At 68.6% G+C, this 115,343-nt stretch carries 97 protein-coding genes and 2 pseudogenes (2 of these 99 running past the window's edge); 31 read left to right on the top strand and 68 right to left on the bottom strand.

The genetic code is table 11. From position 1 onward, the window contains the following. From ABI214_RS25020 to ABI214_RS25005, 4 genes are all read right to left on the bottom strand, one after another. On the bottom strand, positions 1-1,094 hold the 5' portion of the coding sequence (locus tag ABI214_RS25020) for a hypothetical protein (RefSeq protein ID WP_348605103.1). 322 nt of this gene lie to the left of the window's left edge; the window shows 1,094 of its 1,416 coding nt (coding positions 1-1,094); it begins with the start codon at positions 1,092-1,094; its stop codon lies off the left edge, out of view. 6 nt (positions 1,095-1,100) lie between these two features. Further along, positions 1,101-1,514, bottom strand: coding sequence for a phage holin family protein (locus ABI214_RS25015; RefSeq protein ID WP_348605102.1), 414 nt, complete (start codon positions 1,512-1,514; stop codon positions 1,101-1,103). A 496-nt stretch (positions 1,515-2,010) separates the two neighbouring features. Further along, entirely contained in the window at positions 2,011-2,520 is a 510-nt protein-coding gene (locus ABI214_RS25010) for an SHOCT domain-containing protein (RefSeq protein WP_348605101.1), read from the bottom strand. A 219-nt stretch (positions 2,521-2,739) separates the two neighbouring features. Further along, a complete protein-coding gene (locus ABI214_RS25005) occupies positions 2,740-4,215 on the bottom strand; it encodes a LuxR C-terminal-related transcriptional regulator (RefSeq protein ID WP_348605100.1) in 1,476 nt (491 codons plus the stop codon). 187 nt (positions 4,216-4,402) lie between these two features. Here ABI214_RS25005 and ABI214_RS25000 point away from each other — a divergent pair, with 187 nt between their 5' ends. The 8 genes from ABI214_RS25000 to treY all read left to right on the top strand — a co-directional run bounded on the left by ABI214_RS25000 (position 4,403) and on the right by treY (position 14,667). Continuing rightward, complete coding sequence (locus tag ABI214_RS25000; RefSeq protein WP_348605099.1) at positions 4,403-5,080, top strand: GAP family protein; 678 nt, start codon at positions 4,403-4,405, stop codon at positions 5,078-5,080. A 72-nt stretch (positions 5,081-5,152) separates the two neighbouring features. Next, the gene (locus ABI214_RS24995; protein WP_348605098.1) at positions 5,153-5,527 is read left to right on the top strand and encodes a hypothetical protein; all 375 of its coding nucleotides are present in this window, start codon (positions 5,153-5,155) and stop codon (positions 5,525-5,527) included. Next, positions 5,524-5,976 (top strand): DUF6325 family protein, encoded by a 453-nt coding sequence (locus ABI214_RS24990; protein ID WP_348605097.1) that lies wholly within the window; start codon positions 5,524-5,526, stop codon positions 5,974-5,976. Before ABI214_RS24995 ends, ABI214_RS24990 begins: the two co-directional genes overlap by 4 nt. Position 5,977: 1 nt before the next feature. Then, positions 5,978-6,292 carry an SHOCT domain-containing protein gene (locus ABI214_RS24985; RefSeq protein ID WP_348605096.1) on the top strand — a complete coding sequence of 105 codons (315 nt, stop codon included), beginning with the start codon at positions 5,978-5,980 and terminating at the stop codon, positions 6,290-6,292. A 64-nt stretch (positions 6,293-6,356) separates the two neighbouring features. Then, positions 6,357-7,298: a DUF1214 domain-containing protein gene (locus ABI214_RS24980; protein ID WP_348605095.1), complete on the top strand. Its 942-nt coding sequence runs from the start codon at positions 6,357-6,359 to the stop codon at positions 7,296-7,298. 539 nt (positions 7,299-7,837) lie between these two features. Next, positions 7,838-10,078: a LuxR C-terminal-related transcriptional regulator gene (locus ABI214_RS24975; protein WP_348605094.1), complete on the top strand. Its 2,241-nt coding sequence runs from the start codon at positions 7,838-7,840 to the stop codon at positions 10,076-10,078. 63 nt (positions 10,079-10,141) lie between these two features. Beyond that, the gene (gene glgX, locus ABI214_RS24970; RefSeq protein ID WP_348605093.1) at positions 10,142-12,289 is read left to right on the top strand and encodes a glycogen debranching protein GlgX; all 2,148 of its coding nucleotides are present in this window, start codon (positions 10,142-10,144) and stop codon (positions 12,287-12,289) included. Next, positions 12,286-14,667 carry a malto-oligosyltrehalose synthase gene (treY, locus tag ABI214_RS24965; RefSeq protein ID WP_348605092.1) on the top strand — a complete coding sequence of 794 codons (2,382 nt, stop codon included), beginning with the start codon at positions 12,286-12,288 and terminating at the stop codon, positions 14,665-14,667. Before glgX ends, treY begins: the two co-directional genes overlap by 4 nt. 9 nt (positions 14,668-14,676) lie before the next feature. On the opposite strand, the gene ABI214_RS24960 is transcribed toward treY, so the two are convergent. The 5 genes and pseudogenes from ABI214_RS24960 to ABI214_RS24940 all read right to left on the bottom strand — a co-directional run. After that, positions 14,677-15,954 (bottom strand): alpha/beta fold hydrolase, encoded by a 1,278-nt coding sequence (locus ABI214_RS24960; RefSeq protein ID WP_348605091.1) that lies wholly within the window; start codon positions 15,952-15,954, stop codon positions 14,677-14,679. A gap of 167 nt (positions 15,955-16,121) precedes the next feature. Continuing rightward, positions 16,122-17,291, bottom strand: coding sequence for a DUF4185 domain-containing protein (locus ABI214_RS24955; RefSeq protein WP_348605090.1), 1,170 nt, complete (start codon positions 17,289-17,291; stop codon positions 16,122-16,124). A gap of 77 nt (positions 17,292-17,368) precedes the next feature. Beyond that, complete coding sequence (locus ABI214_RS24950) at positions 17,369-18,487, bottom strand: F420-dependent hydroxymycolic acid dehydrogenase (RefSeq protein WP_348605089.1); 1,119 nt, start codon at positions 18,485-18,487, stop codon at positions 17,369-17,371. A gap of 766 nt (positions 18,488-19,253) precedes the next feature. Then, positions 19,254-19,382, bottom strand: coding sequence for a hypothetical protein (locus tag ABI214_RS24945; protein WP_348605088.1), 129 nt, complete (start codon positions 19,380-19,382; stop codon positions 19,254-19,256). A gap of 1,316 nt (positions 19,383-20,698) precedes the next feature. After that, positions 20,699-20,977, bottom strand: a pseudogene (locus ABI214_RS24940) (transposase); the annotation flags it as partial. A 431-nt stretch (positions 20,978-21,408) separates the two neighbouring features. On the opposite strand from ABI214_RS24940, the gene ABI214_RS24935 reads away from it, so the two are divergent. Both ABI214_RS24935 and ABI214_RS24930 read left to right on the top strand, forming a co-directional pair. Beyond that, positions 21,409-22,230 carry a class I SAM-dependent methyltransferase gene (locus ABI214_RS24935; RefSeq protein ID WP_348612028.1) on the top strand — a complete coding sequence of 274 codons (822 nt, stop codon included), beginning with the start codon at positions 21,409-21,411 and terminating at the stop codon, positions 22,228-22,230. A 111-nt stretch (positions 22,231-22,341) separates the two neighbouring features. Continuing rightward, on the top strand, positions 22,342-22,830 hold the full coding sequence (locus ABI214_RS24930) for a hypothetical protein (protein ID WP_348605086.1): 489 nt from the start codon (positions 22,342-22,344) through the stop codon (positions 22,828-22,830). Between the two features lie 202 nt (positions 22,831-23,032). On the opposite strand, the gene ABI214_RS24925 is transcribed toward ABI214_RS24930, so the two are convergent. The 6 genes from ABI214_RS24925 to ABI214_RS24900 all read right to left on the bottom strand — a co-directional run bounded on the left by ABI214_RS24925 (position 23,033) and on the right by ABI214_RS24900 (position 28,130). Beyond that, positions 23,033-23,491, bottom strand: a complete 459-nt coding sequence (locus tag ABI214_RS24925) for a DUF2867 domain-containing protein (RefSeq protein ID WP_348605085.1) — start codon at positions 23,489-23,491, stop codon at positions 23,033-23,035. A gap of 262 nt (positions 23,492-23,753) precedes the next feature. Next, positions 23,754-24,629: an SGNH/GDSL hydrolase family protein gene (locus ABI214_RS24920; RefSeq protein ID WP_348605084.1), complete on the bottom strand. Its 876-nt coding sequence runs from the start codon at positions 24,627-24,629 to the stop codon at positions 23,754-23,756. Between the two features lie 42 nt (positions 24,630-24,671). Continuing rightward, positions 24,672-25,277 (bottom strand): DUF899 family protein, encoded by a 606-nt coding sequence (locus ABI214_RS24915; protein ID WP_348605083.1) that lies wholly within the window; start codon positions 25,275-25,277, stop codon positions 24,672-24,674. A 54-nt stretch (positions 25,278-25,331) separates the two neighbouring features. Next, complete coding sequence (locus ABI214_RS24910) at positions 25,332-26,729, bottom strand: mercuric reductase (protein WP_348605082.1); 1,398 nt, start codon at positions 26,727-26,729, stop codon at positions 25,332-25,334. A 154-nt stretch (positions 26,730-26,883) separates the two neighbouring features. Beyond that, positions 26,884-27,096: a hypothetical protein gene (locus tag ABI214_RS24905; protein ID WP_348605081.1), complete on the bottom strand. Its 213-nt coding sequence runs from the start codon at positions 27,094-27,096 to the stop codon at positions 26,884-26,886. 188 nt (positions 27,097-27,284) lie between these two features. Further along, complete coding sequence (locus tag ABI214_RS24900; RefSeq protein WP_348605080.1) at positions 27,285-28,130, bottom strand: SAM-dependent methyltransferase; 846 nt, start codon at positions 28,128-28,130, stop codon at positions 27,285-27,287. Positions 28,131-28,251: 121 nt separating this feature from the next. Here ABI214_RS24900 and ABI214_RS24895 point away from each other — a divergent pair, with 121 nt between their 5' ends. Next, complete coding sequence (locus tag ABI214_RS24895; RefSeq protein WP_348605079.1) at positions 28,252-29,064, top strand: mycofactocin-coupled SDR family oxidoreductase; 813 nt, start codon at positions 28,252-28,254, stop codon at positions 29,062-29,064. Between the two features lie 51 nt (positions 29,065-29,115). Further along, complete coding sequence (gene treZ / locus ABI214_RS24890; RefSeq protein ID WP_348605078.1) at positions 29,116-30,873, top strand: malto-oligosyltrehalose trehalohydrolase; 1,758 nt, start codon at positions 29,116-29,118, stop codon at positions 30,871-30,873. Positions 30,874-30,990: 117 nt separating this feature from the next. Here the strand turns inward: treZ and ABI214_RS24885 are convergent, their stop codons facing one another. From ABI214_RS24885 to ABI214_RS24855, 7 genes are all read right to left on the bottom strand, one after another. Next, positions 30,991-31,143 (bottom strand): hypothetical protein, encoded by a 153-nt coding sequence (locus ABI214_RS24885; RefSeq protein WP_348605077.1) that lies wholly within the window; start codon positions 31,141-31,143, stop codon positions 30,991-30,993. Next, on the bottom strand, positions 31,144-31,950 hold the full coding sequence (locus tag ABI214_RS24880) for a class E sortase (protein ID WP_348605076.1): 807 nt from the start codon (positions 31,948-31,950) through the stop codon (positions 31,144-31,146). It abuts the gene before it with no gap. Positions 31,951-31,985: 35 nt separating this feature from the next. Continuing rightward, complete coding sequence (locus tag ABI214_RS24875; protein WP_348605075.1) at positions 31,986-32,126, bottom strand: hypothetical protein; 141 nt, start codon at positions 32,124-32,126, stop codon at positions 31,986-31,988. Positions 32,127-32,274: 148 nt separating this feature from the next. Then, the gene (locus ABI214_RS24870) at positions 32,275-37,056 is read right to left on the bottom strand and encodes a DUF5979 domain-containing protein (protein WP_348605074.1); all 4,782 of its coding nucleotides are present in this window, start codon (positions 37,054-37,056) and stop codon (positions 32,275-32,277) included. 645 nt (positions 37,057-37,701) lie between these two features. Then, positions 37,702-38,382 carry a class F sortase gene (locus ABI214_RS24865; protein ID WP_348605073.1) on the bottom strand — a complete coding sequence of 227 codons (681 nt, stop codon included), beginning with the start codon at positions 38,380-38,382 and terminating at the stop codon, positions 37,702-37,704. 176 nt (positions 38,383-38,558) lie between these two features. Continuing rightward, entirely contained in the window at positions 38,559-42,707 is a 4,149-nt protein-coding gene (locus ABI214_RS24860) for a DUF7507 domain-containing protein (protein WP_348605072.1), read from the bottom strand. 358 nt (positions 42,708-43,065) lie between these two features. Next, positions 43,066-44,580: an MFS transporter gene (locus tag ABI214_RS24855; RefSeq protein WP_348605071.1), complete on the bottom strand. Its 1,515-nt coding sequence runs from the start codon at positions 44,578-44,580 to the stop codon at positions 43,066-43,068. Positions 44,581-44,697: 117 nt separating this feature from the next. Between ABI214_RS24855 and ABI214_RS24850 the strand changes: the two genes are divergently transcribed. Then, on the top strand, positions 44,698-45,264 hold the full coding sequence (locus ABI214_RS24850; protein ID WP_348605070.1) for a TetR/AcrR family transcriptional regulator: 567 nt from the start codon (positions 44,698-44,700) through the stop codon (positions 45,262-45,264). On the opposite strand, the gene ilvA is transcribed toward ABI214_RS24850, so the two are convergent. The 3 genes from ilvA to ABI214_RS24835 form a co-directional block, all read right to left on the bottom strand. After that, positions 45,257-46,621, bottom strand: coding sequence for a threonine ammonia-lyase IlvA (gene ilvA / locus ABI214_RS24845; RefSeq protein ID WP_348605069.1), 1,365 nt, complete (start codon positions 46,619-46,621; stop codon positions 45,257-45,259). The genes ABI214_RS24850 and ilvA overlap by 8 nt on opposite strands. Before the next feature lie 74 nt (positions 46,622-46,695). After that, positions 46,696-48,471 carry a pyruvate dehydrogenase gene (locus ABI214_RS24840; RefSeq protein WP_348605068.1) on the bottom strand — a complete coding sequence of 592 codons (1,776 nt, stop codon included), beginning with the start codon at positions 48,469-48,471 and terminating at the stop codon, positions 46,696-46,698. A gap of 93 nt (positions 48,472-48,564) precedes the next feature. Next, the gene (locus tag ABI214_RS24835; protein WP_348605067.1) at positions 48,565-49,002 is read right to left on the bottom strand and encodes a nitroreductase family deazaflavin-dependent oxidoreductase; all 438 of its coding nucleotides are present in this window, start codon (positions 49,000-49,002) and stop codon (positions 48,565-48,567) included. 157 nt (positions 49,003-49,159) lie between these two features. Between ABI214_RS24835 and ABI214_RS24830 the strand changes: the two genes are divergently transcribed. The 3 genes from ABI214_RS24830 to ABI214_RS24820 all read left to right on the top strand — a co-directional run bounded on the left by ABI214_RS24830 (position 49,160) and on the right by ABI214_RS24820 (position 50,861). Further along, complete coding sequence (locus tag ABI214_RS24830; RefSeq protein WP_348605066.1) at positions 49,160-49,390, top strand: hypothetical protein; 231 nt, start codon at positions 49,160-49,162, stop codon at positions 49,388-49,390. A gap of 82 nt (positions 49,391-49,472) precedes the next feature. Continuing rightward, positions 49,473-50,366 carry a DUF5995 family protein gene (locus ABI214_RS24825; protein WP_348605065.1) on the top strand — a complete coding sequence of 298 codons (894 nt, stop codon included), beginning with the start codon at positions 49,473-49,475 and terminating at the stop codon, positions 50,364-50,366. 228 nt (positions 50,367-50,594) lie between these two features. Continuing rightward, a complete protein-coding gene (locus ABI214_RS24820; protein WP_348605064.1) occupies positions 50,595-50,861 on the top strand; it encodes a hypothetical protein in 267 nt (88 codons plus the stop codon). 66 nt (positions 50,862-50,927) lie between these two features. Here ABI214_RS24820 and dnaE read toward each other — a convergent pair whose 3' ends face one another. Next, entirely contained in the window at positions 50,928-54,464 is a 3,537-nt protein-coding gene (dnaE, locus tag ABI214_RS24815; RefSeq protein WP_348605063.1) for a DNA polymerase III subunit alpha, read from the bottom strand. 60 nt (positions 54,465-54,524) lie between these two features. Further along, positions 54,525-55,457 carry an EamA family transporter RarD gene (rarD, locus tag ABI214_RS24810; protein WP_348605062.1) on the bottom strand — a complete coding sequence of 311 codons (933 nt, stop codon included), beginning with the start codon at positions 55,455-55,457 and terminating at the stop codon, positions 54,525-54,527. 76 nt (positions 55,458-55,533) lie between these two features. Between rarD and ABI214_RS24805 the strand changes: the two genes are divergently transcribed. Further along, positions 55,534-56,592 (top strand): alpha/beta hydrolase, encoded by a 1,059-nt coding sequence (locus ABI214_RS24805; protein WP_348605061.1) that lies wholly within the window; start codon positions 55,534-55,536, stop codon positions 56,590-56,592. A gap of 46 nt (positions 56,593-56,638) precedes the next feature. On the opposite strand, the gene ABI214_RS24800 is transcribed toward ABI214_RS24805, so the two are convergent. Genes ABI214_RS24800 through lspA form a run of 3 tightly spaced genes read right to left on the bottom strand, consistent with a single transcriptional unit; the run spans position 56,639 to position 58,720 of the window. After that, a complete protein-coding gene (locus ABI214_RS24800) occupies positions 56,639-57,307 on the bottom strand; it encodes a hypothetical protein (protein ID WP_348605060.1) in 669 nt (222 codons plus the stop codon). Between the two features lies 1 nt (position 57,308). Beyond that, a complete protein-coding gene (locus ABI214_RS24795; RefSeq protein ID WP_348605059.1) occupies positions 57,309-58,217 on the bottom strand; it encodes an RluA family pseudouridine synthase in 909 nt (302 codons plus the stop codon). A 14-nt stretch (positions 58,218-58,231) separates the two neighbouring features. Next, positions 58,232-58,720, bottom strand: coding sequence for a signal peptidase II (gene lspA, locus ABI214_RS24790; protein ID WP_408586538.1), 489 nt, complete (start codon positions 58,718-58,720; stop codon positions 58,232-58,234). A 182-nt stretch (positions 58,721-58,902) separates the two neighbouring features. Here lspA and ABI214_RS24785 point away from each other — a divergent pair, with 182 nt between their 5' ends. Beyond that, positions 58,903-59,856, top strand: a complete 954-nt coding sequence (locus ABI214_RS24785) for a hypothetical protein (protein ID WP_348605058.1) — start codon at positions 58,903-58,905, stop codon at positions 59,854-59,856. After that, positions 59,844-60,584 (top strand): hypothetical protein, encoded by a 741-nt coding sequence (locus tag ABI214_RS24780; RefSeq protein ID WP_348605057.1) that lies wholly within the window; start codon positions 59,844-59,846, stop codon positions 60,582-60,584. The genes ABI214_RS24785 and ABI214_RS24780 overlap by 13 nt, the downstream gene beginning before the upstream one ends. A gap of 66 nt (positions 60,585-60,650) precedes the next feature. On the opposite strand, the gene ABI214_RS24775 is transcribed toward ABI214_RS24780, so the two are convergent. The 24 genes from ABI214_RS24775 to ABI214_RS24660 form a co-directional block, all read right to left on the bottom strand. Then, positions 60,651-61,181, bottom strand: coding sequence for a hypothetical protein (locus ABI214_RS24775; protein ID WP_348612022.1), 531 nt, complete (start codon positions 61,179-61,181; stop codon positions 60,651-60,653). Positions 61,182-61,251: 70 nt separating this feature from the next. Continuing rightward, positions 61,252-62,598 (bottom strand): DNA polymerase IV, encoded by a 1,347-nt coding sequence (locus ABI214_RS24770; RefSeq protein ID WP_348605056.1) that lies wholly within the window; start codon positions 62,596-62,598, stop codon positions 61,252-61,254. Between the two features lie 65 nt (positions 62,599-62,663). Beyond that, positions 62,664-65,840 (bottom strand): isoleucine--tRNA ligase, encoded by a 3,177-nt coding sequence (gene ileS, locus ABI214_RS24765; protein ID WP_348612019.1) that lies wholly within the window; start codon positions 65,838-65,840, stop codon positions 62,664-62,666. 228 nt (positions 65,841-66,068) lie between these two features. Next, on the bottom strand, positions 66,069-66,347 hold the full coding sequence (locus ABI214_RS24760) for a hypothetical protein (RefSeq protein ID WP_348605055.1): 279 nt from the start codon (positions 66,345-66,347) through the stop codon (positions 66,069-66,071). A gap of 40 nt (positions 66,348-66,387) precedes the next feature. Next, complete coding sequence (wag31, locus tag ABI214_RS24755; RefSeq protein ID WP_348605054.1) at positions 66,388-67,221, bottom strand: DivIVA-like cell division protein Wag31; 834 nt, start codon at positions 67,219-67,221, stop codon at positions 66,388-66,390. 114 nt (positions 67,222-67,335) lie between these two features. Further along, complete coding sequence (locus tag ABI214_RS24750; RefSeq protein ID WP_280759057.1) at positions 67,336-67,638, bottom strand: YggT family protein; 303 nt, start codon at positions 67,636-67,638, stop codon at positions 67,336-67,338. A gap of 104 nt (positions 67,639-67,742) precedes the next feature. After that, positions 67,743-68,348: a cell division protein SepF gene (locus ABI214_RS24745; RefSeq protein ID WP_348605053.1), complete on the bottom strand. Its 606-nt coding sequence runs from the start codon at positions 68,346-68,348 to the stop codon at positions 67,743-67,745. Between the two features lie 118 nt (positions 68,349-68,466). Beyond that, the gene (locus tag ABI214_RS24740; RefSeq protein ID WP_348605052.1) at positions 68,467-69,195 is read right to left on the bottom strand and encodes a YggS family pyridoxal phosphate-dependent enzyme; all 729 of its coding nucleotides are present in this window, start codon (positions 69,193-69,195) and stop codon (positions 68,467-68,469) included. Between the two features lie 26 nt (positions 69,196-69,221). Then, positions 69,222-69,962 carry a peptidoglycan editing factor PgeF gene (gene pgeF, locus ABI214_RS24735; protein WP_348605051.1) on the bottom strand — a complete coding sequence of 247 codons (741 nt, stop codon included), beginning with the start codon at positions 69,960-69,962 and terminating at the stop codon, positions 69,222-69,224. Then, positions 69,959-71,188, bottom strand: coding sequence for a cell division protein FtsZ (gene ftsZ / locus ABI214_RS24730; RefSeq protein ID WP_348605050.1), 1,230 nt, complete (start codon positions 71,186-71,188; stop codon positions 69,959-69,961). The genes pgeF and ftsZ overlap by 4 nt, the downstream gene beginning before the upstream one ends. 220 nt (positions 71,189-71,408) lie before the next feature. Then, positions 71,409-72,236: a cell division protein FtsQ/DivIB gene (locus tag ABI214_RS24725; RefSeq protein ID WP_408586441.1), complete on the bottom strand. Its 828-nt coding sequence runs from the start codon at positions 72,234-72,236 to the stop codon at positions 71,409-71,411. Next, positions 72,233-73,732 (bottom strand): UDP-N-acetylmuramate--L-alanine ligase, encoded by a 1,500-nt coding sequence (gene murC, locus ABI214_RS24720; protein WP_348605049.1) that lies wholly within the window; start codon positions 73,730-73,732, stop codon positions 72,233-72,235. Before murC ends, ABI214_RS24725 begins: the two co-directional genes overlap by 4 nt. After that, positions 73,729-74,874 (bottom strand): undecaprenyldiphospho-muramoylpentapeptide beta-N-acetylglucosaminyltransferase, encoded by a 1,146-nt coding sequence (murG, locus tag ABI214_RS24715; protein WP_348605048.1) that lies wholly within the window; start codon positions 74,872-74,874, stop codon positions 73,729-73,731. Before murG ends, murC begins: the two co-directional genes overlap by 4 nt. Next, positions 74,871-76,367, bottom strand: a complete 1,497-nt coding sequence (gene ftsW, locus ABI214_RS24710) for a putative lipid II flippase FtsW (protein ID WP_348605047.1) — start codon at positions 76,365-76,367, stop codon at positions 74,871-74,873. Before ftsW ends, murG begins: the two co-directional genes overlap by 4 nt. Continuing rightward, positions 76,367-77,896 (bottom strand): UDP-N-acetylmuramoyl-L-alanine--D-glutamate ligase, encoded by a 1,530-nt coding sequence (gene murD, locus ABI214_RS24705; RefSeq protein ID WP_348605046.1) that lies wholly within the window; start codon positions 77,894-77,896, stop codon positions 76,367-76,369. Before murD ends, ftsW begins: the two co-directional genes overlap by 1 nt. A 3-nt stretch (positions 77,897-77,899) precedes the next feature. Further along, on the bottom strand, positions 77,900-78,994 hold the full coding sequence (gene mraY / locus ABI214_RS24700) for a phospho-N-acetylmuramoyl-pentapeptide-transferase (protein WP_348605045.1): 1,095 nt from the start codon (positions 78,992-78,994) through the stop codon (positions 77,900-77,902). Beyond that, positions 78,991-80,499, bottom strand: a complete 1,509-nt coding sequence (locus ABI214_RS24695) for a UDP-N-acetylmuramoyl-tripeptide--D-alanyl-D-alanine ligase (protein WP_348605044.1) — start codon at positions 80,497-80,499, stop codon at positions 78,991-78,993. The genes mraY and ABI214_RS24695 overlap by 4 nt, the downstream gene beginning before the upstream one ends. Continuing rightward, positions 80,496-82,157: a UDP-N-acetylmuramoyl-L-alanyl-D-glutamate--2,6-diaminopimelate ligase gene (locus ABI214_RS24690; RefSeq protein ID WP_348605043.1), complete on the bottom strand. Its 1,662-nt coding sequence runs from the start codon at positions 82,155-82,157 to the stop codon at positions 80,496-80,498. The genes ABI214_RS24695 and ABI214_RS24690 overlap by 4 nt, the downstream gene beginning before the upstream one ends. Before the next feature lie 181 nt (positions 82,158-82,338). Beyond that, positions 82,339-84,240, bottom strand: a complete 1,902-nt coding sequence (locus ABI214_RS24685; protein ID WP_348605042.1) for a peptidoglycan D,D-transpeptidase FtsI family protein — start codon at positions 84,238-84,240, stop codon at positions 82,339-82,341. Next, positions 84,237-84,944 carry a hypothetical protein gene (locus tag ABI214_RS24680; protein ID WP_348605041.1) on the bottom strand — a complete coding sequence of 236 codons (708 nt, stop codon included), beginning with the start codon at positions 84,942-84,944 and terminating at the stop codon, positions 84,237-84,239. The genes ABI214_RS24685 and ABI214_RS24680 overlap by 4 nt, the downstream gene beginning before the upstream one ends. Then, entirely contained in the window at positions 84,941-85,957 is a 1,017-nt protein-coding gene (gene rsmH / locus ABI214_RS24675; protein WP_348605040.1) for a 16S rRNA (cytosine(1402)-N(4))-methyltransferase RsmH, read from the bottom strand. The genes ABI214_RS24680 and rsmH overlap by 4 nt, the downstream gene beginning before the upstream one ends. 274 nt (positions 85,958-86,231) lie before the next feature. Next, positions 86,232-86,663, bottom strand: a complete 432-nt coding sequence (mraZ, locus tag ABI214_RS24670; protein ID WP_348605039.1) for a division/cell wall cluster transcriptional repressor MraZ — start codon at positions 86,661-86,663, stop codon at positions 86,232-86,234. A 510-nt stretch (positions 86,664-87,173) separates the two neighbouring features. Then, positions 87,174-87,602, bottom strand: coding sequence for a DUF3040 domain-containing protein (locus tag ABI214_RS24665; protein ID WP_348605038.1), 429 nt, complete (start codon positions 87,600-87,602; stop codon positions 87,174-87,176). 112 nt (positions 87,603-87,714) lie between these two features. After that, on the bottom strand, positions 87,715-88,203 hold the full coding sequence (locus tag ABI214_RS24660) for an SAV_6107 family HEPN domain-containing protein (protein WP_348605037.1): 489 nt from the start codon (positions 88,201-88,203) through the stop codon (positions 87,715-87,717). Positions 88,204-88,491: 288 nt separating this feature from the next. Between ABI214_RS24660 and ABI214_RS24655 the strand changes: the two genes are divergently transcribed. From ABI214_RS24655 to ABI214_RS24635, 5 genes are read left to right on the top strand one after another with little or no spacing between them, the layout of a single operon-like run. Further along, on the top strand, positions 88,492-89,115 hold the full coding sequence (locus ABI214_RS24655; RefSeq protein ID WP_348605036.1) for a GNAT family N-acetyltransferase: 624 nt from the start codon (positions 88,492-88,494) through the stop codon (positions 89,113-89,115). After that, the gene (locus tag ABI214_RS24650; protein WP_348605035.1) at positions 89,112-90,698 is read left to right on the top strand and encodes a phytoene desaturase family protein; all 1,587 of its coding nucleotides are present in this window, start codon (positions 89,112-89,114) and stop codon (positions 90,696-90,698) included. Before ABI214_RS24655 ends, ABI214_RS24650 begins: the two co-directional genes overlap by 4 nt. Then, positions 90,695-91,510 (top strand): carotenoid biosynthesis protein, encoded by an 816-nt coding sequence (locus ABI214_RS24645; RefSeq protein ID WP_348605034.1) that lies wholly within the window; start codon positions 90,695-90,697, stop codon positions 91,508-91,510. The genes ABI214_RS24650 and ABI214_RS24645 overlap by 4 nt, the downstream gene beginning before the upstream one ends. 46 nt (positions 91,511-91,556) lie before the next feature. Then, positions 91,557-92,294, top strand: a complete 738-nt coding sequence (locus tag ABI214_RS24640) for an LppM family (lipo)protein (RefSeq protein ID WP_348605033.1) — start codon at positions 91,557-91,559, stop codon at positions 92,292-92,294. A gap of 11 nt (positions 92,295-92,305) precedes the next feature. After that, on the top strand, positions 92,306-93,490 hold the full coding sequence (locus ABI214_RS24635) for a glycosyltransferase (RefSeq protein ID WP_348605032.1): 1,185 nt from the start codon (positions 92,306-92,308) through the stop codon (positions 93,488-93,490). Positions 93,491-93,511: 21 nt separating this feature from the next. On the opposite strand, the gene metF is transcribed toward ABI214_RS24635, so the two are convergent. Next, on the bottom strand, positions 93,512-94,483 hold the full coding sequence (gene metF / locus ABI214_RS24630) for a methylenetetrahydrofolate reductase [NAD(P)H] (protein ID WP_348605031.1): 972 nt from the start codon (positions 94,481-94,483) through the stop codon (positions 93,512-93,514). A 173-nt stretch (positions 94,484-94,656) separates the two neighbouring features. On the opposite strand from metF, the gene ABI214_RS24625 reads away from it, so the two are divergent. The 4 genes from ABI214_RS24625 (at position 94,657) to ABI214_RS24610 (ending at position 100,012) form a co-directional block, all read left to right on the top strand. Beyond that, positions 94,657-95,778 carry a polyprenyl synthetase family protein gene (locus ABI214_RS24625; protein WP_348605030.1) on the top strand — a complete coding sequence of 374 codons (1,122 nt, stop codon included), beginning with the start codon at positions 94,657-94,659 and terminating at the stop codon, positions 95,776-95,778. Continuing rightward, the gene (crtI, locus tag ABI214_RS24620) at positions 95,775-97,337 is read left to right on the top strand and encodes a phytoene desaturase family protein (protein WP_408586537.1); all 1,563 of its coding nucleotides are present in this window, start codon (positions 95,775-95,777) and stop codon (positions 97,335-97,337) included. Before ABI214_RS24625 ends, crtI begins: the two co-directional genes overlap by 4 nt. Before the next feature lie 103 nt (positions 97,338-97,440). Then, complete coding sequence (locus ABI214_RS24615; protein ID WP_348605029.1) at positions 97,441-99,063, top strand: alpha-(1->6)-mannopyranosyltransferase A; 1,623 nt, start codon at positions 97,441-97,443, stop codon at positions 99,061-99,063. Positions 99,064-99,076: 13 nt separating this feature from the next. After that, on the top strand, positions 99,077-100,012 hold the full coding sequence (locus ABI214_RS24610) for a phytoene/squalene synthase family protein (RefSeq protein WP_348605028.1): 936 nt from the start codon (positions 99,077-99,079) through the stop codon (positions 100,010-100,012). Positions 100,013-100,018: 6 nt separating this feature from the next. On the opposite strand, the gene ABI214_RS24605 is transcribed toward ABI214_RS24610, so the two are convergent. After that, the gene (locus ABI214_RS24605) at positions 100,019-100,387 is read right to left on the bottom strand and encodes an Rv2175c family DNA-binding protein (protein WP_348605027.1); all 369 of its coding nucleotides are present in this window, start codon (positions 100,385-100,387) and stop codon (positions 100,019-100,021) included. A 124-nt stretch (positions 100,388-100,511) separates the two neighbouring features. Here ABI214_RS24605 and pknB point away from each other — a divergent pair, with 124 nt between their 5' ends. Next, positions 100,512-102,536 carry a Stk1 family PASTA domain-containing Ser/Thr kinase gene (pknB, locus tag ABI214_RS24600; protein WP_348605026.1) on the top strand — a complete coding sequence of 675 codons (2,025 nt, stop codon included), beginning with the start codon at positions 100,512-100,514 and terminating at the stop codon, positions 102,534-102,536. Between the two features lie 95 nt (positions 102,537-102,631). Here the strand turns inward: pknB and ABI214_RS24595 are convergent, their stop codons facing one another. Together ABI214_RS24595 and ABI214_RS24590 are read right to left on the bottom strand one after the other, a co-directional pair. After that, positions 102,632-104,017, bottom strand: a complete 1,386-nt coding sequence (locus tag ABI214_RS24595; protein WP_348605025.1) for a class II 3-deoxy-7-phosphoheptulonate synthase — start codon at positions 104,015-104,017, stop codon at positions 102,632-102,634. Between the two features lie 90 nt (positions 104,018-104,107). Then, the gene (locus ABI214_RS24590) at positions 104,108-104,599 is read right to left on the bottom strand and encodes a polyadenylate-specific 3'-exoribonuclease AS (RefSeq protein WP_348605024.1); all 492 of its coding nucleotides are present in this window, start codon (positions 104,597-104,599) and stop codon (positions 104,108-104,110) included. Positions 104,600-104,664: 65 nt separating this feature from the next. Here ABI214_RS24590 and ABI214_RS24585 point away from each other — a divergent pair, with 65 nt between their 5' ends. Next, positions 104,665-106,002, top strand: coding sequence for a glycosyltransferase 87 family protein (locus tag ABI214_RS24585; protein ID WP_408586433.1), 1,338 nt, complete (start codon positions 104,665-104,667; stop codon positions 106,000-106,002). 33 nt (positions 106,003-106,035) lie between these two features. Here ABI214_RS24585 and ABI214_RS24580 read toward each other — a convergent pair. From ABI214_RS24580 to ABI214_RS24545, 8 genes and pseudogenes are all read right to left on the bottom strand, one after another. Continuing rightward, positions 106,036-106,824, bottom strand: a pseudogene (locus ABI214_RS24580) (DUF4436 family protein); the annotation flags it as partial. A gap of 100 nt (positions 106,825-106,924) precedes the next feature. After that, positions 106,925-107,587, bottom strand: coding sequence for a SanA/YdcF family protein (locus ABI214_RS24575; RefSeq protein ID WP_348605023.1), 663 nt, complete (start codon positions 107,585-107,587; stop codon positions 106,925-106,927). Positions 107,588-107,601: 14 nt separating this feature from the next. After that, positions 107,602-108,339, bottom strand: a complete 738-nt coding sequence (locus tag ABI214_RS24570) for a lysophospholipid acyltransferase family protein (RefSeq protein ID WP_348605022.1) — start codon at positions 108,337-108,339, stop codon at positions 107,602-107,604. Positions 108,340-108,488: 149 nt separating this feature from the next. Beyond that, a complete protein-coding gene (locus tag ABI214_RS24565; protein WP_348605021.1) occupies positions 108,489-109,466 on the bottom strand; it encodes an ROK family glucokinase in 978 nt (325 codons plus the stop codon). Between the two features lie 49 nt (positions 109,467-109,515). Further along, positions 109,516-109,890: a hypothetical protein gene (locus tag ABI214_RS24560; RefSeq protein WP_348605020.1), complete on the bottom strand. Its 375-nt coding sequence runs from the start codon at positions 109,888-109,890 to the stop codon at positions 109,516-109,518. Further along, a complete protein-coding gene (locus tag ABI214_RS24555; RefSeq protein WP_348612007.1) occupies positions 109,887-111,098 on the bottom strand; it encodes an ArsA family ATPase in 1,212 nt (403 codons plus the stop codon). Before ABI214_RS24555 ends, ABI214_RS24560 begins: the two co-directional genes overlap by 4 nt. Positions 111,099-111,136: 38 nt before the next feature. Further along, complete coding sequence (locus tag ABI214_RS24550) at positions 111,137-111,571, bottom strand: SRPBCC family protein (RefSeq protein ID WP_348605019.1); 435 nt, start codon at positions 111,569-111,571, stop codon at positions 111,137-111,139. Positions 111,572-111,678: 107 nt separating this feature from the next. Then, positions 111,679-112,065 (bottom strand): polyketide cyclase / dehydrase and lipid transport, encoded by a 387-nt coding sequence (locus ABI214_RS24545; protein WP_348605018.1) that lies wholly within the window; start codon positions 112,063-112,065, stop codon positions 111,679-111,681. A gap of 169 nt (positions 112,066-112,234) precedes the next feature. Between ABI214_RS24545 and ABI214_RS24540 the strand changes: the two genes are divergently transcribed. Further along, a complete protein-coding gene (locus ABI214_RS24540) occupies positions 112,235-114,046 on the top strand; it encodes an AMP-dependent synthetase/ligase (protein ID WP_348605017.1) in 1,812 nt (603 codons plus the stop codon). Positions 114,047-114,099: 53 nt separating this feature from the next. Here the strand turns inward: ABI214_RS24540 and ABI214_RS24535 are convergent, their stop codons facing one another. After that, positions 114,100-115,227: a glycosyltransferase family 4 protein gene (locus ABI214_RS24535; protein WP_348605016.1), complete on the bottom strand. Its 1,128-nt coding sequence runs from the start codon at positions 115,225-115,227 to the stop codon at positions 114,100-114,102. 43 nt (positions 115,228-115,270) lie between these two features. Further along, positions 115,271-115,343, bottom strand: the end of a protein-coding gene (locus ABI214_RS24530; RefSeq protein ID WP_348612004.1) for a peptidase MA family metallohydrolase. Its footprint extends 1,211 nt past the window's final position; 73 of the gene's 1,284 nt are visible here — the last part of the coding sequence; its start codon lies off the right edge, out of view; it ends in the stop codon at positions 115,271-115,273.

Below are 115,343 nucleotides of genomic sequence, written 5' to 3'. Positions count from 1 at the left end.
AAACGTGCAGGCAATTGTGCGGGACCGGCGAACCACGCGACACCGACGAGGACGATCGCCACGGTCAGCACAGCTGCGGCGGTCTGGGAGGAGGGGCCGGTGACCGCTCGGAACACCGCATCCGCCGTGCCTCTCGGCAGTGTGGTGAGCGCTGGGAACAGTCGCTCGAGAAGCGCGAATGCAAGGAGCAGTATCAACATGCCCGCAGCGAGTCCAACGGATGCACCGACAAGTGCGCGTCGCCGGTGCCGCGCGATCAGCACCCCGGCAGCGACCATGCCGATCGAAATCCACGGAAGCCAGGCGGTGAGGGTCACCGCCGCCCCGTAGCCCTGACGCACCCCGCCGAGCGACAAGTCGGTGGCAATCGGCACTGTCCTGTCCACTGTGGGGATCCTCGCGGCCGCGTCGAGCCCGTGGTCGAGCAAAGTCTGCTTCACACGTTCGACCACGGGACCGAGCTGCACGCCCAGCGTGCCGTCCTCGCCGATGGCGGTCGCCGCGTCCGTGTCTCCGTTCATCGCCTTGATGACTTCAGAGTGGCTGAGACGAAGGGCCGTCTTCCATGTCTCGGCAAATGCATCCGAGGAGACCATGTCCGCAACGGTGGAACGGATGAGGTTCGACAGCCCCATGTTGAGGGGCGCTTCGAGTGCCCGAGCCGCGGTCACCGTCGATGGCGAGGCGCCCAGTCCCTCGATCCCGTCGACCAGCGCTGTTGTCAGCGCAGGAAGGTCGATCTCGCGCTCGATCACAGCGCCAGTTTCGTCCGTGACGAGGTTTTGCACTTCCGGGTTCTCCGCGAGTGGAGCAAACTCTGCAACGAACGCGTCGGTACTGGTGAGCTGGGCATGAGCCCAGCTTGCGATCACGGCCACCGGGGACAGGATCACGGCCACCGCAATGGCGCACGCCGACAACACTGACCTCCCGCGGCCAGAGTTCTCGTGGAGCCGCACCGGTGAGTCATCCGGCACGGGATGATCCGCCGCCTCGGCTCCTACCTGCGCGAGATGCGCCCGCAGCGATCCGTTCTCCCGTTCCAGATCTTCGAGCCGTTGCTTCAGCGTCGCGACCGACTCCTCTCCCCGCACTGACCATCACGCCCGATTCACACTGTGCACGAGCTTCTCTGCACTGCGTCGTTTGAGCCACCTGTCGATGACGAAGGCCATGAAAATCCACCCGCCGAGTGCGGTGACCACCCACACAATGATCGGTGCGACGACCCAAGACTTGACACCGCTGATCTGAATGCCATCAGGGAACAGGGACGCAACCCAAAGCGCGAGCAGCGTCGCGACCAGCCCGACACCACCCTCGAGCGGAGCCGCATAGTGTTGCGCCACGCTGAGCACGAACGGGCCGAGAATCATGTGGGCCAAAGTGAATACGCCGAGAGCCACGAAGAAGCCGGTGAAACTCAGATCCACTCCGGGTAAAACGAAATGCACGACAATTAACGCCACCGCGCCGAGCACGCATTGCGAAAGGAGCTGAAACAGCAGACGCACGCGTCGTACCTCCTTGATCAGGCAAGCCACCAGGCAGCCACCCGGTGTTCTCGGAACAATAGTGGGCTTGCCCTCCCCGCAATCGTCGGTCGAGGGCGTCACGGCGAGTAAGCCGAGACCGGTCGGCAGCGCTTCACTGAACTCGCGGAGCCAACGACCGAACGCATCTAAAACGCAATACGCCCAGGTCTCCGCCGGTCTGAGATCCGCCAGGGCCGGCGCGCATAAAACCGACCGCAATCAGTAGCGGCAATCTCGGCAACAGCGCCCGACAGAAAAAACTACCCGCATTTCTACCCGTCCGAGGGTGCTCCCGGTGGAGCACTCCGTAGACGAGCCGGACCACCACGAACAAAGAGCGGTCACTCGCGCAACGAGCGCGAGTCACCCTCGGCAACAACACCAGCAGATCACACACACGGCGGTCGCGCGGCTACCTGGTGGCGATGCTTTGCAGCTACCTGGGCCGCGGACCCGGAGTCTCCTGTCGGATCCGCTACGCGGTCGTGGAGGAGAGCACCGCGTCCTTGAGCTGCTGGAACTCTTCGTCGGTGATTGCTCCGTCATCGAGGAGTTGTTTCGCCTGCGCGATCTGTGCCGCAGCAGTACCGCCTGCGACGGAACGGAGGATGTATTCATCGACGGTCACGCGCGCCTCGTTTGTTTCCTTCTGCGCGCGCTCGGCCATGCCGTTTCCGCGCGCAACGAGATACACCAGCACGGTGATGAACGGAAGGAAGATGAGGAACAACAGCCAGAGGGCCTTATACCAACCGCTCAGATTCCGATCCCGGAACAGATCGCCGAGAATCGAGAACAGTGCCATGAGGAAGACGACACAAACGAAGATCGTCAAGATCCACCAGATTGCATCCCAGACCGTGGACCAGAAGACCATGAGAACATCCAATTCATTGCAAGGTTCCTCGCGGAACGGAGATGTCATGGGACTGCCGAGACGAAAGGTGCGATCCTTCTGATCCGCACCACGAACGTAGACGCCCATGACCTGGGCGCCACCTCGGCGCCCCAAACCTCAATCCTCCACCACGGCAAACGAGCAGAATCGACGATCGCGGGTAGAAACACGGGTAGTCTTCTCGACCTCCGGTTGCCGCGGCTTTGTGTCCTCGGCTGTGGCCGGCCGTCAGCTACTCGCCCGCGAGAAGCGGGCTGGAGACCGGCGGCTTCAGCCCGCAACTACATCTTCGATTGGACGGGCCCATTATCCGATACCGGCTGCTTGAATAGCAGCACGCCGTTTGGTCACGCCTAGTTTGCGGTAGATCGAGCGAATATGCGACTTCACCGTGGGGTAGGCGATCCCGAGGTGTGCAGCGATCTCATCTGCAGTCATCGCGGTACGCAGATATGCGAGTATCTCCTTCTCTCGTTCCGTCAGGACTCCCGCGAGCAGGACAGACAGCTGGTTCCGTCGTTCCAGGATCGTGCACAGGAGCCCATGATGTCTCGAACCCCGTATTGCGTGTGCGTTCAAGAGATCGACAATCACCGGATCGTCGGCGAGAAATGGGGCAAGAATCCGTTCGGGGATCGCAGCCTCCAGCGCACGATCCAGCTGCTCATGCGCTTGAAGTCCATGCCCTGATACGGAGCTCAGTGCAGCTGAGGTGACGAGTGTGCTCACCAGCGCATATCGTGGCAGCCCGGCCGAGGTTGCCAGGCGAAGCGCTTGGGCCGACGGTTCCGGATCCCCCAAGACTCGATAGAGCTCCGCGAGAAGCGAATGAGCGACCGCAGCACCTGTGCGGGTAAGCGCCGGCATTGCGATACGGCGAGCTTGCTCGTCCTGCCCTTGCGCGTGGGCGAGCCAGGCCGTGGTGACGCGCCGCAGCGTATCCCAAGGAATGCCATGCTTGTCCGCAGTGCTCACGCCTCGCAGCAGACGCGCCGCGGTGTGGTACCGGTCTTCCCGGTTCAGAGCGATCAGGCTCATCACCAAGTAGAGACGGGCGAGCGCCTCGAAGTTGGTTCCGGGGCTGTCCTCTACGATGATGGAGTCGAACTGAGCGATCGCCTCCTCGAAATCTCCGCGCCAGAAAGCGATGCACCCTCGATTCGACTGTGGGAGACCGCCTTCGAAGCGTTCCCAGTCGGACGCCACCTCCCTGGAAGGCAGCCCGTCGAGGATTTGCTCGGCTTCGGTGAATGCTCCCGCGTGGGTGAGCGCAAAGGCCAGATTGGACTGCGCGAGACGCGAGGTCTCCGCACGCGACTGCAACCGCGCCTCATCGCTGGCGGAGCGAAGTAGCGCGATAGCACGGGGAAGATCACGACGAAGCCTGACCTCGGTCCATCCGAGGAGGAAAAGCGCGGACGGGTAATCGTCCTCCGGTTCGCACTGGGCGAGCGCGTGGCGCGCGCGATCGGCGATGACGGCCTTGGTCGAGGTGTCCGGAGCGAGCAGCAGGTCGGTGAAGCAGACGACGAAATCGTCAGACGCAACCCGCAGACCCTGTCCGCGGAGGAACTCCGCACCGTACGGGTCGCCACTGAGGTCGCGGCAGCACGCCCGTATCAGCAGGATGTGCGGGTCGTGCGGATCAGGATGGGCCAGGCAGAGCTGCTCGAGTTCCCCGGTGTGAGACTCGAGAATCAGACGGAGCCAGTTCTTCCGTAGGACGCGTCGAGCCTGCTCCGCCTCACCGGAGGCGAGTGCCTCACGCACGGCTTCGATCATGTCTAGAAGATAGTCGAGACATTTGTCGGCCATAGAAATCCGGTCTCATCCGCTGCGGATGAGACCGCGATCGAGGCCTACAGGAGCCTGTGAGAATTGCCGGAATGAACCGAATGCTTGCCGGGTTGAGCCGCCGAAGTGTCGAGCGGGAGCCCACCGACACGACTGCTCTGCAAGGGAACTGACCATGTTGGGTTCTGTCATCGGGGAGACGCTGCCGCTCGCGCTCGGCATCGCGATCAGCCCTGTCACGATCATCGCGGCCATTCTCATGCTGCTGTCCTCGAACGCGCTTCGCACCGGCCCCGGATTCTTGATCGGCTGGATCCTCGGGGTCGCCATTGCGGTGACGGCGTTCGTGTTGCTCGCCGGCCTGCTCACGACCCAGGGCGATTCGGACGGAGCGAACGTGCCGCGTGCAATCGTGCAGCTCCTGCTCGCGGCCCTGTTTCTGCTGCTCGCGGTCAGGCAATGGCGAGGCCGACCGAAACCCGGCGAGGGCCCCGCACTCCCGAAGTGGATGGCCGCCATCGACGGCTTCACGTTCAAGCGCGCATTCGGCCTCGGCCTTCTGCTCTCGGTACTCAACCCGAAGAACCTCCTCATCGCCGCGAGCGCCGGAGTGACCATCGGAGACGCCGGTATCGCCGCCCTCCCGGCAAGTATTGCGACAGGGGTCTTCGTCCTGTGTGCCACCGCGACGGTATGGGTGCCGGTCTCGGCGTTCGGTGTCGCTTCACAGCAGCTCCGGGGGCCGCTGGATGCCCTGCACCGGTGGCTCGTCCGCGAGAACAACGTGGTCATGACCGTACTCATGGCATTCATGGCGGCACTCATGGTCGGCAAGGCCATTGCCTCCCTCTGACCTCTGCTTCACCACTGTCTCTCATCCATCGGCCGCGAACCCCGCGCCCCCTTGCAAGAACGGACAACACACATGAACTTCTGGGAAAGCCTCGGCTGGATGCTGTGGGCGACCGTCTTCATCGGATATCTCTTCGCGCTGTTCGCGATCATCGGCGACCTGTTCCGCGACCATAAGCTGAACGGTTGGTGGAAGGCCATCTGGGTGTTCTTCCTGCTCTTCCTGCCCATCGTCACAGCACTCGTCTATGTCGTCGCCCGCGGCGAAGGGATGACGGAACGCAGCAACAAGGCCGCACGCGACGCGGAGAGCGCTGCCGAATCGTATATACGCGAGGTCGCAGGGAAGAGCCCCAGCGAGGAGATCGCCGCAGCCGCAGCACTCCTCGAAGCCGGAGCGATCAACGAGGAAGAGTTCACCGCACTGAAGCTGAAGGTCCTGTCGTGAGCGGCGACGTCGTGAGTGCCGCGCGTTTCGGACCTGTCGACTTCTATCTTCTCGGCCTGCCTGGGGAGGGGCTCGACCCGGCCGCAGTCTCCGCGCTCACCGACCTTGCAAATACCGGCCAGGTGCGGCTGCTCGATCTGATCGTCATCTCCAAGTCCGAGGACGGCGAACTCACCCTCATCGAGGTCGAGGAGTTGCCGAACGGATTCGAGATCAATGTCGAGATGCTCGGCGCGTCCGGGCTGCTCGGGCATGAAGACATCACCGAACTCGCGGCGGCGATCCCCGCCGGCGCCGCGGCGCTGCTGGTCGCGCTCGAGCTGGTCTATCAGCGCGAGCTCGCCGCCCGGACCGCCGAGTCGGGCGCGGTGTTACTGGGCTACGAGCGGATTCCCGCCCCGATCGTCAACGCCCTCATGGACACGATCACCCCGAAACTGGAGGTCTGACATGCCGTTCATCCCGAGAACCGGTCGACCCGGACTGCTGGGCCTTGCCGCGCGCACCGCGGTCGTGACCGGTACCGCGACCGCCGTCAGCGACGGCATGGCCACCCGCCGGCAGAGGAGGGCACAGGCCGAATACGAGCAGGCACAGTACGAACTGGCCCAGCAGCAGGCCGCACTCGCGATGACCACGCACGCGCCCGCTCCCGCTGCCCCGGTCGATCTCGTCACCGAGCTGCAGAAACTCGGCGATCTCAAATCGCAAGGCCTGCTGAGCGATACCGAGTTCGAAGTCGCGAAAGCGCGACTGCTCGGCTGAATTTCTCCGACGGGGCGAGGGATACCCGCTCTCGCTCCGTACCCGACACCGAAAGGAACCCGCTGTGTCCGCAATCCCGGTCAACGTCCTGAACTTCAACCGAGCCGAAACCGATCTCATGTTCGCCCGCTTGGCCGCGGGCGTCGGCCTGGGCGCATGGAACCACACGCGTGAGCTCAAGCCGCTCGACGACCAGCCCATCATCCGCCAGAACCGCGACACCCTGTACAGCAGCACCATCATCGACGTGCGCGGCGGCGTCACGATCACACTGCCCGATACCGGCAAGCGCTACATCTCCGTGTGGGTGATCAATCAGGACCACTACGGTCCGGTCATCCTGCGCGATCCGGGAGAGCACCTGCTCACGCGCGAACTGGTCGGCACCGACTACGCCGCACTCATCGTGCGCATCCTCGTCGATCCGAACAGCCCCGAAGACGTCGCCGAGGTAAACCGACTGCAGGACGCCCTCAGCATCGACGGCGGCGGCGCAGGCGATTTCCCGCTGCCCGACTACGACGAGCAGTCGCAGACGGAGACCCGCGACGCGCTCCTCGCGCTCGCTCGCGGTGTCAGCAAGTACGACCGATCATTCGGCACCGCGGCGGAAGTCGATCCGATCATGCACCTGCTGGGCACCGCCTCCGGCTGGGGTGGCCTCCCCGAACAGGAGGCCACCTACGTCAGCTTCGACGAACGCCTCCCGGTCGAGGAATACCGCCTCCGCCTGAACGACGTTCCGGTGGACGCGTTCTGGTCGGTGTCGCTGTACAACGCGGCCGGCTACTTCGAGGAGAACGCCCTGGGTGTGAACAGCATCAACAGCGTCACCGCCACCCCCGACGCCGACGGTGCCACCACCATCCGCTTCGGCGTACACCTTGACGGTGTCGCGAACGCCCTGCCGATCATGCCGGGCTGGAACTACGTGCTGCGGCTGTACCGCCCCCGCCCCTCCGTGCTCGACGGCACCTGGACGGCGCCGCGTCCCGAAGCGCTCTAGGGGGTGTTCAGATCAGTGGCGTCGAATCCTGGATTCTCGCGCCGATCGTCGTCTGGGTGGTTACGCAGTGTGAAGACGGCACGACTGTGAACCCCGCGCAAGAGTCGGTCGCGCTGCGGAAGGAGCTCCTTCGCCGCCCGGAACGCGAGAACGACGCCCTGCGGGCGACCCGCACCCAGGTGGGCGTCGACCAAGACCAAGAGTGTGCGGGCATGGGTGAGAGTGCGAGACGACGGCTGTCTCGGGCGAGTGCCGAGGATCGCGTACAGATGCTGGTACGTGACCGCGTGATCCGTCTGATCGAGGGTGAAGCCCGGCATCCGCGGCTCCGCATCCTGCTGGGACCGTTGGGCGCCGGGAAATCCTTGGCCGCGGCGCAGTGGGCGAGCGTGCAGGACTCGCCGGTCGCTTGGGTGAGTGCGCGCGAGACCACCGGAGACCTACACCGGTTCTGGGGGCTCGCCGCCGCACGGCTGGCCAAGGCCGCCGGCGTCCAGCCCGGGCACGATCTGGATCACTATCGATCACTGCTGCACATCGTGGGCAGCCTGTCCGGTCAGATACACCTGGTGGTCGACGACTGGCACCACCTCTCCTCCCGCGCGACGGACGAAGCCCTGGCCCAGCTCCTCGACCGCGGACCCCGGCTTTCGCTCGTCGTCCTCGGGCGCCGGTTCACAGCCCTGGATGCTCCGCTGACCACCGCCCGGTACGAAACCTGGTCCCTCACCACCGGAGACCTCGCATTCACCTGCGAGGAGACCGTGGCGCTTGCGGCGACCCGGGACATCGACGCGGGCCGGCTCGAGGGGGTCCGCAGACTCGTCCGATCGTGGCCCCTCGCCCTCACCGCGGCCTGCACGGGCGACCGCGCGGCAGTGCCGGCTGCCTCCTGGGCGGAGGAGTTCCTCACCGGCAGTCTCGAGACGCTGCTGCTGGACCGGACGGATCCTGAACGTCGGCTCTTCTGCGTCCTCGCCGGATGCGGCACGCCCATGCCCGCCGCGACGCTCACACGCCTGTCTCGACTGACCCGGGAGGAGACGGCCACCGCGCTGCATGCGCTGGAAAACGCGGGCCTCGTGCTACGCAACCCGGCCGACGGCTCGAACCGGGTGCATCCCGCGTTGGAGACCGCCGCTCACGCGATGGTGGAGCGTGAACTCGGCAACGAAGAGATCTTCGGCCTGAAACTGACGTGGGCACGCGAGGTGGCGTGCAAGGATCCGGCCACGGCCGCGCGTCTGTTCAGTGAAGCCGGCGACTACACCGAACTCCACCAACTGCTGGAATCGCACCCGCGCCTGGTCCTGGACCCTTCGCTCATCTCGTCGGTGCTTGCCGGAGTGCCTCGCGATGTCTCCGACCGGTTCCCGCTGCTCGCCGGGGCCCGGATGCTCCACGGATATGACCGCGCCGATACCTCGCGGCTCTCACTCCGCAGCCTGGTGCAGGTCTTCCGAACCGCAGCCGGCCCGGCGGGCCACGCCCACACCGAGACCTCCCCCGTGGCCCGGTATCTGCACATGACTGCAGAACGGGTCCTCGGAAACGCGGCGGCTGCGCTGAACCACGCCGAGGCGTTGGAACGCCAACTCGCGGAGACCCCCAGCGATGAGGCCTCACCCTTGCGCACGGCGCGGTCCCTCATGCATTCGGGAATCGGGTTGACGTACACGCTCAATGGCGAACTCGCAGGTGCGTCGCGGAACTTCAGTGAGGCCATCCGATTCAGCGATCAGACCGGAGAAGCCCGGGATCGACTCTGCGCCCACGCCGGCATGGCCTTCCTCCACGCCGTCGAGGGAAACATCCACGCGGCACGCCACGAAATCGAACGCATCGGGCGGCACCATGCGACGGACGGGCAATCCGTCACCGCACTCATCGGGTGGCAGCTCGAGTTCGCGAGAGCGGTCATCATGTTCGAGACCCCGGACACGAACCCGCCCGCGCAGCCGCCGCTCGACGGGGATGAGAGCTGGGGTCGCTGCGAGTTCTGGCCCCTGCTCGTTATCGCCGCGGCCGCATCGGCGCGCAAACACTATGGAGACGCCGACGCACTTGCACGGCTCACACGCTCCCGGGACATGGACCTCCCGCCCACACCGTACTTGCGGACAGAACTCGCGGCCTACGCCGCGAACATGCGGCTCGCGCAGGGCGATGTCCACGGTGCGGAGCGACAGCTCCAAGAGCTTCCGATCACCCTGCCCGTCGTGGAAGTCACATCCGCGCGGATCGCCCTCACTCGCGGGCAGACCGGTGACGCCATCGCCGGGCTCGACCGGGTACTGGGGCGGCCGGTCTCGCCCCGCTACCGTGGTGAAGCGCTCGTCCTTCTCGCTGTGGTGTTCTGGGCCGCGGGTTGGGAAGGCAAAGCGGTGGCCGCGTTCGAGCGGGCCATGACCCACATGCACCTCTACGGGCAGGGCACCATGCTCGGCTCCGTGCCCTTCGACCGCCTCCGCGCACTCGCGGTCCACGCGCGAGAAACTGGCACCGTAAATGCTGTCCATGAGATTGACGGGCTGCCCGGAGTGATGCGGGTGTCGCTGGTTTCCCCGCTGACGGAGACGGAGAGACGCACCCTCAAAGCACTTCGAAACGGGCGGACCATCAGGGATGCGGCAGGCGAGCTGTTCATCTCACAAGACACCGTGAAGTACCGGCTGAAGAGCATCTACCGGAAGTTTCAGACCACCGATCGCGCAGACATCCTCTACCGTGCCGAACGCGCCGGCCTCTTCAACGATGACCTGCCTACCGAGCAGCTCTGATCCCTCAGCTGCAACCGACCGCGTCGTCGACCTCGGCGGCCTCGCTCGGGCTAGGGTTTCCGCATGGAGCGTACGGACCCGCCGCCGACCTCACGGGTCGAGGTGTGGCCGGGCAGCCCGTACCCGCTGGGCGCCACCTACGACGGCGGCGGCACCAACTTCTCCGTGTTCTCCGAGGTGGCCGACGCCGTCGAGCTGTGCCTGATCGCGAAGGACGGCACCGAGACGCGGATCCCGCTGGACGAGGTGGACGGATACGTCTGGCACGCGTACCTGCCCTCGGTCGGCCCCGGGCAGCGGTACGGCTTCCGGGTGCACGGACCGCACGACCCGGCGTCCGGTCTGCGCTGCGACCCGTCCAAGCTCCTGCTCGACCCCTACGGGAAGGCCTTCGACGGCACCTTCGTCCCCCAAGCACTTCGTGCAGGGGGTGCCCCCAGCCATCCGCCGCTCTACGCGTACGGCGAGGACTCCCTCGGCCACACGATGACGACGGTGGTGATCAACCCGTACTTCGACTGGGGTACCGATCGGCCGCCGCGCACCCCGTACCACGAGACCCTCATCTACGAGGCACACGTGAAGGGCATGACCGCGACGCACCCCGGGGTGCCGGAGGCATTGCGCGGAACGTACGCCGGGCTGGCGCATCCCGAGGTGATCGACCACCTGCGGTCCCTGGGCGTCACCGCGGTCGAACTCATGCCGGTGCACCAGTTCATGCACGACCAGATCCTGGTCGATCGGGGGCTACGGAACTACTGGGGCTACAACACTTTCGGCTTCCTCGCCCCGCACGCCGAGTACTCGTCGGCGGAGAAGCCGAGCGGCGCGGTCACCGAGTTCAAGGCGATGGTCCGCGCGTTCCACGAGGCCGGGATCGAGGTGATCCTCGACGTCGTCTACAACCACACCGCCGAGGGCGATCACCGCGGTCCGACCATCCTGTTCCGGGGCATCGACAACGCCGCCTACTACCGACTCGACGACGACGATCCGGCGCTCTACACCGACTACACGGGCACCGGGAACAGCCTGAACGCCCGCCACCCGCACACGCTGCAGCTCATCATGGATTCGCTGCGGTACTGGGTCACCGAGATGCACGTCGACGGGTTCCGATTCGACCTGGCGTCCACGCTGGCACGCGAATTGCACGACGTGGACCGGCTTTCCGCGTTCTTCGACCTGGTGCAGCAGGACCCGGTGGTCAGCCAGGTGAAACTGATCGCCGAGCCGTGGGACGTCGGCGAGGGCGGCTACCAGGTGGGCAATTTCCCCGGCCTGTGGACCGAGTGGAACGGCAAGTACCGCGACACCGTCCGCGACTACTGGCGCGGCCAACCCGCGACGCTGGGCGAATTCGCGTCCCGCCTGACCGGCTCGTCGGACCTGTACGAGGCGACCGGACGCCGCCCCGGCGCCAGCATCAACTTCGTCACCGCCCACGACGGGTTCACGCTCGCCGACCTGGTGTCGTACGACGAGAAGCACAACGAGGCCAACGGCGAGGAGGGCCGCGACGGCGAAAGCCACAACCGGTCGTGGAACTGCGGGGTCGAAGGCGCCACCGACGACCCGGCGATCCTCACGCTCCGCGCCCGCCAGCGCCGGAACATCCTCGCGACGCTGCTGCTGAGCCAGGGCACCCCGATGCTGGCGCACGGCGACGAGATGGGACGGAGCCAACACGGCAACAACAACGTCTACTGCCAGGATTCGCCGCTGTCGTGGATGGACTGGTCACTGGCCGAGTCGAACGCCGACCTGCTCGCCTTCACCCGCCGCACGACGACGCTGCGCGCGGCACACCCAGTGTTCCGGCGCCGCCGGTTCTTCGCCGGCAGGCCGGTCCGCGACGAACACAGCCGCGACATCGCCTGGCTCACCCCGTCCGGGCGGGAGATGACGACCGAGGACTGGGACAGCGGATTCGGCAAGGGACTGGTCGTCTACCTGGGCGGCGACGCGATCCCCGAGCCGGACAACCGCGGCCGCCGGGTGGTGGACGACTCGTTCCTGCTGTTCTTCAACGCGCACGACGGCGACCTCGAGTTCACCGTTCCGGGCGGCGACCGCGACGAGCGATGGATCGGCGAGCTGGACACCACATCAGACACGGGCGCAACGGATCTCGTGGCCAAGTCCGACGAGACGCTCACCGTGCCGTCCCGATCCCTGCTGGTGCTACGTCGGGATCGGTCGTCATGAGGCCGGTCACCGCGACGTACCGGCTCCAGCTGCGGGGCGATTCGTTCACTCTCGACGACGCGCGCCGCCTCGCGGACTACCTGGACCGACTCGGTGTCTCCCACCTGTACCTGTCACCGATACTGACCGCCACGGCGGGATCCACCCACGGCTACGACGTCACCGACCCCACCACGGTCTCCGCCGCGCTCGGTGGACGTGCAGCCCTGGTCGCGCTCTCGGCCGAGCTGAGCGAGCGCAACATGGGCCTGATCGTGGACCTCGTCCCCAATCACCTCGGCATCGCCCACCCCCACGAGAACCGTTGGTGGTGGGACGTCCTGACGCACGGTCGCCGTTCGCCGTTCGCGCGGTTCTTCGACATCGACTGGCGCGAGGACAACGGCTCGGACGGTCGTATCGCGCTGCCCGTCCTGGGGGACGCGTCCGATCTGGACGGTTTGCGGATCGATCGCAGCAACGGGACCCCGCTGCTCGCCGTCGGCGACGCGCGGTTTCCGATCGCGCCGGGCACGGAGGAGGGCGAAGCGCGCGAGGTCCACGATCGGCAGGCGTATCGGCTCGTGGGCTGGCGGGACGGCAGCGTCGGATATCGCCGGTTCTTCGCGATCAACGACCTGGTCGCACTGCGCCAGGAGGACGCCCGCGTCTTCGACACCACCCACCACCAGTTCGCGTCGTGGGTGCGCGACGAACTCGTCGACGGTGTCCGGGTGGATCACCCCGACGGCCTGAGTGATCCCTCCGGATACTTCCGGAACCTGCGGGAGGTGATCGGGCCCGACCGGTGGCTGGTGGCCGAGAAGATCCTCGCCCCGGACGAACCGCTGGATCCGACGCTGCCGATCGACGGCACCACCGGGTACGACGCGCTCGCCGAGTACGGTGGCGTCTTCCTCGACCCCGACGGCGCGCCGGTACTCACCGAGCTTGCCGGCCGCGCGGGAGCCCCGGGGGACGCGACGTGGCTGCGCGACACCGGAATCGAGCTGCGCCGCCGCGTCGCGCGCACCGATCTGGCGCCGGAGCTACGCCGACTGGCCCGGGCGATCCTGCGGGATTCGCCCACCTTCTGCAACCCGGATGTGCTGCGCGACGCGCTGGTGGAGGCGCTGGCGACCGCCCCGGCGTACCGCATCGACTACGCCCCGCTGACCAGCACACTCCCCCACCTGATCGCCGACATCCTCGACCGGCACCCGGAGTGGAGGTCCGCGTTGACCACACTCGCCGGCGCCCTGGTGACCGGGAGCGAGTCGCACACGCGATTTCAGCAGGTGTGCGGAGCGGTCACCGCGAAGGCGGTCGAGGACTGTCTGCTCTACCGCACGGCGCGGCTGGTGTCGCTGCAAGAGGTGGGCGGCGATCCGGGGCGGTTCGGCATTTCGGTCGCCGAGTTCCATCTGCGGGCGGCCGACCGGGCCCGGCTGTGGCCGCGGACGATGACGACCCTCTCGACCCACGACACCAAGCGCGGCGAGGACGTCCGGGCCCGGATCGGCGTGCTCTCCCAGGTTCCGGAACTGTGGGTCCGGTGCGTCGCCGACTGGGAGATGTCCACCCCCAGCCCGGACGGGGTACTCGGACTGTTCTTGTGGCAGAACATGTTCGGCATCTGGCCGGTCGACGGCTCGGACGCCTCGGCCTCCCCGGGCCTTCGTGATCGACTCCACCGGTTCGCCGAGAAGGCGGCCCGCGAATCCGGGACCAGAACCTCCTGGACCGAGATCGACGCACACTTCGAGCATGCGCTGCACGCGTGGATCGACCATGTCGTCGACGGCCCCGTCGGCCGCAGCATCGGGCTGGTCGCGCGGCAACTCGCGCCGCACGGTTGGTCGGACGCGCTGGGGCAGAAGCTGCTGCAGCTGTGCGCGCCGGGCATCCCGGACGTGTACCAGGGCACCGAACTGTGGGAGGACTCGCTGGTCGACCCGGACAACCGTCGACCCGTCGAGTACGAGGTGCGCCGCGCACTGCTGAAGTCGATGGACACACCGGGGGTCGAGACGCCACCGATCGACGGTTCGGGTGCCACGAAGCTGCACGTGACCCGCGCCGCGCTCCGCCTTCGCCGCGACCGGCCCGAGAGCTTCGTCGGCGGACACTACCGACCGGTGTTCGGTGTGGGCCCCACCGCCGAGCACGTCGTGGGTTTCGCCCGCGGCCCCGCCGGCGAGGCCTCCGACGTGATCGCACTGGCCACCCGCCACAGCGTCCGGCTCCACGAAAGCGGTTGGGAAAGTTCGAGTGTGGCGCTCCCCAACGGCAGCTGGTTCGACCGGCTCACCGGTGAGCTCTACGCCGGAGCCGCGCCGCTGTCGAAGGTGTTCGACCGGCTGCCCGTGGCGCTACTGGTGCGGTTGGACCGGCCCTGAACCCCGGAGTCAGCGCGCCCACCGGCCCGGCGGCGGATCTTGTGCGGTGTAAGCGGGCAGTGCCAGATCCTGGTCGAGGAGGAAGCGGCGCAGCAGGTCGACGTACACGGCCGGTTGATCCGCCGAAACGGCGTGGCCGGCGCCCTGGATGTCCACGAGCGTCGACTCGGGAAGTACATCGCGGTACTCGCGTGTGACGGGCCAGCGGATGAAGTCGCACTGGGCGGCCATCACGAGCGCCGGAACCCGCACCTCACGAAGCGTCGGCCGCGGGTCCGGTATCCGGGCGAAGTCAGCGTTCGTCAGCTGGTTGACGTAGAAGCCCTGCGGGTTGTCGTGTGGAGGCGTGCTCGGCGCGCCGGCGCACGACGTGCCGTCACGACCGGTCAGTGCCACCTCGTGCATCCACGAGTCGGCCTCGGCGTCGGGGACAAGCGCGTGCGCCGCGTTCGGATCGACCGACATCAGCAGTGCCTGCGCCAGCACTCTCGGGGCACCTGTCAGCTCGTCGTAGCGAGCTTGCTGCTCGGCGTTCATCTCGGTCCACGGTTCGCCGACGCCGTCCTCCGTGTAGGCGCCGCCCCAGATCGCTCCGGGTGCAACGAAGACCGCCTTGGCGACCCGATCTGGATGTGCCGCCAGATACTGCGCGGCCAGCGAGCCTCCCCAGGAGCGTCCGACGAGGATGAGGCGCTCGGCCCCGAGCGTCCCCCGGATGGCCTCGAGGTCCTCCACCTGCCGCTCGACGGTGTATCCGCGAACGTCGCTGAGGCGGGTCGATCGTCCGGCACCGACCTGGTCGTAGGCGTACACGGCGAACCCCGCATCGGCCAGTTCCGCGCCACCGCTCGGGATTCCCTCGCCCGGCGTGCCGGGGCCACCGTGAAGGAAGATCACCGGTGTGTCGCGCGGCTCTGCCGGATTCGTCGCGGGCACATGCACATACGCGATCCGTGAGCCGGTCGGCAGGTTCCAGAACTGTACGTCGCTCGGGGTCGCCGTCACCGCCTGCGTCGGAAAGGGCCGCAAGATCGTCGCGCTCGCCACCACCCACACCAGCAGCCCTGCCGCCACCGCCAGCGCGCCCGCGGCCGGCATCGGACGACGAACCCGCATGACCCGGAAGCCGGCCCAGCCCAACGCAAACGTCAGGATGAACACGGTCAGCAGGCCGGCGACGAGGAACACCCCGGGTGTTGTCGTGACGGCCGCCGCCCCCAGTACCGCCGCCGCACCCAGCCCGATCGCCGACAGGGTCCCCACCACGACCGCCACGGACCCCGCCACCGCTCGTCCTCGTCGCTCCACTCGAGTCCCCTCGTATCGGTCGGGCTCACTGCTTCGCCGCCACCACTCTGCGGCGGTCGTTCGCTCGATCATCGCCGCCCACAGCGGTCCGACACATCAGGGAACACCCTGAAAACCCGCACACCGGGACGAGGGCGCGGACCTAATCACATCTCGTGGACTGCCCCGGTAGTGGGGAGCCGGTAGATCCGACCGTGCTCGAAGTCCTGGACTCTGCCCCCGGCGAGGCCGTACTCGTTCGTCGTGGCGTGGCCGAGAGGCCCTGTCTCTGCACCGATCTCGCGGTAGCGGGCGCCAATGGGGCCGTGGACGGCCAGGACGGGGGCGGCGGGTTCGATCGTCGTGCGGAACTGCATCGCGTGATACGGCGTACCGCTGGCGGTGTTCCATTGGGAGACGATCAAATGCAGGTTGTCCAAGGTGGACTCGGGGTGGATGTAGCCGCCGTAGATCTGCGCATAGGTGCCGTCGTCGGCACCCCAGGCGCCGCCCTCGACCTGGACGACCGGATCGGACCACACCCCGCCGACCGCCGCCGCGGTGCGGGTGACGATCGCATACGCGGCGGGGTCGAAGTACGCGAGGACCCACGTGCCCTGGACGTAGCGCAGGCACATCTCCCCTACCGGGCCGGGCAGGATCGGGGTCGAGGAATTCCCCCACCCCCAGCCGGTCTCGGACATCCAGCCCCAGCCTTCGTAGGCGGCCGGGTGGAGGATCCGCCGCTCCGGGACCCGGCGCAGGATCATGCCGGCCGACTTGTTGCGGCCGAACGCAGTGGAGATGACGTAGACGTAGCCGCCGAAGCGTTCCATCGTCCACATCTGATTCAGTGCACCGAACTGGTTGTCCCACCGTGCCGGGCTCAGGTTCCAGTTCTCCCCGTTGTCGTCGGAGTAGGCGAGGTAGGTGAAGTTCGTCGACCAGTTCCGCGAGGACCACGAATGCACGCTCATCACCGACAGATAGGTGCGCGAGCCGATCGTGACCGCGTCCCCAGGGATCACGGTGAACTCGGTGCCCGGCAACTCCCGGTTCGGCAGCTCGCGGGTGTCGTGCGCGTTCGGCAGGATCTCCTGCGCGTAGCTGCCGCCGGCGGCCGACGAGAACACGATCCCGGCATCGAGGTTCGTGGTCGTCGAACGCAACATCACCGGGCTCCGCCACCCAGGCCCACCCGGGAACTCCGACTCGAACGTGTCCCCGCAGAAGAACCCGAACCGCCCATCCGACAACCGCACCGGAAACGCGAGATCGGTCCCGCCGACGCCCCACGAGCCCGTCCGGCCGCCGCCGGTCAGGTTCTTCACGAACATTGCCCGCATCTCCGCACCCGCCACCGCCCTCTAACGCAAGCCAACCAGGAACGCCACCCGACGTCGTCGTGGTCCGGCTACCTGCCGACCGTCCGATGCTTCAGGTAGGGCAGAACCCGAGCGCCGTAGAACTCGATCGCAGTTTCCGGACGACGCTGCGCGAAATGGACGAACGGAACGACGCCGGCGTCGTGGAGGCGATCGATCGCCGCGATGTGCGTTGCCGGGTCGAGCCCGGTCACCCATGCGCGCTCGACGTCCGCCAGCGTGGCATGTTGCTCGGCAAACTGTTGGATCGCAACCGGATTGGGCTGGTCGGAGCCCGCCGCGGTGAACCGCCACAGCTGCGCGCCGTAGTCGACTTCCGCTTGATCGCCCACCACGGTGAACATCTCCGCCCAGATGGGCAGCAGTGCCGGGTCGCGTCCGGCGGCTCGTGCGCCCGCATCGAAGGCCGACCGCAACGCCGGATCCAGTGCGGACCCGGCCTGGGTGATCCACCCGTCGCCGTATCGTCCGGCCAGGCGGGCGCTGACCGGGCCTCCCGCCGCGACCGGGATCGGCGGCGGCCGTTCCGGCAGGTCGTAGAGTTTGAGCTGGTCGGTCCGGAAATACGTGCCGTCGAAGGTCGTCCGCTCACCGGACCACAGTCGTCGGATCAGTGCTATGGCTTCGATCAGCCGGTCGTGGCGCTCGCGGTAAGAACCGTACTCACCCGTGCCCGCTTGTTCGTTGACCGCTTCACCCGTCCCCACCCCGAGGAACGTCCTACCGGGCGCGAGGATTTCCAGGGACGCGAACGCCTGCGCGACGACGGACGGGTGGTACCGGTAGGTCGGGCACGTGACACCCGAACCGACACGGATGTCGTGGGTGCGGTCGCAGACCAGGGCCAGGGTCAGCCACGGCGACATCGAGTGTCCCTGGTTGTCCTGCCACGGCTGCAGATGGTCACTCGCCCACACGTACCCGAACCCGGCCCGCTCGGCCGCCACCGCGAACTGCACCAATTCACCGGTGCGGAACTGCTCGTGAGAGAGCACCAATCCCACGTCGGCCGGGGTCGGCCCCGGTGGGCGGGGCCGCACCCCGAACGTTGACACCGCGGCTCCGGCCAGACCGGCTCCGAGGCTCAACCTGCCGAAATCGCGGCGAGAGATCGCCGACCCTCTTCCTCGAGCGCGTCCACGGGGCATGCTCCGACCTCCCGTTCGGTGCAGACATGACCTTGGATACCTCCGATCCGGATGCGTTAAACGAGGACGCCCGAAGGCTGGGATGCCGTCCAGGCACGGCGCAGATTCAGTCCCCCTCCCAATGCCCCGAGCTACCCGCCACACCCGGCCGGGACACACGTCCGCGCATGTCAGATCGCCGTTGTACCGTGGCTCATGCCCCTGACGCCGCGCCGCACAATCCGAATCGGAGCCGTCGCCGTCGTTACGGTGCTCGTCGCCGGGCTCCTCTACACGATGTTCGTGTACCGCCGCATCAACATCTTCGCCCCACCCGAACGGCTCGAATCACTCGGCCGGACATACCTTCTCAGCGCGGACAGCAGCTTCACCCGCGAAGAAACTCGACCAACGCCAACGGCAGCTGTCCGATCACTACACTCTCGAACTCGTCGGCTACCTCCCACCCCGCCACCCCATCTACCAGTTCCAGAACGACACCATCCGGGGCCGAGCGACGACCAGCGCCTACCTGAAATGGGGAGACCGCTACGTCAGCTACTCACTGTCCGGCGGGCCCTGACCCCCATGACTCTCGCCGGCCCGTCGCGCCCGACCCGAACCGGTACCGCGCCCTGGTCAGGAAAGGAATCACGACAAGGGTCGATGACGCACTGAAGGCCGTTGCCACGCCCCGACAAGCTGGGTGCGGCAACGGCCTTCAGAGACCCCTACGCCCCGACGAGCGGGGCGCTAGAACTTCAGCGTCAGACGTGAAGTCAACTTCTCAGCTGAAGGCGGCGAGCGCGCCGACCAGGCCGAGCAGCGCAGCGATGCCCGAGAGCACGCCGCCGACGCCACTGACGACAGGCTGAATCTGCTTGATCAACGCGAGGTCTGCATCAGAAGAACCCATAACTACTCCTCATCCGAATGTCGTTGCGCGGTTGCGCGATCAAGACTGTACTACATACTGTAGTAGCCCGGCCAGGTGCGGGCCTACCGGCTCGAGGTGATCGAGCCGAGCCAGACCTTCGTCGTCGCGGAATCGGGTCTGCGCAATGGTCAGGACATACCCATCGAACGGATCAGACACACACAGGGGTATCCGGTGAGGTGACCACGATCTGGCCTTCCTGCGCGATGAGCACGGCACTAGCCGCCTGCAAAGGCTCGTGGATGACGCTGCATATCTCGTCGCCCGAAGGTTCCCAATTGATTGCTACGCGGGCTTGATCGCTTGCGTGACCGGCCCTCCGCGCCGTGCGGGTCGAAGAGGGAAGCGTCGACCCGCACCGTTCTGCGCCAAAGTCGGGCCGCGTCGATATCTCGCTCTGACGAATGTCGCGAATGCCCCCATGAATTCCGTGGATTCGAGACACTATGGCGATGAACTCCCAGTCCAACCTCGCTGAGATTGCCCGCTCATTCACCGGCGGGGTGGGCGCAAACTTGTCCTTGCGCAACTTTGGATACGCCCCCAATTCCGGCTACCTAGGAAGCTGACCAACATGCGACTCACCTTGACCCGATCCGCAATCCTGACCGCAGGGCTATTCCTGGCCGCAGCCCCGGCAGTCGCCCACGCCCAAGACTCCGTCGGAGGCGGGAGCCTTCCCGCAGGCAGCAGCTACGTCCAGTCGGGTTCCGCTACCCTCTGGGAGGCCAATTGGTTCAACCGGACCTTTACCGAGCAGGAGATCACTAAGTGTTGGGAGGACACTGGCGGCGTCTCAACCGGGGACCTGCCAGGCCCGTGCCCCCATCAACCGATCACCGCTCTGGACCTCGCTTTAGGAAACCTGATGTTCGGCTCCGTGGTTTGATTCAGCGCACTGCCTTTCGGGCCGGCGCCACGTCCTGTGGTGTCGACCCGATCGGTCACCGCAGCGAGGCAACCGCAGACGAGGGTGCCGCCATACCGAAGAACATCGAGGACACCAGACCGAAGTCCAGCTGGGCGGCATCGTAACAACCCGCCAGCGAAGAACTGATCTCGAAAACGGCTGTTTCCCCGGATTCGGGGCCGGCAGATCCCGGTCACCTTTCCGGTCGCGATCGCCATGGCCGGTCTCGAGGACGATGCGCGTTCGGGGCGGCCGCGTAGTCTCCGTACTCGCGCCAGATGCGCGCAACCGTGTCCTACCCGATCCCCACATTTGTCCCGAACAGACGTGAACTCCAATGCATGACACCGTATTTCCTCGGCGGCGGCATCAACGTCGCAGATCTTCACGCAGCATCAGCCGACTGCATAGCCAGCCTCGCGAGCTGATCGTCTCGCATCGTGCGCCAGAGTCGCTTCGCGACTTGCCGTTTGAGGCAGTGCATCGCCTCGCGCGATGTCTTGCCCTCGGCCATCTTCCGCCGGTGGTAGGCGTAGCCGTCGCTGCTGGGTGTCCGGGCCTGGGTGACGGCGACAATATGGATGGCCGAGTTGAGCATTCGGTCGCCGCTGCGAGAGAGCCGGTGGCGCTGCTTGTCGGCGCTGGCGATCTCGACGGGCGCGGTGCCGGTGTAGTTCCCGAACGCGGATTCGTTCGGGAGCCGGGAGGGGTTCCCGGTGCGCGCGAAGCCGTGCGGTGGTCACCGTGCCGACGCCAGGGATCTTCAACAAAGGTACTGCCCACGCATCCCACGACGAAGCGCACCGAGACCTGGAACATCGTGGTCGTCGTCGCCGGGATCTGAGGCGGGTTCGCCGCCGCGGCGACCGAGCAGAGTGGAAGGACGAGGGCCGCGACCGATGCCGCGACTCGGTCCCCCGCGAGTCGGTTCCAGCGCAGGCAATCGACACAATCGCGGCACCGGGTGCCGGCGCTCGTCGCGCCGAACAGCGGGCGCATGTCGAGGACTTCGGCGACTTCTGCGGTTCGGCGTCCATACTTGCTACTACCAGCAACTACGGATACGGACTGGCACCGGGCCAGAAGAAGGCAGCCATGACTTCGATGGACAAGGTCGACTTCAGCGACGTGCGCTGGGGATCGGTGGAGTGGACGAACCTGTGCACGCTGTACCTGCGGTCGTACGAAAGTCATTCGCCAGCACCTATTCTCGGAGATGAAGCGGCCGCCGACGCGGTGGACCGGATCGACTACGACTGGGCCCGAATGCGTCGCCACATGCGGCCCGCATTCAACCAGTATCTGGTGGCCATGCGCGCCAAACAGATCGACGACTGGAGCGCCGACTTCCTCAGCCGCCATCCGGATGCCGTGATATTGCACCTCGGCTGCGGAATGGACGCCCGGGCTTCCCGCCTGCATCCGCCCGCGACCGTGCAGTGGTTCGACGTCGATCAGCCCAATGTGATCGCATTGCGCCGCAGGCTCTACGACGACCGCGCCGGCTACCGCACGATCGGCTCGTCGGTGACGGACGAGGCGTGGCTCGATGACATACCCACCGATCACCCGATGCTGATGGTCGCGGAGGGACTACTCATGTATCTCACCGAGCCCGACGTGCGGGCGCTACTGCAGCGCCTGACGGATCGGTTCGGCAGCGGCGAACTCGTCTTCGACACGCTGTCCCCGTTGGGGCCGCGGCTGTCGAAGATGTTCACCAAGGGCATCGTCAAGTGGGGCATCCGCGACGCCCGCGAGATGGAGCGCTGGAATCCGCGGCTGCGCCTCCTCGATCGAGGCGCTGTGGGAGCGCGCTTCGAACGCATTCCCTCGAAGCCGGTCCGGTTGCTGTGGCGGCTGGTCAACGCCACACCGGTGCGGAATTTCGACGTGCTGAACCGCTTCGCCTTCTGAGTCGCGCTCACCAACAGGCGGCTCGCCGCCTTCCTCGAGACGCGCGGCCTGCGCGCGGTGAACAGCGACCGATCCGAGGAACCGCCGCCCTCGGTCACTACGCTGTCACAAATGTCGATGAACTTCATGCTGGGCTTCGTGCCGAACACCGACCTCTCTGCCTTCGGGGCTGACGCCGAATCAACGATCGAATTCGACGGCGCGAGCCGCAGCACCGCGGCCGGCCCGTCGGCCGCGCAGATCGGCGCGCACGTGCTGCTCGTGGATCCAGGTCTCGATCTCCAGCGGCTTCCGCAGCTCTCCGAGCCGCCCACGGGAACGGTGCTCGTCACCCTCGGTGGCACGAGCGACGTCTACGCGGTCCAGTCGTTCGGCGACGACCCTCGCCTCCGAGTGCTCGCCGAGCGCGAGATCGCCGAAGACCTCGGGGCCCCGCTCGACGCCGAGGCGGTTTTCGAGACCGAGGACGACCCGGAGGACGCGCACCTGGAGTTCGCCTGCCGCCTTGCCGGGATCACGGTCGAGGAGCTGTGGAACCTCGAGTGGGCGCCGCTCGCGTCGGGCAGGGACGGGTTCTTCGGCCGCCTCTTCGGTCGCTGAGCCCGGTTCGGATCACGCCGAGTCCCGCGGCCCCGACATGGCGGCATCTCACCCGACACCAAACCTTGACGGACCGAACGGGGCCGTGTGTGACACACATGTGAACCGTTGCGGGTGAAGCTGTTCGCGGTCAGCGCCCGGACCCGGCGTTGGTCAGACACGCCGTCGGCCGCCGACGTGGATCGCGGCGCCCCGTATTGCGCTAGCGCGGCGCCAGCCTCGTGCATGCCCGGCGCAGCATCGACATCACGACCACCGGGTGGACGACACGGACCGGCGCGAAATAGACGCGTCCGCGCCAGCCCCTCAGGCGCACAACCGTTGTCACGCGGACGAGTCCCGCCTCGGCATCGACCGCGACGCCGGCCCGGAAATCGAGGTGTCGGTCGTCGACGGAGATCAACGCCTCCCCGTCCTGCACACGCGACACAGCGAAAATGTCGCGGCCACCGCGGGGCACACCGATCAGCGGAACCAGCAACTGCCGCACCGCAAAGGCGAGACGGATCCAGATCGGGCTCGAGCCGACGGCGAACACCGTCTCCGCCCACACGCGCGGATCGTCGGTGGCGCCCGGCGGAAGTGGCGCTGCCACGACATCCACGAAATCCGGGCGCGGGATGTCCTCGAGGGCAAGGGACCAGAACGATGGAAGCCGCATGCCGCCATCTTGCCGCGACCGCGCGACGCAATCCAGACCGAGTGGGCTCAATCACCTCCCGCACAGGTCGGGCGCCGGAGTCGCCGGTCGGCAGCGTTGTCGCCGGCGGGTTGGCGAGGTCGATCCGGACCTGATGCGTGATCCCGGATCGACTGGAATGGAACGCATTTCACGGTTGATCAGCGATGCAGACATCACCGCCATCCTCAACGATGATGTGCACGCTATCCCTACCCGGGACATCGGCTGCCATCGTCGCGGATCAGCGGTGCACCACTTCGAGTACCCGGCGCGCCATGTGTGCCATGCCCGCGGCGTTCGGGTGCAGCGGGCTCGCAGACGGCCCGGCTTGGCGTCCCTCGAACCACCGCTGATCGGGAGCGGCACACGCGTCGTGCCCGTGCGACGTTGTGGCGACGTCGACGAACTCGGCACCGGACGTCGCGGCCGCCGTCGCCAGGACACCGTTGAACATCGCGAAGAAGCCGTTGACCCAGACGGCGTCGGCGTCGCTGATCGGGAGGTTCGGCCAGCATCCGCGGTCACCGAAGATTCCGCCGTGCCCGACGAGAACGATGCGCGCGGCAGGCGCCTTCACCCTGATTGCCACGAGCGTCGACCACACCTTCGGGCCTATATCCGCCAGGGCCACTACCGCGTCGCGAATGAATGCCGGATTGGTGCGACATCCCGCATCACCGCCGGGTCCACTGGCGTAGCACCGGGAAATCAGTGTGGGCCAGCGAATGTCGTTTCCGCCGATGCTGACGGTCACAAGCGTGGTGTCCGACGGCATCCGATCGATCTGCGGAGGCACCGCACCGGTCGACGTCTGCTGCGGGGTGTTCGTCACATTCTCGGTCCGTGCACCGGAGCATGACAGGTTGAGGAACGACGCCGCATCTACGCCCCGCGCGACGAGGTTCGGATAGCCGAGGTCGGAGCGCTTGCACCCGTTGGTCTGCGCGATCCGGTCGAGCGACGGTCCGGCGGCGCGGGAATCACCGAGCGCGACGTACCGCACCTTCGAGTTCGCAGGGGCGGCCGACGCTGTGGCCGGGGGCACCAGTGAAACTGCTGCAACGGTCGCGACGACGGCTGCGGTCACTGCGGCACGAACTCCAACAGGCCTTCTCATGATTACCAGTATCCGCGACGAGCGCCGTGACATCGGGGAGGCTCATACGCAGTGGTCTCTGTGTCGAAAGACCACGAGGGGCTTCGGCGACGCAGCGGCCAGGTTCGAGTCCCGGCACTGCTGCTGGGCTATTCGTACTGGAGCGAGGGATAGGCAGCTGTTTCGCCGCGTCCGTCCGGAGTCAGGTCGAGAATGCCCCAGATCGGCCAGACCTGGTCGAGGGGGGCTGCTGTCGCCGCGCACGAACGTCAGCTCGCTCGCCCACCGGTGGTGGATCCCATCCTCGTCGCGTGAGTACACATTGAGGACCGGAAGCTGTTCGCCCTCCGGCGTTTCCGCGTGATAGTCGCGGTTGAAGGTGTTGTTCCGCGAGGACAGGAACCGCACGTTACGCCAGCCGCGTCCTCGCGCGTAGGTGCCCAACCGTGCGGGGTCCGTCTTCGCGACCACGACGAGGTTGATCCGATCGGAGAGGTGCGGAGCAGGACCGTCGAGCCCGTCGACGACCGAGGTGCACGACGGGCACGGCTGGTCGACGAGCGGCAGCTCGGCTGTCTTGCCCCCGGAGACCCCCGCTCGCGGGTCTTTCGACCAGCGCGGGAACATCATGTGGTAGATGACCAGGGTGTCCTTGCCCGGCGCGAACAACTCCGTGCCCTTGGGAGTCATTGCGCATACTTCCCGTGTTGTTAAGTACGTTCTTCACCGCGGGCCGGCGTCGAACATCGCGAAGAGGGTGTTGAGACCTTCCGCCAGCAGTGGATGCGTGAAGATCGCGTCCGCCATGGCGGTGTACGTGAGCTTTCCCAGCATCGCGACCTGGATCACGGTCATGACCTCGCCGCCTTCACTGCCGAGGACCGCGCAGCCCAGGATCTGCCCGCTGTCCGCGTCGACGACCGCCTTCATGAAACCGCGGGTCTCGCCGGTCTCGATGGCCCGGACAACGGCGCTCATCGGGAGCTTCGACACCCGAACCGCGCGTCCCTGGGCCCTGGCCTCGCGTTCGGTCAGGCCGGCGCGTCCGAGTTGCGGGTCGATGAACACCGTGTACGGGACGATCCGGTCCCGCGTGCTCACCTTCCGGTGCCCGATCAAGTTGGCGGTCAGGATGCGGTAGTCGTCGTAGGACGAGTGGGTGAAGGCCGGTCCGCCCGTGACGTCGCCCATCGCATAAACGCCGGCGACACTGGTTTGCAGGTACTCGTCGACCTCGATGAAGCCGTGGCCGTCGAGACGGAGCCCCGCCGCTTCCGGGGCGAGGGCGTCGGTGTTCGGGATCCGGCCGATGCCCGACAGCAGGTGCGAACCCACCAGTTGCCGCTCACCATCGTCGGTGTGGACGGTCAACCGCACGCGGGCGCCGTCGGCGCGCTCGACCCGGACCGGCGTCGACGAGGTCAGGACCGTGATCCCGTCATCACGGAAGATGGCGGCCACCTCGTCGGAGACGTCCTCGTCCTCGCGGGTCAGCAGCCGTGAGGACCTCTGGATGATGGTGACCTCGCTGCCGAACCGGCGGAACATCTGCCCGAACTCGAGCGCGATGTATCCGCCGCCGAGGATGAGCAGGTGCTCCGGGAGCACATCCAACTCCATGATCGACGTTGAATCGAGCACGGGTACGGCGCCGGCGCCGTCGATCGCCAGCGGCCTGGGACGAGCGCCCGCGTCGATGACGACTGTCGGCGCGCTGATCTGCCGTGTCCCGCCGTCCGTCAAGGTGACTTCGACCGACCTCGGCCCCGTGAACCGGGCCTCGCCTTCGATCAAGTCGAGCCCGTGCTGTGTCAGGCGGCCGGCGTAGTTCTCCCGCGCCCCGGCGACCACGGCCCGTTTGCGCTCGCGCACGGCGGCCAGGTCCACCGACACCGGGCCGACACGCACCCCGTACTCCCCACCGCGGCGTGCCTGGTAGGCCAGGCGCGCGCTGGCCACCATCGTCTTCGTCGGGGTGCAACCTGTGTTGACACAGACACCGCCGAGTCGACCACGCTCGACCAGCGCGACCTGCCGGCCCGCTCTCGCCAGCTCGATCGGGAGTAACCGGCCGCCCTGGCTGGTCCCGATCACGATCGCGTCGAACTGCTCATCGGTCATCACTCCGCGTCCCTTCGACAGCTGTGACTCGATGTCTCTGTCTCGGCGGCTACGGCCAGTCGCGAGAGGGCCAAATCCCGAATGTCGAAAGGCGATTGGTGATGCCCACTGGGCACCGCCGACAGGCGGATGGCAGACGCCTATCGGCCATCGGTCAGTCCGCGACCGTCCCTTCGTACCGGTGCACGACGTACGCCTCCGCGTCTGCCACAGGGCCGCTGTTCACCCAGCGCGGACGCTCGCACGGTCCGGTCGTGTCCTCCGTCAGGGATCTCCACGTGCTGTGTGCCAGGCGGTCGACCTCGGGTTGCGGCACGTCCCGACGCTCGACGACATCGAATGCAACTGTCTTCTGGTTCACACCCATGCCCGCCACCATAGGCACGGCCGGAGCACATTCCGGCGTCATCGCCAACCTGATACCGACTCGTCATCGCCCAATACCCGAAGCGTTCACGTGTTGTACCCCAGATGATTTCAGCGACAGCCCCTCAACACAGGGGGACGTTGCCCGATCCACGTCCGACGCTACTCAGTTCATCGGTCGTCTCGATCTCACTTCCGCACGGCCGACACCAACCATCGACGCCCCGGGCGTACCTGCCACAGTGAGGACCGTTCGGGAAGGGTGCGTCCGTATCGCTCGGCGAGTTCGTCGATCGTGGCCACGGTGGCCCGCCAGCCGTAGGAATCGAACCAGGCCACCGGATCGGCGGGACCGTTCGAGTGCAGCATGGCCAGCCATTCCTCCCGATTGATCGGACCGTCGCGGAACAGGGGCGCGTCGCTGATCGCGGCCGCAACGTCGACGTTGGTGATCGTCGCACCGATCGCGCTGGCCGGCGCGGACAGTTCACCGACACGTCTCATCAGTGCGTCGACCGCCTCGTCGGGGAGATACATCAACAGACCTTCGAGAATCCACGCCGTCGGGACATCCGGTGCGAACCCGGCATCACGGAGGGCCGCCGGCCAGTCCTCGCGCAGGTCGATCGGCACGACCGCGCGGGTCGCCGCCGCGGGCGCCGCCCCACCGAGGACCTCGGTCTTGAAAGCCACCATGTCGGCGGTGTCCAGCTCGTAAACGGTGACGGGCTCGGGCCACCGCAACCGGAAGGCGCGCGTGTCGAGTCCCGCGCCGAGCAGGACAACCTGCCGGCAACCGGACGCCACCGCGTCCAGAACGAAGTCGTCGAGGAACTTCGTCCGCGCCGCCACCCAGGTCGTCAGCTCCTCGAGACTCCCGCTGTCGAGCTGCTCGGTCGGCGGTTGCCAACCCGACCGACGGACGAACTCGCCCGCCCACGGGTCGTCGACCAGGTGATCGTCACGCGCGGTCTCCAACGCGCGCGCCGCCGCGACGAACACTGCCGTCGCGCCCACTCCGCGTGGTTGATTCATGGCAGTACCTCCTCGATTCACCGTCGATTGTCCTCCCGGTGACCGGGACCGCGCCTCACCGAGCCGAGGCCGGTCAATATGGTCCAGATCACACGATCGTCGGAGACTGGAGGCAGAACCCATGAGCGCGAACCGTTTCGTCGGCAAGGTCGCATTCATCACCGGAGCGGCGCGCGGTCAGGGCCGCGCCGAGGCGGTGCGCCTGGCGGCCGAGGGCGCCGACATCATCGCCGTCGACGCCTGCGCCGACTTCGCTTCCACGTCCTACGACGGTGCCACCGAGGCGGATCTGGCCGAGACCGTCGCACTCGTCGAGGGCCTCGGTCGCAAGATCGTCGCCACCAAGGCCGACGTGCGCGACTTCACCGCGATCTCCGAGGCCCTCGCGAACGGCATCGCCACGCTCGGCCGCCTCGACGTGGTCGTCGCGAACGCCGGAATCTGCTCGGGCGCCATGTCGTGGGAGATCACTCCGGAACAGTGGCAGGAAACGCTCGACGTCAACCTCACCGGCGTGTTCTACACCTGCAAGGCCGCGATCCCGCACCTCATCGAGCAGGGCGAGGGCGGCGCGATCGTCATCACCAGTTCCGTCGCTGGACTGCGGGGCCTGCCGTTCCTCGGCCACTACGTCGCCAGCAAGCACGGCGTCACCGGGCTCGCGAAGACCCTCGCGGTCGAACTCGGCGCGCACAACATCCGGGTCAACACCGTCCACCCCAACGGCGTCGAGACGGGCATGCAGGTCAACGACATGCACGCCCTGGTCCAGCAGTACGCCACCACGCTGGCCCCGATCTTCATGGGCAGCCTCCCCGACCAGATCAGCCAGCCCGAGGACATCGCCAACGCCGTCGCGTGGCTCGCGTCGGACGAGGCCCGGCACGTGACCGGGATTCAGCTTCCCGTCGACCTGGGCACGCTGATTCGCTGACCGCCACCACAGACCGCTGCGGCGTGCACGTGATCGGTGCATCCTGATCACGTGCACACCTTCGAGGTCTGGGCCCCGATCCCCGGTTCGGTCCGCGTCCGTGTCGACGGCACGGATCACGCGATGACGCGCTCCCCGGACGGTTGGTGGCGCGCCGACGTCGACGCCGGTCCGACGGCCCGGTACGGGTTCGTCCTCGACGACACCGACACCGCGCTCCCCGATCCGCGGTCACCCCGACAGCCCGAGGGCGTCCACCTGCCGTCGCAATTGCACGAGCTCGACCGGGCGCGGTGGTCGGACGACGCCTGGACGGGCCGGCAGCTCGCCGGCGCCGTGGTCTACGAGCTCCACATCGGGACGTTCACCCCGGAGGGCACATTCGACGCCGCGATCGAGCGCCTCGATCACCTCGTCGACCTGGGTGTCGGATTCGTCGAGGTGATGCCGGTGGCGGCCTTCAACGGCACGCACAACTGGGGCTACGACGGCGTGCTCTGGTACGCGGTCCACGAGGCCTACGGCGGCCCCGACGGCCTGCAGCGCTTCGTCGACGCCTGCCATCGTCGCGGGCTCGCGGTGGCCCTGGACGTCGTCTACAACCACTTCGGACCGTCCGGCAACTACACGGATCGCTTCGGGCCGTATCTCGCGGACGGCGGGAACTCGTGGGGCCGGACGATCAACCTGTCCGGGCCGGGCAGCGGTGAGGTGCGCCGGTTCATCGTCGACAACGCGCTGCGGTGGTTCCGCGAGTTCCACGTCGATGCGTTGCGGCTGGACGCGGTGCACGCCCTCGTCGACCACAGCGCCACACACCTCCTCGAGGAGCTGTCGATCGAGACGCACCGGCTGTCGGCGCACCTGCGCCGCCCGCTCACCCTGATCGCCGAGAGCGACCTCAACGACCCGAAGATCGTCACTTCCCGGGCGGCGGGCGGTTACGGGCTCGACGCGCAATGGGACGACGACGTCCACCACGCCATCCACGCCGCGGTCTCCGGCGAACGCCAGGGCTACTACGGCGACTTCGGATCGCTGCAGGCACTCGCCCACACCCTCACCCACGGCTACTTCCACAACGGGACGTACTCGGCGTTCCGGGGCCGAAACCACGGCCGCCCCATCGACATTCGACGCATCCCGGCCGACGCGATGCTCACGTACACCTGCACCCACGATCAGATCGGGAACCGCGCCACCGGCGACCGCCCTAGCACGTACCTCACCGACGGCCAGCTCGCGATCAAGGCCGCGCTGGTGATGTGCTCGCCGTACACGCCGATGCTCTTCATGGGCGAGGAATGGGGGGCGCGAACACCCTTCCAGTACTTCACGTCCCACCTGGAACCCGAATTGGGCCAGGCGACGGCGGAGGGTCGGCGCCGCGAATTCGCCGAGCACGGCTGGGACACCGACGACATCCCGGACCCGCAGGACCAACGGACGTTCCAGCGCTCGAAACTCGACTGGCACGAGCGCGACGTCGAGTCACACGCGCGACTGCTCGACTGTTACCGCAGCCTGATCGCGCTGCGCCACGCGCGCCCGGACATCAGCGACCCGTGGCTCGAGCACCTCAGGATCGAGTACGACGAGGACGAGCGGTGGATCGCCCTGATCCGCGGAAACCTGCGGATCGCATGCAATCTCGGGACCGCACCGGTGACCGTGCCGGTCGGCGGCGCCCCGGTGCTGTGGTGGGACGCGCCGGAGGTCGACGAGACCGCGTCGGCGGTCGTGGTGCCCGGCCACTCCTTCGTCGTGCTCGAGGCCTCGCCGCGCCCGGTCAGAACGGGACGGCGGTGACCACGACGTTCTCCGGATAGGTGCCCACATCAGCGATCGTCACAGGTGTTCTGCGACATCACCGTTCACTGAATCCCTCGCTCGCGGCGGCGTGCCGCGTCGAACAGTGAGGGCGGTCTATACGGTGACGTCCGAGTAGGGCATGTGCTCGGACACCCAGGGGAACACGACTTCCATGAGAAGCAGCACGATCGCGACCGCGAGAAGGATCGCCAGTAGGGCCTTCACCGGTCGGGGGCCGGGAAGCGCGTGCCAGAGATAGCCGTACATTCATCGCTCCTGCAATGCCGCGGGACTGTGGCCCGAGGACTTCGGGATTGTTTCGACGAGCATCGCATGCACGATCATGCGCTCGGCGTTCGAGAACAGCGGATGGCACGTGGTCATCGTCAGCATGCTTTCCAGCCCGGGGCCGGGCTCGGCCCACGGGGCGCCGGGCAGCGGGTTGACGACCTCGACGTCGGTGGGCGCGGTGATGTGGCGGCCCTGGACGTGGGCGTAGTCGCCGTCCGAGACGCGATCGGTCTGCTCGGGGCTCAGACAGGCTTCCGCCGCAGCACGCCTCTCGGGCGAGGAGGTCTCGAGCGGGAGCACTCGGTAAGTGACCCATCGGAATTCGGTCTCCACGACGACTGCATCGCAAGCGTCGAGTCGATCCAGGTACTGGAACACCGCACCGGTCCCGATGCGATGCCCGGCGAGCGCGAAGTTTCCGGGCTCGCCGGGCATCTGTGTGTCGACGTAGTGGCCGGGACCGGCCCGCAGGTCCTCGTTGCGTGTGCCCTCGACGACCGCGTAGGCGGCGTCGAGGGCGGGAATGTGAACGCGCGCGAACCCCTCGCCGAGCGCCGGGGTCGGCGGGGCGACCGGCTCGTCACCGGTCGCCCCTCTGCTCCAGGATTCGTCCAGGCTGTTGTCGACCTCGTCCTGCAACCGCCCCGAGACGATGTTGGTCCAGAACGCCTCGTAGAAGACGAAGAGCAGGAGGACGACCCCGGCCGTGAGGAGCAGTTCGCCGGCGACCCCGCCTGCATTCGGCCGAGCCTGTTCCGGCCCAGGAACTTTGGTATCGCGCATGGGCCGGAGCCCCCTCCACAGATGAGTCGAACTAGCTAGCTGCCCAGGTTGATCGCAGCGCTCCCGGCGCCGCCGAGCAGATCATAGAGAAGGACGGACAGTCGACCGAGACCGTCGATCACGGCAGAACCCGTCGTCTGGACGTCGAAGGTAAGAGAAAGCGGGAGGATGAGCACGGAAGATTCTCCTTTCGGGGCGGCCGAACGATCGGCCGCGACATTCCTGGTCCGCTGGTGAGCGGTATTCGATCGGTGCGGCAGCGGTGCGGGGCGGATGCGGCCGAGGAGGTCGCACCCGCCCCACTACCGTGTGCCGGCTGAGGGGCTAGCCCGCGCCGGACACCCGCCTGCGATTACGCAGGGTCAGCCATGCGCCACCGGCGATCAGCGCGAGCGCTGCACCGGCGAGCCAGATGACGTTCGCACCCGTCACAGGCAGGGACGGCGACTGGTCCGGAGCAGGCTTGCCCGGAGCCGGCTTGCCCGGCGCACCGTTGTGGCCGGTCTCGCCCGGCTTCTCCGGCGAACCAGGTCCACCCGGCTGGCCCGGCTGACCCGGCTGACCCGGCTGGTTGGAGACCGGAGGGGTCGGCCACTCGGAGCCCGACCCCGGCGGGATCAGCGAGCCACCCCACGGCGGCAGCGGGATCGGAATCGGGATGATGATCAGCCCGTTGCTGCTGGTCTTGTTCTCGAGTCCCAGCACCACCGATCCGTTCGCGTCGCCGGTGAGCGTGACGGAGGTTCCGGTCGGCTCGCCGTCGATCTTGGCGACGTCCGCGCTTCCCTCCTTGACGCCCCACACCACGTCGCCCCACTTGACGTTGCTCACGTCAGTGTGGGCGCCGGTCTCGACGAAGGTGATCTCGGTGTCGAGCGGGAACTGAACCCGGCCGTCGACGACGGCGGCGTCGCACTGGGCGGTCGGGGTGACCGAGCCACCCGGCTTGACGTCGAGGACGCAGGAGCGCGCCTCGTCGTCGACGTCCGTCCACGTTGCCGTGACCTGGAACGTCGTGGACGGGTCCTTCGTGACCTGGTTGCCCTTGGGGCCGGTCACGATCTTCTCGATGTCCACGTCCGCGGTCGGGATCGGGCGGTTGTGGATCTCCACCTTCGCCTCGGCTCCGGGCACGATCGCGACGGTATTGCGGTAGTCCGCGTCACCGGCGTCCTCAGCCACCCAGTAGTACGGCCGCGCCCAGTCGATGCCGGGCACAGGGTTGGGATCGACCTCGGAGAAGGTGACCACGGTGTTCCGCGGCAGAACGTCGCCGGACTTCCAGCTGAAGCCGTTTCCTGCGTTGAGGATGATCGTCTCACCCACTGCCGGGAAATCGGTGCCCGCGGGAAGCGCCGGATCGATTCCGTCGATCCGAACCTTGAACTCCGCGCCTGCGGGCAGGTCGGAATCAGTGGCCCGGACGGGGTCGTCGCCGTCGAGGATGAACTTCGTGAACTCGACCGAGCCGAACTTCCACAGCGCCTCGTTCGACAGCGTGATCAGACGCCCGTCGGTCGGGTCATCGGAGACGATTCCCGTCGCGGTGCCGTCGGCGTTGGAGATGAGCCACGATTCCCCGCTGGGGTCGGTGCCCCACGAGATGGTGCCCCACTCGACGCCGGCGACATCGGGACGACCGGTCTCGGTGAAGGTCACCTCGGTGCCGACCGGGAGGTCGACGCCTAGCGGCGTGGCCACGCCCTTCTTGACGGTCAGCGACTCGGTGCGGTACTCCACACCGTCCTTCCAACGCGCCTGGACCGTGAACTCGACGTCATCGCCGACCGTGCCGGCGGCCTCGCCACTGACCTGCTTGAGGACGCGCAGCGTGCCGTCGTTCTTGTCGACGTAGTTCGTCACCTCGACCTTGCGCAGGTCCTTGCCGATGGTCACCACGCCGTCTTCACCGATCGTGACATCCCCGGTGTACGCGGGCACGCCGTAGGCGAGACCGTTGCCGTTTGCCGGAACCGTCTCGGTCAGCGTGACCTTGGTGCCGCCGGGCAGGTTCTCACCGAACGGAACCACAGTGCCGTCCGACGGGAGCGTCAGCGTCTTGGACTGCGGGTTGCCTTCCTCGTCGTCCCACGTGGCGAGCACGTCGAACGTCTTCGGCACCTCCTTGTTGAACGCCTCCGGACCCGTGAGCTTCTTGCTCAGCTCGAAGGTGCCCTGCGTGATCGTCGCCTCGTTGGTGACGGAGACCGTGTTCGCAGCCGCATCGGTGCCGATGACGAGCGTCTTCGGCTCGATGACCGGCGCCGACCACGTCACACGGTCGGTGTCCGTCGGCTTGACCTCGGTGAAGGTGACCTTCGCTCCGATGGGCAGGTTCTTCAGATCGAAGGACCCGCCGCGCTTCAGCGTGAACGGGCGGATCTCGTTACCGGAGCCGTCACCGAGGTCGATCTCCGCGTTGACGACGAAGGCCTCGTCGCCGGTGAGTTCGCCGAGCGCGTCACCGATGACGGTCTTGGTGATCTTCGCCGAGCCCAGCACGGCCTTGTTGACCAGCTTGACCTCGACGTTGCTCTTCGGCGCGATGGTCACCAGAGCCTGGGTGCGGTCCGCGTTGAGCGTCACGCCCTCTGCCGGGCGGAACGTCCCCTGCTCGAAGTAGACGCCGTCGACCTTGGGCAGGTCGATCTCGGACAGGCGGATCTGCCAGCCGGTGCCGCGGGGGTAGAACCCGCTGACCGGCGTGCCGTCGGCCTTGACCTTGACGTTGTACGTCTCCGACGGCTTGTCCGTCTCCGGGTTCTTCCCGGGGGCGAACTCCTCGACCTTCACGGTGAACTCGGTGCCCTCCGGGAACTTCTCGGAGGAGGAATCGATCTGCTTCAGCAGCGAGAACGAACCGCGCGACACACCCTGGCCGGTGCCGCCACCGCCCCACTCCTGCTTGACGCTGTACGAGAGATTCGGGCCGCCCTCGTAGGCGAGCGTGTTGCTGTACTGCGTGCCGCGATCGTCCAGCCCGCCGCTGGCGGTGCAGAGGGTGTAGGAGATGTAGTACCGCGTCTCACGGTTGTAGTCGTTCGCCTCCATCGGGAGGGTGAAGTCGAGCCCGTCGGCGGTGCGGGTGACCGAGGTGGCGGCGGTAAGGTCGCGATCCGGGTTGGCAGGGTTCTTGCCGAGGAAGTCCTTCGCGACGACCCTCAGATTGAGATTCTTCTTGAGATCGTTGCCAACCTCGCACACAGTCAACGTGTCGGTGAACGTGTCATGGATGACCGCCGGGGCGTCGAGACCCTCGAGATGGTGTCCCGGGATTTCCACGTTCCAGTCGATGGTCGTGCCGGCCGACTGCTTCTCGCCGGCGACGTCCTTCGACTCGGTGTTGATCTTGCCGCTCTTCTTGCCGGTGAAGCCGGGGCCCTGCACCGAGTTCTCGACCGGCTTGCCGTTGACGGTCGCCGAGTTCGTGAACTTGTCCGAGGAATCCGGAACCTCGTCGCCGGTGAGGCAGGTCCGGTAGCTCACGTAGTAGTACTGCTTCGGGTCGATCACCGTGCCGGCCTTCGGCGTGATCGTCACGTTGAAGCTCTTCGCGCCGGCGGGGGCGGCGGAAACGATGTCGAACTGACCGGTGACATCGGTGCGTCCGACGCCCGAGCCGTCCAGCCCGGGAAGGCGGTTGGCACGCTCGATCTTCAGCTGCAGGCCGTCCGTGCAGACAGCATGATCGCCGCCGAGCGTCTCCGCGATGGTGACCTTGCTGTCGGGGCTGGCGTCGATGAAGCTACCCGGGACCATGATGGTCCAGGCGGCCTCCTTGTAGCGCTCACCCTGAAGAAGCTGGCCGGACTTCGACGGCCCGGTCTGCGGCTCCCAGTCCTGGCCGACGCCCGGGCCTGCCACGTCCTTGCCGCCGATGTTCACGGAGTTGTCGTAGACGGTGCCCTTGGGATCCACCTCTCCGCTGGCCGAGCACGAGGTGTACTCGACGCGGTAGAGCAGGTCGGACTTGAAGGCCTCACCGTTGTCGATCGTGATGGTGACGGGAGTACCCGCGCCGCCGGCCTGGGTCACAGTGACGCCGCCGGGGACATCCTTCAGTTCGCCCGGGCGACCGGCGAGCAGCTTCGCGTTGAGCCGACCGTCCTCGCACAGCGTCATGTTGTCCGAGAGCGTGTCACTCAGGGTCACCGAACCGGTGTTGCCTCCGGCCAGCGCGGCCAGATCGGCTCCGGGGATGTCGATGGTCCAACGCACGGCCTGCTTGATGTCCTGGAGCTTTCCGGACTTCTTGGCCACGCCGAGGTCCTTGCCGTCGCTGATGCCACCCTTTCCGGGCAGATCGACCGGCGTGACCTTCTCGTTGATCTCGAAGTTGACGATCTCGGACGTGGTGTACGCGACCGCCCTCGAGTACACGAGGAAATCGCCGTGCACCTCCGAGGGGCGATCGGTCACGGCGTCGGAGAGCACGCAGGTCATGAGATTGGTGGAGGCCTTCAGCTCGCAAGTGCCCCAGACAGTCCCGTCTTCGCCCTCGAGTTTGAACGCGGGGTTGTCCCCGAGTTTCAGCTCACCAGGGAATTTGACCGTGAACTCGTCGCCAGGCTTCGGATCGGCGTTCCGCGCGTCCCACGTGCCCTTGACCGTGACGGAATCCCCGACCTTGATCTGCTGGCCGTTCTTTCCCTCGACCTGGACGTCGGTGATCTTCACCTCGATACCGGAGTTGACTCCGCGCGGGATGACCGCCGCCGCGGCTCGCTGCGCCGTCGTGGGGGCCACGCTCGTCGTGGTCGCGGGCGCCTTCGATGTGGACTCAGCCGGTGCCTTCGTCGTGGTCGTGGTCGCGGGCGACTGCGACGTGGACGCGGCCGGCGCCTTCGTCGTGGTCGCGGGCGACTTCGACGTGGGTGCGGGCGACTTCGACGTGGGTGCGGAGCTCTGTTCCGTTGTCGAGGGTGAACTCTCGGCGGTGTGCGTCGGCGCAGGGGTGGTCGTGGTTCCGCTCGGGTTCGCCGAGGCAACCGGGGCGATGGAGAACGAAGTTATGACCAGCGCCAAAACCGCAAAGATCATCCCCAGCGCCGCCCACCGAGACACCACCTCCTCTCCGGCACGACGCAGGAAGACACGTTTACGCATGAAGAACACCTCTCGTACAACAACCACATGGTCCATCGCACGCCTGACTAGAGGTTCGGCGACAGATCACGGCAAAACGGACAAACACCTGATATACACGAGAGGACGACACGCAAGTTGATACAAAAGTAGCCCCACCGCGGGCGCCAGATCGCGATCGGCATTTCCGACCCCACGGAAAACACGATGCGCCACTGCGCAATTCAGAACTGCACCGCTTCCCGAAAGCGAAACGAGGAGCATCCGCAGGCCGACCGCGAGATTCACCCTCCATTTCATCCCCCCGTTCTCCGGAAAGTGATCTAAGACACCGGAGCACAGTGCACTTCGCGCCTCACACAGTGGGAGCACGTCGGAAGCGTCCGTACACCACTGCGCCACAGGTGGTCCGGCACGATGAGAAGCGAGACTCGCAAGATAAGTGCACGGATAGCGCCCCGTGGGTGGTCGGCTTCGGACCACGTGCGTGATCGCGTAGTGATCAACAGTCGTGCGGAACGAAGGCTGATTTCGAGTGCCGCCACCGACGTCGGGGACGGGTTCAGTGGAGACGTGTTCCTTCGCAGCGATTACCGCCCGCAGCTCGGCTGCATCGGGACCTCGAGCAGAGCCTTGCGCGGACCAGCGCCGCGCAGATCGGACAGATCAGAACGGGACGGCCGTGACCACCACATTCTCCAGATAGGTGCCCCGCCCCTGGGCATCCTTGACGACCTCGCCACCACACGTCACCAGATGCAGTTCCCGCGGGCCGCCCGCGCCCTGGAACGCCCACTCCGGCAACGCCTGTTTCACGAACCGCTCCATACGCGTGATCTTCCAGCGTGTGACGACGCCGTCCTTCGTCAGATAGACCGCGTCGCCGGGGTACAGGGTGTGCATCCAATACAACGCGCCCTCACCCTGATTCGCGTTGTCCACATGCCCGGCCACCAGAATCCCGCCGTCCGCAGCATCGATCGGCGCCGACCCCGTCCAGTACGTCACCTGCGCCACATCACGCGGCAACAACAGGCTCCCGTCCGAGGCCAACCCCAGCTGATCCAACGCCGTCTCCACCCCGATCGCCGGAATCACCAGATGATCGTCCGGCAACGGCCCGAACGGAATCTGCGGCCGATTCGCCGGGTCCGCCGCCGCCGGCCCCGGCTTGCGCGGCTTGCCACCGCCGCCGATCGACGGCACCGGACCCGCCACCGGATCCACCACCCCGTCCGGAGACAGGCCGAACGTCGACTTCGGCACCGGCGCCGACGCAGCCGGCGCGGGCTGCATCCCCCGAAAGACCAGAAAACCACCACCGCTGAGCAAGACCAACGCGATCACAATCGTCAGGATCGAACCGCCCCGACCCGACGGTCGATGTGCCGCATGCCTGCCCACGATGGAAGTCCTCCGTTCACACTGGGTTCTCGGAACAGCCGAGTGGCCCGAGGCGATTACACCTCGGGCCACTCGGTCACTCATCAGCGATCGTCACAGTTGTTCTGCGACATCACACTTCATTCGTTGCCCTGGTTCCGCCGACGCAGCGCGAAGAGCAGCACACCGCCCGCGGCAACCAGCAGCACCAGACCACCGGCAACGAGTCCGGCGTTCATACCGCCGTCACTGTCGGCGCCCAGACCCGAGTCGATCAGCGCACCGGTCTCGGTGTCGGAGTTGCCGGTCGTTCCCTGGTCTCCCGACTTTCCGCCGTTGCCGCCGTTGCCGGCGTTCTCGGAGTCAGCGGGGGTTCCGGGGTTACCGGGATTGCCGGGGTTGCCGGGCGTTCCGGGATTACCGGTTTCCGTTCCCCCACCAGGAGTGTTCGAACCGCCGGGAGTGCCCGAACCAGTCGAGCCAGCCGAGCCCGAGTTCTCCTGCGAGCCAGCCGCAAGGGAGCCAGCCGCCAGCGAGCCGGCGCCGAGCGAGCCAGCCGCAAGCGATCCCGCATCCAGCGAACCGGAGTCCAGTGAACCGGAGCCCAGCGATCCCGCGTCCAGCGAACCGGAGTCCAGCGAACCAGCGCCGAGCGAACCGGAGTCCAGCGAACCAGCGCCGAGCGAACCCGCCGCAAGCGAACCCGCGTCCAGCGAACCGGAGTCCAACGAGCCGGCCGCAAGCGAACCCGCCGCAAGCGAACCCGCTGCAAGCGATCCCGCTGCTAGCGAGCCGACACCCAGGGAACCGAGCGAACCGGTACCGAGCGAACCGAGCGAGCCCGTTCCGCCGGGCTGCTCACCCGCCGTGACCGTCGCTTTCGACTCATCCGAGTCGACGGGCGTGCCTGACGGCGGGTTACCGGTCGCCGTGGCCACGTTGTCGACCTTGCCGGCCTTCATGTCCTCAGCCGTGAAGACGTAGGTGGCCGTGCATGTCACCGAGTTGCCGGGTTCGAGCGACTTTGCTTTGTCCGGGCACTGGACCTTCGGCGATCCACCCGACCCCGTGAAGGTGCCCTCCTTGACCTCGACGTCTGTCAGGGTCTGGTCACCGGTGTTCTTGATCGCGAACGTGTAGGTGACGGTTTCGCCCACCTTGACGTTCTCACGCGGATCCGCGGTCTTCTCGAGCGTCAGTCCCGGCTTCGGCTCGCCCGCAAGGTTTTCCTCGTCCTGCGGGGACTCGATCGGCTCCTCCGTGCCTGGAGGCGTACCCGTCGCGGACGCGACGTTGTCGAGCTGGCCGGCGTTCACGTCGGCCTGCGTGATCGTGTACGTCGCCGTGCACGTCACCTTCGCACCGGGCGCCATCGACGTCGCCTCGTCCGGGCAAGAAATCTCGGAGAGCTTGTCCGAGCCCGAGAACGTGCCCTCGACGACCTTGACGTTCGTCAGGGTCTGGTTGCCCGTGTTCGTGATGTCGAACGTGTACGTGATCTCCTGGCCGACCTTGAAGGTCTCGACGCTCTTGGGCGACGCGGTCTTCACGATCTCGAGGCCCGGGTTCTTGTTGCCCGACAGATTCACGTCGTCGGGCTTCGAGGTCACCGGTTCACCAGTAGGAGGCGTACCCGTCGCCGTGGCAGTGTTGTCCAGCGTGCCCCGGTCGACATCCGCCTGCGTCAGCGTGTACGTGGCGGTGCACTCCACGGAGGCATTGGGCGCCAACGGCTTCGACTTGTCCGGACAGTTGAAGTCACTCAACTTGGACTTGTCACCCGTGAAGGCGACCTCGTTGGGGTGCACGTTCGTCAGCGTCACGTTGCCGGTGTTCGTCATCGTGAAGGTGTACGTGACGGTCTGGTCGACCGCGAACTTGTCCGCTTCGGTCGGCGACGCCGTCTTCTCCAGGCTGATCGCCGGCTCCGGCTCGCCCGCGAGCGTCTTGGTGTCCGGATCCGACGTCACCGGCTCGCCATTACCCGGAGGCGTACCCGTTGCGGTCGCGATGTTCTCGAGCTTGCCGGCATCGATGTCGGCCTGCGTCAGCGTGTAAGTCGCCGTGCAGGTCACCGACTTGCCGGGAGCCAGCGACTTCGCCCCGTCCTCACAGACCGGGTCCGACAGCGTGCCCGTGCCCGAGAACTTCTCCTCGTTGGGGTGCACGTTCGTCAGCGTCACCTCACCGGTGTTCTTGATCGTGAACGTGTACTCGACCTTCTGTCCAACCTTGTAGGTCTCGGTCGTCGACGGCGAAGCGTCCTTCACGATGGAAAGCGACTTCGCGGGCTTGCCCTCGACCTTCTCGGTGTCCGGAGGAGACACGATCGGCGTGTCGGTGCCCGGAGGCGTGCCAGTTGCCGTCGCGGTGTTCTCGATAGAGCCCTTGTCGATATCGGCCTGCGTCAGCGTGTACTCCGCGGTGCAGATCACCGAATCGTTGGGCGCCAGGGACTTCGCGATGTCCGGGCATTCGACAGCCGACAGCGGGCCGGCTCCAGTGAAGGTGCCTTCCTTGACGTTCACATTCTTGAGCGTCACGTTGCCCGAGTTGGTGATCTTGAAGCTGTACTTGATCGTCTGACCGAGCTTGTAGCTCTCGGCAGACTTCGGCGACGCGACCTTGTCCAGCGTGATGCCTGGCGCGGCTTCGCCGCCCTTGAGGTTGGCACTCGACTCACCCGAATTGACCGGCTTGCCACCCGGACCGACGCCGGTGGCCGTCGCCGTGTTGTCGAGGGTGCCGCGGTCGACGTCAGCCTGCCGGATCACATACGTCGCAGTGCACTCGACGGACGCACCCGCAGCCAACGACTTCGCACTGTCAGGGCACTTGAAGTCAGACATCTTCGCGGGCGAACCGCTGAAGGTCTTCTCAACCGGCTTGACGTTCTGAAGCGGGACCGCACCCGTGTTCTTCATCTTGAACGTGTAGGTGACGGTATCGCCGACCTTGTAGGCAGTGCCCGGGGAGACCGACTTCACCAGTTCCAGACCGGAATTCTTGGCCGTGTTGGTGAAGGTGCAGCTGATGCTCTTGCCGCTCTGACCAGCCGGAAGCGTCACCTCACCAGTCGCCCCCGAGCCACCGACAAGCTTTGTCCCAGCCTTCGCGTCCACGCACTCCCACGTGGTGACGTAGTTGTCGAGGCTCGCACCGTTCTGCGCGGTCTCCTTGATGGCGTACTTCGTACCGGCCAAACCGAGCACCGGGCCGGCCGCCTCGCTCTGGACCCCGGACTTGGTACCCGTCGTGATCGCTGTGTTGCCCTCGCTCAGGCCACCACCGGTGATCTCGAGGCCGAACTGATCGTCCTGACCGACGCGCCCACCGGGCAGACTCTTGTGCAGCTCGATCGTGTTCGGATCGTTGCAGGAGCCCATGTCGGTCATGGACGAGTTCTTCAGGTTGCTCGGGACTTCCTTGCCCGTACCCGGATCGACCTTGAGGAGGCTTCCGCCGCCACCGACGAACAGGTAACCATTCGGTCCGAAGGCAATCGAATTGCTCTTCTTGAACGAGCTCGATTCCTCGGTGATCGCCTTGCCCGTCAGAGTCTGCACGGAAGACGTCGGCATCGGGGCCGCGACCGAGTAGATGCGGCCTTTGTCCCCGGCCGCGACGATGAACAGGTTGCCCTTGGCATCGAACGCGATGTCGCCGTTGCCGCCCGGGACTGTCGTCTTCTTGTCGAAGTTCACCTTCAGAACGACGCCGAGCGACTTGTTGTTGACGGGATCGTACGCACCGAACGTGAAACTGTCTGCGTTGTTGTCCTTCCCGCCGTAGTAGAACAACCCGTTTGCAGGATTGATCGCACCGTGCGTGTCGACGGTGACGCCCTTGTCCCTCGCAGTGCTGGTCGTCTTGCCTGACGCAGCGTCGTACTTGTAGATATTGCCGTCACCGGACGTGTAGATCGCGTACGCGCCGCCAGGACCGATTCCGAGCTGGTTATGGCGAGTATCGCCGCTCGGAAGCACGTCGAAGGCATCCGTCGCCGTCCCCGTCGCGGGGTCGATCTGCTTCGCCTTGCCGGCATTGTTGTCGACCGAATAGAGAACATCGCATCGCAGGTTGCCCGCGGCTGCCGCGGTTCCTGCGCCGACCGTTGCGGTCGACACTGTGGCTACGCCGGCCAGCATGGCCATGACCACAGTTCGGATGACGCCCTTATGCAGGGCGCCGCCTAACCTCCCCATTATTTGAGGCCCTTCTGATGGACGCCCGGCCGGATCCGGCAACGAGCGATGGATGACTTGGACAATCACCCCGACGCGGGACATGGAAGCACAATCGGAGATACATCCAGATCCACCGGCTGCGCGCCCGACACTGCGCGACCCCCTCGCCTTCACCCACCTGATCGTGCTGCACAACAGCATGTTTCGACGGAGCGAGAGGCGAAAGAGTGAGTCCTACGACAACAGGGAGGTCATTCGGTATTTCACCCTCGTTTTCATCCCATCGGCCCGAAGGCGACGTCCCGGGCAGAGTGGCGGCGTCGACGAGCACCTCGACGCAGGAGGCTCCCACCACCGGGAAACGCGAGGCGCAGCCTCACACGCATTGCCCCGCCGATCCGTTAACACGACAACGGCCGGCTCGAATGTGTTTCGAGCCGGCCGTGATCCGTGTTACACGTCAGCGTTGACGGAGCATGCGCGCCACGAGAATCGCCGTCGCCAACAAGACGATTGCCGTTGCGCCCGCGGCGATGTGCATGCCGTCGACGAACGCCGACTGCGCCGTCTCGACGAACGCCGCCGCCTCGTTCGCCGGCAGGGTATGGGACACCTCGACCGCGCCGCCGAGGGTGCCCTGCGCGATGTGCGTCTGCTCGGCGTTCAACGCGGAGACGTCGAGACCACCGCGGTAGATCGCCAGCACGACACTGCCGAGGATCGCGACACCGAGCGCGACACCGAGCTCGTACGCGGTCTCCGAGACGGCCGACGCCGCACCCGCGCGTTCCGGTTCGACGGCGCTGATCACCAGGTCGTTCGTCAGAGTGAGCGCGACACCGATACCTGCACCGGCGAGCAGGAACCCGACGACGAACGCCTGCGGCCCGCTGTCCGTCTGCAGCGCGATCATCGCCGCGGCACCGAAGGCCGCGATCACGAGGCCGACGCTGAGGACCCGGCTCGGTTCCCACCGGCGGACCAGCCACGCCGCGGCCAACGACGCGAAGGCGCTGACGAGCGTGCCCGGCAGCATCAGCAGCCCGGCCTCGAGTGGGCGGTAGCCGAGCACCAGCTGCAGGTACTGCGAGCCGAAGAACAGCACGCCGGCGAGCGCGAAGATCGAGAGCAGGTTCGTCAGCACGGCCGTCGAGAACGCCGGGCGGGCGAACAGCGTCAGGTCGAGCATCGGGTCGTCCAGCACCCGCTGGCGACGGATGAAGATCCAACCGGCGATCAGGCCCACGATACCGATCGCGGTGAGCGCCCAGCTCGGGCCGTGGACCGCGGTTTCCTTGACCGCGTAGACCATCGGCACCATGGCGAGCATCGACAGCGCGGCGCTGATCAGGTCGAACCGGCCCGGCGTGGGGTCCTTCGACTCGGGGATCACCAACGGGCCCAGCGCGATCAGGCCGATCATGACCGGAATGTTGATCAGGAACACCGAGCCCCACCAGTAGTGCTCGAGCAGCCAACCGCCGATCAGCGGGCCGGCCGCGGCGCCGCCGCCGGCCATCGCGCCCCAGACGCCGATCGCGGTGGTGCGCTGACGCGGATCGGCGAACATCGTCCGGATGAGGCCGAGGGTGGCGGGCATGAGCGTCGCACCCGAGATGCCCTGGAGCACGCGGGCCGCGATGAGCATCTCGGGGCTCGCCGACCACGCCGCGACCAGCGACGCCAACCCGAACCCGGCGGCACCGATCAGCAGCAGTCGCCGTCGGCCGATCCGGTCGCCGAGGGTGCCCATCGTGACCAACAGACCCGCGAGCACGAACGAGTAGACGTCGATGATCCACAGCAGCTGGGTGCTGCTCGGCTCGAGATCCTCACTGATGAACGGCAACGCGAGGTCGAGGACCGTCGCGTCCACCGAGATGAGCAGGACAGCGAAAGCGAGCACGACCAGCCCCAGCCAGTCCTTGCGGCTGGCCCTCGCTACGTGCGCGTCCCGCACGGTGCCCACAGACATGCTTCCACTCCCACGAACTCATTGATGAACAGGAACCGACCACGGGGTTAACCGTCCAGCCGGTACAGTAGCGATTCCAGAATAGCAGTCGACCGTCCAGCCGGTACAGTGAATTTCATGGCATCCGACACACGCGATCGCATCCTCGACGCCCTCGAGCGTCTCCTGCTCGACGTCGGCGTGGCGCACGTCACCCTCGAAGCGGTGGCGGCGGCCGCGGGGGTCTCCAAGGGCGGACTGCTCTACCACTTCCCCACCAAGGAGGCACTGCTGGCGTCGATGGTGCGACGCCTCGGCGAGCGCTCGGATCAGCAGCTGGCCGACGCGGTCTCACGCGGCCGCACCGTCTCCGAGATCTACCTGCAGTACCCGGTGGCCGAGTCGGCCGACGAGATGGCGCTCTACCGCTCGATGCTCGCGGCCATGCGTAGCGCCGACGGCCAGCACGACGAGGTGCAGCAGGCCGTCGCGGACGTGATGCGCTCGTGGGACGCCGGACTGCTCGCCGAGATCGACGACCCGGTCCAGGCCGAGATCGTCCGACTCGTCGGCGACGGGATCTACCTGGCCGCCCTGCTCGGTCTGCCGGAATCCGATCCGGACCTGCACCGCCGGGTGGTGAACCGATTGCTCGGCACCGACCCGGCGGGCAGCGATCGTGCGGAGAGCGACCCGACTACGTGAGGTAGCGGTACGCGGGCGAACCCGGCTCGAGCTGCTCGACGTCGATTCGCGAACTGCGCATCCGGTCCAGCAGATCGGACAGCCCGTCGGCCGAACCGAGCTCGACGCCGACCAGCGCCGCACCGGTCTCGCGGTTGTTGCGCTTGACGTACTCGAAGAGGGTGATGTCGTCGTCCGGCCCCAGCACCTCGTCGAGGAATCGGCGCAGCGCACCCGGCTCCTGCGGGAAGTCCACGAGGAAGTAGTGCTTGAGCCCGAGGTGCACTAGGGACCGCTCGAGGATCTCGCCGTAGCGCGAGACGTCGTTGTTGCCGCCCGAGATCAGGCACACGACCGTGCTGCCGGGCTCGACGTCGAGCTGGCCCAGAGCGGTGACGGACAGCGCCCCGGCGGGCTCGGCGATGATGCCCTCGTTCTGGTACAGCTCGAGCATCGCGGTGCAGATCGCGCCCTCGTCGACCTGGGTCATCGCGAACTTCTCCGGGCCCATCTCCGGGACCCGGCCCGTGCGGGGACCGGCCACCAGCGGCAGCGACGCGTGCGAGACGACGCTCGCCCCGAGTCCCGACACCACCGCGTACGGCAGGTCGCCGACCCGCTTGACCGCGGCACCGTCGACGAACGGGTCGACCTCCGGGAGCGTCACCGGACCGCCGGCCACCAGGGCCGCGGTCATCGACGCCGCACCCACCGGCTCGACACCGATGATGGTGGTCTCGGGCGCCCGCTCGTGCAGGTAGGTGGCGATGCCGGCGATGCAGCCGCCACCACCGACCGGGACGACGACGCAGTCCGGCGCCTCGCCCAGCTGCTCGAGGATCTCGGCCGCGATGGTGCCCTGGCCGGCGGCGGTGCGGGGGTCGTCGAACGGCGGGACCATCGTCGCCCCGGTCCGCTCGACGTCGGCCGCCGCGGCCGCGGCCGCGGCGTCGTAGGTCTCCCCGGTCGGGATGAGCTCGACGAACCCGCCGCCGTGCACCATGATCCGGTCACGCTTCTGCTTCGGGGTGTTGGCCGGGACGTAGATGCGGCCACGGATCTCCATCGCCCGGCAGGCGAACGCCACACCCTGGGCGTGGTTGCCGGCGCTGGCCGTGACGACACCCGCGGCCCGCTCGACGTCGCTGAGCTGCATGATCAGGTTGTAGGCGCCGCGCAGCTTGTACGACCGAACCACCTGCAGGTCCTCGCGCTTGAGGTAGACCTTCGCGCCGGTCAGCGCCGACAGCCGATCACTCGGCTGGAGGGGTGTCGCGTCGATAATGTGCGCAATTCGCTCGGCAGCCGCATCGATCTCGTCCGCGGTGAGCGCGGGCGAGGTTACCTTCAGTTCTGCGAGTTCCGGCGAGTTAGACACCCAGCCATTTTCCCACTACGCACCGCACCGCGCGCAACCACCCCACCCGCGTGTCCGGACGCGGCCGGACACCGTCAGCCACGCGGCGTGAACTGCGACGGCCGCGGGACGTTGCGCAGATTCGACTTGGCCATCTGAACCGCTTCTGCCACACCGCCGTTCATCACCATCTTGGACATCGCGAGCGCGAACCCGCGCACCTGCTCGCCGGTGATCGCCGGCGGCAACGACAGCGCGTTCGGATCGGTGACGATGTCGACCAGCGCCGGGCCGTCGTGTTCGAAGGCCGCCCGGAGCCCCGACTCGACGTCCGCGGGGTCCTCGATACGACGGGAGAATATCCCCAAAGCCGTTGCGAGAGCGGCGTAGTCAACAGACGGAACATCCACCCCAAAATCGGGCAGACCGTCCACGAGCATCTCGAGTTTGACCATGCCCAGTGTCGAATTGTCGAACACGACGACCTTGATCGGCAGCCTGTACATCGCGACCGTGATCAATTCACCGAGCAGCATCGACAATCCACCGTCGCCGGACATCGCCACCACCTGCCGCCCCGACTCGGCGAACTGCGCACCGATCGCGTGGGGCAACGCATTCGCCATCGACCCGTGCAGGGCCGACGACAGGAACCTGCGGCGGCCGTTGGGGTTCAGGTACCGCGCGGCCCATACGTTGCACATGCCGGTGTCCGCGGCAAACACCGCGTCCTCGGCGGCGATATCGTCGAGGATCGACGCGGCGTACTCGGGGTGGATCGGGATCCGCTGCTTGACGGGCTCGGTGTAGGCGCCGACGACCTTGGTCATGAGCTTCGCGTGCCGGTCGAGGGACTTCTCCAAGAAGCCGCGGTCGGTCTTGCACCGGACCAGCGGCGCCAGCGCCCGCAGGACCGACCTGGTGTCCCCGTGCACGGCCAGGTCGACACCGGTGCGCCGACCCAGAGTCTCGGCGGCGACGTCGATCTGCGCGGTGCGCACGTCGTCGGGCAGGAACTGGTTGTACGGGAAGTCCGTGCCGACGAGGATCAGCAGATCGGCGTCGTGCATGCCGTCGTGTGCGGCGCCGTAGCCGAGTAGTCCGGTCATGCCGACGTCGAACGGGTTGTCGTACTGGATGAACTCCTTGCCGCGGAGGGTGTGCCCGATCGGCGCGCCGATGGTGTCGGCGAGCGCCAGGACCTCGTCGCGCGCGTCCCGCACCCCGGCGCCGGCGAAGATCGCCACGGCCGACGCTGTGTTGATCGCGTCCGCGAGGGCGCGCACGTCCGCCTCCGCCGGAACGACGTCCGGGCGCCCGGTCCGCACCAGCGGCGGCGGCTTGCCCACGGCGGCCTCCTCCGCGACGTCGCCGGGCAGCGTGACGACCGCGACGCCGGACAGCGCGAGCGCGTGCTGCATCGCGCTCTGGACCACCCGCGCCGACTGCGCCGGTGCGCCGATCATCTCGGTGTAGCGCGAGCATTCGACGAACAGACGATCGGGATGCGTCTCCTGGAAGTAGCCGGTGCCGATCTGCACGCTCGGGATGTGGGACGCGATCGCCAGCACCGGGGCGCCGGACCTGTTCGCGTCGTACAGGCCGTTGATCAGGTGGAGGTTGCCCGGACCGCAGGAGCCCGCGCACACCGCGAGGCGACCGGTTACCTGGGCCTCGGCGGCCGCGGCGAACGCCGCCGTCTCCTCGTGCCGGACGTGCACCCAGTCGATGCCGCCCGCCGCCGACCCTCCGGTCCGGCGGACGGCGTCGACCACTGGATTGAGACTGTCTCCCACGATCCCGTAGATGCGCCGCACTCCCGCGTCCAGGAGTTGGGAAACAAGTTGATCTGCAACAGTTTTCGCCGCCATGTCAGCCTCCGCCCGCGAGATCCGGATTCGTGGCCCTACTTCTCGCAGGCTACTCGGAAATCACGCACGGCGGCCGGGGACGACGGTTGACGCCTACTTCTGCGGGCTGAGCACGAAGACCGGGATCTGCCGGTCGGTCTTCGTCTGGTACTCCGCGTAGTCCGGCCAGGCCTCGACCGCACGCTGCCACCACACGGCCTTCTCGTCGCCCGTCACCTCACGCGCGGTCATGTCCTGTTTGACGGTGCCGTCCTGCAGCTCGACGTGCGGGTCGGCAACCAAGTTGTGGTACCAGACCGGATGCTTGGGGGCGCCGCCGAGCGACGCGACCACCGCGTACTGCCCGTCGTGCTCGACGCGCATGAGCGGGGTCTTGCGGAGCTTGCCGGACTTCGCACCCTTCGTGGTGAGGATGATGACGGGCTTGCCGTTCAACATCGTCCCCTCGGTGCCGCCGGAGCGTTCGTAGAGGTCGACCTGGTCCGCGGCCCAGGACGAGGGACTGGGCTCGTATTCACCGGTGAGTGGCATGCGCCCAGTCAACACCCCGCACATGATCTTGACCACCCGGATGACCGGAAAGCGGGACTTTCACGCTTCGACGGGAATTGTTCGGTGGACCGAACTCGGATGTGCCGGTATTCTGAACAACGCCGACGAGGTAGCCGAACACGGACGAGGTGCACACATGACCGCGGTACTGCATGGACACGCCCCGCGTCGTGCGCACGTCACCGTCGACATCGCCGGCACCGCGTGGCCGGTCTACAAGCTCGAGGCGATCGCCGCCGGTGTGCTGGTGTTCCTGCTGATCCTCGCGGTCACCCAGGTCCTGCAGACGGCCGTGCTCACGGCCGCCGGCACCGCCGTCGTGGTGTGGTGGACCCGGCGCGCCGCGCTCGCGCACCGCCGTCGATAGCACCCACGCGGACACCCGCGAGTCGCGCGACACCCCACCGACGTTCGGACGGAAATCACGTCCGGCCCTCTAGGCTCGTGCGATGCGCTTCCGCCGGCTGTATGCACCCGCCGCCACGCTCGCCGCATCGTTCGTGCTCCTCTCCCCCGGCCCCGCAGCCGCCGCCGTCGCCACCCCGGTCGCAACGGCGTGCGGAACACCGTTGAGCGCGACCGAGATCGAGCACATCACCGATCTGAGCGATACGTCCACGTTGTCCGGTTCCGGACTGGCGCGACTCGAGACGGCGATCGACCGGCACCGCCGGATCACGGACATCCTTGTCGCACATCGAGACTGGAGGGGCCTGTTCTCGGTCGGGCTGAATGCCGTCGAGTACGAGGTCGTTCTGCCGCTGCAACGCGACCCGGCCGCGCTGCCCGACCGCGCGTGGTCCCCGAAGATCAGTTACGACCTGCTCGCCCGGTACCTGCGCAATCTCCACGCCGAATTCACCGGCGCACCGGTCGATCCGCCGTGGGCCAACTACTTCACGCTGACCCGACAGTGCACGCAGAGCCCCGCCCGCGTTGCGATGGCCGGTTACAACGCCCACCTCACCGTCGACCTCGCCTACGCGGTCGACTCCAGCGGCACCCGACCCCAGAACATCCCCGACTACTACAAGATCGTCGATTCCATTGCCGTCAAGGGTGATTCGATCGTGACGCTCACCAAGGCGCTCTACGGCGGCGACCTCGGCCCACTGTGGCGGTTCTACTTCGTGGGCGAGGGACTGGACCGGCTGGCGGGCAACGACCAGCCGTCGCGCCAACTGCTGCGCGCGGCGGACACCGGCTACAACACCATCACCCTGGCGAACGGGTTCGCGCTGCAGAACCCGCAGACGCGACCGGCCGCGGAGCAGGAGATCGACGCGCTGTGGCGGGCCACCGACCACGCGCTCGAGGTCCTGTCCGACCTCGGCGGACTCTGAGCACGCCGACGGGCCAGGTCACGGCCACCTGTGAATCTCCTACGAGTTTCGGATAGCGGACAAATCCGGCAATAGCATGGGAGGTGCACGACAAGCAGCGATGCGCCGAGCGTCGCGACGACGGTACCCGACGCACCGCAACGGCCCTTCGACCGCCGGATCACCATCCGGTGGTCGGTCGCCGGCGGCAGACGTCCCCGGTGGTCGGCCGTGCGGAGAGGATCTCGCATGGAACAGGAGAACGGAACACCACGAGTGCGCTCGATGCGGCGCACACTCGCCAAAATCCTCGTCACGCTGTCGCTCACGGCCGTCCCGCTCGGGTTGGCCGCAGCACCGGCACTCGCAGACACCACGACGCCGGCAGCGAGCCCGGCCGTGGTCGCGGTGACCCAGGTTCATCATCACCACGGGCACCACAAGGGTTGCTGCATGCAGCGCGACCAGCAGGGGAACTGGCATTGGATGTGCCAGCATCATCACCACCGTCGGTGACCGCACCGCGCCGGCGCACGGGCTGCCCGGACCGCTACGAGGTCCGGGCAGCGTCCTGTCAGGAGGTCAGCCCGCCAGGCAACTGGGCCCGAGCAGCGCCTTCAGATCACCCATCAGCGACGACGACGGCTCCACCCGGAGTACCTCGTCCACCTTCCACAGGGAGGTGCCGCGCGATCCGATGAGCTTGACGTGCACGTCCGCAGTCCCGGGATGCCGCGAGAGCACCTGCCGGAGCGCACCGAGCTTCTCCTTGGTGCACTGCCGCACCGGCAGGCTCACCGACACCGGCTTCGCCACGCCGATCGCCGAAAGGTCCGGCACCGCAAGATCGTTCGCGATCAGCGACACCCGATCGTCGCGGATCGACACACGCGCCTTGACCAGGACCACCGAGTCCTCGACGACGTCCATGCCGTACACCGAGTACGCCTGCGGGAAGAACAGTACCTCGATGCCGCCCGAGAGGTCTTCGAGCTGGGCGGACGCCCACGTCAGGCCGTTCTTGTTGATCCTCCGATTGACCGACGCGAGGATGCCGCCGACGGTGACCTGGGTGCCGTCCTTGATGTCGCCCTCGAGGATCACCGGGATCGAGGTGTCGGACTGCGCCGCCAGCACGTGCTCGACACCGTTGAGCGGATGGCCGGACACGTACAGACCGAGCATCTCCCGCTCGAGGGCGAGCTTGTGCTTGGCATCCCACTCCTCGTCGGGCACCTTGACGTTGAACACGGACGCGATCGATTCGTCGGCGTCTTCGCCGCCGAACAGGTCGAACTGTCCCATCGCCTCGGCCTTCTTGGTGCCCATCACCGCGTCGATCGCGTCGGCGTGCACCAGCATCAGACCCTTACGCGGATGCTCGAGGGAGTCGAATCCGCCTGCCTTGATGAGAGATTCGGTGACCTTCTTGGAACAGGCCAGCGCGTCGATCTTGTTGAGGTAGTCGGAGAAGTCGGTAAAGCTCCCCTTCTCCTCACGGGCCGCGATGATCGACCCCACCACGTTGGCGCCGACGTTGCGCACCGCGCCGAGGCCGAACCGGATGTCCTCGCCGACGGACGCGAAGTCGACGCGGGACGCGTTGACGTCCGGCGGCAGCACGGTGATGCCCATCTTCCGGCAGTCCGACAGGTACACCGCGGCCTTGTCCTTGTCGTCACCGACCGAGGTGAGCAGGCCCGCCATGTACTCGGACGGGTAGTTGGCCTTGAGGTACGCGGTCCAGAACGAGACGAGGCCGTAGCCGGCGGCGTGCGACTTGTTGAACGCGTAGCCGGCGAACGGCAGAACCGTGTCCCACAGCGCGGTGATCGCCGCCTGCGAGAAACCGTTGGCCTTCATGCCGTCGGCGAAGCCGTCGTAGGCCTCGTCGAGGATCTCCTTCTTCTTCTTACCCATCGCTCGACGCAGCAGGTCTGCCTGTCCGAGCGAGTAGCCGGCCACCTTCTGAGCGATCTGCATGATCTGCTCCTGGTAGACGATCAGACCGAAGGTGTCCTTCAGGATGTCCTTCAGCGGCTCCTCGAGCTCCGGGTGGATCGGCTTGACGTCCTGGCGGCCGTTCTTGCGATCGGCGTAGTCGTTGTGCGCGTTCATGCCCATCGGACCGGGCCGGTACAGCGCCAGGACTGCGACGATGTCCTCGAAGCCCGTGGGCTGCATGCGCCGCAGCAGATCGCGCATCGCGCTGCCGTCGAGCTGGAACACGCCGAGCGTGTCGCCGCGGGCGAGCAACTCGTAGGTGGCGGGGTCCTCGATCGGCAGGGTGTCGAGATCGATGTCGATGCCGCGGTTGGCCTTGATGTTCTCGATCGCGTCACCGATGACCGTGAGGTTGCGCAGACCGAGGAAGTCCATCTTCAGCAGGCCGATGGCCTCGCACGACGGGTAGTCCCAGCCGGTGATGATCGCGCCGTCCTGGGCGCGCTTCCACACCGGGATCGCGTCGGTGAGCGGCTCCGACGACATGATGACCGCGCAGGCGTGCACGCCTGCGTTGCGGATCAGGCCCTCGAGGCCCTTCGCGGTCTGGTAGATCTTCGCGACATCGGGGTTGGAGTCGATGAGGGCACGGACCTCGACGGCCTCCTTGTACCGCTCGTGCTCGGGGTCGGTGATGCCCGACACCGAGATGTCCTTCGCCATGATCGGCGGCGGCAGCGCCTTGGTGATCTGGTCGGCGATCGCGAAACCGGGCTGGCCGAACTGGACTCGCGCGGAGTCCTTGATCGCGGCCTTCGTCTTGATGGTGCCGAACGTGATGACCTGCGCAACCTTGTCGTTGCCCCACTTCTCGGTGGCGTAGCGGACCATCTCGCCGCGGCGGCGATCGTCGAAGTCGATATCGATATCGGGCATCGACACACGCTCGGGGTTGAGGAACCGCTCGAACAGCAGGCCGTGCGGGATGGGATCGATGTTGGTGATGCCCATCGCGTACGCGACGAGCGAACCGGCCGCCGAGCCTCGGCCGGGGCCGACGCGGATGCCGACCTCGCGGGCGTGGTTGATGAGGTCGCCGACCACGAGGAAGTAGGCGGGGAAGCCCATCTCGTTGATGACGCCGATCTCGTAGTCGGCACGCTCGAGGTACTCCTGCGGCGGCCCGGACGGGAAACGCCGGTCGAGGCCGCGCAGCACCTCGTGTCGGAGGAACGTCTGCTGCGTGTGTCCCTCGGGGACCGGGAAGATCGGCATCCGGTCCCGGTGCTGCCACACGTCCTCGTACGGCTGCACCCGCTCGCCGATAAGCATCGTGTTGTCGCACGCGCCCGGGACCTCCTCGTCCCAGATGGCTCGCATCTCCTCGGCGGACTTCAGGTAGTAGCCGTCACCGTCGAACTTGAATCGCGTCGGGTCCGACAGCGTCTTGCCGGTCTGGATGCACAGCAGAGCCTCGTGGTTCTCGGCGGCGTCCTTCGTGACGTAGTGGCAGTCGTTGGTGGCGATCGGCCGGATGTCGAGCTTCCTGCCGATCTCGATCAGACCCTCGCGCACGCGCCGCTCGATCGAGAGCCCATGGTCCATCAACTCGAGGAAGAAGTTGTCCTTGCCCCAGATCTCCTGCCACTTCGCGGCGGCCTCGAGGGCCTCGCGGTCGTGGCCGAGGCGCAACCGGGTCTGGATCTCGCCGGACGGGCAACCCGTGGTCGCGATGATGCCCTCGGCATGGTGGGCGATCAGGTCCTCGTCCATGCGCGGCCACTTGCCGAGCTGACCCTCGATCGACGCGAGCGACGACAGCTTGAACAGGTTCCGCAGTCCGGTCGAATTCTCGGCGACCATCGTCATGTGGGTGTATGCACCGCTACCCGAGACGTCGTCGGACTTCTGGCTCGGGTCGCCCCACAGCACGCGCTTGGTGTTGAACCGCGACTCCGGCGCGATGTACGCCTCGATGCCGATGATCGGCTTGATCCCGTGCTTCTTGGCGACGTTGTAGAACTCGCTCGCGCCGTACATGTTGCCGTGGTCGGTCATGCCGACCGCCGTCATCCCGAGGCGCTCGGCCTCCTTGAACAACGGGCCGACCTTTGCCGCACCGTCGAGCATCGAGTACTCGGTGTGGTTGTGCAGGTGAACGAACGAGTCAGCCACGCGCGCCTCTCTGTATTTCGCCCGATACGCGAGTATCGGTGGATCCAGCAGTCACTGAGTCTATGCCCTCGCACCGACGGTCTCGGTGTCCCGCGACGCGCCGCGGCGAACCCGACGTGCACGAACCAGTGCGTCGGTGGTGAACACCACCAACGCCACCCAGATGAGGGCGAATCCGACCCACCGTGACGGGGGCATGACCTCGTGCATGACGACCACGCCCCACATCATCTGCAGCACCGGGGTGAGGTACTGGAGGATGCCGAGCGTCGTCAGCGGGATCCGCTGGGCCGCGACACCGAAGAGCAACAACGGCACGGCCGTGACCGGCCCGGCCGCCATGAGCAGCAGGCTGTGCCCGACCCCGTTGCCGAGGAACGATCCCGTGCCGGTCGCCGCGAGCACGACCAGGTACCCCACCGCGAACGGCGCCGCCACCACGCCCTCCGCCGTGAGGCTCGTGCGCGGATCGAGCGGCACCACCTTCTTGATCACCCCGTACAGCGCGAACGACAGCGCCAGCGTGAGCGCGACGATCGGCGGGCGCCCGTAGTCGACGGTGATGACGACCACCGCCACCGCGGCGAGGACGAGCGCGGCGATCTGGGCCGGACGCAGCCGCTCCCGGAACAGCACGACACCGAGCAGGACGCTCACGAGCGGATTGACGAAATAGCCGAGGGCGGCTTCGACGACGTGGCCGGACGTCACCGCATAGATGTAGACGCCCCAGTTGATCCCGATCGCTACCGTCGCCGCCGACACCAGTCCCCACGCCCGCGCACCCATGCCCCGCAACGACCCGAGCCGGCCCAGCACCGCGAGCACCCCGAGCATCAGCAGAACGGTCCACACCATCCGATGGGCCAGCACCTCGAGCGAACCGGCCGGTGCGAGGAGACCGAAGAAGATCGGGAACATGCCCCAGATCAGGTAGGCACCGACGCCCGCCAGCAGTCCGGTGGAATCCTCCGAGCGGGTCCGTTGTGTCACGTCCCGCCACGATAGCCGCCGGGCTACGCTGACTCGCCACTGCATCGAACTGCACCCGCCGCCAAGGAGATTCCCTGTGACGCCCACCACCGAGTCGCCCGGGACCGGGGTCGCGGCGCGACCGTGGCGCCGACGCGTTCTCTGGACGCTGGCCGGGCTCCTCGGCATCGTGCTCGTCGGCGTCGTCGCGTTCGTCTCCAGCCCGTGGCCCGGGGCGATGCTCGTGCGCACGGTGTTCGATCGCGGCGCCCAGAAGACCACCGACGCCCTGCGGAAACACGCGCCCGACGGGGTCGCGTCGATCCCGGACCAGCAGTACCGCGACGGCGACGACGACGCCTTCCTCGACGTGCACTTCCCGGAGACCGTCGCAGACACCACCCACACGCTGCCGACGGTGATCTGGACGCACGGCGGCGCCTGGATCTCCGGCCACCGCACCGACTACGCGGCGTACTACCAGTTGCTCGCCGACGCCGACTTCACCGTGGTCTCCCTCGACTACTCCCTCGGACCCGAACGCACGTATCCGACCGCGGTCGAGCAGTTGCGCGACGCGCACGCCTACGTCCTCGCGAACGCCGAACGCCTGCACGTGGATTCGAATCGGATCGTCCTCGCCGGCGACTCGGCCGGGGCGCAGCTGTCGAGTCAGCTCGCCGCGATCGCCACCGACCCCGGTTACGCCCGCGCGGTCGGGATCGAGTCCGCACTGCGCCCCGAGCAGCTGAGGGGTGTCGTGTTGAACTGCGGCATCTACGAGATCACCGAGATGGTCGGCGGTCCCGGCATCGTCGGCTGGGGCGCCGACAAGTCGCTCTGGGCCTACACGGGAACCAAGGACCTCACGAACTCGCCGGCGGTGGCCCAGATGTCGACGCTCCGCCACGTCACCGAGAACTTCCCGCCGACGTACATCTCGGGCGGCAACGCGGATCCCCTGACCGACAAGCAGTCCAAGGCGCTGGCGGCGAAGCTGACGGGCCTCGGTGTGGACGTGACCACGCTGTTCTACCCGGACGACCACCAGCCGCCGCTCGAGCACGAGTACCAGTTCGACCTCGACAACGCCGACGGCATGAACGCGCTGGCCCAGACCATCGACTTCCTGCGCAAGCAGACGTCCGAGGCCTGAACGGTCACCCGCTGTCGGGCGGAGCCAGCGACTGCCGGCGAATTGCTCAGGCGAGACCCGGTATCGGTCCGTCGTCGGGGCCCGGCACGACGATCGACGTCTGCGACGGCAGCAGTGGACTGACCGCGAAGGAACCGGCGACCGCGTCCGCGGGCAGCGCCTCGACCGCCCGTACCCCCGGGACCGTGTCGAGTGCGCGCAACTGATCGAGCGAACCGCGCACCGTGGCGCCCACGACGCACGCGCAGCCCGCAGACAGCTCGGTGGCCGAATGCGCGGCGAGCAGCGACGGCCGGTCGTGTCCGACCACCGACGACTGCAACCGCGCGGCCGCAACCGACGGCGCCCGCTCCACGGCCGTACGGTTCGCCGCGACCGGGATCGCCACCATCGGGGTCTGCACCCGATCCAGCGGCACTCGGAAGAGCACCTGCGACACCCGGACGTCCCCGACGACGTCGAGCAACTGCGACGGCGTCACCGGCGCGTCCAGCGACACCAGCGCCCAGTGCTGCGTCCCCGGTTCCGAGTCACCTTCGGAACCGAGCGTCGCACGCGCACGATCGAGGTACGCCGACACCTGCTCGCCGGAGTCCGGCCCCAGCCGGTCGGTCGAGATCCGGCCGACCGGAACGGGATTCGCCACCCCGAGCCCCACGATCGTGCCCGCCAGCACGAGCGCCGCGAGGACGGTCGGCCAGGTCCGCGAACTCATCTCACGTGCCCCGCAGAACTCCGAGCGCGTGCTGCAGATCCTTCGGGTACTCGCTGGTGATCTCGACCCAGTGTCCGTCGGCCGGATGCGCGAACCCCAGCGACCGGGCATGCAGCCACTGACGCTCGAGACCCAGCCGCTCGGCCAGGCGGGGATCGGCGCCGTACGTCAGGTCTCCGCAGCACGGGTGGCGCAGTGCCGAGAAGTGCACCCGGATCTGGTGCGTGCGGCCGGTCTCGAGGTGGATGTCGAGCAGGCTCGCCGCCTGGAACGCCTCGACCGTGTCGTAGTGGGTGATGCTCGGCTTGCCGTCGGCCGTGACCGCGAACTTCCAGTCGTTGCTGCGATGCCGGCCGATCGGCGCGTCGATCGTGCCGCTGCTCGGATCGGGGTGCCCCTGCACCAGCGCGTGATAGCGCTTGTCGATGGTGCGCTGCTTGAACGCCCGCTTGAGGACCGTGTACGCGCGCTCCGACGTCGCGACCACCATGACTCCGGACGTGCCGACGTCGAGACGGTGCACGATGCCCTGCCGCTCGTGCGCGCCCGACGTCGAGATGCGGAAGCCGGCGGCGGCGAGACCACCGATGACCGTCGGTCCCGTCCAGCCGACGCTCGCGTGCGCCGCGACTCCCACGGGCTTGTCGACCGCGACGACGTCGTCGTCGGCGTAGAGGATCTCCATGCCCTCGACCGGCTCCGCCTCGATCGTCAGCGGACGCGGCGGCTCGGGAAGCTCGACCTCGAGCCACGTGCCGGCCGCGAGGCGGTCGGACTTGCCGACCGGTGCCCCGTCGACGAGGACGGCACCCTCCTCGGTCAGAGCCGCCACCGCCGTGCGCGACAGCCCGAGCAGCCGGGCGAGCCCGGCATCCACCCGCATCCCGTCGAGTCCGTCGGGAACCGGCATCGAACGCGTCTCCCTCAAGCCGCATCCCCCTTTCCAGAAGTCTTGGCGCCGCTCGGTTCGATCCCGAACAGCGTGAGTGCCACCAGCAGGATCGCCCCGCACACGATCGACGAGTCGGCGACGTTGAACACGGGCCACCAGCCCACGGAAACGAAGTCCACGACGTGACCCTGCAGCGGGCCGGGCGAGCGGAAGATCCGGTCGATCAGATTACCGAGCGCGCCACCGAGGACGAGACCGAGACCCAGCGCCCACCACGGCGAGCTGAGCGTGCGCCCAATCCTGATCACGCCGATCACGACGCCGACCGCGACCAGCGTCAGCAGCCACGTCATCCCGGTGGCCATCGAGAACGCCGCGCCCGGATTGCGGATCAGCGTCAAGGTGACGGTGTCACCGATGATCTCGACCGGATTCTTCGGATCGATGAACGCGACGGCGAGCACCTTGGTCAGCAGGTCGAGTCCGAGCACGACCACCGCGACAACGACGAGCAGCACCATCCGACGCGGCCCGGCCGACACCGACCCGGCAGCCTCGTCGGGTTCGGGCACGGCTGGCTCGGAAATCGATTCGCCCTTCACTGCACGGTCGTCGCTGTCGGCGCGGTCGTCACTCACCCCGCCATCATCCCCTACTCGGGAGACAGACCGGTCATGCAACCCACGCCGACTAACCTGTTGGCGTGCCACTGTCCTCGAAACTCTTCCACACCGGATCCGCGCTCGTCGCGGTGACGCTCTCCCTTTCGGTGCTGGTCGCCGGGTGCAGCAGCGGCGGTGACGCCGCCCCAGCCAGCCCCGATGCGGTCGGGGCAGCATCCGACGAGGTCACCGTCCCGGTGACGACCGCCACTACCGAGATCGTCGACGCCGGGGCCGAGCCGCGGGCGGTGGTGCAACTTCGCCCCGGGCAGGGAACCCAGCAGCAGGCCCGGCTGGTGACGACCGCCGACGTGTCGCAGCAGATCGACGGCCAGGCCGCCCAGAACTTCTCCACCCCGCAGCTGACGATGCCGTTGACGGCGCTGGTCACCCAGGCCGCGACGGACACCACCCCCGCCACGACGGTCGATCTCACGCTCGGCACCCCGACCACCCCCGACAGTGACACGAACGATCTCCTCACGCCCGCCACCAACTCGCATGCGGGGTTCACGATGAACTCGTCCGGGGCCATCACGGCGCTGCGCCTGCGGCCCGACCCCGACGCTCAGAACAAGGCCCGGTCGATGATCGAGCAGGCGTTCTACCAGGCCGTCTACCGCATGGTCGCCTTCCCTGTCGAGCCGATCGGCGTCGGCGCGGTGTGGAAGATCCATCAGCAGGTGATGAGCGCGATCGCCCTCGACCAGGTGACGACCGCCACCCTGTCGGCCCGCGACGGCGACCGGCTCACGGTCGACGTCCAGGTGGAGCAGTTCCCCAAGTCCCCCGTATTCGAACTGCCGAACGGCGCGGGCACACTCAACGTCGACTCCTACGCGCTACGTGGGGGCGGCACCGTCGTCGTCGACCTCCGCTCACCGCTCCCGGTCGACGGCTCCGTCTCCGTCGAGGGCACCCAGTCGTTCAGCGATCCCGCGGGCTCGATGCGGCTGCAGCAGACCACCGGCGAGAAGGTCCAGTGGATCGGCTGACCCGGACGGCGGCCGCGGCGGCGGCCCTCGTCGCTCTCGGGACGCCGCTGGCCGCGTGCGGATCCTCCGACGAGTCGGCGCCCGCGGCGGTCGACCTGGGCCCCGCGGTGACGGCGCCCGGGACCCCATCGGCCGGTCCGATCCCGGACGCCGCCACGCTGCAGGCCGCGCTGCCCGACGCCACGGACCTGCCCGCCGGATACGCCCGCCTGCCCGCGATCCCCGACCTGGGCCAGTCCGACAGCGACCCGGGCACCGATCGGTCCACGACGAACCCCACCCGTTGCGCGAACGTGGCCGACACGGTGGCCCGTCAGGTCCCCGGGGCCGCGGCCTCGGCCGAGGAGAACTTCACCGGTCCCGGATTCACGAGCATCGACGTCGACGCCGCCGGGTACGCGGGGACCGGCGCCGCGGACGCCTTCGCCGCCGTCCAGGACACGCTGCGCGAGTGCACGACGTTCACCGGCACGGACGCCGACGGGACGTCGGTGCAGTACCGGATCGAGCCCCGTCCGCAACCCGCCGTCGGGGACGCGTCGACCGCGATACGGCTCACCACGACCAGCGACGGATTCACGCTCGTGTCCGACGTCGTCCTCGCCGTCGTCGATTCGACGGTGGTTCAGGTGATCGCGACCGGACCCGACGGCTTGGATGGCGACGTCGCGACCGGCGTCGCGCACACCACCGCGGACCGGGTGCACGCGGCGTCCCCGACGACATAGCGCGAAAAACACCGATGCCGGCGCCACCCGAGCGGGTGGCGCCGGCATCGGCGCAAGAACGAGGAACTACGCGGGGCAAGCCGGCGAGGTGAGGTTCGCCATTCCGACGAGGTTGCAGGCGTACTGCTTCGACATCTTCCAGACGCCGTTCTCGGCGACGAACTCGACCGTGCCGGGGTTGCCCTGGCCGTTGATCGTGAGCGTGACACCCGCGGTGACGGTGTCGTCACCGGTGGGGGTGACGTCGACGACCTGGATCGTGGCGCCGGCGTCCTTCGCGGCCTTGACGACCTGGTTGATCAGCTCCGGATCGGCCTCGGCACCCTGAACGAGCGCAACCTTCTGATCCAGCGGAACGCTCTCGTCGAACGCCTTCGACAGTGCGGCGTTGAGCTGGTCCGCGGTCGGCGGGGCCACCGCCGGCGTGGTCGCGGCCGCGGTGGTGGTCTGCTGCGCGGTGGTGCGCTCGGTGCTGCTGCTGTCGTTCGAGCAGGCCGACATGGTCAGGGCAGCGGCGATCGCCACACCGGCGATGGTCATCTTCCGAAGCTTCAAGTGCTTGTCCTTTTCATTCTCGGTCGAACATCGTTCACGCATCAGCCGGGTCGGTGTCCCCCAGTCCCAGCTATGACGCCAGTTCACAGCAAGAGTACCGGTCAGGCCCACCTCACCTGAGGCTGTCGGTCGCGTCCGCGACCACCAGGTCGCAGTCGTTGTCAACGAATGTACGTGACGGCCCCCGCCCGGTGCTGCGTGTCTCGAACCGCACCGTCACCACCCCGTGCCCCGCCCCCTGGACCCACCCGTGACCGTACTCGGGGTGCGACACGTCCAGCCCGGGTCGCCACTGCGGCGACGTCCCCGCGCTCGGTCCGGGACCCGAATCACTCACCGCCTCTTCGTCGTCCCCGTCGGGGGCGGCCTGATCGAGTTCTGGGAACAGCGATCCCTGGCTCGCCGCCGACAGGCCGCCGTACCCCACCCCGACGAGCCGGATCGGCCCCAATTCGAGCGGGTCGATCACCTGCCGCTGCGCGGTCGCTGTGAGGACCTGCAGATCCGTCGTCGCGTACGGCAGCGTGAGCGACCTCGTGACGATGCTCATGTCCGACTTCCGCAGCTTGAGCACCACCGTGCGGGCCGCGCGTCCATCCCGCTCCAGGCGCCGGTACGCAGCCGAGGCACTCGACTCGACCGCGCGCCGCAACTCCCCCAACGTGACGATGTCCTGCGCGAAAGTCGTTTCCGCACTGACCTGTTTCGCGTCGGCACGCTCCGCCACCGGACGGTCGTCGATGCCGCGCGCGAGGCGCTGCAGGCTCGGCCCGATCGTCGCGCCGAGCACCGAGATCACCTCGGGGTCCGGCAACGCCGCGAGCGCACCGATCGTCTCGATCCCCAGCCGCTTGAGCTTCTCCTCCGCGACCGGCCCGACACCCCACAGCTTCCGGACCGGCAGCGCGCTCATCAACTCCTGCTGCACGTCCGGGGAGACCACCGTGATCCCGTCCGGTTTGGCGAGCCCGGACGCGATCTTCGCGACCTGTTTGCCCGCGCCGGCCCCGATCGACGCGACCAGCCCCGTCTCCGCCAGGACGAGCGCGCGCAGGTCCTCGCAGTACCGCTCGACCTCGGCCTTCGTGGCGCCGGCCAACTCGGTCGGCTCGCCGAACGCCTCGTCGAGCGAAAGCTGCTCCAGCACCGGCATCTTCACACGCAGCGCATCGAACACCTGCCGGCTCACGTGCCCGTACAACGCACCGCGCGGGGGAAGCACGACGGCAGCCGCCCCCACCAGGCGCCGGGCCTGGTGCATCGGCATCGCCGACCGCGCACCGAACACCCGCGCCTCGTAGCTGGCACCGGCAACCACGCCCCGACCCCCGAGCCCACCGACGAGGACCGGACGGCCGCGCAACGTGGGACGGGTCAGCTGCTCGACGGACGCGAAGAATGCGTCCATGTCGAGGTGCAGGACCCACCGGCGGCTGCGGGTGGGATCAGCGGAAACCATGCCTGAAAACTACGCCGGGCGGACGACAGGAAGTCCCGTCGTCCGCCCGAAGCGCTACCGGTCCATCAGGCCTTGACGATCACGACGCGCACGCCCTCGCCGAGCTCGACCACGGCGTCACCGCTGACCTCGCCGATCTCGAGCGTCGTCGCGAGGACCTCACCCGCGATCAGGTCCCGGTGGCGCGTCGCCCACTCGAGGCGCTCGGTCGGTACCTGCAGCGTGACCGAGATGCGGTCGGAGACATCGAGTCCCGCGTTCCGGCGCGCATCCTGCAACTCGCGGATCCGGTCCTTGGCCCACCCCTCGGCCTCGAGCTCCTCGGTGACCTGCGAGTCCAGCACGACGAGACCCGCACCGTCCGGCAGCGCCGCCGTCGACTCGGGCTCGGCCGCGACGAGGCGCTGCGTGTACTCCTCGGGCAGCAGTTCGATGCCCGCCGCCGACACCACACCGTCCGTCTCGGTCCAGTCGCCGGCCTTGACCGCCTTGATGACGGTCTGGACGTCCTTGCCCAGGCGCGGACCGGCAGCACGGGCATTGACGACGAGCTCGAACCGGCCGTGCACGTCGACGTCGTCGGTGAGATCGACCTTCTTGACGTTCACCTCGTCCGCGATCAGGCCGACATACGGGCGCATCTTCTCCGCATCCGGCGACGCGACGGTGACCTCGGGCAGCGGCAGCCGCACCCGCAGGTTCTGCGCCTTGCGCAGGCTCAGCACCGTCGAGCACACGCTGCGCACGTCGTCCATCGCGGCGACCAGTTCCGGATCGGCCGGCAGCTCGGTCTCGGACGGCCAGTCGGCCAGATGCACCGAACGACCACCGGTCAGCCCGCGCCAGATCACCTCGGACGCCATCGGCAGCAGCGGCGCCGCGAGGCGGGTGACCACCTCGAGCACCGTGTGCAGCGTGTCGATCGCGTCGCGGTCCTCGTCCCAGAACCGGTTGCGCGAGCGGCGCACGTACCAGTTGGTGAGCGCGTCGCAGAAGGTGCGCAGCTCGTCGCACGCCCCCGCGATGTCGGTGACCTCGAGCGCGTCGGTGATCGCGTCCCGGGTGGCCGCCAGCTTCGCCAGGATGTACTGGTCGAGCACGTTCGGCGAGTCGGTCCGCCACTGCCCCGGCTTGGACGCGTACAGCTGCAGGAAGCTCCACGCGTTCCACATCGGCAGCAGCGCCTGCCGGACGCCCTCACGGATGCCCTGCTCGGTGACGACCAGGTTGCCGCCCCGCAGGATCGGCGACGACATCAGGAACCACCTCATGGCGTCCGAGCCGTCGCGGTCGAACACCTCCTTGACGTCCGGGTAGTTGCCCTTCGACTTGCTCATCTTGAGGCCGTCGTCGCCGAGCACGATGCCGTGCGCCGCAACGCATTTGAACGCGGGCCGGTCGAACAGCGCGGTCGCCAGCACGTGCAGCGTGTAGAACCAGCCGCGGGTCTGGCCGTTGTACTCGACGATGAAGTCGCCGGGGTAGTGCGAGTCGAACCAGTCCCGGTTCTCGAACGGGTAGTGCACCTGCGCGTACGGCATCGAGCCGGACTCGAACCAGCAGTCCAGCACCTCGGGGACGCGGCGCATCATCGACTTGCCGGTCGGGTCGTCCGGGTTGGGGCGGACCAGCTCGTCGATCATCGGGCGGTGCAGGTCCGTCGGGCGCACACCGAAGTCCGCCTCGAGCTGATCCAGCGAGCCGTAGACGTCGACCCGCGGGTACGACGGATCGTCCGACACCCACACCGGGATCGGGCTGCCCCAGTAGCGGTTTCGGCTGATGTTCCAGTCGCGGGCACCCTCGAGCCACTTGCCGAACTGGCCGTCCTTGATGTGCTCCGGCACCCAGGTGATCTCCTGGTTGAGCTCGACCATGCGGTCACGGAACTTGGTGACGGCGACGAACCACGACGGCACCGCCATGTAGATCAGCGGCTGGCCGGAGCGCCAGCTGTGCGGGTACGAGTGCTCGATCGTCTCGTGACGCAGCAGCTTTCCGGCCGCCTTGAGGTCCTTGATGATGACCGGGTTCGCGTCGAACACCTGCAGGCCCTCGTACGGCGGGACCATCGAGGTGAACTTGCCGCCCGGGTCCAGCGGCTGCACGATCTCGATGCCGTTCGCCGTCGCGCACTCCATGTCCTCCTCACCGAAGGCCGGCGCGAGGTGGACGACACCGGTACCGGAGTCGGTGGTGACGTAGTCGGCGGAGAGCACGCGATGCGCTTCCTCGTGTCCCTTGCCGGGGCCGTGGAAGAAGTCGAACGGCGGCAGGTACGACAGGCCGACCAGGTCGGCGCCCTTGTACTCGCCCAGCACCTCCGGCGCCTCGCCCAGCTCGCGCGCGTAGTGCCCGACGCGGGCCGCGGCCAGCACGTAGCGCTTGTCGTCGGCGCCGCGCACCTGCACGTAGTCGACGTCCGGGTGGACGGCGATCGCCAGGTTGGAGGGCAGCGTCCACGGCGTCGTGGTCCAGATCAGCGCATTCGCGCCGTCGAGGTCACTGCCAGGTGCCTGCAGGACCATGTCGACCGTGACGGCCGGGTCCTGGCGCATCTTGTAGGCGTCGTCGAGGCGGGTCTCCTGGTTCGACAGCGGCGTCTGCTCGTACCAGCTGTACGGCAGCACGCGGAAGCCCTGGTAGATCAGGCCCTTGTCGTAGAGCTCCTTGAACGCCCACATCACGGACTCCATGAAGTCCAGATCCAGGGTCTTGTAGTCGTTGTCGAAGTCGACCCAGCGGGCCTGACGGGTCACGTAGTCGCGCCACTCGTCGGTGTAGCGCAGCACGGACTGCTTGCAGTACGCGTTGAACTCCGCGAGACCCATCGCGTCGATCTGCGACTTGTCCTTGATGCCGAGCTGCTTCTCCGCCTCGAGCTCGGCGGGCAGGCCGTGGCAGTCCCAGCCGAACCGGCGGTCGACCTTCTTGCCACGCATCGTCTGGAAGCGCGGCACCAGGTCCTTGACGTAGCCGGTGAGCAGATGGCCGTAGTGCGGCAGGCCGTTCGCGAACGGCGGGCCGTCGTAGAAGACGAACTCCTCGGATCCCTCGCGGTTCGCGATGCTGGCGCGGAAGGTGTCGTCCGCCTCCCACGCCGCGAGCACCTTCTGCTCGAGGTCCGGGAAGGAGACGGCGCCGGTTGCGCGACCGCCGACGAGATCGACGCGGGGGTACCCGTCGTTCGTCTGGGGAGAGGTGGATTCGTTACTTGTCACCGCGTGGCTCCTCGTGCCCATCTGCCGGCACGGGGACGACGACGACGCCCTGTGCGCCGCGGCCGCGGTACCACCCCGCTTGCCCGCCGTCGCGTATGCGAGACGAGCCACTCGATCAAGGCTGTGACGGGCCCACCCGTTCGGGTCTAGTGAGTCGGATGCCCATCGCGCGTTGCGATGCGCATCGTCGACCGTTCTTCCGAAGGCTCCCCGGTGATGGCCGGATCGACGCCATGTGTGCGCTTCAGTCTAGCCCTGAGACGAGTTCCACCCGGAATCGCCCGAATCCGACTCGACGTCGCGGCCATTGCCGAACGACCGATTCCCGGTCTCCCGCTCCGGTGCCGCACCGGTCGAATCCGCGACAGGTGCCGCCTTCCTGCTCGCCAACGCACTGACGAGCAGGAGGACGGCACCCGCGACACAGATCGCGATGCATCCCCACGCCCAGACCACGGAACCCGTCATCAGGGCGATCACCAGCAGCGTAAACCCCACTGCCGCGAGGACCAGCGTCATGACCAGCACGATTCACCCTCTGCTCGAGAGCCGGCCGGCGTCGGCTCGGTCAGTTGTTTCCCTTGGCGAACTGGCTGAAGCCCGACTGCGAACCAGACTGCCCGAAGGCGTCCTGGCCACCGTCGACCGGCACCGCCGAGCCGCGCTGCTCCAGCTCCTCGAGCTGCGACTCCAGGTACGACTTGAGCCGCACACGGTACTCGCGCTCGAACGTCTTCAGCTGCTCGATGCGGCCCTCCAGGACGGAGCGCTGCTGGTTGATCGTCGCCATGATCTCGGTGTGCTTCTTCTCGGCGTCCGCCTGCAGCGCGTCGGCCTTCTCCTTGGCCTGGCGCAGCTGGCTCTCCGAGCGGGTCTGCGCATCCGAGAGGAGCGAATCGGACTTCTGCTTGGCGTCCGCCACCATCGTTTCCGACTTGGTGCGGGCGTCGGTGACCAGACGCTCCGAGTTGGTGCGGGCATCGCCGAGCAGCTGCTCTGCCTCGACCTTGGCGTCGCCGGTCAGGCGGTCCGCCATCTCCTGCGCGAGACCCAGGACCTTGGCGGCCTGCATGTTGGCGTCCTCCGACGGACGCGGCGCCGCGGCAGGCACCGGTTCCGGCTTGGGCTGCTCGACGACACGAACCGGCTCCGGCTTCGGCGCGGGTGCCGGCGGCGCCGCGGCAGCGGCAGCGGCAGGACGCGGAGCCTTCTTGGCCTCGGCAAGCTCCTGATCGAGCTCGCCAACGCGCTGACGGAGATCAGCGTTCTCCTCGATGAGCCGCGTCAGCTCCTGCTCGACGAGATCGAGGAAGGCATCGACCTCATCCTCGTTGTAGCCACGCTTCCCGATCGGGGGCTTGCTGAACGCGACGTTGTGCACATCAGCTGGAGTCAGCGGCATGGAAGGATCCCTTCACACATCATTTGGCGGTCTAGCACGCATTCAGTTCTAGCGCGTTGCGCGTACTCGTTAACCATTTCGTTACTCGTCACACTGTAACTGCGGGTCATTCTGTCACACCAACCCCGAAGGTGACGCCAGTCCTGACACGACCTGCATGAGGATGAACAGCAGGAAAAGCAGCACCATGATCGACAAATCGAGCCTGACCCCGCCGAGCGAGATCGGCGGGATGAGCCGACGAAGAAGCTTCACCGGCGGGTCGGTGACCGTGAAGATCACCTCCAGCACGACCACGACGAATCCCGTCGGGTGCCAGTCCCTTGCGAATACCCGGATGAACTCGACGATGATCCGTCCGATGAGCAACAACCAGAAGATGAACAGGATCACGTAGATCACCGAGAACACGGCCACACCTTCACTCTGCCTGACGACAACCGGTCGATCAAAACCATTCGACGAGCCGAGGCACGCGTCACATCACACGCGAGGTGTGACAAGATTCTCGGTCGCAACGGTTACTTCTGGTTGTAGAAGCCGGTCTCGGCGATCCGGCGACGCTCTTCCGCGGACACGTCGATGTCGGCCGGCGAGAGCAGGAACACCTTGGTCGCGACCTTGTCGAAGGAGCCGCGGAGCGCGAACGCGAGCCCGGCCGCGAAGTCCACGAGCCGCTTGGCGTCGGCGTTGCTCATCTCGACCAGATCCATGATCACCGGCGTGCCGTCACGGAACCGCTCGCCGATGGTGCGGGCCTCGCCGTAGTCGCGCGGGCGCAGCGTCGTGATCTTCGACAGCGGACCGCCCTCGTCCACCACCGAACGACGGCTCTCGAGCCGGTCCATCCGGGCGTCGACGGCCAGTGCACCCCGGGTTGCGCCGCGCGCACCCGCACTCGGCGCCGGACGGGACGGGCGCGCCGGCAGCGGCTCGACCCGCGCGGACTGGCGCGGCGCCGGCTCGTAGCGGTCGAAGTCGTCCTCGACCTCGTCACGACGGCTCGACGGGTATCCGGGCTCGGCGTACTCACGGCGAGCCGGCCCGGGCTCGTCGATGTAGTCATCCTCGAAGTCTTCGAGGGGAACCATGCCGAAGTAAGCCTTGAACTTGTGCAGAGTGCTCATTGATCGACCTTCCTGGGCGCGGCGGACGGGTACTGATGGAACCTGCGGTCGACCGCAGAGATCTTGGCGGATGGACTGACGATCTTTGTGTGGCTGGTGTTCATGGTGTGACTGGTGATTATTCCGAGACTATCGGGCGGCGGCCGAGGATCGCAGTTCCGACACGCACACACGTCGACCCGTGCCGGACCGCCGCCTCCAGGTCTCCCGTCATTCCGGCCGACAACACGGTTGCCTCCGGATGGGAAACCAGCAGGTCGGCGTGCGCGGCCTGGAGACGTTCGAACGCCTCGTCCGGATCGGACCCGAGCGGCGGCACCGCCATCAGTCCACCGAGGGTCAGATTCGACGAACCCGCCATGTGATCGGCGAGAGGGGCCAGCTCCGTTACCGGAACACCCCCGCGGGCCGGATCGGCATCCAGACTCACCTGGATCAGGGCGCGGAGCGGGCCCGAGCGCGCGCCCTCGTCCCGCGCGGCGCCCACCGCGGTGTCGAGCGCGTCGGCCAGTCGGCCACTGTCGAGCGAATGGACCGTGTCTGCCCACCGGGCGACCGAGCGGGCCTTGTTCCGCTGCAGTCGACCGATCATGTGCCAGCGAACCGGATCCATCGCCTCCGGTGCCGACCGGAACTCGGCGATCTTGTCGCCGGCCTCCGGCTCGCGCGACTCGCCGAACTCCCGGCAGCCGAGGTCGTAGAGGATCCCGACGTCCGATGCCGGGAAGAACTTCGTCACCGGCAGCAGCATCACGTCGGCCGGGTCGCGGCCGGCAGCGAGGCAGGCGGCCTCGAGCCTGGCGCGCACCTCCGTCAGCGCCGACGCGATCTCTTCGTGCCTACTCATCGGTGCCCTCGTCCACGTCGATCCCGTCACTCGTCTCCGGACGGATCCATCCAGATCACGGCAGCCAACCGGCCGGTGGGGGCTCCTCGACGGTGACTGAACAGCGTCGGGTCCTCGATCGTGCACCGCGGATCCTCCGCGACGCTGGAGATCCCCGCCGCGAGCAACTGCCGACGCAGTCCCGCACGCAGATCCAGTCCGGGCGTGCCCTTGGCGGTGCGCGTCGCGCTGCCGGGCAGGAACTTCTCGACGTCGGCCTGCATCGCGGCCGGCACCTCGTACTGGCGGCCACTCGCGGCCGGGCCCAGGAAGGCACCGATCCGCTCGGGCCGGGCGCCCTGCTCGATCATCGCGCCGATCACCTTGGGCACGATGCCGATCCGGGCGCCGATCCGGCCGGCGTGCACCGCCGCGATCACGCCCGCCTCGTCGTCGGAGAGCAGGATCGGCACGCAGTCGGCGCTCAACGTCACGAGCGCGAGACCGGGCTCCTTGGTCACCAGGGCGTCCGTCGCCGGCACCGGACCGTCGACCGGACCGTCGACCACCGTCACGTTGCGGCTGTGGATCTGCTCCATCCACACCAGCCGCTCGAACGGCAGCCCGATCCCGTCGGCGAGACGGCGACGATTGGCCTCGACGGCCGCCGGATCGTCACCGACGTGGTCACCGAGGTTGAACGACTCGTACGGCGCCGCGGACACACCACCGGCACGGGTCGTGACGACCCGCCGGACCCGGACACCCGTCACGGAGACCCCGCTCAACGGCGCATGAAGGAAGGAACATCGACGTCGTCGTCTTCGCCTTCCTCGTTGCTGACCGGCACGACACGGGGCGCGGGGCTCCCCAGCGGCGGCAGGCTCGACCCGGTGGGCGCCCCGACCGGCTCGCGAGGAGCCGCGGGGGCGGCCGGCGCCGGCTCGGCGGGAGCGGCCGCGGCAGGCGCCGCAGGACGCTCGGACTGCCCGACCTCACCGGCGCGCCCGGCACCGATGTTGCCGCGGCCGATCGCGGACTGGACTTCCAGTGGACGCTTGACCGGTGCACCGCCGTCGAAGCCGGCCGCGATGACTGTCACACGAACCTCGTCGCCGAGCGAGTCGTCGATGACGGTTCCGAAGATGATGTTGGCGTCGATGTGCGCGGCCTCCTGGACCAGCGACGCCGCCTCGTTGATCTCGAACAGACCCAGATCCGAGCCACCGGCGATCGACAGCAGCACCCCGCGGGCGCCCTCCATCGACGCCTCGAGCAGCGGTGAGTTGATCGCCGTCTCGGCGGCCTTGATCGACCGGCCCTCGCCCCGCGCGGAGCCGATGCCCATCAAGGCGCTGCCCGCGCCGGACATGACGCTCTTGACGTCCGCGAAGTCGACGTTGATCAGGCCCGGCGTGGTGATCAGGTCGGTGATGCCCTGGACACCGTTGAGGAGCACCTCGTCGGCGCTGCGGAACGCGTCCATCAGGCTGACGGCCGCGTCACCGAGCTGGAGCAGGCGGTCGTTGGGGATCACGATCAGGGTGTCGCAGGACTCGCGCAGCGCGGCGATGCCGGCCTCGGCCTGACTGCCGCGACGCTTGCCCTCGAAGGAGAACGGGCGGGTGACGACGCCGATGGTGAGGGCACCGAGCTTGCGCGCAATGCTCGCGACGACCGGCGCACCGCCGGTTCCGGTGCCGCCGCCCTCGCCGGCGGTGACGAACACCATGTCGGCGCCCTTGAGGACCTCTTCGATCTCGTCCTTGTGGTCCTCGGCGGCCTTGCGCCCCACCTCGGGGTCGGCGCCGGCGCCGAGGCCACGGGTGAGTTCACGTCCGACGTCGAGCTTGACGTCGGCGTCGGACATCAGCAGCGCCTGCGCGTCGGTGTTGACCGCGATGAACTCGACTCCCTTGAGTCCCTGCTCGATCATGCGGTTGACCGCGTTGACGCCGCCGCCGCCGATACCGACGACCTTGATGACGGCGAGGTAGTTGTGCGGGGGCGTCATGGGCTCTCGCCTTCCGTGAGTGGGTTTCGCGCTCGTTCTGGGGTCAGTGTCGGAAAACCCTCAACCTCAACCACAGGGTCAAGGTTATGTCAAGTAGTCCATTGGTGCGAAACGCTATGCAGTGCCGGAGCGTTCCGCCAGCAGGCGCGCCGACACGCGCCAAGTTTTTGCGGGCACGAAGCCCCCGAACCGGTATCGGTGCGAGCCTTCGCGTCGCCCATCACTTTACTGTGGGCAACTCGGGACTCGACACATCGAAGATCCGGCCGGGCTGTGTCAGCAGCACGGAGACGACCGCCGACTTCCTCTCGGAACCGTCGACGCCGCCCCACACCACGACACGGCCGTCCACAAGCGTAACCGAAACACTCGAAATCGTCGGTGCCGCAACCTCGGACACCTGCACTCGAATCGATTCCGGAAGCGCCTCGAATACCTGCAACGCCGCCTGCGTCGCATGGTCGTCGTGGCTCGGGGTGGGGGTGACCAGCCTCGGCACACCGAACGGCGGTGGCTCGACGGCGTAGTCGACGCCGGTGGCGTCCACCAGATGCTGTCCGTCCGGGGAATCGAAGAACACCACGGGAATCCGCTCGACGACCGTGAGCTTCACCGTCGACGGATACTCCCGCTGCACGCGCGCCTCGGCCACGCGCCGGATCTCGGCGACCCGCTGTGCGGCCGCCCCGGTGTCGACCTGCAGCAGCGGCGTGCCCTCGGCGATGTCGAGGGCCGCCAGCGCTTCTTCCTCGGTGACCACCCCGTCACCCACGAACTCGATCTGACGGACCGACATCAGCGGACTGAACCACAGTGTCGCGAACAACGCGGCGAGAACCGTCACAGACGCGACGACGATCAGGAAGACCTTGCGACGCAACGAGCGCGCTCGCTCGCGGTCCGCCGAACCGCGACCGGGACGGCCGTCGCCGCTCGCACGCTCCGTCGGCGCGGAACGCTCGCGGGTACTCGTGCGGGTGCCGCCGCGCCGCTCACGGCGGGCGTCCGGACGTCCGCCGCGCGATCGACCCCGACCGTCGACCGTCACTGCGACCCCGAACCGGATCCCGCTGCCCCCGAACGGCGAACGTGATTGGGGTGCGCGCGCAACGCGTCGAGGATCTGCCCGCCGAGCATCGTCACATCACCCGCCCCCATCGTGATCACGACGTCGCCAGGTTCGGCGATGCCCGCGACCTGACGCGGCACCTGGGACCGATCGGGCTGATAGTGAACGGGTTTCGTCATGCCCTGCGCAACCAACGCGCCACTGACGCCCGGGATCGGTTCCTCGCGGGCGCCGTACACGTCGAGCACGACCACTTCGTCGGCGAGATCGAGCGCCTCACCGAACTCCTGCGCAAACGTCACCGTCCGCGAATACAGGTGCGGCTGGAAGACCACGACGACGCGGCCCCGCTGCGGGTCCTCGGCGACGAGCTCGCGCGCGGCGCCCAGCACCGCCCGGACCTCCGTCGGATGGTGGGCGTAGTCGTCGAACACCCGCACGCCGCGCTCCCGGCCGGTGAGCTGGAACCGACGATGCACACCGCCGAAACCCGCGAGTCCCTCGAGCAGCTCGTCGACCTGCGCGCCCGAATCCAGCGCGGCCAGCAGCGCGGCGAGGGCGTTGAGCGCCATGTGCTTTCCGGGGACCCCCAGTCGGAGCGTGCGCGGCTCGGACTCGCCGGCCAGCCGGATGACGGCCACTCCCCCGACGTCCCGCGCCGTCCACGACACCAGTTCCACACCGACCGAAACCCCCTGCGCCGCCGCGACGGCCTCGGAGGTTCCATAGCCGAGCACCCGGACATCGCCGCTCCCGGACTCGACCGTGCGACGCGCGAGCGCCGCCGAACCCGGGTCGTCGAGGCACGCCACGAGGAGCCCGTCGGGCGCGATGCGCGCGACGAAGTCGTCGAACACCTGGACGTACGCCTCGCTGCTGCCGAAGAAGTCGAGATGGTCCGCCTCGATGTTGGTGACGACCACGACGTCCGGGTCGTACTGGAGCAGCGATCCGTCGCTCTCGTCGGCCTCGGCGACGAAGACCTTGCCCGAACCGTGGTGGGCGTTGGTTCCCGCCTCGTTCAGCTCCCCGCCGACCGCGAAGGACGGATCGAATCCGCAGTGCTGCAACGCAACCACGAGCATCGACGTCGTCGACGTCTTGCCGTGCGTGCCCGACACCAGCAGCGTCCGGTGTCCACGCATCAGCGACGCCAGGACCGCGGGCCGCAGGATCACGGGGACGCCGCGGCGCCGGGCCTCGACGAGCTCGGGATTGTCCTTCGGGATCGCGGCGTGCGTGGTCACCACCGCCGTCGGGCCGCCCGCCAGCAGATCGAGTGCGCTGGCGTCGTGCCCGATCCGGACCACGGCGCCGCGCGCCCGCAACGCGAGGACGCCGCGGCTCTCCTTCGCGTCCGACCCCGACACCTGCCCACCACGCGCCAGCAGGATCCGCGCGATACCGGACATCCCGGCGCCGCCGATGCCGACCATGTGCACCCGCTCGAGACCTACGGGCAACTGCTCGCTCATCGATTTCCCCTTGCTACGTCTACAACGATCTGCGCGACCGCGTCGGCCGCACCGCGGTGGCCCGCACCGGCCGCGCCCCGACCCATCTCGTCGAGCCGCGCGCGATCACCGAGCAGCGGGACGACGGTGTCGGACACGTACTGCGGCGTCAGGTCCGCGTCCGCGACGATCATCCCACCACCCGCGGCCACGACCGGCCGCGCGTTGAGTTCCTGTTCGCCGTTTCCGTGTGGCAACGGCACATAGACCGCGGGCAACCCGACGGCCGACACCTCGGCGACCGTCATCGCACCGGATCGGCAGATCACCGCGTCGGCGGCCGAGTAGGCGAGGTCCATCCGGGTCAGGTACGGCACCGCGACGTACGGTGCGGCCGGATCGGATGCGACGTCGACCGAGTTCTTGGGGCCGTACGCGTGGAGGACGGAGATACCGGCCGCGGCCAACTTCGGCGCCGCTCCCACAACCGCCTCGTTGAGCGAACGGGCGCCCTGAGAGCCTCCGAAGACCAGCAGGACCGGGCCCTCGGCGGGCAGCCCGAAATGCTCGCGGGCCTTCGCCCGCAGCGCGGCTCGATCCAGACCGGTGATCGACGACCGGACCGGGATACCGATGATCTCCGCGTCCTCACGGCCGCGCGCGGCAACGCCCGACCCGGCGACCGCGGCCAGCACTCGTCGGGCGCGCCGGGCACCGATCTTGTTGGCGATGCCGGCGCTGGCGTTCGCCTCGTGGATGACGATCGGGATCTTCCGGCGCCGACCGAACAGTCCCGAACCCGCCGCCAGGTAGGCCGGTAGAGCCACGTAGCCGCCGAAGCCGACGATCACGTCCGCATTCGTCCGATCGAGGACCTCACGGGTGGCGGCTACCGAGCGCCGGATACGCCCGGGCAGCCGGAGCAGGTCCATCGTCGGCTTGCGCGGCAGCGGCACGGGCGGGATCAGCTCGAGCGGATATCCGCGCTCCGGCACCAGCTTCGTCTCGAGGCCACGCTCGGTTCCGAGAGCCGACACCACCGCCGACGGATCGAGGGCACGGATCGCATCCGCTACCGCCATCGCGGGTTCGATGTGGCCTGCGGTGCCGCCACCGGCCACCACCACCGACAGTGCGGCATTCTCGCGGTTGTCGCCGTTCACCTGCGCATTCCTCGCTCTCCCGGACGGGCGTCACGCGATCGCGCCGCCCGCCCACGTTCCGAAACCGGGTCGTATCCCCGATGTCCTCGATTGTCGTCCACCCGTTCGCGGCCTCCGTCCGGCTGGCGCCGTCGGGGGTCGTCGTGGCGCACGCCCCGAGCTTGCGGCCGCGGTGCCCGTTCGGCACGGGCCGGCTGCACTCGCTTGTTCTCCGCTCGCCGCACGACGGCCGCGCCCCGCGGCCGCGGCGGAATGTACGGCGCCGGCTTCGGCAGCCTCAGCATCCGCGACACGCGTCCGTCCTGACCGCTGTGCAACGCCGCGACCGCCTCCGGTTCGTGCCGGGCCGCGTTCGCGACGAGACCGAACATGAGAAGTGTCGTGGCGGTCGAGGTACCGCCCGCCGAGACCAGCGGCAGCTGGAGGCCCGTCACCGGCAGGACGCCGACGACGTAACCGATGTTGATGAAGGCCTGACCGGTGATCCAGGCCGTCGCGGTCGCGGTGAGCAACTGCAGGAACGGGTCCGCCGATCGCCTCGCGATTCGCAGTCCCGTGTACACGAACAGACCGAACAATCCGATCACTGCGACCGCGCCGATGAAGCCGAGCTCCTCGCCGATGATCGCGAAGATGAAGTCGTTGTGCGCGTTGGGCAGATAGCTCCACTTGGCGCGGCTCTGCCCCAATCCCTCACCGAAGAGGCCGCCGTCGGCGAGGGCGTACTTGGCCTGCCGGGCCTGGTAGCCCAAGCCCTGCGGGTCGTCGCCCGGGTTGAAGAACGCCTGGATGCGAGCGGACCGGTAGCCCGCCGTGAGCGCGAGGGTGACCGCGCCGATCACACCCGCGCCGAGTACGCCCAGGAAGATCCGCAGCGGCAGGCCCGCGAACCACAACAGCGCCAGCAGGATGATCGCGAGCGAGATCGTCGTGCCGAGGTCCGGCTGCAGCACGATCAGCACGAACACCACCATGGCCGCCGGCACCAGCGGGATCAGCATCTCCTTGAGCGACTGACTGTCGCGTCGGCGCGTCGCGAGCAGGTGCGCACCCCACACCGCGAACGCGATCTTCGCGAGCTCGGACGGCTGCAAGGAGATCGGGCCGATCACGAACCAGCCCCGCGTGCCCTGCGACTTCGTGCCGATGCCGGGGATGAGCACCAGCACCAGCATCATGATCGTGACACCGAACGCCGGCAGCGACCATTTGCGCAGCAGCCGGACCGGGATCAGCAACGCGATGTAGAAGATCACGAAACCGAGCGTCGCGAAGATCAGCTGCGAGACGAACTTCCCGTACGCCGAACCGTCCTGCGCCACGGATTCCACGCTCGACGACGACAGCACCATCACCAGGCCCAGCACCGTCAGCAGGATCGCGATGGTGACGACCAGATGGAACGACGTCAGCGGACGCGCCAGCCACGCACCGATCCGGGTCCGTGGCCCACGGTCGGCCTTCTCGGTGCGGCGCTCGGTCTCGTCTCTCATCAGTGGGATCCGGGCTCCCCCGCGGAATGTGACGGCCCGATCTGTTCGTCCGACAGGCCGGTGGCGGCCGAGGCGAAGCTGCGGCCCCGGTGACCGTACGAGTCGAACATGTCGAGCGACGCGGCCGCGGGTGCGAGCAGGACGACGTCGCCCGGCGCAGCCAGCGCCGCGGCGGCACGCACGGCCTCCGCCATCACGGTGTCGGCGTCGGCGCCCGGAAGGTCGAGCCGCACCGAGTCGGGGTTCCCAGCACCCATGGATGCATCGTCTCCCGACCGAACGTGCACGACCGGGACCTCGGGGGCGTGTCGCTCCAGCGCGTCCGCGATCTGGTCCGCGTCGCGTCCGATCAGGACGGCGCCGGCCAGTCGGTCCGCGACCTCTTCGACGAGGTCGTCGATCCGCGCACCCTTGAGCAGGCCGCCCGCGATCCACACGACCGACTCGTGCGCGATGATCGACGAGCGTGCCGCGTGCGGATTGGTCGCCTTCGAGTCGTCGACGAACGCGACGTTCCCGACGGTGCGCACCAGTTGCGCACGATGCGGACCCACCCGGTGGGCCCGCAGGCCGGCCTCCACCGCCGCCGGTGAGACGCCGATCGCGCGGGCCAACGCGGCCGCCGCGAGCGCGTCGCACAGGCCGGCCGGTCCGGCGGGACTGATCTCGTCGGCCGCGACCAGCGGGACGGAATCCGCGAACGCCCGATCGACGAGCATTCCGCCGCGCACACCCAGCTCCCCGGTGTCGGGGGCGCCGAGCCGGAATCCGACGGTGTGCCCGTCGCGCGGGCGCGATGCCAGTCCTGCGGCGATCTCGTCGTCGAGACCGACGACCGCGACGTCACCGGTCAGCGCCTGCGCCTTGGCGTCGATGTATCCCGGCATGCCGCCGTGCCAGTCCAGATGGTCCTCGGCGATGTTCAGCACCACACCCGCGTCGGGGCGCACCGACGGCGCCCAGTGCAGCTGGAACGACGACAGCTCGACTGCGAGCACGTCTGCGCGGGGCTCCTGCGCCCGCAGCGCGTCGAGCACCGGCAGCCCGATGTTCCCGCACGCCGCCGACGGCATCCCGGCGGCCTCGAGGATCGAGTGCAGCATCGACGTCGTGGTGGTCTTGCCGTTGGTGCCGGTCACGACCAGCCAGCGCCGCGGCGGCCCGTACATCCGGGCCCGGTCGACCCGCCACGAGAACTCGATGTCGCCCCAGACCGGGACACCCGCGTCCGCCGTGGCCGACAGGACCGGCGCGTCGGGCCGGAAGCCAGGACTCGTGACGACCAGCGCGAACTCGGCCACCCGCTGCGGATCCGCCACCAGCTCGTCGATCCGGACCGTCGCCGCACCCAGCTCGGCACACCGCGCGAGGGCGTCGTCGTTGGTGTCGGTGACCGTCACCCTGGCACCGAGGTCGAGCAGTGGCGCGATGGCCGCGCGTCCCGAGATCCCGGCGCCGGTCACCAGGACGTCCGCGTCCCGCAGCCGGCCCAGGCCCGCCTCGTCGAGGTACGTCTGCTCGAACTGCATGTGTCAGTCCCCGATCGCCGCGAGGTACTCGCTGTAGAACAGCGCCAGACCGATCGCCGACGCGATGGCGGCCAGCAACCAGAATCTGATGATCACCTGGGTCTCCGCCCAGCCGCCCAGCTCGAAGTGGTGATGGAACGGCGCCATCCGGAACACGCGCCGCCGGCTGGACCGGAACACCGCCACCTGGATGACCACCGAAGCGGCCTCGGCGACGAACAGCGCGCCGATGACGACCATCAGCAGCTCGGTGCGGGTGGTGATGGACAGACCCGCGAGCATGCCGCCGAGCGCGAGCGAACCGGTGTCGCCCATGAAGATCTTCGCCGGAGCCGCGTTCCACCACAGGAAGCCGATGCAGGCCGCGGCGCCCGCCGCGCACAGCAACGCCAGATCCAACGGATCGCGCACGTCGTAGCAGCCCTTGGCCGGGCCGAGGCTGCCCGGACCCGTGCTGCACGCGTTGCGGTACTGCCAGAACGTGATGATCACGTACGCGCCGAGCACCAGGCTCATCGAGCCGGCAGCCAGCCCGTCGAGGCCGTCGGTGAGGTTCACCGCGTTCGACCACGCGCTGACCAGCAGGTAGCAGAACAGGATGAACACGATCGAGCCCATGCTCACGGTCGCGATGTCGCGCACGTACGACAGGTGCACGCTGCCCGGGGTGAGGCCGTTGCCGCCGCGGAACTGCAGCGCCAGGATGCCGAACAGGACCGCGGCCACGAGCTGGCCGACCAGCTTGGCCGTCTTGTTCAGTCCGAGATTCCGCTGCTTGCGGATCTTGATGAAGTCGTCGAGGAAGCCGACACCACCGAGCGCGGTCGTCAGGCCCAGCACCAGCAGACCCGACGCCGTCGGGCCCTCCGCGTCGTAGCCGATCCCGATGAGGTGCGAGCCCCAGTAGCCGGCCCAGATTCCCGCGAGGATGGCGACGCCGCCCATCGTCGGCGTGCCCCGCTTGGCCTGGTGGCTCGCCGGACCCTCGACCCGGATCTCCTGCCCGAAGCCCTGCCGCGAGAAGACCTTGATCAGCACGGGCGTCAGCAGGATCGAGACGGCGAGCGCGATGCCCGCCGCGAAGAGAATCTGCCTCACTGCGACGCCTCCGAATCCGTCACCGGCGCGGCGAGCACAGCGTCCGCGACCTCCCACAACCCGATCGACTGCGAGGCCTTCACCAGCACGAGGTCACCGGCCTGCAGTTCCCCCTCCAGCAGAGCGATCGCGCTCGCACCGTCGGGAACGTGGACCGCCTCGTCACCCCACGAACCTTCCATCACCGCTCCCTGGTACATCGCGCGCACGGGACGGCCCGGTCCCACGAGGATCAGCTTCGTCACGTCCAAGCGCACCGCGAACCGTCCGATCGCGTCGTGCTCGACGACTGATTCTGGCCCGAGTTCGGCCATTTCACCGAGGACCGCCCACGTCCGGCGTGCCGGGCCGCGCCCGGACTTCGCCATGGACACCAGCGCCTTGATCGCCGCGCGCATCGAGTCCGGGTTGGCGTTGTACGAGTCGTTGACGACGGTGACGCCGTCGGCGCGGTCGGCCACCTCCATCCGGCGGGCCGACACCGGTGCCGCACCGCCGAGCGCCGCGGCGATCTGCTCGAGCGTCGCGCCGCACTCGAGCGCGACGGCGGCGGCCGCGAGCGCGTTGCCGATGTGGTGCTCACCGTGCACCGCGAGGGTGATCGGGACGCTGCCGGCCGAGCACGTGAGCGTGAAGCTGGCGCGGGCCTGGTCGTCGAGCTCGACGTCGCTCGCGCGGACGTCGGCGTTGCCGGACAACCCGACCAGCACGACGCGGGCCTTGGTGCGCTTCGCCATCGCGGCCACCAGCGGGTCGTCGGCGTTCAGCACGGCGACGCCCCCGTCGGCGGCCGACGGCAGCGACGCGGGCAGCTCGCCCTTGGTCTCGGCGATCGCCTCGCGCGACCCGAACTCACCGAGGTGCGCGGTGCCGACGTTGAGCACCACACCGATACGCGGCGGCGCGGTCTTCGCGAGGGCAGCGATGTGCCCGCGACCGCGGGCCGACATCTCCAGCACCAGGAACCGGGTGTCGGCGTCGGCGCGCAGCGCGGTCCACGGATGACCGAGTTCGTTGTTGAAGGAGCCGGGCGGCGCGACGACGGCACCGAGCGGAGCCAGCACGGCCGCGAGCAGGTCCTTCGTGGACGTCTTGCCCGACGAGCCCGTGACGCCCACGACGGTCAGCCCCGACTCGGCCGTGAGCCGGTCGACGCTGGCGCGAGCCAGCCTGGCCAGCGCCTCGAGCACCGCGGCACCGGAGCCGTCACGGTCGTGTTCGAGGGCCAGCGCCGCGCTGCCCGACGGGCCGAGCGGTTCGACCACGATCGCAGGGACACCGACAGGACGGGCCGCGAGCACCGCGACCGCACCGGCAGCGACGGCGGCGGCCGCGTGGTCGTGTCCATCCACCCGTGCGCCCGGCAACGCCAGGAACAGCCCACCCGGGGTGACCTTACGGGAATCGAACTCCACCGTTCCCGAGACGGTGGCCGACGGATCGTCGACGTCGTGAAGCGTCCCGCCGACCGCCTGTGCGATCTGGGCGAGCGTCATCGGGATCATGCGTTTCCTCCGTGTGCGGGGCCTTCTCCGGAAACGATCCGATCGATCGCCTCTCCCAGGACCTCGCGGTCGTCGAATGGGTACTTCACCCCGTGGATCTCCTGGCCGGTCTCGTGGCCCTTGCCGGCTACCAGGACCACATCGCCCGGACGCGCCCAAGCGACCGCCGCGGCGATCGCCTCGCCGCGGTCGCCGATCTCGCGGACCTCGCCGCGCTCGGTCACCGGGACTGCCAGTGCGCCCTGCACCAGTGCGGCCCGGATCCCGCCCGGGTCCTCGGTGCGCGGATTGTCGTCGGTGATCACCAACAGGTCTGCGCCGCGGGCACCGGCCTCCCCCATCAGCACCCGCTTGCCGCTGTCGCGGTCCCCGCCCGCGCCGACCACGACCGCGATCCGGCCGTCCGTCTGACCGCGCAGCGTCGCGATGACCGCCTCGAGCGCGGCAGGCTTGTGCGCGTAGTCGACGACGGCGAGGAAGTCCTGCCCACGCTCGACGCGCTGCACCCGCCCGGGCACATCCACCCGGGCGATCCCGGTGAGCACCGCATCCGCGTCCGCGCCGGCGGCCACGCACACCGCCACGGCGAGTGCCGCGTTGGCGACGTTGTAGTCGCCCGGCAGGCGCAGCGACACCTCGCGTGACGCACCGCTAGGTCCGGTGAGGGCGAAGACCTGGCTGCCCGACGGCTCGACCTCGGGCGGTCCGGCCGTCCAGTCGCCGGCGGCGCGCGTCGACACCGTCGCGACCGCGTCGGGCCGGTCCGGGTGCGCGCCGCGCGCGATCGCGGCCATGCGGACGCCCCACTCGTCGTCGACGCAGATCACCGCGCGCTCGGCGCGCACCGTCGAGTCGGCCGCGAACAGCCGGCTCTTGGCGCCGAAGTAGTCGTCGAAATCCTTGTGGAAGTCCAGGTGATCCTGGGACAGGTTCGTGAACGCGCCGATCGAGAAGCGCACCCCGTCGACGCGTCCGAGCGCCAGCGCATGGCTCGACACCTCCATGACGACGGTGTCGACGCCCCGCTCGAGCATCGCCGCGAACAACGCGTGCAGCTGCGGGGCCTCGGGGGTGGTGAGGGCACTCGGGACGCGGTGGCCCTCGACGCGGGTCTCGATGGTGCCGACCAGGCCGATGCTCCGTCCGGCGGCGGCGAGCCCGGCCTCGACCAGATACGACGTGGTCGTCTTGCCCGACGTGCCGGTGATCCCGATGACCTGCATCTGCTCGGACGGGTGCCCGTAGATGGTGGCCGAGACCTCCCCGAGCGCGCGGCGCGGATCGGGATGCACGACGACCGGGAGCGGCACGACCGAGCCGACGGAACCGAGACGAGCGGCGACCGATGCGAGCCCGGCGTCGTCGGTGAACACGGCCGCCGCGCCGGCGTCGAGCGCGGTCGAGACGAACTCGGCACCGTGCGTGTGCGCCCCGGGCAACGCCGCGAACAGGTCGCCCGGCCGCACCGCCTGCGCGCGCAGCTCGACACCGGTGACGGTCGCCGGTTCACCTCCGCGCAGCGGGACCGACGGCACCCATTCGATCCGGGCACCGACCCTCGCCGCGAGCTCCGCGAGATCGGTCAGCGGCGGGTGCGTGGGGCGAAGACCGCTCCCCGGCGCCGTGTCCGGTGTGGAAGGCTGCGGACTCGGAAGCACAGGCGATATGTCCTCTCGGGTCGGTCGGTGGGTACGGGAAGGCTGTTCGTGGTTGTCGCGTGATCGTCGCCGATACGTTCGACGCGGATCGACGTGTCAGATTACCGGCGGGGAGGCCCGACAGACGAGCCAGCACGTACAGCTCGCGCGCTCGCGTGGGAATCGTCACCCCAGCTGGTGGTCAGTCGGCCTGCAGCACCAACCGCCGACCCGGGTCCGGTGACAACGGCACGCTCTCGCGCTGCAGCAGCCACGACGCGATGTTGTGGAACAGCGGAGCGGCCGATTGGCCCCCACCGCCGTCGACGCCACGCACCGGCGCATCGAGCATGATGCCGATGACGTAGCGGGGATCGTCGGCCGGAGCGATGCCGGCGAACGTGATCCAGTAGTTCGAGTTCGAGTAGCACTTGCACACCGGATCGACCTGCTGCGCCGTGCCGGTCTTGCCGGTGATCTGGTAGCCCTCGACCGCGGCCTGCGGACCGGTGCCCTGCTGGTAACCCATCGGATCCTTCTGGGTCACCGCGCGGAACATGTCGCGCACGGTGCGTGCCGTCTGCTCGCTGACCACGTGCACCGGTTCCGGCCGCTCGGTCTCCGTGCGTGTGCCGTCCGGCGCGACGGTCGCCTTGACGATCCGCGGCGGAATGCGTTCGCCGTCGTTCGCCATCGCCTGGTACATGCCGGTCATCTGCAGCAACGTCATCGACAGGCCCTGCCCGATCGGCAGGTTGGCGAACGTACCGCCGGACCACTCGTCCAGTTCCGGGACGTTGCCGGCGCTCTCGCCGGGAAGGCCCACACCGGTGGCCTGGCCGAGGCCGAATCGGTGCAGCATGTCGGCGAACCGTTCCTCGCCGACACGGTCGGCAAGCATCAGCGTCCCGACGTTCGACGACTTCCCGAATACTCCGGTGGTCGTGTACGGCGCGACGCCGTGCGCCCACGCGTCCCTGACCGACACCCCGGCCATCTGGATCGAGCCCGGTACCTGAAGCACCTCTTCGGGCGTGGTCAGCCCGTACTCGATCGCGGCGGCCGCGGTGATGATCTTGTTGACCGAGCCCGGCTCGAACGGCGAGCTCACCGGCAGGTTGCCCATCTGCGCGGTCGGCGGGTTGTTGCCGACTCCGATCGCCGGGTTGAAGGTGCCGTCGTTGGTCATCGCGAGCACTTCGGAGGTCTTCGCGTCGAGCACCACGACCGATGCGTTCTTCGCGCCCGACAGGTCCTTCGCCTGCTGCGCCTGCTGCTGCACGTAGTACTGCAGATCGGAGTCGAGGGTGAGTTCCACCGTGGACCCGTCGACCGCCGGTTGCAGGTCGCGCCGGCTGCCGGGGATCACCGCACCGTCCGAACCGCGGTCGTGCGTCTCCGAGCCGTCCTTGCCCGCGAGCGTCGAATCCATGGAGTCCTCGAGCCCCAGCAGACCGTGGCCGTCCCACCCGGTGGCCCCGACGATGTTCGCTGCGAGGGAACCACCGGGATATTCACGGATGTCCTGCCGTTCGAGTCCGACCTCCGGGAACTCGTCGGCGATGTCGGCGGCCACCGCCGGGTCGACGCTGCGCGCCAGGTAGACGAACGTCTCGTTGCTCTGCAGCTTCTTCAGAAGATCGCTCTCCGGCGCCGCGTCGCCGAGTCGCTCGTGAATACCCCGCGCGATCTCCTTCAACCGGGTCTCCGGATCGGGAGCGGTCTCGTCCTTGGCGCGCAGGTCCTCCATGTTCTTGCGCTCCCGCACCGGCTGGAAGGTGAGCGCCTTCGCATCGAGGGTGTAGGCAAGCTTGTTTCCGCTGCGGTCGACGATCGCGCCGCGCACGGCCGGCAGGATGACGGTCGTGGCCCGCTGGTTGGCCGCCTCCGCCGACAGTCGCGGCGCGTCGACGCCCTGCACCCACAACAGCTGCAGGGCCACGACGCCGAGGGCACCGAGCATGGTCGCGCGCCCGTACTTGAGTCGGAACCCGAACGAATCGACACGCCTCTGTGACGCCTTCCGCCCCCGGGACCTGCGCGGGGGCGGCGACGCCGGCCTGCGCCGACGGGGGGCTGGAGCGCGTCCACCCGGGGGGGTCACTGCCGCGCACCCGCCGGGGGCTGAGTGATGACCGTCACGAGAGTCGATTGTTCACCGCGCGCCTGGATTCGACCGTCATTGGCCGACTGCGGTGCGGCGGGCGCCGTCGTGGGTGACGGCGTCGCGGGATGCGCCGCCTGCGACGACGGCTGCGATGCCTGGACCTGCGGGGCCGGTGCCGCGGGAGCCGGCGCGGGAGTCCGGTCCAGCGGCGCGACGGGCTTGCCCTCAGCGGGCTTCGGGGTGCCGATCACGTGCACGGTGCCGTCGGTGTCGAGGAGCAGGCGCGCGGGATCCTTCGCCGGGATCAGCCCCTGCTCGGCCGCCTTCTCGGCGAGAACGGGGGCCGAATTGCCCGCAGCAACTTCACGCTGCAGTGCCGCCGTCTGTTCCCGCAGACTCTGGTTGTGCGCCCGGGCGTCGGCCAGTTGGTACGAGTCCTCGGCCGACCGGGTCGTGAGCAGCAGCGTCGTCGCGAGCCCCATGCACAGCAGACCGAGGATCGTGGCCACGAACGGGACGCGCGCCACGAAGGTGCGCGACGAGGATCCGAACGACGACCGGCGCGAAGCCGACGCCGACGGCGATACCGCGCCGACACCTCCGCCGGCGGTCACCGTGGAACGCTGCCGACGACGGTCGTACGCCCGCTGCGCCGCGGTGGACCGTCGGACCCGCGTGGTGGAAGCCACCTGAACAGTCATGCCGTCTCCCTCCTCGCGATTCGCTCCGCCGCGCGCAAACGCACCGGCGCTGCTCTCGGGTTGTCCTCGATCTCCTGCTCGGACGCGCGCTCGGCGCCACGGGTGAGAATCCGGAACTCCGGACCCATGCCCGGCAACTCCACCGGCAGACCTTCGGGCGTCTTCGACTTCGACAGCGGCGTCAGCTCCTGCTTGACGACGCGGTCCTCGAGGGACTGGTAGGACATGAAGACGACGCGACCGCCGACCGCCAGGGCGTCGAGCGCCGCCGGGACGGCGGCCCGTAGCGAATCGAGTTCGCCGTTGACCTCGACCCGCAGTGCCTGGAACGTCCGCTTGGCGGGGTGGCCACCGGTGCGGCGGGTCGCGGCCGGGATGGCGTCGTAGATGAGTTCGACCAGCGCGGCGCTGGTGGTGAACGGCTGCTTCTGACGGCGCCGCACGATCTCCGACGCGATCCGGCCCGCGAAGCGCTCTTCGCCGTAGGTGCTCAGGATCCGAGCGAGCTCGCCGTGGCTGTACGTGTTCAGCACCTCGGCGGCGGTGATCCCCGTCGTGGGGTTCATCCGCATGTCCAACGGCGCGTCGACGGAGTACGCGAATCCGCGGTCCGCCTCGTCGAGCTGCATCGACGACACACCGAGATCGAAGAGGATGGCGTGCACGGTGCCGATCGAATCGAGCTCGGCCTGGTCGAGCGCGTCGACGATGCCGTCGTATCGCGTGTGCACGAACGTCGTGCGGTCGGCGTACCGAGCCAGTCGTCCGGACGCGATGCGCAGCGCCTCCGGGTCGCGGTCGAGACCGATCAGGTGCAGACCGGGATAGGTGCGCAGGAAGTACTCCGAGTGTCCGCCCAGACCGAGGGTGGCATCGATCATCACCGCGCCGTCGCCGCGCGGGTTGTCGGCCGTGATGGCCGGCCCCAGCAGTTCGTCCGCCCGGTGCAGTAGAACCGGGACATGACCGAACTCGCCGGGGACGGACTGGTTGTCGTCCTCGCCGTCGACCATGATTCCTCCGGCTCCTGCTCGATAACTCTGCGGGTGTGCGTTGTTCGGGTGGCGGAGGTGTGAGTTGGCGAAATCGTCGGCAGCTGGTCTGTCCTGCAACGAAACTCGCGAACGTCACTTCTCCGGGGAGAGCGAATGCCTCGAGGTCCCTGTCCGATCGAGGAACCTGGCGCTGGGGAAGAGCGTCAGGGTCCCGGTGGTGAACCTGGCGCTGGGGAAGTGCGTCAGGGTCACACTCGGGCAGAGGCCTCGCGGCACTCGCGGCGTCGGTGGGCTAGAAGATCCCCTCGAGCGCCTCGTCTCTGGCTTGTGAGTAGCTTTCTTCGTGCTCCGCGAGGTAGGACTCCCAAGCTCGGGCGTCCCAGATCTCGAGGAAGTCGACCGATCCGATCACGACGCAGTCCTTGGACAGTCCCGCATAGCGGCGATGGTCCGCGGAGAGCGTGATCCGCCCCTGGGCATCGGGGTGCTGCTCGTCGGTTCCCGACGCCAACCCGCGCACGAACGCACGTGCCTGCGGGTTGCTGCGGGAGGCCGCTGCTGCACGACGCGCGAGTGCGGTGAACTCCTCACGGGGATACACCGCAAGGCTGTGGTCCTGCCCTTTCGTGACCATCAACCCTCCCGCCAACGCGTCCCGGAACTTCGCGGGCAACGTGAGCCGCCCTTTGTCGTCGAGCTTCGGCGTGTAGGTACCGAGAAACATCTCGACACCTCCCACCGGGGCCCTGTGGCGAACATGTGGGTCGATACCGGTTGGTACCGTCCCGCATTTCTTGCGGGTCGCTTGCACGATCCGCTGTCCGCCACTTTACCCCACTTCCCTCCACTTTCAATCCGATCAGACCCGTGATTTGACAAGTTTCGCCCGATAAGTGCAGCTCACAGCCACGGGGCGAAGTGGGGGGAAACATCCGGGCGTGATGGCGAACACGCGCACGGGCGCCTATCAACTCCGGTCTGCGCATTTCAAGATCAACGAATTCCCAGCTCCAAGCGCCGCCGGCGGGTTCGGCCGAATCGTGAACCGCGCAGACCGACTCCCGCCGCCACCGGGTGGGGCGCCGTGGGAACAACGGTGGGGAACGGTGGGGAATCAGGGTGGAGAGATGTGGGGAGTCCGTGTCGCATCCGCCGGGCCCCACGAAAGAGGGGCGAGAAAACAGTGATGGCGTGACCCGAGGGCCACGCCATCACCGTTTCGAAAACCTACGATCTACTCCTGATCGAATCTCCGACGGAATCGATCTTCCATGCGGGAAGAGAAGCCGCCACCCGACTTCTTACCGCCATGGGACTTACGCGGATGCGATCCGCCCGACGCGCCCGGAGAGCCGTCCCCGTCGGGAACCGCCGCCAGATGGCTCTTTCCCCCGCCGAGGAGAAAGAGGATTCCGGCACCGAACATCACGACGAATCCGATCAGACTGATGATCGGGAATTCGCCCAACCTCACATTCACAGCCACGCCCACGACGAGGAGAACGAGACCCAAAACGAAGAGGGCCACCGCCTGCAACCGACGCTTACCGGAGGGGGCACGCATTCGCCCGCCCCTCACAGTGGACGCGAACTTGGGATCCTCGGCGTAGAGCGCGCTCTCGATCTGGTCGAGCATGCGCTGCTCGTGCTCGGAGAGTGGCACGGTACCTCCCCCGGCACTAAGAGTTGGCACCTCATCCGCGGTGCGGCGAGGTGGGTAACGGACTGACGGTTACCTGAATTCAATAATACGAGGAGAGTCGGCCCCTTACCACCTACTCCATCGACGAGTTGCCGACGAATCGATGACGATCTGGGGCGCCGCGACCCGCCACTCCACGAACGTGTCCGGAATCACCCACCGAACGCGGTGCCAAGATACCTCGATCACCGTCTTTTCGGCCCACCTCCGCCAGGAAATCCTCCACCTCAGTGAGGAACCGCCCCGCCGCTCCGTAGAACCCGTCGGCATCGACGTCCGCGATCGCCCGCGTGACGCCGGCCTCGATCGACGCACGCAAGGCCGAGTGCTCGGCGAAGTAGTCGGCCCATGCCGCGAACTCCGGGGCCGCGCGCGCCATGAGCACCCACGCACTTCGGGAGTGCGGCCGTCGCGACGCGGCGCGCGCCTTCCCGTCCGCCGCGGCGAGGACAGCCGCGGCGCCCCGGAGGGCCGCGACATAGGCGCAACGGAAGCGCTCCGCGGACTCCCCCGCGCCCGCCGCCTCCGACAACAGACGGTCTGCACGCCGGAGCAATGTCACCGCCTGTATCGACACCGGTGGCCAGTCGGAGGATCCGCATCCGACCGCGCCCCCCGACATTCCCGACGACGTCCGCGGCCGCATCCTCGATGCGACCGGTATGACCGACTCGACTTCCGACACGACTCCGAGCACCTCCCACCGCTCCGAAGTTCAGGGCCGGCGATCCGGCGATGATTCGCTTCCCTCGAACATCACCGGATCGCCGATATCGAACACGTGTTCGACCTATTCAATATAGCTGGCCCCACCGACACGTCGTCAAGAGAGAAGAGGGTGAGCCCGAGCATGGACAGCACCGGCAGCCCCGGCGAGAGCCCCGGCACGACTCCCGGCACGCCGGTCGTGGTCGATCTGTCGGTGTCCGAGATGCGCGCTCGACTGCCGGAGGCGCTGGCGATCTACGTGGCCGCGATGGGCTATCCCCGCGGGACCGAGTACCACCGCGCGCCGATGTGGACCGAGCACACGGCACGGCCCGGCTGGCGCGCGGTGGGCGCTGTCCAGGCCGATCCGACGCATCCGGACCGGCCGGCTCCCCTCGTCGCGATCGCGTACGGCTACCGCGGCTCCCCCGACCAGTGGTGGCAGCAGCAGGTACGGCACGGCATGCAGGCGACGGGCTGGAGCCGCGACCAGATCGAGTACGTCCTGGGCAACTACTTCGAGCTGACCGAACTGCACGTCCACCCGAGTGCACAGGGGCACCGGCTCGGCGAACAGCTCCTGCGGCGGCTTCTCGAAGACCGGCCGGAACGGGGCGTGCTCCTGTCCACCCCCGAGGTGGACCAGGAGAACAATCGGGCGTGGCGCCTGTATCGGCGCACCGGTTTCCGGGACGTCGTCCGCCACTTCACCTTCGCGGGCGACCGCCGCCCGTTCGCCGTGCTGGGCCGGGGGTTGCCGCTGTGATGGACGCGATCGTCGTCGGCTCGGGCCACAACGCCCTCGTGTCGGCCTGTTACCTCGCTCGCGCGGGTTGGTCGGTGGAGGTTCTCGAACGCGACACCGTGCTCGGTGGCGCGGTCTCGACGGTCGAGCGGTTCCCCGGGCACCGGGTGGACCGAGGATCGTCTGCGCACATCATGATCCGCCACACCGGGATCATCGAGGAACTCGATCTCGCCGCCCACGGGCTGCGCTACATCGACTGCGATCCGTGGGCGTTCGCGCCCGCCCCCGCCGGTTCGGGCCGACCGGGCATCGTGTTCCACCGCAGCCTGGATCGCACGTGCCGGTCCATCGAGGAATCCTGCGGCGCCGCCGACGCGGAAGCGTACCGGCGCTTCGTGCAGACGTGGGGCCCGCGCACCGAGCGCGTCATGCGCGCCTTCTCGGCGCCGCCGACCGGCGGACACCTGCTGCGCTCGTTCTGGGGGCTGGACACGTCGGGCGGGGGCAGCGCGATCTCGCGGGAGTTCCTCACGACCGGCGACGCGCTGCTCGACGAGTACTTCGACAGCGAACCGCTCAAGGCCGCCCTCGCGTGGTTCGGCGCCCAGTCGGGTCCGCCGATGTCCGAGCCGGGTACCGCCCCCATGGTCGGGTTCGCGGCACTGATGCACACGCTTCCGCCGGGTCGCGCGGTCGGCGGCAGCGGCGCGCTCACGGCCGCGCTGGCCTCGCGTCTCGAGTCCGACGGCGGCACTGTCACGCTCGGAGACGGTGTCACCGAGCTCCGCCGCGACGACGACGGGTGGACCGTCGTCACGGAGTCCGGCCGTCGCGTCCGGGCCCGCGCCATCGTCGCCGGCTGTCACGTGCTGACGACGCTCGACCTACTCGAACGCGGCGGATACGACCGGGACACGCTCGCCGGGTGGCGTCGGCGGATCCGTGTCGGCCCGGGCATCGGGATGGTGCTGCGGCTGGGCACCGACGCGTTGCCGTCGTACCCGAGCGCACCCACCGGGGCTACTGCGACGTCGGGGCTGCAACTGCTCGTCTCCGACCGCGCACAACTCCGGGCAGCACACGGCGCCGCGCTCGCCGGGGAGTTGCCGCCGGAACCGGCGGTGCTCGCGATGAGCTTCAGCGGCATCGACCCCACGATCTCCCCCGCCGGCGAGCACCAGGTGACGTTGTGGTCGCAGTGGCACCCGTACGCACTCTCCGGCGGCCGCAGCTGGGCCGATCTCGGCGAGAGCGAGGCCGACCGCATCGTCGCGAACGTCGACGCCCTGGCGCCCGGGTTCGCCGACAGCGTCCGCCACCGATTCGTGCAGACACCAGCCGACATCGAACGCGAGATGGGCCTGATCGGTGGCAACGTGATGCACGTGGAGATGTCGCTGGACCAGATGTTCATGTGGCGGCCGATTCCGGAACTGGGCGCGCACCGCGTCCCGAACGCCGACACCCTGTACCTGACGGGCGCATCGACGCACCCGGGCGGCGGGGTGTCGGGATCGAGCGGGCGGAGCGCGGCCCGGGTCGCGCTCGCGGACGCCCGCGGCGGACGACTACGTCGGGTGCTGCGCAAGACCTTCCGATGAGGACCGCGCCCCCGCTCGTGCGAGCGTCCGCGATCATCGCGGCGACGGCGATCGCGGCGCAGATCGCGTATCCCCTCGTCGACGGTCGGTCCCGGGACCTCGTCACCGTCGCGGTGGTCGCGCTGCTGGCCGCCGCGTCGATCGTGCATGCCGTCGCTGTCCGGGGCGGTCGGTGGGCGTCGGGCATGGTGCTGGCCACCGCGGGGATGGGACTGGCCTCGGAGATCGTCGGGGTCGCGACGGGAATCCCGTACGGCTGCTACGAATACGCGTCCGGACGGCTTGGGCCGGCGATCGCGCACGTGCCGCTGGTGGTGCCACTCGCGTGGACGGCCGGCTTCTACCCGGTGTGGTGCGCCGCGTCGCTGATCACCCGCAGCAGATTGCCGCGCATCGCCCTCGCGACCGTCGGCGTCGTCGGCTGGGACCTCTACCTCGATCCCCAGATGGTCGCGGACGGGCAATGGCGGTGGTGCGTCACCGACGCCGGACTGGCCGGGATCGAACACATCCCGTTGACCAACTACGCGGGCTGGGTGGTCGTGGCCGCGGTGATGACGATCCTCGTCGACCTGCTCGACCGTCGCGTTCGTCCCGCGCCGACATCTCTCGCGCGCGACGCCGTGCCGATCGCGCTGTTCCTGTGGACGTGGCTCGGGTCCGCCCTCGCACACGCGGTGTTCCTGGACGCGCCCGAACTGCGGTATTCGGCGGTCTACGGATTGGTGGCGATGGGCGTCGTCGGCGCCCCACTGCTGCTGCGATCGGCGGGCTCGCACAGCGCCGAATCGGACACTACGCCCGCGGCCTGACACGAATATCCGTGCCTTGCACGATGATCTCGCCATACCTGGCACGATGTTCCCCGTGCAGTCGTCCACATCTGGCCCCTCGGTCCGTTCCCGCTCCCGCCTCCGCGTGTTCGTCACCGCAGCTCTCGCGCTGCTCCTCGTTCCGCTGCTCGCCGGGTGCCTCCGAGTCCAGGTGTCGATGGGCGTGTCCGCCGACGACAAGGTCTCCGGTCAGATCGTGGCGGCCACCGTGCCGAAGGACGAGAACGACAAGGGTCCGCAGCTGACCCCACCGGACTCGCTCTCCAGTCGGATCCGGGTGCAGGAGTACCGCAAGGACGGCTACGTCGGCACGCAGGCGTTCTTCAGCGGCCTGTCGTTCGGCGACATCCAGCAGCTCGGTTCGATGTACAGCGAGACGGGCACCGCGCTGCAGTTGTCGCTGCGGCGCGCCGGCGACCTGGTGACGCTGGACGGCCGCGTCGATCTGGAGAACGTCCCCGCGCAGGGCACCGATGTGCAGTTCACGATCGCGTTCCCCGCCCGGGTGGCCACCACCAACGGCACCCGCGAGGGCGAGTCGACCATCACGTGGAAGCTGCCGGCCGGCGACGTCAGCACGTTGCGCGCCGAGGTCCGCTACGCCGATCCCGCCACCCGCAGCTTCGCCGGCTGGGCCGGGATGGCCGCCGGTGTCGCGGTCGCGGTCGCGGCGATCGTCGGCGTGATGGCGTGGGCGACACGCAACCGCACGAAGCCGCAGGGACCTCCCGCCAAGACACCGGTCACGACGTCGGCGCGGTGATCCTGCACCTCGTGGTTCCACCGCTCCACCGCTTCGACCCCGTCGCCGGGGCGACGCGCGTCGGCGCCGGCCTGGCGATCGCCGGCGCGGCAGTCGCCGCCGCGAACGCAGCCACGCTGCCCCGACTGCACGCCGGTCCGGTCCTCGAACCGATCACCGAGCCGGTCACCGTCGTCGTGCCCGCCCGCAACGAGGCAGATCGGATCGGCGCACTCGTCTCGGACCTGCGCGGCCAGCGCGGACTGAGCACCCTGCGGGTCCTCGTCCTCGACGACGACTCCACCGATGCGACCGCGGACGTCGCCCGACAGGCGTTCGACGGCGACGGCCGATTCGCGACGATTCGCAGCACCGACGCACCGCCGCCGGGCTGGCTCGGCAAGACCGCCGCGTGCCGCCGCGCCGCCGAGCACGCGACACGGCTGATGGATCCGCGACGGCCCGGCGTGCTGGTGTTCCTCGACGCCGACGTCCGCTTGGAATCCGATGCTCTCGCGGCCGCGGTCACCGAGTTGCGCCGCAGCGGCGCCGACCTGTTGTCTCCGTGGCCCCGGCAGGACGCCGGTTCCACCGTCGAACGCCTGATCCAGCCGCTGCTGTGCTGGTCGTGGTTCGCGTCGCTGCCCACCGCGGTCGCGGCCCGCAACATCCGCCCGTCGATGGTCGTCGCGTGTGGGCAGTTCCTCGTGTTCGACGCCGCCGCGTACTACCGCCTCGGCGGCCACGCCGCCGTCGCGGACAGTCTCACCGAGGACCTCGACATCGCGCGGGCGCTGCGACGTCGGGGCGAGCGGACCGCCGTGGCCGCCGCCCAGCACCTGGCGTCGTGCCGGATGTACACGAGTCCGACGGCGCTGCGCGCGGGATACACGCGGTGGTTGTGGACGGCGTTCGGATCCCCCGCCGGGTCGGCTGCGGTGTCGGGCGTCGCCGCGCTCGCGTACCTGTTGCCACCGGCGGCCGCGGTGTTCGGGCGCGGACGCACCCGGACGTGGGGCGCGGCGGGGTACGCCGCCGCCGCCGTGTCGAGGTTGACGGCGCGCGCCGTCGAGACGGGCGCCCGCCCGGGCGTCGGGGACGTGGTGGACGCGCTCGCGCACCCGGCGTCGATCGTCGGGCTGATCCACCTGACCGCTGCCTCGCACCGTGAGCGCCACCGCGGACGGCTGCGGTGGAAGGGCCGGGCCGTCACCTGAGCCGGGACGGCCTGGGCGGCGTCACACCGTGGCCGACGCCGACATTCCCAGGTTGGCGAGCACCTCGCTGGTGGCGCGGGCGAAGTTGAGGGTGATGAAGTGCAGGCACGGCGCCCCCTCGGAGATCAGCCGCTCCGCCATCTCGGTCGCGATCTCGATGCCGATCTCGCGCACCGCGGCACGGTTCTCCTCCGGACCGTCACCGGCGGCGCGGCGCAGCCGCTCGTCGAGCTCGGTGGGCAGGCGCGACCCGGACAGCTCGAGGCTGCGGCGGGCCGAGCGCAGCGACGTGATCGGCATGATCTCCGGGATGATCGGCTTCTCGCCCTGCTCCGGGTCGTATGCCGCGACCCGGTCGCGCAGCCGCAGGTAGTCCTCGACGTCGAAGAACATCTGGGTGATCGAGTACTCGGCGCCGGCGCGCAACTTCTGCACGAGGTACTTGGTGTCGTGCTCGAGATCCGGCGCCCGGTAGTGGCCCTCCGGGAAGGACGCGACACCGACATGGAAGTCACCCATGTCCCGCACGAGCCGGACGAGGTCCTCGGCGTACTCGACACCTTCGGGGTGCTTGACCCACTCGCCGAGTGGATCGCCCGGCGGGTCGCCGCGCAGCACCAGGATGTTGCTGATCCCCCGGTCGGCGTACGCCCCGCACATCGCGCGCAGTTCGTCGACACTGTGCCCGACCGCCGTCAGGTGCGCGACGGGCAGCAGGGTGGTCTCCTCGGCGATCTGCCCGGTGACGCGTACGGTGCGATCGCGCGTCGAACCGCCGGCGCCGTAGGTCATCGACACGAAGGCCGGATTCAGCCGCTCGAACGCACGGACGGCGCGCCACAGCCGCGCCTCGGCGGCCTCGTCGCGGGGCGGCGAGAACTCGACCGAGAAGGGGATCCGACCGCTGTCGGACGAGCGGATACGGTCCACGATCGAAGGGGTCTGGGTCACCCAACCCGCGCTGTTGCGCCCCCGAACGGCATCGAATGTCACCGACCAAGCATAGGTTGACCAGCGCTGGCCGCCCGCATCGCGTCGACGCTCGGGCCTCGGTCACCGCTTCGGGGACCGTCGGCGACGACCACTAAGGTGGGGGCGAGGCTTTTTCCGCGCGGGCCTGGCCGCCGCGCAGCAGTCTGTGCTCGACATCGAGTCCTCGAGTCAATTTGGAGGCAGTCCTGTCCGCCGGAGCCGGTGAGTCCACTCGCCCGACCCAGTCCACCCCGCCGCTCACCGATCTGGTCGAGGAGTCGCTCCGCGGGTTCTTCGCCTCCCGCGCCGACACGGTCCGGGCCGTCGGCGGCGGCTACGCCGATGCCGTCGCCGCGCTCGAGAGCTTCGTCCTGCGCGGCGGCAAGCGGGTGCGCCCGGTGTTCGCGTGGACCGGCTGGCTCGGTGCCGGCGGCGACCCGCAGGGCCCGCAGGCACCCGCCGCGCTGCAGGCCGCGGCCGCGCTCGAGCTGGTGCAGGCGTGCGCGTTGGTGCACGACGACATCATCGACGCGTCCACGACGCGCCGCGGGTACCCGACCGTGCACGTCGAGTTCGCCGAGCAGCACAGCGCGCAGCAGTGGAGCGGCGGCTCGGCCGAGTTCGGTCGCGCCGTGGCGATCCTGCTGGGCGACCTCGCGCTGGCGTGGGCCGACGACATGGTCCGCGAGGCCGGGCTGGACCACGAGACCCTCACCCGCATCTCCCCGGTGTGGTCGGCGATGCGCACCGAGGTGCTCGGTGGTCAGTTCCTCGACATCAGCAACGAGGTGCGCGCGGACGAGTCCGTGGAGTCCGCGCTGCGCGTCAACCGGTTCAAGACCGCGGCCTACACGATCGAGCGCCCTCTGCACCTCGGCGCGACGATCGCCGGCGCCGACGCCGCCCTCGTCGAGGCGTACCGGACGTTCGGCACCGACATCGGCGTCGCGTTCCAGCTGCGCGACGACCTGCTCGGCGTGTTCGGCGATCCCGACGTGACGGGCAAGCCGTCCGGGGACGACCTGCGGGCCGGCAAGCGCACCGTGCTGTTCGCGGTCGCGCTCCAGCGCGCCGACGAGACGGATCCGGCGGCCGCGGCGGTGCTGCGGGAGGCGATCGGCACCGACCTGACCGACGCGCAGGTCGAACGGCTGCGATCGGTGATCACCGACCTGGGCGCGGTGGAGGACGCCGAGCGCCGCATCGCCGAGCTCACCGACAGTGCGCTCGCGGCGCTCGATGGCAGCACCGCGACCGAGGACGGCAAGCGTCGGCTGCGGGAGATGGCGATCGCGGTCACCCGCCGGGACGCCTGATCGACGTGGGAGTTCGTACCGTCCGTGGGGTGACCGACCGCGTCGTCGTGGTGGGCGCCGGGCTCGCCGGGCTGTCGGCCGCGCTGTACCTGCGTGGTAGCGGCCGCGACGTCACGCTGCTCGAGCGCGACGCTCGTCCCGGAGGCCGGGTCGGGACGTATCGCGGGCCCGGGTACGTCATCGACAACGGCGCGACCGTCCTGACGATGCCGGAACTGGTGCGCGGCGCGCTCGCCGCGGTCGGTGCCGACTTCGACACGACGACTCCCCCGCTCCGCCTGCACCGTTTGGACCCGGCGTATCACGCGCGGTTCGCCGACGGTTCGGCGATCGACGTGCACTCCGACCCGCAGCGGATGGCCGCCGAGGTGGCGCGCGCCTGCGGGCCGGACGAGGCGCGCCGGTACCTCGACCTGCGCCGCTGGCTGGCCCGGGTGTTCGACGCCGAGTTCGACACGTTCATCGATGCGAACTTCGATTCGCCGCTGGACCTGTTCTCGACCCGGAAGTCGGCGACCGACCTGGCGCGCCTCCTGGCGGCGGGCGGGTTCGGCCGGCTCGGCCGACAGGTGGGCCGCCGGATCACCGATCCGCGGTTGCGCCGGATCTTCACGTTCCAGGCCCTGTACGCGGGCGTGGCCCCGGCGAAGGCGCTCGCGGTGTACGGCGCGATCGCCCACATGGACACCTCGCTCGGCGTCTCGTTCCCCGAGGGCGGCATGCACGCGATCGCCGAGTCGATGGCCGACGCGTTCGCCTCGGCGGGCGGGCACCTGCATTTCGGCGCCGACGTCGTCCGTGTGGAGCGCTCCGGCGGGCGGGCCCGCGCGGTGCACACCGCCGACGGCCTGACATTTCCGTGCGACGCCCTGGTGCTCACCCCGGACCTGCCGATCGTCGACGATCTGCTGCGCACGCGGCGTCCGCGCCGACAGCGCATCTCGCCCTCCGCGGTGGTCCTGCACGGGACGGTCCCGCGAGCGACGACGGCGCGGTGGGGCGCGGCGCATCACCACACGATCGACTTCGGTGCCGAGTGGGAACGCACGTTCGCCGAGATTGCGGCCCGGCCCGGTCACGGTCGCCTGATGAGCGACCCGTCGCTGCTCGTCACGAGGCCCGCGGTCACCGACCCCGGACTCGAGGTCATCCGCGACGGCGTTCCCCACGAACCGCTGTCGGTGCTGGCGCCGTGCCCCAACCTGGACAGCGCCCCGCTCGACTGGGGGGCACTCACGGGCGCGTACAGCCGGGAGCTGCTGCAGACCCTCGAGTCCCGCGGCTACCACGGGATCACCAGCGACTATGTCGTTGATCACATCGATACGCCCGTGACCTGGGCTGCACGCGGCATGGCGGCCGGTAGTCCGTTCGCGCCGGCGCACATCTTCAGGCAGACAGGGCCCTTCCGGCGCCGCAACCTGGCCTCACCCGGAACGAACATCGTTCTGGCCGGATCGGGAACGACCCCCGGCGTCGGGGTGCCGACCGTCCTGATCTCGGGGAAACTGGCTGCGCAGCGCATCTGCGGCCGCTCGGAGGCAGGGCTTGCCGGATAATCTCGGACGACACACTAAACTGTCTACCCGTCCCATGCTGTCCGGCCGCCGCGATGCGGCCGGGCGTCACCGATCGCTTCTTCCGGGGGAGGAACCTGCAACGATGTCGGCCTCTTCCGGAATCCCCGACGCCACGGTCAACCAACGGTCCTGGCTGCGCGCGAGCGCCGACTACCTGCGGACCCCCGAAGGACATTCGACGATCCTCGGATTCGTCGGTGCGGTGATGATCACGTTCGGCGGTTTCGGCGCCGGTAGCGTGCGCCGGCACGACCCGCTGCTCGAGGAGATGCGCCTGTCGTGGCTGCGGTTCGGCCACGGCTACGCCCTGTCGACGATCGTCATCTGGGGCGGCGTCCTGTCGATGATCATCGCGTGGGTGCGGCTGGGCCGATCGACGATAGGCGGCCGAGTCGGGCTGCGCTCCCTGTTGTGGACGGTGCCGCTGTGGACGGCCCCGATGCTGTTAGCGGTTCCGATGTTCAGCCGAGACGCGTACTCGTACCTGGCGCAGGGTGCGTTGCTGCGCGACGGCTTCGACCCGTACGCGGTGGGGCCGGTGGTCAACCCCGGCATCCTGCTCGACAACGTCAGCAACGTGTGGACGACCACGACGGCGCCGTACGGCCCGGTCTCGCTGCTGATCGGCCAGGGCATCACGACGATCACCGGTGACAACGTCATCGCGGGCACGATGCTGCTGCGTGTGGCGTTCCTCCCCGGTCTCGCGCTCATGATGTGGGCGCTGCCACGGCTCGCTCGTCAGTTGGGCGGCAAGCCGACGATCGCGGTGTGGCTGGCGGTGCTCAATCCGCTGGTGCTCATCCATCTCATCGGCGGCGTGCACAACGAGCTGCTCATGGTCGGCCTGATGGTCGCCGGGATCACGCTGGCCCTCGACCGCAAGCACGTGGCGTCCGTCGCGGTAATCGCGCTCGGTGTCGCGGTCAAGGCCATGGCCGGGATCGCGCTGCCGTTCATCGTGTGGATCTGGATGATCCACGAGCGCGAGCGTGCCCTGGCGGAGGGCCGGGAGCCGGCGACCCCGCTGGCGTCGTTCGTCCGGGCGGCGGGCATCGGGGTCGCGGTGTTCGCGGCCATCTTCACGGCCGCGTCCGCGATCGCCGGCGTCGGCCTCGGCTGGCTGACGGCGCTCTCCGGATCCGCGAAGATCATCAACTGGCTGTCGCTGCCGACGATCATGGCGCACATCGTGACCATCGGGACCGGGTGGTTCACCGGGCTGAGCTCGGTTTACGCGGGATCACCGGTCCTCGAGGTCACCCGCACCATCTGCGCGGTCGCGCTCGCGGTCCTGCTGGTCTGGATCTGGTGGCGGTTCCGCAAGACCGAGCGCGACGCCGTGATGGGCATACTGGTCGCCCTGGTGGCGATCGTCGTCCTGTCGCCGGCCGCCCTGCCGTGGTACTACTCGTGGCCGCTCGCGATCGCCGCCGGCTTCTCGATGTCGACGAAGACGTTGCAGGTCCTCGTCGGCCTCTCGACGTGGCTGATGCTGGTGTTCCAGCCGGACGGGTCGATCGGCCTGTACACGTTCTTCCACGTCGCGCTCGCCACGTTCGTCGCGGTCGTGGCCGCGGTCGCGCTGAAGACGGTGGATCCGCTGCGGCTGCGATCGGTCTCGGAGAAGGTGCCCGATGCGACCGCGCACGTCGTGGATCAGCTGGCACAGGCGACGCCCGAGCGGCGTTCGTCGCCGCTGTGACCCTTCGAGCGCCGTGACCCACACCGCTCCGGTCCACGATCTACCTTCGGCGTACCACCGCTGTCGGCGACTGGCTGCCGAGCACGGACGCACGTACTACCTGGCCACCCGCCTCCTGCCGGTCGAGCGGCGCCCGGCCGTGTACGCGCTCTACGGATTCGCGCGCACCGTCGACGACATCGTGGACGTGGACTGTGCCGGCCGTTCACCCGCGGAGCGGGCGGCCGCGCTGGACGTCGTCGAAGCACAGTTGGACGACGCGCTCGACGGTCGCCCGGTGGACGATGCACGCACCGGGTTCGTCGTTCACGCGCTCGCCGACACCGTCCGGCAGTACGAGATCCCGCCCGCGTACTTCCGGGCGTTCCTCGACTCGATGCGGATGGACATTCCGGGCACGCCGGGGTTCCGGGCGGAGTACCCGGACATGGCCGAGCTGCGCCGGTACATGTACGGGTCGGCCGCGGTGATCGGGCTCCAGATGCTCCCGGTCCTGGGGACCACCGTGCCCCGCGCGGTGGCCGAGCCGTACGCGGCCGCGCTGGGCGAGGCGTTCCAGCTGACCAACTTCCTCCGCGACGTCGGCGAGGATCTCGACCGGGGACGCGTCTACCTTCCCGCCGACGAACTCGGCGCGTTCGGGGTGGACGTCGACCTGATGCGCCACTGCCGCCGCACCGGCACCGTCGATCCGCGCCTGCGCCGGGCGCTGGCGCATCTCGTCGCGGTCACCCGTGCGCAGTATCGCCGGGCCGAACCCGGGCTCGACATGCTCGAGCCTCGGGTCCGGCCGGGCATGCGCGCCGCATACGTGCTGTATGCCGAGATCCTCGATCGGATCGAGGACGGCGGGTTCCGGGTGCTCGACCGCCGGGCCACGGTGCCGCGGCACCGGCGCCTGGCCGTCGCGCTGCCGCTGCTCGCCCGGACGGTCACCGGCTCGCGGTAGGACCCGTCAGAAGGCCATCGACTGGGCACGGCGGACAACCTCACGGGCCCGGTCTCCGTGCATCGCGTCGATCGGCGTTCCCGGGAGGGTGTCGTCGGCGGTGAAGAGCCAGCACACGATCTCCTCGTCCTCGTATCCGCCGTCGCGCAGGACGATGATCAGCCCCGACAGCAACCGGACGGGCTGCCCGTCGTCGCCGAAGAAGGCCTCGGGGATGCCGAGCACGCCGTCACGCTTGACGGCGATCAGGTGATGGTCGCGCAGCAGTTGGTGCACGCGGGTGACCGCGAGACCCATCCCCTTCGACACGTCTGCCAACTGCAGCAGCGGAATCGACCGGTCCAACACGTCATCGCAGTAAGGGATAGCACTCACTCCCATTACGTTATCCGGTCCTGGACCCCCGTTTGACCACGGCCCGCATCGCGGAATCGGGCGGGCGGCCGCGGCTGACTACGATCGAGAGGAATCTGTGCACGAAAGGCTAGGGGGCGCGAGCTTGAATCCCGGAGGTCGAGGGTTGATCGGTGTGGTGCTGGATCGGCGCTATCGCATCGATGCACCGATCGCGCGCGGTGGCATGTCGACCGTCTACCGCGGCATGGACCTGCGACTGGACCGTCCCGTCGCGATCAAGGTCATGGATCCGCAGTTCGCGGCCGATCCCCAGTTCCTCGCGCGCTTCGAGTTCGAGGCGCGGGCCGTGGCCCGGCTCAATCATCCGGGTCTGGTCGGCGTCCACGACCAGGGTAGCGACGGCGAGCACGCGTTCCTGGTGATGGAGCTCGTCGAGGGCGGCACGCTGCGCGAACTGCTCCGCGAGCGTGGCCCGATGCCCCCGCACGCGGCCGCGGCGGTTGCCCGGCCGGTCCTCGAGGCCCTCGCGGTCGCGCACCGTGCGGGCCTGGTGCACCGCGACATCAAGCCCGAGAACGTGCTGATCTCGCACGCCGGCGACGTCAAGATCGCCGACTTCGGGCTCGTGCGAGCGATCGCCGCGTCGAACACCACCTCCCGCAGCGTCATCCTGGGCACCGCCCAGTACCTCTCCCCCGAGCAGGTCACCACCGGCACCGCCGACGCCCGCAGCGACGTCTACGCGGCCGGTGTGCTGCTGTTCGAAATGCTCACCGGCGCCACCCCGTTCACGGGTGACACGTCGCTGTCGATCGCGTATCAGCGCATCGACAACGACGTCCCGGAGCCGAGCACGCTCATCGAGGGGGTACCGCCCGAGTTCGACGAGCTCGTCGTCCGGGCGACCGAGCGTGACCCTGACGAACGCTTCGCCGACGCCGGTGCGATGGCGACGCAGCTGCGGTCGGTGAGCACCCGGCTGCAGTTGCCCGACTACCGGGTGCCCGCCCCGCGCCGCACGGTCCAGCCGTCGGGTGTCCCGATCGCCGCGGACACCGCGAACGGCGCCGCCACCCGCCAGCTGCCTCCCGCCCCGCAGCCGGACGCCGCGCCCGGGCACGATCCGACGACCGTGATGCCGACGCCGGCGGCCGACGCGGGTGGTCCGCACGCGGTGCAGCACACCAAGGTCGTCACGACCGTCACGCCGCGACCACCCGAGGCGGGATCCGACGACTCCGACCGCCCCACCTCGCGCCCGTTCGGCGACATCGAGGCCCGTCTGCGCGGGTCCCGGCGGACGGTTCTCGTGTGGCTGCTGGTGGTACTGCTCATCGCGGTCGCCGTCGGATTCGGCGGATGGTGGCTCGGTTCCGGCCGGTACGCGGCGATCCCCGTGATCGACGGACAGGACACCGCCGCCGCCACGCAGACCATCGAGGCCGCGGGACTGTCGACCGAGACGAAGGGCACGTACTCCGACACCGTCGCGGTGGACTCGCTCGTCGGGACAGATCCTGGCAGCGGCGAGAAGGTCCGGCGGGGGTCGGTGGTGACGCTGCTCGTGTCCCTGGGCCGGCCGACGGTGCCCGAGGTGACCGGCCGCGGCGACGTCGCCGCGGTGGAGGCCGGACTGCGCGAGCGCACGTTCGTTCCCGTCGACGGTGGGGAGGCGTTCAGTGCGCGGGTGCCGGTCGGCGCCGTCGCGGCCCTCGAACCGGCGCCGGGCACGATGCTCTCCGTCGGCTCACAGGTCCGGATGATCCGCAGCAAGGGCGCCCCGCCCGTGGATGTCCCCGACGTGTCGGGCAAGTCCGAGGACGCGGCCCGCAAGACCCTCGATTCGGTGGGGATCACGGTGCGGGAGGTGCAGCAGGTCTTCGCCGGCAACGTCGACGCGGGTAACGCTGTCGGAACCGATCCGGCGGTGGGCACGACCGTCAAGGCCGGCGCCAGCGTGGTGCTGACGGTGTCCAACGCGGTGAAGGTCCCGTCGCTGCTGGGCCGCTCGGTGTCCGCCGCGAAGGCCGAACTGGACCGGCTGGGCCTGCCCTACGAGGTGCGTCAGATCGTGAGCTCGGACCGGTCGCTGATCATCTCGCAGACCCCCGGCGCCGGCGACCGTGTGGCACCCGGCAGCACCGTCACCCTCACGTCGCTGCTCTGATCGTCGGGACGAGCCCGGACCCCCCTTGACAGCCGAAGGGCCCCTTCACGCGCTGTACGCGTAGGAAGGGGCCCTTCGGCGGCCGTCGGTGGGACTCAGTCGCGCAGCATCTCCGCGACCAGGAACGCGAGCTCCAGCGACTGCTGGGTGTTCAGGCGCGGATCGCACGCAGTCTCGTAGCGCCCGGACAGGTCGACGTCCGAGATGTCCTGTGCGCCACCGAGACATTCGGTGACGTTCTCGCCGGTGAGCTCGACGTGGATGCCGCCCGGATGCGTGCCGAGACCGTTGTGGATCTCGAAGAACCCCTGCACCTCGTCGACGATGCGGTCGAAGTGGCGGGTCTTGTACCCGGTGGTGGCCTCGTGTGTGTTGCCGTGCATGGGGTCGCACTGCCAGATCACCTGGTGTCCGGTGGCCTGCACCTTCTCGATGATCGGGGGCAGCAGGTCGCGCACCTTCTGGTTGCCCATGCGCGAGATCAGCGTCAGGCGGCCCGGCTTGTTGGTCGGGTCGAGGCGCTCGACGTACTCGACGGCCTGCTCGGGCGTCGTGGTGGGACCGATCTTGAGGCCGATCGGGTTCGACACCAGTTCCGCGAACGCTACGTGTGCGCCGTCGAGCTGGCGGGTGCGGTCGCCGATCCACAGGAAGTGCGCCGACAGGTCGTACAGCTTGGGGTGGTCGTCGGTGTTGTCCAGCCGCAGCATCGCGCGCTCGTAGTCGAGCACGAGGGCCTCGTGGCTGGCGTAGATCGGCGCGGTCTGCAGGTTGGGATCGGTGACGCGGCACGCGTTCATGAACCGCAGGCCACGGTCGATCTCGGCGGCGAGGGCCTCGTAGCGGGCGCCGGCCGGCGACGACGCGACGAACTCACGGTTCCAGTCGTGCACCTTGTGCAGGTCGGCCATCCCGGAGCCGGTGAGCGCGCGCACCAGGTTCATCGCGGCGCTCGCGTTCGCGTACGCCCGCACCAGACGCGACGGGTCGTGCACCCGCACGGCCTCGTCGGCGACGAGCGAGTTGACCATGTCGCCGCGGTAGGACTGCAGTCCGAGCGAGTCGGTGTTCGACGAGCGCGGCTTGGCGTACTGGCCGGCGATGCGCGCGACCTTGACCACCGGCAGGCTCGCGCCGTAGGTGAGCACGACCGCCATCTGCAGCAGCGTTCGGATGTTGCCCTTGATGTGCGGTTCGGTGTTGTCCGCGAAGGTTTCCGCGCAGTCACCGCCCTGCAGCAGGAAGGCCTCCCCGCGCGCCACCTCGGCCAGCTTCTGCGACAGCGCCTCCACCTCGCTCGCCACCGTGATCGGCGGCACGCTCTCGAGGACGGTGCGCATGGCCGCGGCCTGATCGGCGGGCCACTGCGGCTGCTGTGCGGCCGGCTTCGCGAGTGCGGCGTCGAGCTGCTCGCGCATGGCGGCAGGCAGCGGCGGCAGTTCGGGCAAGCGGTCGATCGGAACATCGACAGTCCAGTTCACCACTACAGGATATTCGCCTCGCCCGGCGCGAGTGAGCAAAGGCCCCCATTCACAGGGAATCGTTGCACCGATCACGGCCGGTGATTCCCCTCACCGAACGGCGCGAAAAGCCTCGATCGCCTCGAACTTCGCAAGGTTGTGGCGGGCGTCGGCGAGCGCGTCGTGCGCGTCGTCCGGCACCGGCGGCAGCGGCGGGCACCCGTGGTACTCCCAGTGCTGGCGCAGCTCGCGGGTGTAGCGGGGCATGTTCGACGGCAGTTCCGTCATCGCACCCCACAGCTGGCACAGCGCAACGTGGTCGTACGCCGCGACCCAGGCCCACAGTTCCGGTTCGATGCCGGGCCGCGGGACGAGGAACTTCATCAGGTCGTCGCGGATCCGCGCGCGGCTCTTCCACAACGGCGACGCCGGTGGGGGCAGCTTGGGCAGCACGTTGCGGCGCACCCACTTACCGGCCCGTTCCGGATCGAACTCGGTGGACACGGCGTAGAACTCGCGTCCGTCCTCGCAAACCACACCGATCGAGACGAGCTCGATTGTGCGACCATCCTCGATGAACTCGCAGTCGTAGAAGTAGCGCACGGGGGGAGCCTATGCCCGCGCGCCGGGGCACTCGACACCGCGCCCCCTGTTCGTAGAAGGATGGATTGGTGCGCACCCCCCGAGACGACTCCGCAAGCGACTCAGCCGCCCCGGCCGGCAGGCCCCCCGCCGAGGGCGGCGACCCCTCGACGACGCCGTCTCGGTGGCGTTCACCGCTCGGCATCGCCGCACGGGTCGTGATCGTGCTGGCCTGCGCCTTCGGCGCCACCTACCACCTCGTCGGGATCCCGGGGCTGCGCGACGTCGGCTTCTACTACCGCATCGACCTGGACGTCTACCGTCTCGGCGGGTCGGTGTTCGCCGACGGAGGTCCCCTGTACGGCGCGATGCCGCCGACGCTGTCGGGCGTCGGCCTGCCGTTCACGTATCCCCCGCTCGCGGCGGTGGTGTTCAGCCCGATGTCGGCGATCTCCCTCGAGGCGGCGGGGATCGTGCTCACCGCGCTGTCGCTCGTGGCGCTGTTCGCGACGCTCGTGCTCACGCTCGCGTCGATCGGGGTCGCACCGCGCACGACACTGCTGTGGACGGCGCTGGCCGCCGCCGGGGCCGCGCTGACGCTCGAGCCGGTGTACTCGACGCTCGACTACGGCCAGGTGAACATCCTGCTGATGACGTTCGTCGCGGCGGACTGCCTGTTGAAGAAGACCCCGTGGCCGCGCGGTGTGCTGATCGGGTTCGTCGCCGCGGTCAAGCTCACGCCCGCGGTGTTCGTGCTGTTCTTCCTGGTGCGCAAGGACTTCCGCGCGGTCGTGACGACGGGGCTGAGCTTCGTCGCGTTCGGGGCGCTCGGGTTCGTGCTCACGCGTGCGGATTCGTGGCAGTACTGGACGGACACGCTGTTCGACTCCGGCCGGATCGGCGGGCCCGCGTACCCGGCGAACCAGAGCATCACGGGTGTCCTCGCACGCCTCGGCATGGATCCGTCGCTGCGCAGCGTGCTGTGGCTGGCCCTGAGCGCCGCGGTACTCGTGCTCGCGGCCGTCGCGATGTACCGCGCCTTCGCCGCCGGGGCGACGGCGCTGGCGCTGTTCGTCAACGCGCTGCTCGGGCTGCTCGTCTCCCCGGTGTCGTGGTCACATCACTGGGTCTGGGTCGCTCCGCTGCTGCTGCTCGTCGGGGTCGAGGCGTACCGACGGCGCAGCATCGTCCTCGGCGTCGGTGTCGCGGCCAGTTGGGCCTTGTTCGTGACCGCACCGCACTGGCGGCTCGGTCACGGGCGCTGGGAGGGCACCGACTGGCCGCTGTGGGACCAGTTCCTGGCGTCGTCGTACGTGTGGTGGGCCCTCGCGGTGATCGTGGCCATCGCCGTGTTCGTCGGACGGCTCGCCACCGCCGACCGGAGCGGCGTCGACGGGACCGCGCACCTCTCGCCGGTGGCCTGACGCGTCCTCGGCCGCGGTATCACGCCACCAGCAGAACACGTACACGGCCAGCGCGCCGACGAGGGTCACCACGACCCACAGGGTCACCGCGATGTCGACCCACGAGCCGATCGGCGGGTTGCCGGGCAGGATCCCGCGCATCGGTACGACCGCGAACAGCATCGCGGCCATCCACCCGAGCATGTCGGTGTGCACCAGTCGACGACGACGCGCGGTCTGGATCGCGACGAACGCCGCGAGCACCGCCAGGATGATCATCATCGCCAGGAGGATCAGCGCGTAGACGAGTGTGCCGGCCGATCGGTACACGCTCACGGCGAGACCGCTGCCGGTCAGGGAGAGTTCCTTCTCGACGGTGACGGGGTCGTAGCTCAGCTGCCATCCCTCGATCCGCTCGTCGACCACGACCCGGGTGCGGTGGACCTCGACCTCGTCCCCCACCCCACGGTAGGCCTCGACGACCAGCGGTTCGATGCCGAACAGGTCGAACGGCCACTTCCCCGACTGACCGTCGACGATCAACTGCACGTCGCGCGTGGTGGGCACGGATCCGGCCGGGAACACCAACTCCGTACGGGCCGTGGTCGGCGACATGTGCAGGCTGATCGGCGCCGCCAGCGTGTCGCCGCGCGGAGTGTAGAAGTTCGCGCCCGGCGCGATGCTGACCTCCGCGTCGAGCCGATCGGCCGTGGGGTGCATCGCCTTCGGGGTCACGATCACGACCACCTCGTCGTCCCCGACCGACTCGGCCGTCGAATCGCCGTCCGGGTCGGGCTCCGTCAGCCCGTACACGAGCAGCGACCCGGCGTACAGGATCGCCATCACGGCCGCCACGAACGACCAGAACAGGCGGGGCCGGGTGCGTGCGAACGACACTGCTGACACCACTGGGAAGATACCCGGCGTCCGAACTGCGGGGCTGCTATCGCGCGAGCGCGTCGGCCACCGAATCCACCGGCGCCGACACCACTTTCGGATCCCGTCCCCGCAGGACGTCCCGCGCCGCCTTGGGGTACGACAACAGTTCGCGGATCGAGTTCTTCACCAGCGTCGACCTGCGGCCACCGGCCCGGCCGGCCCGGACACCGTCGGCGTCGATGCCGGCGCGGCGGGCGAGCGCGACGGTGCGCGCCAGGTGGAACGGCTGGGTGACGACAAGAGCGCGGCGGATCCCGAACGTCCGGGACGCCCGCACGCAGGTGTCGTACGTGTCGAGCCCGTACGGGTCGGCGACGATCCGGCGCGGGTCCACCCCGGCCTCGACGAGGTACTCGGTCATCGCCGCGATCTCGTCGCCGGACCGGCCCCGGGCGTCGCCGGAGACGAGGACGACGGACACCGCGCCGGCCCGGACGAGGGCTGCGGTGGCGTCGAGGCGGCCGCGGAGGAACTTCATGGGTCGTCCGTCGCGCACCCGCGCGCCGAGCACGATCGCGACGGGCGCATCGGGCGCGCCGTCGACGTCGTAGAGGTGTCCGGCGGCCGTGATCCGGATCCATGCTGCCGGCGCGCCGACGACGGCGAACGCCCCGGACGCGGCGAACAGAACGATCCGGCGCAGTGTGCGGCGGTTCGGGCGCGGCACCGCAGGCGTCAGGACTAGCCGGCCTGGGTGTCGGGCACGCGGGCGACGTCGGCGGCCGACTGGGCCGGGTTCGCGTCCGACGGCTGGTTCTTCAGCGTCGCCGCGTAGATGTCGACGTACTCCTGCTCCGACAGGCGCATCAGCTTGTACATGACCTCGTCGGTGACGGCACGCTCGACGAACCGGTTGCCGCCCATGCCCTCGAAGCGGGAGAAGTCGATCGGCTCGCCGATGCGGATGGTGACCTTCGCGGGCCGCCACACGCGCGAGCCGATCGGGTTGACCTTCGCGGTACCGATCATCGCGACGGGGATGACCTTGACGCCGGACTCGAGCGCGAGACGGGCCATCCCGGTCTTGCCCTTGTACAGCCGACCGTCGGGCGAGCGGGTGCCCTCCGGGTAGATACCGAGCAGCTTGCCCTGGGCGAGGACCCGCAGGCCGGCGTCGAGAGCGTCCTTCGCGGCGGAAGCGCCGGTGCGGTCGATCGGCACCTGGCCGACGGCCGAGAAGAACCACTTCTGAAACCGACCCTTGAATCCGGTGCCGGTGAAGTACTCGCTCTTCGCGAGGAACGTGATGCGCCGCGGGCACCGCAGCGGGAGGAAGAAGGAATCGAGCACTGCCTGGTGATTGCTGGCCAGAATCGCCGGGCCGTCCGTCGGAATGTTCTCGGCGCCTTCGATTTTCGGTCGACTGAGGAGCCACAACGCAGGACCCAACAACACGTACTTAAACAGCCAGTACCACATGGTGTCCTTCCGTCCGAGCGCTCAGTCCCCTCGGGTTCGCCCCGGCTTCGACCCGGACTCGCCTTGCCCAAGACTGTACTCAGCAGTCTCGACCGCTGCCACAGGTGGCCGGGCGACGCCCGCTTCTACCCGGATGCGCGGTTCCGGGTTCAGTTCCCGCGCGCGCGATCCCGCAACGACGCGCGCGCCAGGTCCGCGGCACCGATCATCCCGGCAGCCTCGCCGAGCAGGGTGTGCCTGATCCGGGCGAGCGGGCGATGCCCGGAACCGGTGACCAGTCGCGCATAGTGCTCGCGGGCGTCGTCGAGGAACAGCGGCGCGGAGCTGCCGACGCCGCCGCAGATCACGATCAGGTCGGGGTCGAAGACGTCCGAGACGGTGGCCAGGCCCACCCCGAGCCACTTCGCGAAATCCGTAAACGTGGCCAGCGCCAACGAGTCCCCGTCGGAGGCGGCCGCCGCGATCCGGCGGCCGGTCAACGTGCCCGGATCGACCGCGACGTCGCGGGCCAGGACCGTCGATGCGGACGGGTCCGCGGCGAGCAGCTCCAACGCCGTGTCGACCAGGGCCGTGCCGCTGCAGTACCGCTCCCAGCAGCCCCGCTTGCCGCACGCACACGCGCGGCCTTCCGGAACCACCTGCAGGTGTCCCAGTTCCGGAGCCACCCCGAAGCTTCCCCGGTAGAGGCTGCCGTCGATGAGCAGTGCGGCCCCGATCCCGGTGCCGATCGCGACGACGACGACGTTGCGCCCGCCCGCGGCCGCGCCGAAGCGCCACTCCGCCCACGCCGCGGCATTCGCGTCGTGTTCGAGGACGACGGGCAGGCCCAGACGGTTCCCGAGGCTGCGCGCGACGGGCGCGTCGACCCAGGGCAGGTGCGGGGCGAACCGGACCGTGGTGCGGTCGGAGTCGACGAATCCCGCCACCGCGAGGCCGACCGCCGCGACGTCGTGACGGTTCGTGAGTTCCCGGACGGCCCGGTCGATGCCGTGTTCGAGGGCGTCCTCGGAGTGCGGCGTCGGCACGTGCGTCACGTCGAGCACCTCACCGTCACCGTCGACGACGGATGCCCGGATGCTCGTTCCCCCGACGTCGACGCCCACGGTGAGAAGTTCGGTGCTGTCCACCTCGCTGATTGTGCCGACCCGGACCCGGAGGCGGTACGCCGGGTACCGCCTATCTCGGCTCGCGATCCTTGATCGTCACCGAGATCGGCACGAACGCCGACGCCGACGAGTCGGACGGCGCCGCTGCGGCCTCGCCGGCGGCGCGATCGTGGGCGTCGAGCGCCTCGCGCAGCGCAGTGAGCAACACCGACGCCTGACCGGCGAGCAGCGTCACGAGATCGTGCTGTTCACCACGGATCAGGGCGGCCAGGGCGCACAGCGGGCACCACGAGCAGGTGCTGCACGCGGGACCGGAATCGGCGTCCCCGACCTGCTCCGCGGGCACCGGTGCGGCGACCTTCTGCAGGATCGGCTCGAGCCGTTCGAGGACGGTTTCCGCGAGTGCCCTCAGTTCCGCGGTGAGTTCGGCGTGGTCCCCGGTCACTGCGGCCACACTGCCGGGTCCGGGACGAACCGCACCACCAGATCGGCCCCGTCGAAGTCCGCGTCGCGCACGACGCAGCGACGCAGCACCGACGCCAGGCGCACACGACGGCGTCTACCGTCCGCCCCCACCAGCAAGTCGTCCTCCACTCGTCCCAACGTCAACGTCCCGGGGTCGACGAGCGGCAGGTGCATCCGCATCGCGTACACCGATTCCAGGTCGCCCGAACCGGATTCGAGCGCGACCCGCACCGGCGTGCGGTCGTTCAGGGACTCCGCCGACGGATCGACCGCGTCGCGATCGGAGTACACCGTGCGCGCGAGACCGTCGAGGGCATCCCACCCTATCGGCTCGGCGGCCAGGTGGTCGGCCGACAGGACCGCCGCCGCGTCCGACGCGGCCCCGACATCGGCGAGCGCGTCCTGCTGCGCGGCCCGGCGCGTGCCGTACCAGTCACCGACACCGCCCCCGTCGACACCCGAATCGAGCTGCGGCAGAAGTTTGTTCACGACGATCGCGTCGACCCGCAGGGCCGCGAGCGCGGCCGCGGACAGGACACGCCGCGTCTCGGCGAGCCCGACGCGTTCGGCCGACGTCACCACGCGCACTGCGGTCCTGGACCGGTCGGTCAGCAGCGCCGACACCGCCGCGGTCGCGTCGAGGACCCGGTCGAGCATCGCGACCGCGAACGCCAGGCGCGTGTCCGACGACGTTGCCGCGGTGACGCGCCGGTGCTGCGGCCACACCCGATCGACGTACCCGGACACCGTGTCCGGAAGGGCCAGCGCCCGTAGCGCGTCCGCCGTCGGCGGACAGTCCACGACGACGACGTCCCAGCGTCCCTGCTCGGCGAGCCGGACGATCTCGCCCAGCCCGAGCAGGTCCTCGACGCCGGGCAACCCCGTCAGTTCCTCGGGCGCGAGATCGGCGAACTGGGCCCCGTGATCGTGAGATCCGCCGAGCGCGAGCACCGCGACGAGTCCCCGATAGCGCTCCTCGAGCAGTGCGAGCGTGTCGATCTCGACGGCGTCGAGTCCGGCTGCCACCGGGGTCTCGTGGCCGCGTCCGACGGGACGGTCGAGCACCTCGGTCAGCGAGTGCGCCTGGTCGAGCGATGCGAGGAGCACCTTCCGTCCGGTGCCGGCGATGGCGACGGCCGTCGCCGCCGCCATCGTCGTGCGTCCCACCCCGCCCTTGCCGAGGAACAGCCGGACCTGGGCACCGCCGCGGCCGGATTCGGTGGCGCTCAGCCCTCCACCCGCTTCTTGAGCTCCTTGAGCGCGGTGTCCGTGATGACCTTCTCCGCCTTGCGCTTGAACAGCCCGATCATCGGGATGGTGAGGTCGACGGTCAGCTCGTAGGTGACGCGCGTTCCGTCGTTCTCGGGTTCGAGCGCGTACGAGCCGATCTGGGCCTTCTGGATCTCGCCGGAGACGAGCTCCCAGCTGACCGACATCCCGTCGGCCGCCCAGCGGTAGCGCAACACGTACGTGTCCTTGACCATGCCGGCGTCGAGCACGAACCGGACCTGTTCGGCACGGCCGTCGGGCCCGGACGCGAGGACCTCGACGGACTTCGCCGCCTCCACCCATGCCGGGTAGGAGTCGAAGTCGGCGATCACACCCATGATCTGCTCGGCGGGTGCGTCGATGGTGATCGACCGCTTGGTCTTCTCGGCCATGCCTCGGACGCTTCCTTTCAGAAAGGGCTCACAGCGGGCTGGAGAGGCGCACGACGCGTCTCACCGCACGTTCATCTCACATGATTCCCGAGCGGACGCACAATTCCCTACGCGGGTGGCTCGCCCGCGGGTCGGCCTGCTTCGAGCTGCTTCTTGAGTTCGAAGGTCATCTCCTTGCCGGCGAGGCGGCGGGCGTGGTTCATTCCGGCGAGATCGAGCGATGCCAGCCCCTGCGGGCTCACCCCGGTGGGCTCCGCGTGCAGGAAGTAGTGGACGACGGTGCCGTCCATGACCGCCTCCAGCCACACTTCCATCGTCCCGGTGAGCGGCCCCGCGACGCTCCAGCGGATACCCTTCTCGCCCCGGTCCTCGCGCACGTCGAGGACGAGATCCGGCCACCACGCGCGCCAACGCGCGGGCACGGACACGCGGGCAGCCACCTTCTCCGGGGCTGCTGCTACGAAAGTCTGGTCGGCGACCTGAATGCTGCTCACTCTCACAGCTTCACACATGCGCGTCTCGGTCCGTGATCTGGACTACACCTGGACGGATGCCCATCTGGCAAGCCGCAGGTAGGTGGCAGTGCCGCACATCACGCTGCCCCGGTCTATCGTGAGGACCAGCAAACCCTACTCGTCAGTATCTGCAGTGTCGGAGGTCGTCGTGCCCGAGTTCAGCGTTCCTGCCACGTTCACCATCCCGGAGGACGCATCCGCGGTCGACTCCGTCTTCTCCTACGCCGATACGAAGCCCGGGCACATCGTGTACCGGCGCCTCGTGAACGGCTCGTGGGTGAATGTCACGGCCCGCGAGTTCGCAGACCAGGTCATCACGGTCGCGAAGGGGCTGATCGCCCGCGGTGTCCAGCCGGGCGACCGGGTCGCGCTGATGTCCGCGACGCGCTACGAGTGGCCGCTGCTCGACTACGCCATCTGGTCCGCGGGCGGTGTCACGGTGCCGATCTACGAGACCTCCTCGGCCGACCAGGTGCGGTGGATCCTCGAGGACTCCGGCGCGATCGGCCTGATCGTCGAGACCGACAAGCACTCGAAGACCGTCGCCGAGGTGGCCGAGGCCGCGCCCGATCTGCGCGCCGTCCTCCAGATCGAACCCTCCGCGGGCAACGAGGGCGCGGTCGCGATCCTCGGCGCGGACGGGGCCGACATCCCCGACGACGAGGTCCGGGCCCGGGCGACGGCGCTGAAGTCGAGCGACCCGGCGACCCTGATCTACACCTCCGGGACCACCGGACGACCCAAGGGCTGCCAGCTCACGCACTCGAACCTCATCGCCGAGTCGAAGGGCATCGTCGTGTCGAACCTCGGCGAACTGCTCACGTCGCCGGGGGTGAGCACGCTGATGTTCCTGCCGCTCGCGCACGTGCTCGCCCGCGCCGTCAGCATCGCCGCGTTCGACGCCGGCGCGACGCTCGGCCACACCAGCGACATTCCGAACCTCGTCCCGACGTTCGGCGAGTTCAAGCCGGACTTCATCCTGTCGGTGCCCCGCGTGTTCGAGAAGGTGTACAACACCGCGCGGCAGAAGGCGCACAGCGAGGGCAAGGGCAAGATCTTCGACGCCGCCGCCACCACCGCGGTCGCGTGGAGCGAGGCGAAGGACAACGGCGGACCCGGTCTGCTGCTGAACCTCAAGCACGCCGTCTTCGACAAGCTGGTGTACTCCAAGCTGCGGGCGGCGCTCGGCGGCAAGTGCCAGCTGGCGATCTCGGGCGGCGCACCGCTCGGCGCCCGACTGGGCCACTTCTTCCGGGGCATCGGCGTCACGATCTACGAGGGCTACGGCCTGACCGAGACCACCGCCGCGTTCGCGGTCAACACGATCGGCAACCAGAAGGTCGGCTCCGTCGGAAAGCCGTTGGCCGGCAACTCCGTCCGCATCGCGGAGGACGGTGAGATCATGCTGAGCGGCCCGGTCGTGTTCACCGGCTACTGGCGCAACGAGGCCGCCACCGCGGAGGCCATCGAGGACGGCTGGTTCCACACCGGAGACCTCGGCACCGTCGACTCCGAGGGCTACATCACCATCACCGGCCGCAAGAAGGAGATCATCGTCACCGCGGGCGGCAAGAACGTCGCACCGGCCCAGCTCGAGGACCACCTCCGCGCCCACCCGCTCATCAGCCAGGCGATCGTGGTCGGTGACCAGAAGCCGTTCATCGGCGCGCTCATCACAATCGACGCCGAGGCACTGCCCGGATGGAACGAGCGCAACGGGAAGCCGGCCGGCACCACCGTCGCCGAACTGCTGGCGGACGCCGACCTCACCGCCGAGATCGACGCGGCCATCGCGGACGCCAACAAGCTCGTCTCGCACGCCGAGGCCATCAAGAAGTACCGCATCCTGCCGGTGGACTTCACCGAGGAGACCGGCGAGCTCACCCCGACGCTGAAGCTCAAGCGCAACGTCGTCCACCAGAGCTTCGCGGACGACATCGAGCAGATCTACAGCAAGTAGGCAGCCCCGACACCGGCGCCCGCGGTCCGAAAGGATCGCGGGCGCCGTGCTTTTCAGGCCAACAGGCTGCGCAGCTGGGCCCCCAGCACGTCCCATCGCCAGTGGGCCTTCACCCATTCGCGGCCGGCGGCCCCCATCGCGGCCGCCCGCTCCCGGTCCGACAGCACCGAGATCACCGACTGGGCAACGTCCTCGACCGACGTCCCGTCGACCACGAGCCCGGTCTCGTGCTCGACGACCGTTTCCGGCGCTCCCCCGGACCGTCCGGCGATCACCGGCACCCCGGTCGCCGACGCCTCGAGGTAGACGATGCCGAGACCCTCGACGTCCAGGCCCGCGCCCCGCGTCCGGCACGGCATCGCGAACACGTCCGCGATCGTGTGGTGGGCGGCCAGTTCCGCGGCCGGCACCCCGCCGGTGAAGACGACGTGGTCGCCGACGCCGCACTCGTGCGCGAGCGCATGCAGCCGTTCGGCATACGGGCCGCCGCCGACGATCACGAGCACGGCACCGTCGATGCTCCGCCGAATCGCGGGCAGCGCCCGGATCAGCTGGTCCTGCCCCTTGCGCGGCACGAGCCGCGACAGGCACAGGATGGTCGGCCGGTCGCCGAGACCGTAGCGGGCGCGCAGCTCGGCCCGCGCGGCCGGATCGGGACGGAACACGTCCGTGTCGACACCGGACGGAAGATGCTCGAGGGCCGCGTGCGGTCCGAACGCCGACGCGAACCGCCCGCGCGTGTACTTGCTCACGTACGTGACGGTGTCGGTGTGCTCGCCGATGCGTCGCAGGGCCTGGCGTGCGCCGGGCAGCATCGACCACCCCACCTCGTGGCCGTGCGTCGACGCGATCACCCGTCGGGCCCCTGCCCGGCGGACCGTCGGCGCGAGCAGCGCCAGCGGCGCGGCGGCACCGAACCACACGTTGTCGCACTGGTACTTCTCGACGAGCTTCGCGGCACGGCGGGCGACGAACGGGGTCGGCACCATCAGTGTCGTGGGGTGGCGGACCACCTCGTACGGCTGCTCGGCGTCGAATCGGATGTGACTGTCGCCGCGCCAGCGCGGGGCGTAGACCACCAGGTCGTCGGCGGGCAGCTGGGCGGCAAAGGTGTGCAGGTACGACTGGATCCCACCGGGCCGTGGTGGAAAATCGTTCGTCACCAACAGGGTTCGACGCATGTGTCCACCGTAGGTGCCGAAGCCACCACCCCGGGAACCAGGGTCACGCCAGCTGCTTCTCGACCCAGGTCCCCCACCCCTGGACCAACGCGTCGGTGCCGATGCCCAGCGCGTCA

The sequence above is a fragment of the Prescottella soli genome (genome assembly GCF_040024445.1).
Classification (GTDB): Bacteria; Actinomycetota; Actinomycetes; order Mycobacteriales; family Mycobacteriaceae; genus Prescottella; species Prescottella soli.
This window is presented reverse-complemented; position numbering and strand designations above follow the sequence as displayed.

Coding starts and splice junctions, on each gene's coding strand:
- wag31 (WP_348605054.1), bottom strand. CDS start 67,221: ATGCCGCTGACTCCAGCTGATGTGCACAACGTCGCGTTCAGCAAGCCC.
- ABI214_RS24740 (WP_348605052.1), bottom strand. CDS start 69,195: ATGAGTAGGCACGAAGAGATCGCGTCGGCGCTGACGGAGGTGCGCGCC.
- ABI214_RS24645 (WP_348605034.1), top strand. CDS start 90,695: ATGAGGACCGCGCCCCCGCTCGTGCGAGCGTCCGCGATCATCGCGGCG.
- ABI214_RS24550 (WP_348605019.1), bottom strand. CDS start 111,571: ATGGCCGAGAAGACCAAGCGGTCGATCACCATCGACGCACCCGCCGAG.
- ABI214_RS24655 (WP_348605036.1), top strand. CDS start 88,492: ATGGACAGCACCGGCAGCCCCGGCGAGAGCCCCGGCACGACTCCCGGC.
- ABI214_RS24920 (WP_348605084.1), bottom strand. CDS start 24,629: ATGAGAAGGCCTGTTGGAGTTCGTGCCGCAGTGACCGCAGCCGTCGTC.
- ABI214_RS24745 (WP_348605053.1), bottom strand. CDS start 68,348: ATGAGCACTCTGCACAAGTTCAAGGCTTACTTCGGCATGGTTCCCCTC.
- treY (WP_348605092.1), top strand. CDS start 12,286: ATGAGGCCGGTCACCGCGACGTACCGGCTCCAGCTGCGGGGCGATTCG.
- ABI214_RS24795 (WP_348605059.1), bottom strand. CDS start 58,217: ATGCCGGTTCCCGACGGACTCGACGGGATGCGGGTGGATGCCGGGCTC.
- ABI214_RS24910 (WP_348605082.1), bottom strand. CDS start 26,729: ATGACCGATGAGCAGTTCGACGCGATCGTGATCGGGACCAGCCAGGGC.
- ABI214_RS24925 (WP_348605085.1), bottom strand. CDS start 23,491: ATGCGGCTTCCATCGTTCTGGTCCCTTGCCCTCGAGGACATCCCGCGC.
- ABI214_RS24850 (WP_348605070.1), top strand. CDS start 44,698: ATGGCATCCGACACACGCGATCGCATCCTCGACGCCCTCGAGCGTCTC.
- ileS (WP_348612019.1), bottom strand. CDS start 65,840: ATGGGCACGAGGAGCCACGCGGTGACAAGTAACGAATCCACCTCTCCC.
- ABI214_RS24820 (WP_348605064.1), top strand. CDS start 50,595: ATGGAACAGGAGAACGGAACACCACGAGTGCGCTCGATGCGGCGCACA.
- murC (WP_348605049.1), bottom strand. CDS start 73,732: ATGAGCGAGCAGTTGCCCGTAGGTCTCGAGCGGGTGCACATGGTCGGC.
- ABI214_RS24860 (WP_348605072.1), bottom strand. CDS start 42,707: ATGTCCCGCGTCGGGGTGATTGTCCAAGTCATCCATCGCTCGTTGCCG.
- rsmH (WP_348605040.1), bottom strand. CDS start 85,957: ATGGTCGACGGCGAGGACGACAACCAGTCCGTCCCCGGCGAGTTCGGT.
- ABI214_RS24905 (WP_348605081.1), bottom strand. CDS start 27,096: ATGGGTGTGAACCAGAAGACAGTTGCATTCGATGTCGTCGAGCGTCGG.
- ABI214_RS24885 (WP_348605077.1), bottom strand. CDS start 31,143: ATGTACGGCTATCTCTGGCACGCGCTTCCCGGCCCCCGACCGGTGAAG.
- ABI214_RS24535 (WP_348605016.1), bottom strand. CDS start 115,227: ATGCGTCGAACCCTGTTGGTGACGAACGATTTTCCACCACGGCCCGGT.
- ABI214_RS25000 (WP_348605099.1), top strand. CDS start 4,403: ATGTTGGGTTCTGTCATCGGGGAGACGCTGCCGCTCGCGCTCGGCATC.
- ABI214_RS24945 (WP_348605088.1), bottom strand. CDS start 19,382: ATGGGTTCTTCTGATGCAGACCTCGCGTTGATCAAGCAGATTCAGCCT.
- lspA (WP_408586538.1), bottom strand. CDS start 58,720: ATGGTGCTGCTCGTCGTTGTCGCGGTGGTCGTGCTCGGACTCGACCTG.
- ABI214_RS24855 (WP_348605071.1), bottom strand. CDS start 44,580: ATGTCTGTGGGCACCGTGCGGGACGCGCACGTAGCGAGGGCCAGCCGC.
- ABI214_RS24900 (WP_348605080.1), bottom strand. CDS start 28,130: ATGAATCAACCACGCGGAGTGGGCGCGACGGCAGTGTTCGTCGCGGCG.
- ABI214_RS24840 (WP_348605068.1), bottom strand. CDS start 48,471: ATGGCGGCGAAAACTGTTGCAGATCAACTTGTTTCCCAACTCCTGGAC.
- ftsZ (WP_348605050.1), bottom strand. CDS start 71,188: ATGACGCCCCCGCACAACTACCTCGCCGTCATCAAGGTCGTCGGTATC.
- murD (WP_348605046.1), bottom strand. CDS start 77,896: ATGCAGTTCGAGCAGACGTACCTCGACGAGGCGGGCCTGGGCCGGCTG.
- ABI214_RS24775 (WP_348612022.1), bottom strand. CDS start 61,181: ATGCGTGAACGATGTTCGACCGAGAATGAAAAGGACAAGCACTTGAAG.
- ABI214_RS24680 (WP_348605041.1), bottom strand. CDS start 84,944: ATGACTGTTCAGGTGGCTTCCACCACGCGGGTCCGACGGTCCACCGCG.
- ABI214_RS24640 (WP_348605033.1), top strand. CDS start 91,557: ATGTTCCCCGTGCAGTCGTCCACATCTGGCCCCTCGGTCCGTTCCCGC.
- ABI214_RS24695 (WP_348605044.1), bottom strand. CDS start 80,499: ATGATCCCGATGACGCTCGCCCAGATCGCACAGGCGGTCGGCGGGACG.
- ABI214_RS24935 (WP_348612028.1), top strand. CDS start 21,409: ATGACTTCGATGGACAAGGTCGACTTCAGCGACGTGCGCTGGGGATCG.
- ABI214_RS24995 (WP_348605098.1), top strand. CDS start 5,153: ATGAACTTCTGGGAAAGCCTCGGCTGGATGCTGTGGGCGACCGTCTTC.
- ABI214_RS24985 (WP_348605096.1), top strand. CDS start 5,978: ATGCCGTTCATCCCGAGAACCGGTCGACCCGGACTGCTGGGCCTTGCC.
- ABI214_RS25005 (WP_348605100.1), bottom strand. CDS start 4,215: ATGATCGAAGCCGTGCGTGAGGCACTCGCCTCCGGTGAGGCGGAGCAG.
- ABI214_RS24880 (WP_348605076.1), bottom strand. CDS start 31,950: ATGCGCGATACCAAAGTTCCTGGGCCGGAACAGGCTCGGCCGAATGCA.
- ABI214_RS24615 (WP_348605029.1), top strand. CDS start 97,441: ATGTCGGCCTCTTCCGGAATCCCCGACGCCACGGTCAACCAACGGTCC.
- ABI214_RS25010 (WP_348605101.1), bottom strand. CDS start 2,520: ATGGGCGTCTACGTTCGTGGTGCGGATCAGAAGGATCGCACCTTTCGT.
- ftsW (WP_348605047.1), bottom strand. CDS start 76,367: ATGAGAGACGAGACCGAGCGCCGCACCGAGAAGGCCGACCGTGGGCCA.
- mraZ (WP_348605039.1), bottom strand. CDS start 86,663: ATGTTTCTCGGTACCTACACGCCGAAGCTCGACGACAAAGGGCGGCTC.
- glgX (WP_348605093.1), top strand. CDS start 10,142: ATGGAGCGTACGGACCCGCCGCCGACCTCACGGGTCGAGGTGTGGCCG.
- ABI214_RS24825 (WP_348605065.1), top strand. CDS start 49,473: ATGCGCTTCCGCCGGCTGTATGCACCCGCCGCCACGCTCGCCGCATCG.
- ABI214_RS24570 (WP_348605022.1), bottom strand. CDS start 108,339: ATGTGGTACTGGCTGTTTAAGTACGTGTTGTTGGGTCCTGCGTTGTGG.
- ABI214_RS24955 (WP_348605090.1), bottom strand. CDS start 17,291: ATGTTCGTGAAGAACCTGACCGGCGGCGGCCGGACGGGCTCGTGGGGC.
- ABI214_RS24895 (WP_348605079.1), top strand. CDS start 28,252: ATGAGCGCGAACCGTTTCGTCGGCAAGGTCGCATTCATCACCGGAGCG.
- ABI214_RS24930 (WP_348605086.1), top strand. CDS start 22,342: ATGTCGATGAACTTCATGCTGGGCTTCGTGCCGAACACCGACCTCTCT.
- ABI214_RS24835 (WP_348605067.1), bottom strand. CDS start 49,002: ATGCCACTCACCGGTGAATACGAGCCCAGTCCCTCGTCCTGGGCCGCG.
- ABI214_RS24870 (WP_348605074.1), bottom strand. CDS start 37,056: ATGCGTAAACGTGTCTTCCTGCGTCGTGCCGGAGAGGAGGTGGTGTCT.
- ABI214_RS24770 (WP_348605056.1), bottom strand. CDS start 62,598: ATGGTTTCCGCTGATCCCACCCGCAGCCGCCGGTGGGTCCTGCACCTC.
- ABI214_RS24950 (WP_348605089.1), bottom strand. CDS start 18,487: ATGCCCCGTGGACGCGCTCGAGGAAGAGGGTCGGCGATCTCTCGCCGC.
- ABI214_RS24830 (WP_348605066.1), top strand. CDS start 49,160: ATGACCGCGGTACTGCATGGACACGCCCCGCGTCGTGCGCACGTCACC.
- ABI214_RS24800 (WP_348605060.1), bottom strand. CDS start 57,307: ATGAGTTCGCGGACCTGGCCGACCGTCCTCGCGGCGCTCGTGCTGGCG.